General features: G+C 70.2%; 118 protein-coding genes and 1 pseudogene (2 of these 119 running past the window's edge). 54 read left to right on the top strand and 65 right to left on the bottom strand.

What is annotated here, in order from left to right; genetic code table 11:
- The 3 genes in view from AFR_RS39350 to AFR_RS39340 are tightly spaced (at most 27 nt apart) and all read right to left on the bottom strand, a layout consistent with a single transcriptional unit that may run on beyond the window.
- Positions 1–418: the 5' portion of a methylated-DNA--[protein]-cysteine S-methyltransferase gene (locus AFR_RS39350; RefSeq protein ID WP_084298517.1), read on the bottom strand. 143 nt of this gene lie to the left of the window's left edge; only the first 418 of its 561 coding nucleotides appear in the window; the start codon lies at positions 416–418; the stop codon falls past the left edge of the window.
- Complete coding sequence (locus AFR_RS39345; RefSeq protein WP_023562418.1) at positions 415–1,830, bottom strand: AlkA N-terminal domain-containing protein; 1,416 nt, start codon at positions 1,828–1,830, stop codon at positions 415–417. Before AFR_RS39345 ends, AFR_RS39350 begins: the two co-directional genes overlap by 4 nt.
- A gap of 27 nt (positions 1,831–1,857) precedes the next feature.
- Positions 1,858–2,664, bottom strand: a complete 807-nt coding sequence (locus tag AFR_RS39340; RefSeq protein WP_023562417.1) for a class I SAM-dependent methyltransferase — start codon at positions 2,662–2,664, stop codon at positions 1,858–1,860.
- Between the two features lie 42 nt (positions 2,665–2,706).
- Between AFR_RS39340 and AFR_RS39335 the strand changes: the two genes are divergently transcribed.
- Positions 2,707–3,336: a hypothetical protein gene (locus AFR_RS39335; protein ID WP_023562416.1), complete on the top strand. Its 630-nt coding sequence runs from the start codon at positions 2,707–2,709 to the stop codon at positions 3,334–3,336.
- Here the strand turns inward: AFR_RS39335 and AFR_RS46980 are convergent.
- Positions 3,333–3,830 carry a GNAT family N-acetyltransferase gene (locus AFR_RS46980; RefSeq protein ID WP_158510595.1) on the bottom strand — a complete coding sequence of 166 codons (498 nt, stop codon included), beginning with the start codon at positions 3,828–3,830 and terminating at the stop codon, positions 3,333–3,335. The two genes, AFR_RS39335 and AFR_RS46980, sit on opposite strands and share 4 nt — an antisense overlap.
- Positions 3,831–3,925: 95 nt before the next feature.
- Positions 3,926–4,165, bottom strand: coding sequence for a hypothetical protein (locus tag AFR_RS46975; protein WP_023562414.1), 240 nt, complete (start codon positions 4,163–4,165; stop codon positions 3,926–3,928).
- A gap of 301 nt (positions 4,166–4,466) precedes the next feature.
- Between AFR_RS46975 and AFR_RS39325 the strand changes: the two genes are divergently transcribed.
- Genes AFR_RS39325 through AFR_RS39300 form a run of 6 tightly spaced genes read left to right on the top strand, consistent with a single transcriptional unit; the run spans position 4,467 to position 8,937 of the window.
- The gene (locus AFR_RS39325; RefSeq protein WP_023562413.1) at positions 4,467–5,540 is read left to right on the top strand and encodes a helix-turn-helix domain-containing protein; all 1,074 of its coding nucleotides are present in this window, start codon (positions 4,467–4,469) and stop codon (positions 5,538–5,540) included.
- A complete protein-coding gene (locus AFR_RS39320; RefSeq protein ID WP_148308206.1) occupies positions 5,537–6,643 on the top strand; it encodes a hypothetical protein in 1,107 nt (368 codons plus the stop codon). Before AFR_RS39325 ends, AFR_RS39320 begins: the two co-directional genes overlap by 4 nt.
- 11 nt (positions 6,644–6,654) lie before the next feature.
- The gene (gene ychF, locus AFR_RS39315) at positions 6,655–7,740 is read left to right on the top strand and encodes a redox-regulated ATPase YchF (RefSeq protein ID WP_023562411.1); all 1,086 of its coding nucleotides are present in this window, start codon (positions 6,655–6,657) and stop codon (positions 7,738–7,740) included.
- A 45-nt stretch (positions 7,741–7,785) separates the two neighbouring features.
- The gene (locus tag AFR_RS39310) at positions 7,786–8,070 is read left to right on the top strand and encodes a hypothetical protein (protein ID WP_023562410.1); all 285 of its coding nucleotides are present in this window, start codon (positions 7,786–7,788) and stop codon (positions 8,068–8,070) included.
- A complete protein-coding gene (locus AFR_RS39305) occupies positions 8,052–8,465 on the top strand; it encodes a hypothetical protein (RefSeq protein WP_023562409.1) in 414 nt (137 codons plus the stop codon). Before AFR_RS39310 ends, AFR_RS39305 begins: the two co-directional genes overlap by 19 nt.
- Before the next feature lie 4 nt (positions 8,466–8,469).
- Complete coding sequence (locus AFR_RS39300; protein ID WP_148308205.1) at positions 8,470–8,937, top strand: nucleoside 2-deoxyribosyltransferase domain-containing protein; 468 nt, start codon at positions 8,470–8,472, stop codon at positions 8,935–8,937.
- A gap of 7 nt (positions 8,938–8,944) precedes the next feature.
- On the opposite strand, the gene AFR_RS39295 is transcribed toward AFR_RS39300, so the two are convergent.
- Complete coding sequence (locus tag AFR_RS39295) at positions 8,945–9,526, bottom strand: Uma2 family endonuclease (protein WP_023562407.1); 582 nt, start codon at positions 9,524–9,526, stop codon at positions 8,945–8,947.
- A gap of 123 nt (positions 9,527–9,649) precedes the next feature.
- On the opposite strand from AFR_RS39295, the gene AFR_RS39290 reads away from it, so the two are divergent.
- Genes AFR_RS39290 through AFR_RS39280 form a run of 3 tightly spaced genes read left to right on the top strand, consistent with a single transcriptional unit; the run spans position 9,650 to position 11,791 of the window.
- Positions 9,650–9,994 carry a gamma-glutamylcyclotransferase family protein gene (locus AFR_RS39290; RefSeq protein ID WP_023562406.1) on the top strand — a complete coding sequence of 115 codons (345 nt, stop codon included), beginning with the start codon at positions 9,650–9,652 and terminating at the stop codon, positions 9,992–9,994.
- Positions 9,995–10,009: 15 nt separating this feature from the next.
- Positions 10,010–10,405, top strand: coding sequence for a hypothetical protein (locus AFR_RS39285; RefSeq protein ID WP_023562405.1), 396 nt, complete (start codon positions 10,010–10,012; stop codon positions 10,403–10,405).
- Positions 10,406–10,438: 33 nt separating this feature from the next.
- On the top strand, positions 10,439–11,791 hold the full coding sequence (locus AFR_RS39280) for an MFS transporter (protein ID WP_202963967.1): 1,353 nt from the start codon (positions 10,439–10,441) through the stop codon (positions 11,789–11,791).
- Here the strand turns inward: AFR_RS39280 and AFR_RS39275 are convergent.
- The 5 genes and pseudogenes from AFR_RS39275 to AFR_RS39255 all read right to left on the bottom strand — a co-directional run bounded on the left by AFR_RS39275 (position 11,757) and on the right by AFR_RS39255 (position 13,952).
- On the bottom strand, positions 11,757–12,335 hold the full coding sequence (locus tag AFR_RS39275; protein WP_023562403.1) for a phosphatase PAP2 family protein: 579 nt from the start codon (positions 12,333–12,335) through the stop codon (positions 11,757–11,759). The genes AFR_RS39280 and AFR_RS39275 overlap by 35 nt on opposite strands.
- Positions 12,336–12,370: 35 nt before the next feature.
- Positions 12,371–12,637, bottom strand: a pseudogene (locus AFR_RS39270) (ArsR/SmtB family transcription factor); the annotation flags it as partial.
- A 31-nt stretch (positions 12,638–12,668) separates the two neighbouring features.
- Complete coding sequence (locus AFR_RS39265; RefSeq protein ID WP_023562401.1) at positions 12,669–13,271, bottom strand: ribonuclease FAU-1 family protein; 603 nt, start codon at positions 13,269–13,271, stop codon at positions 12,669–12,671.
- Positions 13,268–13,462 (bottom strand): helix-hairpin-helix domain-containing protein, encoded by a 195-nt coding sequence (locus tag AFR_RS39260; RefSeq protein WP_023562400.1) that lies wholly within the window; start codon positions 13,460–13,462, stop codon positions 13,268–13,270. The genes AFR_RS39265 and AFR_RS39260 overlap by 4 nt, the downstream gene beginning before the upstream one ends.
- Positions 13,452–13,952 (bottom strand): MarR family winged helix-turn-helix transcriptional regulator, encoded by a 501-nt coding sequence (locus tag AFR_RS39255; protein ID WP_023562399.1) that lies wholly within the window; start codon positions 13,950–13,952, stop codon positions 13,452–13,454. Before AFR_RS39255 ends, AFR_RS39260 begins: the two co-directional genes overlap by 11 nt.
- Positions 13,953–14,039: 87 nt before the next feature.
- Between AFR_RS39255 and AFR_RS39250 the strand changes: the two genes are divergently transcribed.
- A complete protein-coding gene (locus AFR_RS39250) occupies positions 14,040–14,612 on the top strand; it encodes an NADPH-dependent FMN reductase (protein WP_023562398.1) in 573 nt (190 codons plus the stop codon).
- A 67-nt stretch (positions 14,613–14,679) separates the two neighbouring features.
- Here the strand turns inward: AFR_RS39250 and AFR_RS39245 are convergent, their stop codons facing one another.
- Positions 14,680–15,177, bottom strand: a complete 498-nt coding sequence (locus AFR_RS39245; RefSeq protein ID WP_023562397.1) for a lamin tail domain-containing protein — start codon at positions 15,175–15,177, stop codon at positions 14,680–14,682.
- 350 nt (positions 15,178–15,527) lie between these two features.
- Here AFR_RS39245 and AFR_RS44380 point away from each other — a divergent pair, with 350 nt between their 5' ends.
- From AFR_RS44380 to AFR_RS39225, 4 genes are read left to right on the top strand one after another with little or no spacing between them, the layout of a single operon-like run.
- The gene (locus tag AFR_RS44380) at positions 15,528–16,478 is read left to right on the top strand and encodes a G5 domain-containing protein (RefSeq protein WP_148308204.1); all 951 of its coding nucleotides are present in this window, start codon (positions 15,528–15,530) and stop codon (positions 16,476–16,478) included.
- A 40-nt stretch (positions 16,479–16,518) separates the two neighbouring features.
- Complete coding sequence (locus AFR_RS39235) at positions 16,519–17,295, top strand: class I SAM-dependent methyltransferase (RefSeq protein ID WP_041841477.1); 777 nt, start codon at positions 16,519–16,521, stop codon at positions 17,293–17,295.
- Positions 17,282–18,115, top strand: a complete 834-nt coding sequence (locus AFR_RS39230; RefSeq protein ID WP_023562394.1) for a nucleotidyltransferase domain-containing protein — start codon at positions 17,282–17,284, stop codon at positions 18,113–18,115. Before AFR_RS39235 ends, AFR_RS39230 begins: the two co-directional genes overlap by 14 nt.
- On the top strand, positions 18,112–18,849 hold the full coding sequence (locus AFR_RS39225; protein ID WP_023562393.1) for a Type 1 glutamine amidotransferase-like domain-containing protein: 738 nt from the start codon (positions 18,112–18,114) through the stop codon (positions 18,847–18,849). Before AFR_RS39230 ends, AFR_RS39225 begins: the two co-directional genes overlap by 4 nt.
- Here AFR_RS39225 and AFR_RS39220 read toward each other — a convergent pair.
- The 5 genes from AFR_RS39220 to AFR_RS39200 form a co-directional block, all read right to left on the bottom strand.
- Entirely contained in the window at positions 18,846–20,531 is a 1,686-nt protein-coding gene (locus AFR_RS39220) for a ThuA domain-containing protein (protein ID WP_041841476.1), read from the bottom strand. The two genes, AFR_RS39225 and AFR_RS39220, sit on opposite strands and share 4 nt — an antisense overlap.
- On the bottom strand, positions 20,528–23,344 hold the full coding sequence (locus AFR_RS39215; RefSeq protein WP_041841475.1) for a PQQ-dependent sugar dehydrogenase: 2,817 nt from the start codon (positions 23,342–23,344) through the stop codon (positions 20,528–20,530). Before AFR_RS39215 ends, AFR_RS39220 begins: the two co-directional genes overlap by 4 nt.
- A 541-nt stretch (positions 23,345–23,885) precedes the next feature.
- Positions 23,886–24,215, bottom strand: a complete 330-nt coding sequence (locus tag AFR_RS39210) for an IS5/IS1182 family transposase (protein WP_023562390.1) — start codon at positions 24,213–24,215, stop codon at positions 23,886–23,888.
- Between the two features lie 614 nt (positions 24,216–24,829).
- Positions 24,830–25,192: a PH domain-containing protein gene (locus tag AFR_RS39205; RefSeq protein ID WP_023562389.1), complete on the bottom strand. Its 363-nt coding sequence runs from the start codon at positions 25,190–25,192 to the stop codon at positions 24,830–24,832.
- A gap of 10 nt (positions 25,193–25,202) precedes the next feature.
- Positions 25,203–25,514 (bottom strand): 4a-hydroxytetrahydrobiopterin dehydratase, encoded by a 312-nt coding sequence (locus AFR_RS39200; protein WP_023562388.1) that lies wholly within the window; start codon positions 25,512–25,514, stop codon positions 25,203–25,205.
- A gap of 181 nt (positions 25,515–25,695) precedes the next feature.
- Between AFR_RS39200 and AFR_RS39195 the strand changes: the two genes are divergently transcribed.
- Positions 25,696–26,142 carry a (deoxy)nucleoside triphosphate pyrophosphohydrolase gene (locus AFR_RS39195; protein WP_169739464.1) on the top strand — a complete coding sequence of 149 codons (447 nt, stop codon included), beginning with the start codon at positions 25,696–25,698 and terminating at the stop codon, positions 26,140–26,142.
- On the opposite strand, the gene AFR_RS39190 is transcribed toward AFR_RS39195, so the two are convergent.
- Entirely contained in the window at positions 26,119–27,654 is a 1,536-nt protein-coding gene (locus AFR_RS39190) for a long-chain-fatty-acid--CoA ligase (protein WP_023562386.1), read from the bottom strand. The genes AFR_RS39195 and AFR_RS39190 overlap by 24 nt on opposite strands.
- Positions 27,651–28,823, bottom strand: a complete 1,173-nt coding sequence (locus AFR_RS39185) for an acyl-CoA dehydrogenase family protein (RefSeq protein ID WP_023562385.1) — start codon at positions 28,821–28,823, stop codon at positions 27,651–27,653. Before AFR_RS39185 ends, AFR_RS39190 begins: the two co-directional genes overlap by 4 nt.
- Positions 28,824–28,877: 54 nt before the next feature.
- On the opposite strand from AFR_RS39185, the gene AFR_RS39180 reads away from it, so the two are divergent.
- The 10 genes from AFR_RS39180 (at position 28,878) to AFR_RS39135 (ending at position 39,254) form a co-directional block, all read left to right on the top strand.
- Complete coding sequence (locus AFR_RS39180) at positions 28,878–29,525, top strand: TetR/AcrR family transcriptional regulator (RefSeq protein ID WP_023562384.1); 648 nt, start codon at positions 28,878–28,880, stop codon at positions 29,523–29,525.
- Positions 29,522–30,922 (top strand): aldehyde dehydrogenase family protein, encoded by a 1,401-nt coding sequence (locus AFR_RS39175; RefSeq protein ID WP_023562383.1) that lies wholly within the window; start codon positions 29,522–29,524, stop codon positions 30,920–30,922. Before AFR_RS39180 ends, AFR_RS39175 begins: the two co-directional genes overlap by 4 nt.
- Entirely contained in the window at positions 30,919–32,004 is a 1,086-nt protein-coding gene (locus tag AFR_RS39170) for an alcohol dehydrogenase catalytic domain-containing protein (protein ID WP_023562382.1), read from the top strand. Before AFR_RS39175 ends, AFR_RS39170 begins: the two co-directional genes overlap by 4 nt.
- A gap of 130 nt (positions 32,005–32,134) precedes the next feature.
- Positions 32,135–32,860 (top strand): tryptophan 2,3-dioxygenase family protein, encoded by a 726-nt coding sequence (locus AFR_RS39165; protein ID WP_023562381.1) that lies wholly within the window; start codon positions 32,135–32,137, stop codon positions 32,858–32,860.
- Entirely contained in the window at positions 32,853–33,842 is a 990-nt protein-coding gene (locus AFR_RS39160; protein WP_023562380.1) for a glycosyltransferase family 2 protein, read from the top strand. The genes AFR_RS39165 and AFR_RS39160 overlap by 8 nt, the downstream gene beginning before the upstream one ends.
- Positions 33,839–35,053 carry an ATP-grasp domain-containing protein gene (locus AFR_RS39155; protein ID WP_023562379.1) on the top strand — a complete coding sequence of 405 codons (1,215 nt, stop codon included), beginning with the start codon at positions 33,839–33,841 and terminating at the stop codon, positions 35,051–35,053. The genes AFR_RS39160 and AFR_RS39155 overlap by 4 nt, the downstream gene beginning before the upstream one ends.
- The gene (locus tag AFR_RS39150; protein ID WP_023562378.1) at positions 35,050–35,748 is read left to right on the top strand and encodes a hypothetical protein; all 699 of its coding nucleotides are present in this window, start codon (positions 35,050–35,052) and stop codon (positions 35,746–35,748) included. Before AFR_RS39155 ends, AFR_RS39150 begins: the two co-directional genes overlap by 4 nt.
- 2 nt (positions 35,749–35,750) lie before the next feature.
- On the top strand, positions 35,751–37,028 hold the full coding sequence (locus AFR_RS39145; protein ID WP_023562377.1) for a phenylacetate--CoA ligase family protein: 1,278 nt from the start codon (positions 35,751–35,753) through the stop codon (positions 37,026–37,028).
- Positions 37,021–38,238: a hypothetical protein gene (locus tag AFR_RS39140; RefSeq protein WP_023562376.1), complete on the top strand. Its 1,218-nt coding sequence runs from the start codon at positions 37,021–37,023 to the stop codon at positions 38,236–38,238. Before AFR_RS39145 ends, AFR_RS39140 begins: the two co-directional genes overlap by 8 nt.
- Positions 38,235–39,254, top strand: coding sequence for an NAD-dependent epimerase/dehydratase family protein (locus AFR_RS39135; protein ID WP_023562375.1), 1,020 nt, complete (start codon positions 38,235–38,237; stop codon positions 39,252–39,254). The genes AFR_RS39140 and AFR_RS39135 overlap by 4 nt, the downstream gene beginning before the upstream one ends.
- Here the strand turns inward: AFR_RS39135 and AFR_RS44375 are convergent.
- Entirely contained in the window at positions 39,251–40,234 is a 984-nt protein-coding gene (locus AFR_RS44375; RefSeq protein ID WP_023562374.1) for a sensor histidine kinase, read from the bottom strand. The genes AFR_RS39135 and AFR_RS44375 overlap by 4 nt on opposite strands.
- Complete coding sequence (locus AFR_RS44370; protein ID WP_052359573.1) at positions 40,231–40,863, bottom strand: response regulator transcription factor; 633 nt, start codon at positions 40,861–40,863, stop codon at positions 40,231–40,233. Before AFR_RS44370 ends, AFR_RS44375 begins: the two co-directional genes overlap by 4 nt.
- 360 nt (positions 40,864–41,223) lie before the next feature.
- On the opposite strand from AFR_RS44370, the gene AFR_RS39120 reads away from it, so the two are divergent.
- Positions 41,224–42,240, top strand: a complete 1,017-nt coding sequence (locus AFR_RS39120; RefSeq protein WP_023562372.1) for a LuxR C-terminal-related transcriptional regulator — start codon at positions 41,224–41,226, stop codon at positions 42,238–42,240.
- Between the two features lie 66 nt (positions 42,241–42,306).
- Here AFR_RS39120 and AFR_RS39115 read toward each other — a convergent pair whose 3' ends face one another.
- From AFR_RS39115 to AFR_RS39050, 14 genes are all read right to left on the bottom strand, one after another.
- The gene (locus AFR_RS39115) at positions 42,307–43,032 is read right to left on the bottom strand and encodes a hypothetical protein (protein WP_023562371.1); all 726 of its coding nucleotides are present in this window, start codon (positions 43,030–43,032) and stop codon (positions 42,307–42,309) included.
- Entirely contained in the window at positions 43,029–43,706 is a 678-nt protein-coding gene (locus AFR_RS39110) for a helix-turn-helix domain-containing protein (protein WP_023562370.1), read from the bottom strand. Before AFR_RS39110 ends, AFR_RS39115 begins: the two co-directional genes overlap by 4 nt.
- 33 nt (positions 43,707–43,739) lie before the next feature.
- Positions 43,740–44,342 carry a TetR/AcrR family transcriptional regulator gene (locus AFR_RS39105; protein WP_023562369.1) on the bottom strand — a complete coding sequence of 201 codons (603 nt, stop codon included), beginning with the start codon at positions 44,340–44,342 and terminating at the stop codon, positions 43,740–43,742.
- Positions 44,342–45,547, bottom strand: a complete 1,206-nt coding sequence (locus AFR_RS39100) for an acyl-CoA dehydrogenase family protein (protein ID WP_023562368.1) — start codon at positions 45,545–45,547, stop codon at positions 44,342–44,344. The genes AFR_RS39105 and AFR_RS39100 overlap by 1 nt, the downstream gene beginning before the upstream one ends.
- Positions 45,547–46,554, bottom strand: a complete 1,008-nt coding sequence (locus tag AFR_RS39095) for a phosphotransferase family protein (protein ID WP_023562367.1) — start codon at positions 46,552–46,554, stop codon at positions 45,547–45,549. The genes AFR_RS39100 and AFR_RS39095 overlap by 1 nt, the downstream gene beginning before the upstream one ends.
- Positions 46,551–47,327, bottom strand: a complete 777-nt coding sequence (locus AFR_RS39090) for an SDR family oxidoreductase (protein WP_023562366.1) — start codon at positions 47,325–47,327, stop codon at positions 46,551–46,553. The genes AFR_RS39095 and AFR_RS39090 overlap by 4 nt, the downstream gene beginning before the upstream one ends.
- A complete protein-coding gene (locus AFR_RS39085) occupies positions 47,324–48,079 on the bottom strand; it encodes an SDR family oxidoreductase (RefSeq protein WP_023562365.1) in 756 nt (251 codons plus the stop codon). Before AFR_RS39085 ends, AFR_RS39090 begins: the two co-directional genes overlap by 4 nt.
- Positions 48,080–48,205: 126 nt before the next feature.
- Positions 48,206–49,474 carry an ABC transporter substrate-binding protein gene (locus AFR_RS39080; RefSeq protein WP_023562364.1) on the bottom strand — a complete coding sequence of 423 codons (1,269 nt, stop codon included), beginning with the start codon at positions 49,472–49,474 and terminating at the stop codon, positions 48,206–48,208.
- The gene (locus AFR_RS39075; protein ID WP_041841472.1) at positions 49,471–50,520 is read right to left on the bottom strand and encodes a branched-chain amino acid ABC transporter permease; all 1,050 of its coding nucleotides are present in this window, start codon (positions 50,518–50,520) and stop codon (positions 49,471–49,473) included. The genes AFR_RS39080 and AFR_RS39075 overlap by 4 nt, the downstream gene beginning before the upstream one ends.
- Positions 50,517–51,395 (bottom strand): branched-chain amino acid ABC transporter permease, encoded by an 879-nt coding sequence (locus AFR_RS39070; protein WP_023562362.1) that lies wholly within the window; start codon positions 51,393–51,395, stop codon positions 50,517–50,519. The genes AFR_RS39075 and AFR_RS39070 overlap by 4 nt, the downstream gene beginning before the upstream one ends.
- Before the next feature lie 12 nt (positions 51,396–51,407).
- Positions 51,408–52,124: an ABC transporter ATP-binding protein gene (locus tag AFR_RS39065; protein ID WP_023562361.1), complete on the bottom strand. Its 717-nt coding sequence runs from the start codon at positions 52,122–52,124 to the stop codon at positions 51,408–51,410.
- Complete coding sequence (locus AFR_RS39060) at positions 52,121–52,840, bottom strand: ABC transporter ATP-binding protein (RefSeq protein ID WP_041841471.1); 720 nt, start codon at positions 52,838–52,840, stop codon at positions 52,121–52,123. Before AFR_RS39060 ends, AFR_RS39065 begins: the two co-directional genes overlap by 4 nt.
- A 155-nt stretch (positions 52,841–52,995) precedes the next feature.
- Entirely contained in the window at positions 52,996–53,610 is a 615-nt protein-coding gene (locus AFR_RS39055; protein ID WP_023562359.1) for an alpha-ketoglutarate-dependent dioxygenase AlkB, read from the bottom strand.
- Between the two features lie 76 nt (positions 53,611–53,686).
- A complete protein-coding gene (locus AFR_RS39050; protein WP_023562358.1) occupies positions 53,687–54,415 on the bottom strand; it encodes a hypothetical protein in 729 nt (242 codons plus the stop codon).
- 60 nt (positions 54,416–54,475) lie between these two features.
- Here AFR_RS39050 and AFR_RS44365 point away from each other — a divergent pair, with 60 nt between their 5' ends.
- On the top strand, positions 54,476–55,099 hold the full coding sequence (locus AFR_RS44365; protein WP_148308201.1) for a hypothetical protein: 624 nt from the start codon (positions 54,476–54,478) through the stop codon (positions 55,097–55,099).
- Complete coding sequence (locus AFR_RS39040) at positions 55,096–56,238, top strand: PrsW family intramembrane metalloprotease (RefSeq protein ID WP_023562356.1); 1,143 nt, start codon at positions 55,096–55,098, stop codon at positions 56,236–56,238. Before AFR_RS44365 ends, AFR_RS39040 begins: the two co-directional genes overlap by 4 nt.
- 3 nt (positions 56,239–56,241) lie before the next feature.
- On the opposite strand, the gene AFR_RS39035 is transcribed toward AFR_RS39040, so the two are convergent.
- The 8 genes from AFR_RS39035 to AFR_RS39000 all read right to left on the bottom strand — a co-directional run bounded on the left by AFR_RS39035 (position 56,242) and on the right by AFR_RS39000 (position 66,509).
- Positions 56,242–57,297, bottom strand: a complete 1,056-nt coding sequence (locus AFR_RS39035; RefSeq protein ID WP_023562355.1) for an LPXTG cell wall anchor domain-containing protein — start codon at positions 57,295–57,297, stop codon at positions 56,242–56,244.
- A 1-nt stretch (position 57,298) separates the two neighbouring features.
- Complete coding sequence (locus tag AFR_RS39030; protein WP_023562354.1) at positions 57,299–58,381, bottom strand: DUF11 domain-containing protein; 1,083 nt, start codon at positions 58,379–58,381, stop codon at positions 57,299–57,301.
- A 118-nt stretch (positions 58,382–58,499) separates the two neighbouring features.
- Positions 58,500–59,522 (bottom strand): succinate dehydrogenase/fumarate reductase iron-sulfur subunit, encoded by a 1,023-nt coding sequence (locus AFR_RS39025; protein ID WP_023562353.1) that lies wholly within the window; start codon positions 59,520–59,522, stop codon positions 58,500–58,502.
- Positions 59,522–61,432, bottom strand: a complete 1,911-nt coding sequence (locus AFR_RS39020; RefSeq protein WP_023562352.1) for a fumarate reductase/succinate dehydrogenase flavoprotein subunit — start codon at positions 61,430–61,432, stop codon at positions 59,522–59,524. The genes AFR_RS39025 and AFR_RS39020 overlap by 1 nt, the downstream gene beginning before the upstream one ends.
- A 9-nt stretch (positions 61,433–61,441) precedes the next feature.
- Entirely contained in the window at positions 61,442–62,248 is an 807-nt protein-coding gene (sdhC, locus tag AFR_RS39015; RefSeq protein ID WP_023562351.1) for a succinate dehydrogenase subunit SdhC, read from the bottom strand.
- A 135-nt stretch (positions 62,249–62,383) separates the two neighbouring features.
- Entirely contained in the window at positions 62,384–62,827 is a 444-nt protein-coding gene (locus AFR_RS46510; RefSeq protein WP_148308200.1) for a hypothetical protein, read from the bottom strand.
- Positions 62,828–63,699: 872 nt separating this feature from the next.
- Positions 63,700–65,076 (bottom strand): TldD/PmbA family protein, encoded by a 1,377-nt coding sequence (locus tag AFR_RS39005; RefSeq protein WP_023562349.1) that lies wholly within the window; start codon positions 65,074–65,076, stop codon positions 63,700–63,702.
- A complete protein-coding gene (locus AFR_RS39000) occupies positions 65,073–66,509 on the bottom strand; it encodes a TldD/PmbA family protein (RefSeq protein WP_438829960.1) in 1,437 nt (478 codons plus the stop codon). The genes AFR_RS39005 and AFR_RS39000 overlap by 4 nt, the downstream gene beginning before the upstream one ends.
- A gap of 99 nt (positions 66,510–66,608) precedes the next feature.
- Here AFR_RS39000 and AFR_RS44360 point away from each other — a divergent pair, with 99 nt between their 5' ends.
- Positions 66,609–68,156 carry a tetratricopeptide repeat-containing diguanylate cyclase gene (locus AFR_RS44360; RefSeq protein ID WP_023562347.1) on the top strand — a complete coding sequence of 516 codons (1,548 nt, stop codon included), beginning with the start codon at positions 66,609–66,611 and terminating at the stop codon, positions 68,154–68,156.
- Here AFR_RS44360 and AFR_RS38990 read toward each other — a convergent pair.
- Together AFR_RS38990 and AFR_RS38985 are read right to left on the bottom strand one after the other, a co-directional pair.
- Positions 68,153–68,671, bottom strand: coding sequence for a Uma2 family endonuclease (locus AFR_RS38990; RefSeq protein ID WP_023562346.1), 519 nt, complete (start codon positions 68,669–68,671; stop codon positions 68,153–68,155). The two genes, AFR_RS44360 and AFR_RS38990, sit on opposite strands and share 4 nt — an antisense overlap.
- Positions 68,672–68,744: 73 nt before the next feature.
- Complete coding sequence (locus AFR_RS38985; protein WP_023562345.1) at positions 68,745–70,502, bottom strand: prolyl oligopeptidase family serine peptidase; 1,758 nt, start codon at positions 70,500–70,502, stop codon at positions 68,745–68,747.
- Between the two features lie 106 nt (positions 70,503–70,608).
- Here AFR_RS38985 and mshB point away from each other — a divergent pair, with 106 nt between their 5' ends.
- Genes mshB through AFR_RS38965 form a run of 4 tightly spaced genes read left to right on the top strand, consistent with a single transcriptional unit; the run spans position 70,609 to position 74,128 of the window.
- On the top strand, positions 70,609–71,457 hold the full coding sequence (mshB, locus tag AFR_RS38980; RefSeq protein WP_023562344.1) for an N-acetyl-1-D-myo-inositol-2-amino-2-deoxy-alpha-D-glucopyranoside deacetylase: 849 nt from the start codon (positions 70,609–70,611) through the stop codon (positions 71,455–71,457).
- Positions 71,454–71,903, top strand: a complete 450-nt coding sequence (locus AFR_RS38975) for a hypothetical protein (protein WP_023562343.1) — start codon at positions 71,454–71,456, stop codon at positions 71,901–71,903. Before mshB ends, AFR_RS38975 begins: the two co-directional genes overlap by 4 nt.
- Positions 71,887–73,644 carry a VanW family protein gene (locus AFR_RS38970; protein ID WP_438829959.1) on the top strand — a complete coding sequence of 586 codons (1,758 nt, stop codon included), beginning with the start codon at positions 71,887–71,889 and terminating at the stop codon, positions 73,642–73,644. The genes AFR_RS38975 and AFR_RS38970 overlap by 17 nt, the downstream gene beginning before the upstream one ends.
- A gap of 19 nt (positions 73,645–73,663) precedes the next feature.
- Positions 73,664–74,128: a hypothetical protein gene (locus AFR_RS38965; RefSeq protein ID WP_041841469.1), complete on the top strand. Its 465-nt coding sequence runs from the start codon at positions 73,664–73,666 to the stop codon at positions 74,126–74,128.
- On the opposite strand, the gene AFR_RS38960 is transcribed toward AFR_RS38965, so the two are convergent.
- A complete protein-coding gene (locus AFR_RS38960; protein WP_023562340.1) occupies positions 74,125–74,985 on the bottom strand; it encodes a LysR family transcriptional regulator in 861 nt (286 codons plus the stop codon). The two genes, AFR_RS38965 and AFR_RS38960, sit on opposite strands and share 4 nt — an antisense overlap.
- Positions 74,986–75,082: 97 nt before the next feature.
- Here AFR_RS38960 and AFR_RS38955 point away from each other — a divergent pair, with 97 nt between their 5' ends.
- On the top strand, positions 75,083–75,919 hold the full coding sequence (locus AFR_RS38955; protein ID WP_023562339.1) for an SDR family NAD(P)-dependent oxidoreductase: 837 nt from the start codon (positions 75,083–75,085) through the stop codon (positions 75,917–75,919).
- On the opposite strand, the gene AFR_RS38950 is transcribed toward AFR_RS38955, so the two are convergent.
- Positions 75,888–76,859, bottom strand: coding sequence for a GNAT family N-acetyltransferase (locus AFR_RS38950; RefSeq protein WP_041841468.1), 972 nt, complete (start codon positions 76,857–76,859; stop codon positions 75,888–75,890). The genes AFR_RS38955 and AFR_RS38950 overlap by 32 nt on opposite strands.
- Positions 76,860–76,942: 83 nt before the next feature.
- Here AFR_RS38950 and fdxA point away from each other — a divergent pair, with 83 nt between their 5' ends.
- From fdxA to AFR_RS38920, 6 genes are all read left to right on the top strand, one after another.
- Positions 76,943–77,266, top strand: coding sequence for a ferredoxin (gene fdxA / locus AFR_RS47550; RefSeq protein ID WP_023562337.1), 324 nt, complete (start codon positions 76,943–76,945; stop codon positions 77,264–77,266).
- A gap of 1 nt (position 77,267) precedes the next feature.
- Complete coding sequence (dapC, locus tag AFR_RS38940; RefSeq protein WP_052359568.1) at positions 77,268–78,356, top strand: succinyldiaminopimelate transaminase; 1,089 nt, start codon at positions 77,268–77,270, stop codon at positions 78,354–78,356.
- Positions 78,357–78,438: 82 nt separating this feature from the next.
- Complete coding sequence (locus AFR_RS38935; RefSeq protein WP_023562335.1) at positions 78,439–78,855, top strand: hypothetical protein; 417 nt, start codon at positions 78,439–78,441, stop codon at positions 78,853–78,855.
- Positions 78,852–80,393, top strand: a complete 1,542-nt coding sequence (locus tag AFR_RS44355) for a hypothetical protein (RefSeq protein WP_023562334.1) — start codon at positions 78,852–78,854, stop codon at positions 80,391–80,393. Before AFR_RS38935 ends, AFR_RS44355 begins: the two co-directional genes overlap by 4 nt.
- A gap of 215 nt (positions 80,394–80,608) precedes the next feature.
- Positions 80,609–81,688: a type VII secretion-associated serine protease mycosin gene (gene mycP, locus AFR_RS38925; protein ID WP_041841467.1), complete on the top strand. Its 1,080-nt coding sequence runs from the start codon at positions 80,609–80,611 to the stop codon at positions 81,686–81,688.
- 9 nt (positions 81,689–81,697) lie between these two features.
- Positions 81,698–82,345 (top strand): SIMPL domain-containing protein, encoded by a 648-nt coding sequence (locus AFR_RS38920; protein WP_023562332.1) that lies wholly within the window; start codon positions 81,698–81,700, stop codon positions 82,343–82,345.
- Position 82,346: 1 nt separating this feature from the next.
- On the opposite strand, the gene AFR_RS38915 is transcribed toward AFR_RS38920, so the two are convergent.
- Positions 82,347–83,201, bottom strand: coding sequence for an aldo/keto reductase (locus AFR_RS38915; protein ID WP_023562331.1), 855 nt, complete (start codon positions 83,199–83,201; stop codon positions 82,347–82,349).
- 108 nt (positions 83,202–83,309) lie between these two features.
- Here AFR_RS38915 and AFR_RS38910 point away from each other — a divergent pair, with 108 nt between their 5' ends.
- Complete coding sequence (locus AFR_RS38910; protein WP_041841466.1) at positions 83,310–84,593, top strand: DUF4407 domain-containing protein; 1,284 nt, start codon at positions 83,310–83,312, stop codon at positions 84,591–84,593.
- 165 nt (positions 84,594–84,758) lie between these two features.
- Positions 84,759–85,274 (top strand): 2'-5' RNA ligase family protein, encoded by a 516-nt coding sequence (locus AFR_RS38905; protein ID WP_023562329.1) that lies wholly within the window; start codon positions 84,759–84,761, stop codon positions 85,272–85,274.
- On the opposite strand, the gene AFR_RS38900 is transcribed toward AFR_RS38905, so the two are convergent.
- The 5 genes from AFR_RS38900 to AFR_RS38885 all read right to left on the bottom strand — a co-directional run bounded on the left by AFR_RS38900 (position 85,231) and on the right by AFR_RS38885 (position 89,499).
- Positions 85,231–85,917 carry a hypothetical protein gene (locus tag AFR_RS38900; RefSeq protein ID WP_238547190.1) on the bottom strand — a complete coding sequence of 229 codons (687 nt, stop codon included), beginning with the start codon at positions 85,915–85,917 and terminating at the stop codon, positions 85,231–85,233. The genes AFR_RS38905 and AFR_RS38900 overlap by 44 nt on opposite strands.
- A gap of 567 nt (positions 85,918–86,484) precedes the next feature.
- Positions 86,485–87,171, bottom strand: a complete 687-nt coding sequence (locus AFR_RS46505; protein ID WP_148308197.1) for a hypothetical protein — start codon at positions 87,169–87,171, stop codon at positions 86,485–86,487.
- Complete coding sequence (locus AFR_RS38895) at positions 87,168–87,653, bottom strand: hypothetical protein (protein WP_023562327.1); 486 nt, start codon at positions 87,651–87,653, stop codon at positions 87,168–87,170. Before AFR_RS38895 ends, AFR_RS46505 begins: the two co-directional genes overlap by 4 nt.
- 65 nt (positions 87,654–87,718) lie before the next feature.
- On the bottom strand, positions 87,719–88,228 hold the full coding sequence (locus tag AFR_RS38890; protein ID WP_023562326.1) for a hypothetical protein: 510 nt from the start codon (positions 88,226–88,228) through the stop codon (positions 87,719–87,721).
- 548 nt (positions 88,229–88,776) lie between these two features.
- Positions 88,777–89,499 carry an L-type lectin-domain containing protein gene (locus AFR_RS38885; RefSeq protein WP_023562325.1) on the bottom strand — a complete coding sequence of 241 codons (723 nt, stop codon included), beginning with the start codon at positions 89,497–89,499 and terminating at the stop codon, positions 88,777–88,779.
- A 227-nt stretch (positions 89,500–89,726) separates the two neighbouring features.
- On the opposite strand from AFR_RS38885, the gene AFR_RS44350 reads away from it, so the two are divergent.
- The 6 genes from AFR_RS44350 to AFR_RS44345 are packed head-to-tail and all read left to right on the top strand — an operon-like array spanning position 89,727 to position 96,825.
- Positions 89,727–90,398 (top strand): glycosyltransferase family protein, encoded by a 672-nt coding sequence (locus AFR_RS44350; protein ID WP_023562324.1) that lies wholly within the window; start codon positions 89,727–89,729, stop codon positions 90,396–90,398.
- Complete coding sequence (locus AFR_RS38875; RefSeq protein WP_023562323.1) at positions 90,395–91,888, top strand: glycosyltransferase family 4 protein; 1,494 nt, start codon at positions 90,395–90,397, stop codon at positions 91,886–91,888. The genes AFR_RS44350 and AFR_RS38875 overlap by 4 nt, the downstream gene beginning before the upstream one ends.
- On the top strand, positions 91,885–92,634 hold the full coding sequence (locus tag AFR_RS38870) for an SGNH/GDSL hydrolase family protein (RefSeq protein ID WP_148308196.1): 750 nt from the start codon (positions 91,885–91,887) through the stop codon (positions 92,632–92,634). The genes AFR_RS38875 and AFR_RS38870 overlap by 4 nt, the downstream gene beginning before the upstream one ends.
- Complete coding sequence (locus AFR_RS46970) at positions 92,628–94,304, top strand: ArnT family glycosyltransferase (protein ID WP_023562321.1); 1,677 nt, start codon at positions 92,628–92,630, stop codon at positions 94,302–94,304. The genes AFR_RS38870 and AFR_RS46970 overlap by 7 nt, the downstream gene beginning before the upstream one ends.
- Positions 94,301–95,698, top strand: a complete 1,398-nt coding sequence (locus AFR_RS38860) for an oligosaccharide flippase family protein (RefSeq protein ID WP_023562320.1) — start codon at positions 94,301–94,303, stop codon at positions 95,696–95,698. The genes AFR_RS46970 and AFR_RS38860 overlap by 4 nt, the downstream gene beginning before the upstream one ends.
- Positions 95,695–96,825 carry a glycosyltransferase family 4 protein gene (locus AFR_RS44345; protein ID WP_023562319.1) on the top strand — a complete coding sequence of 377 codons (1,131 nt, stop codon included), beginning with the start codon at positions 95,695–95,697 and terminating at the stop codon, positions 96,823–96,825. The genes AFR_RS38860 and AFR_RS44345 overlap by 4 nt, the downstream gene beginning before the upstream one ends.
- Here AFR_RS44345 and AFR_RS38850 read toward each other — a convergent pair.
- The 3 genes from AFR_RS38850 to AFR_RS38840 all read right to left on the bottom strand — a co-directional run bounded on the left by AFR_RS38850 (position 96,791) and on the right by AFR_RS38840 (position 98,823).
- Positions 96,791–97,867: a beta-galactosidase gene (locus AFR_RS38850; protein ID WP_148308195.1), complete on the bottom strand. Its 1,077-nt coding sequence runs from the start codon at positions 97,865–97,867 to the stop codon at positions 96,791–96,793. The two genes, AFR_RS44345 and AFR_RS38850, sit on opposite strands and share 35 nt — an antisense overlap.
- Positions 97,868–98,001: 134 nt before the next feature.
- Positions 98,002–98,628 carry a DNA-3-methyladenine glycosylase family protein gene (locus AFR_RS38845; RefSeq protein WP_023562317.1) on the bottom strand — a complete coding sequence of 209 codons (627 nt, stop codon included), beginning with the start codon at positions 98,626–98,628 and terminating at the stop codon, positions 98,002–98,004.
- 9 nt (positions 98,629–98,637) lie between these two features.
- The gene (locus AFR_RS38840) at positions 98,638–98,823 is read right to left on the bottom strand and encodes a hypothetical protein (RefSeq protein ID WP_023562316.1); all 186 of its coding nucleotides are present in this window, start codon (positions 98,821–98,823) and stop codon (positions 98,638–98,640) included.
- A 130-nt stretch (positions 98,824–98,953) separates the two neighbouring features.
- Between AFR_RS38840 and AFR_RS38835 the strand changes: the two genes are divergently transcribed.
- Positions 98,954–99,895, top strand: coding sequence for a sigma-70 family RNA polymerase sigma factor (locus tag AFR_RS38835; protein ID WP_023562315.1), 942 nt, complete (start codon positions 98,954–98,956; stop codon positions 99,893–99,895).
- A 56-nt stretch (positions 99,896–99,951) separates the two neighbouring features.
- Entirely contained in the window at positions 99,952–100,686 is a 735-nt protein-coding gene (locus AFR_RS38830; protein ID WP_023562314.1) for an SDR family NAD(P)-dependent oxidoreductase, read from the top strand.
- 1 nt (position 100,687) lies between these two features.
- On the opposite strand, the gene egtD is transcribed toward AFR_RS38830, so the two are convergent.
- From egtD to AFR_RS38805, 5 genes are all read right to left on the bottom strand, one after another.
- Complete coding sequence (gene egtD, locus AFR_RS38825) at positions 100,688–101,653, bottom strand: L-histidine N(alpha)-methyltransferase (RefSeq protein ID WP_023562313.1); 966 nt, start codon at positions 101,651–101,653, stop codon at positions 100,688–100,690.
- Positions 101,650–102,396 carry an ergothioneine biosynthesis protein EgtC gene (egtC, locus tag AFR_RS38820; protein ID WP_023562312.1) on the bottom strand — a complete coding sequence of 249 codons (747 nt, stop codon included), beginning with the start codon at positions 102,394–102,396 and terminating at the stop codon, positions 101,650–101,652. The genes egtD and egtC overlap by 4 nt, the downstream gene beginning before the upstream one ends.
- Positions 102,396–103,700: an ergothioneine biosynthesis protein EgtB gene (gene egtB, locus AFR_RS38815; RefSeq protein ID WP_023562311.1), complete on the bottom strand. Its 1,305-nt coding sequence runs from the start codon at positions 103,698–103,700 to the stop codon at positions 102,396–102,398. The genes egtC and egtB overlap by 1 nt, the downstream gene beginning before the upstream one ends.
- On the bottom strand, positions 103,697–104,929 hold the full coding sequence (egtA, locus tag AFR_RS38810) for an ergothioneine biosynthesis glutamate--cysteine ligase EgtA (RefSeq protein WP_041841463.1): 1,233 nt from the start codon (positions 104,927–104,929) through the stop codon (positions 103,697–103,699). Before egtA ends, egtB begins: the two co-directional genes overlap by 4 nt.
- A 105-nt stretch (positions 104,930–105,034) precedes the next feature.
- On the bottom strand, positions 105,035–105,775 hold the full coding sequence (locus AFR_RS38805) for a class I SAM-dependent methyltransferase (RefSeq protein WP_041841462.1): 741 nt from the start codon (positions 105,773–105,775) through the stop codon (positions 105,035–105,037).
- On the opposite strand from AFR_RS38805, the gene AFR_RS38800 reads away from it, so the two are divergent.
- A complete protein-coding gene (locus tag AFR_RS38800; RefSeq protein ID WP_148308194.1) occupies positions 105,774–106,532 on the top strand; it encodes a hypothetical protein in 759 nt (252 codons plus the stop codon). The genes AFR_RS38805 and AFR_RS38800 overlap by 2 nt on opposite strands.
- Here AFR_RS38800 and AFR_RS38795 read toward each other — a convergent pair.
- A complete protein-coding gene (locus tag AFR_RS38795) occupies positions 106,504–106,884 on the bottom strand; it encodes an SRPBCC family protein (RefSeq protein WP_023562307.1) in 381 nt (126 codons plus the stop codon). The genes AFR_RS38800 and AFR_RS38795 overlap by 29 nt on opposite strands.
- On the bottom strand, positions 106,881–107,195 hold the full coding sequence (locus tag AFR_RS38790; RefSeq protein ID WP_041841461.1) for an ArsR/SmtB family transcription factor: 315 nt from the start codon (positions 107,193–107,195) through the stop codon (positions 106,881–106,883). The genes AFR_RS38795 and AFR_RS38790 overlap by 4 nt, the downstream gene beginning before the upstream one ends.
- A gap of 72 nt (positions 107,196–107,267) precedes the next feature.
- Between AFR_RS38790 and AFR_RS38785 the strand changes: the two genes are divergently transcribed.
- The gene (locus AFR_RS38785) at positions 107,268–107,993 is read left to right on the top strand and encodes an SDR family oxidoreductase (RefSeq protein WP_023562305.1); all 726 of its coding nucleotides are present in this window, start codon (positions 107,268–107,270) and stop codon (positions 107,991–107,993) included.
- On the top strand, positions 107,993–108,853 hold the full coding sequence (locus AFR_RS38780; protein ID WP_023562304.1) for an RNA polymerase subunit sigma-70: 861 nt from the start codon (positions 107,993–107,995) through the stop codon (positions 108,851–108,853). The genes AFR_RS38785 and AFR_RS38780 overlap by 1 nt, the downstream gene beginning before the upstream one ends.
- Position 108,854: 1 nt before the next feature.
- Here the strand turns inward: AFR_RS38780 and AFR_RS38775 are convergent, their stop codons facing one another.
- Both AFR_RS38775 and AFR_RS38770 read right to left on the bottom strand, forming a co-directional pair.
- On the bottom strand, positions 108,855–109,709 hold the full coding sequence (locus AFR_RS38775) for an oxidoreductase (RefSeq protein WP_041843294.1): 855 nt from the start codon (positions 109,707–109,709) through the stop codon (positions 108,855–108,857).
- 45 nt (positions 109,710–109,754) lie between these two features.
- Positions 109,755–110,338: the 3' portion of a threonine aldolase family protein gene (locus AFR_RS38770; RefSeq protein WP_023562302.1), read on the bottom strand. Its footprint extends 478 nt past the window's final position; the window shows 584 of its 1,062 coding nt (coding positions 479–1,062); the start codon falls outside the window, past its right edge; the stop codon is at positions 109,755–109,757.

The raw sequence follows: 110,338 nt of genomic DNA, 5'->3' as shown, positions 1-110,338 counted from the left end.
CCAGCACCCGGTGGCACGGCACGAAAAGCGCCGCGGCGTTGCGGGCGCACGCCGTCGCTGCGGCGCGCACCGCGGACGGGCGGCCGGCCAGCTCGGCGAAGCCGGTGTACGTCACCGGCTCGCCGGGCTTGATGTCGCGCATGACCTGCCAGGCGTGGGTCATGAACGGCCCGCCGGTGTGCTGCTCGACCACCACGCTGTCGATCGCGGTGAGGTCGCCGGCGAGGTAGGAGTGGACCGCGTCGCCCACCGGGCCCGGCGATGCGGCGGGTTGTGACTCCTCCCGCAGCTTGTCGTGGACGAGAGGGAGCAGCGTCCCGACCTCGGCCGTGAAACCCGAGGCGCGGACCGCCCCGGCGTCGCTCACGACGTAGGTGAACGGGCCGGCGGGGGTGTCGAGGGTCGTGTGCCACATCATGCTGATCTCCACAGTCTCATCAGGGCGTACGAGCGCCAGGGCCGCCAGCTCTCGGCGTGTGCGGCCAGGGCCTTGGGGGAGTGCGGCAGGCCCAGCGCTTCGGCACCGCGCTGCGCCGCCACGTCGGTGGGCAGGAAGACGTCCGGGTCGCCGATCGCGCGCATCGCCACGTAACCGGCGGTCCACGCGCCGACGCCGGGCAGTTCGAGGAGCCGGGCCACGGACTCCTCGCGGTCGGCGCCGGGGTCCAGGTCGAGCCGGCCGTCGGCCACGGCGTGCGCCAGCGCCCGGATGCTCTCCCGGCGTGCGGCCGGCATCCGGAACGACTCGTCCGGCAGCTCGGCCACCTCCTCGGCGCTGGGGAAGCCCCGCAGCTCACCCGGTGTGACGGGGCCGAGCAGGCGGCTCAGGGTCGTCCGAGCGCTCGACACCGAGACCTGCTGGCCGACGATGGCTCGGACCGCCAGTTCAAAACCGTCGGCGGTACGCGGGACGCGTACCCCGGGCTCGGCTTTGACCTGGGCAGCGAGCGCAGGATCGGCACTCAGCGTGCCGTCGACGGCGGCCGGATCGGCGTCGAGGTCGAAGAGGCGCCGGCAGCGGGCGACCGCGGGCGCCAGGTCCCGGACGTCCGCCAGCCGCAGCGTCGCGGAGACCCACCGGTCACCCGGCGTGAGCGAGACCGTCGCGCTCCCGTGCGGCAGACTCAACCCCCTCCGGTACGTGGTGACGTCGGCGTCCTCGATCCCCGGCAGCGCCCGCGCGGCCAGGAACCCCAGCAACGCACCGATGTGCAGCGGCGCCCGGTAGGCCAGCCGCAGCGTGATCGTGCCCGCCTCGGGCTGCCGGACGGCCCGGCGCTGCCGCAGCTCGCTGGGCGACCGCGCGTACACCTCTTGGATCGTGTCGTTGAACTGCCGCACGCTGCCGAACCCGGAAGCGAACGCGATCTCGGCGAGGCCGAGGTCGGTGGTCTCGATGAGGATCCGCGCGGTCTGTGCGCGCTGGGCCCGGGCCAGCGCGAGCGGTCCGGCGCCGAGCTCAGCGGTGAGCATGCGGTTGAGGTGCCGCTCGGTGTATCCGAGCCGGCTCGCCAGGCCGGGCACCCCCGCCCGATCGACCACACCGTCCGCGATGAGCCGCATCGCCCGCCCGACCGTGTCGGCGCGGACGTCCCACTCCGGCGACCCGGGCGCGGCGTCGGGCCGGCACCGGCGGCAGGCACGGAAACCACCCCGCTGTGCCGCCGCGGCGCTGGGATAGAAGGTGACGTTCTCCCGCTTGGGTGTCACGGCCGGGCAGGAGGGCCGGCAGTAGATGCCGGTGGTTCGCACGGCCGTGTAGAACCAGCCGTCGAACCGCTGGTCACGGCTGTCGACGGCCCGGTAGCACCGTTCCAGGTCCAACTCCATGCCCCCGAGTCTGCTCCCGGCCGAGGGTCAACGGCTGGCGGGATTCGGACATGAGCGTGCGAGGCCCAGAACGTGCGCACTGGCGCCCAGCATGCTCGGCTCGGCCTCGGTGATCCGCAGCGCCCGCAACAGGTCGCCCGGCTCCCGCATGCGCTCGGCCAGATCACCGAACAGCCCGGCGAACCCCTCGACCGCCAGCAACTCGACGTCCTCGAAGCCGGCCTGCGTGAGCTCCGCCCGCAACTCCTCGGGCCGGTGGAAATACGCGAAGAAGCTGCCGTCGACGACCTGGTCCGGATCCTTGCTCACCCCGGTACGCGCGATCCAGTCGAAGTCGTCCCAGGTGCCCGGCTCGCCGAGCAGTCCCTTGCCCGTGGCGTCCATGACCCAGGCGTACCGGGTGATGATCTCGGCGAGGATCAGGCCGCCGGGCCGCAGCACCCGCGCGGCCTCCCGCAGCGCCGCCAGCCGGTCCTCCGGCTCGACCAGGTGGTAGAGCGGTCCCATCAGCAGGACGACGTCGACACTCGCGTCGTCGAGCGGCACCTGCCGGGCCTCCGCGATCTCGGCCTGGAAGGTGCCCCGGCCGCGCGCGATCTCGACGTGTCCCGGCATCGGGTCGAAGAGCAGCACCTCCCGGTCGCCGCGGGCGAGGCGGTCCGCGTGGATGCCCGGGCCCCCGCCGATGTCTGCCACGCGGACGCCCGTGGGCACGTACCGGTCGAAGATGTCCCAGGTGCGGAGCCGGACCAGGTCGCCGAGGCCGGGACGGCGCAGCCGCTGGTCCTCGTCGTAGACCTCGTAGCGTCGCCGCACCCGCGGATCCATGTCCATCACGACATTCTGCCGAGTTGTCCGGGTCCGTAGGCTGGGCCGGTGATCAAACTGTCGATCGGCGCCCCGCCCGTGCAGAAGGTGGCCGGTGCTGCCTTCGGTGTTGTCTTCGCGCTGGCCGGTCTGGCATTTGTGCTGCTGCCGCTGATCGCCGACGGCTGGCTGCAGAGTGTGATCACCGCGGACGAGTCGTGCCCGTCGCCGAGTGAGATCGCCGGCATTCCGTACGACCTGCTGCCGCCCGCGGTGCAGGACTGTGTGTCCGGGGGCAGTGCGTTCCTGGGGTTCGACGATCAGTTCGGGCCGATGCGCTGGATCTCACTCCTCGGCATCCCCTTCACGCTGGTCGGGCTCTATCTGGCGCTGAGCTCGGTGCGAACGGCCGGCTGGCTGGACGGGACCCGGGCGACCGTCCGGCGGGCGTTCCGGGCCCGCACCGTGGACCTCGCCACCGCGACGGTCACGGCCGGCTCCTACAGCCTGCGGCGCAACCGGGAGACCAGCCGCGAGACGCTCGAGCGGTTCCCGACGCTGACCGCCCGCGACCCGGAGAGCGGCCGCACGATCACCATCCCGCTGCACCTGCCCTCGTCCGAGCTCAACGCGCTGGCGCAGGCGATCCGGGACCCGGCTCTCGCGACACAGCTGCGAACGCTCGCGAGCACTCCCTAAAGGTTCTTCAGGAAGACGCGGCACTCGTCCGGCAGGAGAATCACCTTGCCGTCCTTGACGTCCTCCCGCACCGTCTCGAGCAGGCCGTAGGCCCACTCCCGGTAGGCGAGCCGCTGGTAGAGCCGGGCCGCGGACGGGTTGTCGATGTCGACCCCGACGGCGACCCGGTGCTGGCGGAGCCGGCGGAGCTCGGCCTCGGCGCTCCTGATCAGCCTGGTGCCGATCCCGCGACGTCTCAGCTGTTCGTCGACCATGAGCTTGTGGAGCATCGGGACCTTGCCGAGGCGGCGGATGATCGCGGACTCGGGCGCGGGCTCGGTGGAGACGAACACCGCGCCGATCGCCCGCTCGCCGACGCGGGCGACCAGCAGCACGCCCTGCCGGCGTGAGCGTTCCAGGTAGTAGCTCTGGGCCTGCGGCCCGAACGTGCGGCCGAGCCGGTCGATGTCGCCGGGCGCCCGGGGTGCGATGCGCAGTGTCCCCAGGCCCCCCACGGGATCATCGTGCCTGTCGATGGCTCGGCCGTCACCTCCGTCCCGGCGTTCGCCGCCGGGACGGAAGGCCGACGAGCTGTCGGAGAGCCCGGCCACTAGGCAGTCATCACTAGTGCGGTGACGAGCATCACGACCAGGACTCCGGTGAGCAGCAGGGCGCCGAGCGCAGCGACCGCCGCCTTGATGACTTCCTTGAACGGCGCGATCATCCCGCCGAAAAGCTTCGCGATCACGACCATCACCAGGATCATGCAGATGATCAGGGCGCTGAGGGCCCCGGAGCCGTCCTCGGTGGCTGACTTTGACAGAGCTGTGCCTAGGGTTAAGGTGAGCACGGTGACTTCTTTCTGCAGGCAAGCGAAAGACGGAAACCATTGACCACACCCTCGGCGGCCACCGGGGGTGTTGTCGTTCGCGGAGTGTCGCCTCCTCCGTTTCGGTGGTCTGACGTAACGGTTCAGACAACTTCTGCCTTCACGCTAAACTTCAGCCCTGAACTGAAGCAAGATACTTGCGGGGTCGAGTCTGGCCTGGTGGACGTGAATGAGGCTTTCGCGCAGATTCATCTCTCCCCGAACCGTCCGCAACGAGTAAAGTTCAGTCCGTAACTGAAATTCTCGACTGAAGGAACCGGCGATGGCTGACGACGGCAGGCGGCTCGGCGCGCGCCTTCGTGCGCTGCGCGAGTCCGGATTCTCCAACCAGCCCGTGACACAGGGCGTGGTGGCCACCGCGCTGGGCCGCAGCGTTCCCCTGGTCTCCTCGTGGGAGAAGGGGAAGGCGCAGCCGTCCGAGGAGTGGCTCAACGCGTACGCCCGCTTTTTTGCCAGTCCCCGGTCGATCGAGGACGGGCATCCGCGGCTGCTGACCGAGGAGGACCTCCGCGAGGAGGAACTGGACCGCTTCGAGGGACTGTTCCGCGAGCTGTTGCAGCTCCGCGTGGCCGGCTCCGGGACGCCGCCCGTCCCGTCGAACGCCGACGAGCTGACCACCCGGTCGCCCTGGGAAGGCATGTGGCACTTCCCGGACCAGGCGTCGATCACCCTGGTCTGCGCCCGCCTCCCCGCCGAGCTGCGGGCGAGCGAGATCTACTCGTCGCCGGCCAGCCCCGACTACGTCGAGCTCTACTCCTACTCGGACCTCGACGCGCTGATGGAGCTCTACGGCCACGTCTACGCCGCGAACCCCGGCGTCACCGTGCGGCGCAAGCTCGCCGACGAGCTGACCCAGGACGACGTCACCAGCCACCTCGTCCTCATGGGTGGCGTCGACTGGAACCCCATGACGCGCCGGGTCACACAGTCGTTGAACCTTCCGGTCGCGCAGGACCGGCGCGAGGGAAATGATCCGGACGTCGGTTCCTTCCGTGTACTCGACCACAACGGCCAGGCGACGGTGTTCCGCTCGAAACTGGAGGGTGATCGTCTGACCGAGGACGTCGCCCAGTTCTGCCGCGCGCCGAACCCGTTCAACCGGAAGAGGTCGGTCACCATCTGCAACGGCAACTACGGTCGCGGGACCTACGCCGCGGTGCGCACCCTGACCGACCCGCGCTTCCGTGACCGCAACCGCGCCTACATCGAGCAGCGGTACACCCCGGACGACACCTACAGCATCCTCGCCCGGGTCAGCATCGTCGCGGGTGAGGTCATCACCCCCGACTGGACCATGGCCGGCACCGTTCTGCACGAGTGGTCGAACGCGGCATGACCGCCGCGCTGGTCGCGGCCCACCGGTATTCCCACGGCCGCCTGCTGGCCCACCCGGAGGCCGCCGTCGCGGGTGACGTACCGGCGATCATCGTGCCCACGGTCAGAAACCCGGCCACGATGCGCGACTCCCTGGAGCTGGCACGCGAGCTGCAGCGTCCGATGATCGCGCTGTGCAGCCAGTGGTCGTCCGCCGAAATAGTCCGCAAGCAGGCCGAGCTCCTCGGGGCGCCCGTCGTGGCGGTCGACGTCACCGCCAAGAACGGCCTCCCCGCCTTCGAGTGCGACACGCTGCTGGCCAAGCAGAAACACCTGAACCGCGCCAACGACGTCAGCATCAAACGCAACCTCGGCCTGGCCGTGGCCCGCATGCAGCGCTGGGAGAAGGTCGCCTTCCTCGACGACGACATCACCGGCCTGCGCCCCGAAGCCATCCGCAACGCCGGCGGCCTGCTGCGCGACTACAACGTCTCCGCCCTGCGCAACGACGGCTTCCCCGACAACTCCGTGGTGTGCCACGCCCGGCGCGAGGTCGGCCTGCCCCAGGACGTTTTTGTCGGCGGCGGTGCCATGGCCGTCCGGGTCAACTCCCGCACCCCGTTCTTCCCGACGATCTACAACGAGGACTGGCTCTTCCTCGTCGGCCGGCGCAACGTCGAACGTGTCGCCGTGTACGGCCGGGTCAGCCAGCAGCCGTACGACCCGTACCTGTCACCGGAGCGGGCGCGGTCCGAGGAGTTCGGCGACTGCCTCGCCGAGGGCCTGTTCTCACTGTCGGACCACGACCGGCCCATGCAGGCCGCCGACGAACGCTTCTGGCGGGCATTCCTGGACCACCGCATCGCCATGATCGACGACATCCTCCGGCGGCTCGACGGGCAGCGCCACGGCGAGCGGCGTACCCGGATCATCCAGGCTCTGAAGGTTGCCCGCGGCCGCTGCCAGATCATCGAACCGGCGTTCTGCGTCGCCTACCTGAAGGCGTGGCAGACCGACCTCGACGTCTGGAAGCGGTTCCAGGCCGCCCTGCCCCGGCACGACAACCCGGTCGCGGCATTCACCGCCCTCGGGCTCAAGGCGTACGCGTACACGCCCGCCCCGTAGACTGGCCTGTCGTGAGCCTTACCATCGGGATCGTCGGCCTGCCCAACGTCGGCAAGAGCACCCTCTTCAACGCCCTGACCAAGAACGACGTGCTCGCCGCGAACTACCCGTTCGCGACGATCGAGCCCAACGTCGGCGTGGTCGGGCTGCCCGACGAGCGGCTGACAAAACTGGCCGAGATCTTCAAATCGGAGAAGATCCTCCCCGCCCCGGTCTCGTTCGTCGACATCGCCGGCCTCGTCCGCGGCGCCTCGAAGGGCCAGGGCCGCGGCAACGCCTTCCTCGCGAACATCCGCGACGCCTCGGCGATCTGCCAGGTCGTCCGCGCCTTCTCCGACCCGAACGTCCTCCACGTCGACGGCAAGGTTTCCCCCGCCGACGACATCGAGACGATCAACACCGAGCTCATCCTGGCCGACCTGCAGACGGTCGAGAAGGCCCTCCCGCGCCTCCAGAAGGAAGCCAAACTCAAGAAGGACCGCGCCCCGATGGTCGCGGCCGCCGAGGCAGCCTTCAAACTCCTCGACGAGGGCACCACCCTCTACGTCGGCGCCAAGGCCGCGGGCATCGACCTCGACCTCCTCACCGAGCTCCACCTCCTCACCACCAAGCCCTTCCTGTACGTCTTCAACGTCGACGAGGACGAGCTCGGCAACGAGGCGTTCCTCGACGAGATGCGCGCCCTGGTCGCCCCGGCCGACGCCGTCTTCATGGACGCCAAGATCGAGTCGGAGCTGATCGACCTCCCCGACGACGAGGCCATGGAGCTGCTCGAGTCGACCGGCCAGACCGAGCCGGGCCTCAACCAGCTCATCCGCGTCGGCTTCAACACCCTGGGCCTGCAGACGTACCTGACGGCCGGCCCGAAGGAAGCCCGCGCCTGGGTCATCCCGGTCGGCGCCACGGCCCCGGAAGCGGCAGGAGTCATCCACTCCGACTTCCAGCGCGGCTTCATCAAGGCCGAAATCGTCAGCTACGACGACCTGATCGCCGCCGGCTCCATGTCCGCCGCCAAGGCCGCCGGCAAGGTCCGCATGGAAGGCAAGGACTACATCATGAAGGACGGCGACGTGGTGGAGTTCCGCTTCAACGTCTGATGGCGGTTCGTAGCGGTTTTCCTACTCGTTTGACACACTGAGGTCATGGGCGAAACGGTCTACAACATCGGGGAGGGGCCGGCGACGCGGGTGAGCCTGTCGCTGCCCGAGGGGACCGCCGAGGCGATCCGTGCGCGCGTAGGTAAGCGCGAGTTCTCCGCGTTCATCGCCGAGGCGGTCGAGCGGGAGCTTCGCGGGCAGGTGCTCGACGAATACCTGGCGGATTACGAGAGCCGCAAGGGGCCGATCTCCGAGCAGGCTCGTCACGGGGCACGGAAGGTCTTCGACGAGGTGTTCGCCGAGGAGGGCCAGTGGCCCGCCGCAAGCTGACCCACGAAGGCACGCTGATTCTCGACAGCGAAGGGCTCTCGAAGCTGCTCGCCGACGACGAGCGGGTGGTGGCCATGACCGCCGAGGCACGCTCGCGTGGCATGGAGGCCGTGATCAGCGCGCTCACCATCATTGAAGCCGTCCACGCCCGTACCGACAAGGCTCGCTTCAACTGTGTGCTTTCGGGCCTGCGCGTGGTTCCGGTGGGCGAAGACGAAGCGAAAGCGGCGTCGAAGCTGCTCATGAACGCCGGTCTGCACGGGCACAAGTACGCGATCGATGCGGCGGTAGCCGAGGCGGCCTTGCGCCAGCATCGCCCCGTGGTCATGTTGACCTCAGACCTCGACGACATGGTCAAACTCTGTGGCGACCGCGTCCGGCTGGTGGCGGTGTGAGTCCTTGCTCCAGCCGATGAGCGTTGTGGTTGCGCCGGATCGGCCGGCGTCACCGCTGCGGCCTGGGATCTTTTTGGCTGGTGGCATCAGTGGTGTGGCTGACTGGCAGGCGGAGGCGATCGGGTGGCTGCGTCCGGTCTGGCCGGCCGTCTACAACCCGCGTCGTGCGGACTTTCCCATGGGTGACGCCGGCGAGGGTGCCCGGCAGATTCGCTGGGAGTTCGAGCAGCTGGCGGTGGCTGACGCGATCCTGTTCTGGTTTTCGTTCGAGACGACTCAGCCGATCGTTCTTTACGAGCTGGGACGCTGGGCGGCCTCGGACAAGCCCCTCGCGGTCGGCGCGGACCCGCGTTACGAGCGCCGCTTCGACGTTGTCGAGCAGTTGGCGCTCGCCCGGCCCGGCCTGACCGTCCACACCGATCTGCCGTCGACCTGCGCCGCCGCGAATCGGTTCGTCGGCGAGGAGGCCTGACTCCGGTTCAGGCCTTGCGGCCCGGGATCAGCCTGTCCAGGTCGAGTTCGACTTCGAACGGCACCGGGCTCACCATCTTGGTGCGGTGGATTCCGGTCGGGGCGTACGACCGGGTCGGCCCGTCGAGTTCGTAGGTGTGAACGACCGGAGCCCCGTTCTCGTCCTCGACCCGCCAGTAGTTCGGGATACCGGCTTCTGCGTACTTGCGGAGCTTGACCGTCCGATCACGGTGGGCCGATTCCGGCGAGACCACTTCGGCGACCAGAAGGACCTCACCCGGCGTGTAGAACGTGCGGTCGGGTGCGTAGGGAGCGGTCGTGACCAGAAGGTCTGGTTCGGGACGGTTCCGGTCGTCGAGCCGAATCGTCATCTCCCGCTCGACCTCGATGCCGACCGGCGCCTGATCCGTCAGGGACACCACCAGAGCCGTGACCAGCCGAGCATGCCAGGACCGCTGGGGGGACATCATGAAGACGAGTGCTCCATCGATCAGCTCGGTGTGACGCGGGGCTTCGGGGAGGTGGTCGAGATCGTCGGCGTACCACCCCTCGAGACGAGGCGGGCGCATCCATTCGGGCACCGCAGTCATGGCCTCACCGTAGCATTCTGTAACTGCGTTCTCCCTGCTCGGATCTGGTGGCAACGCTCCGCCGGAGGCGTCGAGACGGTTGCAGGATCGAGCAAGGATCGAGGGAAATCTTAGGCTTGCAGGATGAGTGAGTTGCTTTTTTCGTACGGGACTTTGCGGCAGTCCGGGGTGCAGCAGGCGTTGTTCGGGCGGGCTGTGCCGACCGTGGCGGATGTGCTGCCCGGGTACAGGGTTGATGTTGTGGTCATCACCGACCCGGAGGTCATCGCCCAGAGTGGGTCGGACAGGCATCCGATTTTGCGGCGTGGGGCGGACGGCGATGCCGTGGACGGGGCCTGCCTCGAGCTGACGCCTGACGAGCTGGCTGCGGCCGACGCGTACGAGGTTGACGACTACGTGCGGGTGGCTGTCACGTTGGGTTCGGGGCGGAACGCGTGGGTTTACGTGGCTGGGGAGGATGCGGCGTAGATCTACCGTCGGCGCATGGAATATGTGCGGGCTTTCGGGACGGCGGCGTTGCAGGGGTTGCTGACCGGTGTGTGGGTTGCCGCCGGTGAGTTGCCGACCGTCAAGCGGCGCCTCGTTCGGGTCGGTGCTGTGGGCACCCTGTCGGCGCTGGCTTCGATCGGGGACAAGGCTGAGGACACAGAGGAGAGCCGGCGCCCGAAGCGGCATGGTGCTGTCACGGTGGCGATGGTTGCTGTGTCGGTCGGGGTGGTAGTGGGGCGGCGGCAGATCGAGAAGCGGTGGCTGGCTTCGTTGGAGCGGAGCGGAAACCCGCATCCGCGGCGCGCCCTGGCCGTACGCCTGGGAGCGCTGTCGTTCGCGGCGACGCTGCCCGGGCAGCTGATCGAGGTGTGCGACGCCAGGCGGTCTTGATCTCAAGCCGGGTTGAAGTTCTAGGTTGGCGTGGTGAGCGTGGACAGCGACATCCGACCGCCCGGCATCCTCCGGGGCCCGTACGCCCTGACCACCGTAGGCGCGTGGAGCCTGGTGTTTCTGGCCGCGTTCGAGTCGCTGGCCGTCACCACGATCATGCCGATCGTCACGGCGGATCTGGACGGGCGCGGGCTCTACGCTCTGGCCTTCTCGTCGACGCTGGCCGCCGGGGTCGTCGGCATGGTCGGGTTCGGGTCGTGGGCTGATCGGCGCGGGCCGGCCGTGCCGTTGCTGGTCTCCGTCGGGACCTTTGCGCTCGGCCTGATCGTCGCGGGCACGGCGACGAGCATGCCAGTGTTCGTGGCCGGGCGTTTCCTGCAGGGGCTCGGGGCCGGCGGGGAGACCGTCGCCCTGTACGTGCTGGTCGCGATGGTCTACCCGTCGGCGCTGCACATCAAGATTTTCGGGGCGTTCGCGTCGGCGTGGGTGCTGCCGTCGATGGTCGGGCCGTTCGCCGCGGGGCTGGTCGCCGACGCGCTGAGCTGGCACTGGGTTTTCCTCGGGGTGGTGGCGCTGGTCGGGGTGTCGACCGCGCTCATGCTGCCGTCGCTCAAGGGACGGGACCGGGCCGATCCCGTACGCGCAACAAGCGCCGACGCGCGCCGGGTGATCGAAGCGGCCGTTGTTGCGGTCAGTGTGGTGGCGCTCAGTTCGCTCGGTGAGATCGAGCCGGTGATCGCGTGGCTGCTGGTGCCCGTGGCCGTGGTGGTCATCGGCGTCGCGTTGCGTCACCTCGTACCGGCGGGGACGTACAGAATGAGGGCCGGTCTGCCGGCCACCGTTGCATTCTGCGGGATCGCCGGAGGGGTCTTTTTCGGGACCGAGGTCTACCTTCCGCTGCTGCTGCACGACCGTTACGGGCTGCCGACCTGGCTTTCCGGCATCACGCTGACGGCGGGTGCGATCGCGTGGGCGCTGGCCTCGGCGGTGCAGGGCCGGCTCGGTGACCGGCTCGACCCGGGTACGGCCATCCGGGCCGGCGCCGCACTCCTGGCCGGTGGTGCGCTCACGGAACTGGTGACCGTCGTGCTGCACCTGCCGCCTGCCGTGGCAGCCGTCGGATGGTTCGCGGCGGGCGCGGGCATGGGCACGCTCTACCCACGGATCAGCACGCTGGTGCTCGCCCTGTCGGCGCCGGGCGAGGAGGGCTTCAACACGGCGGCGAAGAGCATCACGGATGCGGTCGGGGCCAGCGCGTCGCTGGCTGTGGCGGGCCTGCTCTTTGCGCTGTTCCCGTTCATCGGGCCGTTCACCTTGACGAGCTTGCTCGGTGTTGCGGCCGTCCTGGTGGCTAGCGGGCGAGTGGGAACACCGTCCCGGCGATGAGCGCGCCGACCAGGGCACCCGCGACGACCTGGGCCGGGGTGTGGGCCGACAGGCGGATGCGGGCCCAGCAGGCCAGCAGGGCGAACGGCACACCGATCAGGGCCACCGGGCCGTAGAGAGCCACCAGGGTCGTCACCGTGCCCGCCGCCACACCCGCATGGATCGACATCTTCCACCAGTGCGTCACGACGGTGAAGATCAGCAGCCCGGTGCCGCCCGCCGCCAGCAGGGCGATCACGTCGCGCGGTGCGCCGAGCACGATCAGCGCCAGCAGGCCGACGGCCACCGAGGCGAGGCCGAAGAGCAGGGGCTTGCGGCGGTCCTCGCGTTCCGGGATGTGATGGTTGGTCAGGCGTCCTCGGCGGACGTTGCGCAGGACGTAGACCAGGGGGATGCCCGCGGCGAACACCGCGCCCGGCAGGCCCCACCAGCGGGACACTCCCGGCTCGTCACCGGCGTGCCAGCCGACCACCAGCATCAGCGCCGCGACCAGGACGGCGGGAGCAAAAACCTCGGACGCGAGACGGGCGAGACGGTCGGGCACGCTTCATGATCGCAGCCGGGTCAGATCAGGGCGAAATCGTACTGGCCGAGCCACTCCTGCAAGGGCTTGAGCGGCTCGGGGTTCAGCCTGTACAGCCGGCGGCGGCCCACGTCGCGGACCCGCACCAGGTCGACCTCGCGCAGCACACGCAGGTGTTTGGACACCTGGGGCTGGGTCAGGCCGAGCAGCTCCACGAGGTCGTTGACCGGTCGTTCGCCGTCCACGAGCAGGTCGAGGATCTCCCGGCGCCAGGGCTCGGCCACCGCGTTGAACGCATCCGTCGTTGTTGCTGCCCGTGCCATGCCGACAATCATATGCCCATAACGGAATACCTCAAGCCGGTACGGCATCCCACCAGGCCGGCAGGGGTGCGGGCTGCCAGCCGGCGGGTGGCTCGTAGTCCAGCAGGGAGCCGTCGAACGGGAACGCGGCCGCCTCCACCAGCTTGATCACGCGGTCGGCCTCGCTGCGGACGGCGGCCGCCTGCGCCGGGTCCAGGTCGGCCTCGTCCTTGAGTGACCAGGCCCGCTCGGCCGACACCAGCACGTCGAGCGTCTGGTCCTGGGCATCGACACCACCGGCCCAGCGCCGCGCCGGCGTTTCCAGATTGACGTACCAGCCCGCGAACGTGCCGTCCTCGAGCCAGCTCCAGGAGATCGAGTGGGCGGCGCCGGGCGGCATGAGCAGCAAGGAGCGGAAACTCCCGCGGGTGCCGGGCGACAGCATCGTGGGCATCGCCAACTCCTCGGCGATGCTCAGATGGCGGGTCGGCTCGCCGGCCAGATCCGTACGCCGCATGGTCCCGGCGCCGATGTCACTGAAGAGCAGCAGGCCGTCGGTGTCGTCGGCGACCACCAGAGCGGCTCGCACCGCCGCGATCCGGCGGTCGGCATGCAGGAACCGCCGGACAACCTGCTGCCCGTGGTGGAACCTCACGCGGCGAGGGTCAGACCGCGGGCAGCGAGCGCCTCGTCCAGGAGTCGCAGCGCCTTCGGGCCCACACCGTGCAACGCGGCCAGGGCAGCCCGGCTGGCACCGTTCAGGTCCTCGAGCCGGTGATATCCGGCGCCGTGCAGAGCGCGGGTGGCGGGAGCGCCGATGCCGGCCGGCAGGTCGTCAGTCGTCATGCTGGTCATGCGAAGCACTCTGACACGCCGCCCCCGCCGGGTCCGTCATCCCCTCGAGTGCTTTGGCCAGCGTGCAGAGGTCCAGCCCGTTAAGGTGATCTATCAGGTGCCGGCGGACGCTGGCCAGATGTGAGGGCCAGGCCTGCTGGAGCCGTGCGAGACCGGCGTCGGTGAGAACGGCGTTGAACCCACGGGCGTCCCGCTCGCAGGGGACCCGCCGGAGGTGGCCCTGCGACTCGAGCTTGGCGGCGAGCCGGGTCATTCCGCTCAGCGACATGTCACAGGCGGCAGCCAGCTCGCTCATCCGCATCAGGCCGCTGCGCGACTCGGAGAGGTGGCGCAACACCTGGTATTCGCTGAGCGACATGCGCTGGTCACGCTGCAGATCGGCGTCCAGGCTCCGCGGCAGGATCATCATCAGCCGGCCCATCGCACGCATCACCGCCTCCTCCTCGCCGCTGAGCGGCACCGGGGGCGGTGTGGCAGACATGACAAAGATCGTACGACCTTGACACCAGGGCTGCTACGCTATTTGCTTGACGAAGCAACCTTTTTTCGAGTCTACGGAGTCCAGTCAATGACCAAGATCGGAATCATCCTCGGCAGCACCCGCCCCGGCCGTAACGGCGAGGCCGTCGCCAAGTGGGTCCTGGAGCTGGCCTCGCAGCGCACCGACGCGGAGTTCGAGCTGGTCGACCTCCTCGACTACAAGCTCCCGCACCTCGACGAGGCCATCCCGCCGTCGATGGCGCAGTACACCCAGCCGCACACCATCGAGTGGGCCGCCAAGATCGCCTCGTTCGACGGCTTTGTCATGGTCACCCCGGAGTACAACCACTCCACCTCGGGCGCGCTCAAGAACGCGATCGACTTCCTCTTCGCCGAGTGGAACAACAAGGCCGTCGGCTTTGTCGGCTACGGCTCCGTCGGCGGCGCCCGGGCCATCGAGTCCCTGCGCCTCGTCGTCGGCGAGCTGATGATGGCGGACGTCCGCGCCGCGGTCACGCTCTCCCTGGCCACGGACTTCGTCAACTACAGCCAGTTCACCCCGGGCGCCCACCAGGCCGCCGCCCTGAGCACCGTCCTGGACCAGGTCGTCGCCTGGAGCACCGCTCTCGCCCCGGTGCGCGCGGCCTCCGTCTCCGCCTGATCCACCGCATGACCGCGGGCCGTCGAGGAGGGCAGAGCTCCCCGGCGGCCCGCTCCGCATTCCCGGCTCAGCAGGCCACCCATACGCGGTTCTTCCGCCACTGCCACGAGCAGCTGTCGACGTTCCGGCCGGCGGCGGTGCGCAGCGTCGCCGTGTCGCCGGTGTTGTTCCAGATGTAGATCCCGCTGCCCCAGAAAAGATTCCGCCCGCTCCGCGTGCCCTCTCCGGTACGCAGCCAGATCCGCCCGCCGGACCCCGCGATCGTGACGTCGCCGAACGTGTACACGTGGTTCGACTCGTCCCGGATGGTGTAACCGCTGAGGTCCACCGGCGCGCTGCCGGTGTTGATGAGCGAGATCCATTCGTTGACGAGGCTCGCGGGGCTCCGGGTGTCCTTGCCCGGCGAGTCGTACTGCGCGCCGTGGAAGCTCAGGCTCGGCGTTGCGGCAGCCGCCGCCGGAGCGCCGGCCTCAAGCGCGGCTGCTGCCACCGCCGGAGCGCCAGCCGCGACCGTGCCGGCGAGTGCGGCGGCTGCCACCGCGAGGATGCTGATCGTTCTGCGCACCGTGTCTCCAGGTCTGTTGTGGGTGTTCGTGCTTCCCGTTCGGTCACGACCCTGCCTGAGCAGCGCGGATGTGGTGCGGCGGTCCGGAGATGATCTCCGTAACGGGGGTGTCGGATAGTCGTCGGGGCCTGCGGCGTCATCCTTTTGGGTGCGGCTGTGATGCTGGTGTCGGGGTTCGGGACAAGCACAATGCTTTGGTGCTAAACCAGACATCTAGTGATTCCTGGCAGCATCTACTCGAAATGCCGCGAAAGTCTTTCTGGGCGCGGCTGCCATTCGGGGTACGGATGGCCACTGCCGGCTTCGGGGCGCTCGCTCTCGTGGCCGGTTCGGCGGCGGGTATCGCTGCCATGACGAGCACAGATACGCGAGTGGTGAACGCTGTCGGCAGTGAGTCGGCGGTTGTTGCGCTGCCTCCGCAGGCGCCGGGCGGTAACGCCGGGCTCGGTGTGCAGGGGCCGGGTGGGCCGGTGGCCGGGGAGTTGAAGCCCGGTGGCCGTCAGGCCGGCGCGCCGCTCGCCGGGCAGGCCCAGGCCGGTCAGGTCCAGCCCGGTCAGGTCCAGCCCGGTCAGGCTCACGCCGGGCAGGCTCAGGCCGGCCAGGAGCCCGACGACGGCCGGTCGGCCCCGGGCGAAGCGGACCGCACCGCGACCCGGTCGCCGCGCCGGACGCAGCCGGTGGACGCGCCGAAGCCCGCGGGTGGCGCGGACAGTCCCGCCGCGCCCGCGGTGCACGTCGAGCGGATCTCGGAGACCGAGTCGATCCCGTTCCGGACGCGGCTGGTCCGCGATCCGTCGCTGCCGCGGGGGAGCCGGGAGATCCAGACCCAGGGTGTACCCGGGGAGCGTGTGCTGCATTACGAGGTGACCTTCACGGGCACCACGGAGACGAGCCGGCGGCTGATCGATTCGGTCGTGACGCGCGAGCCGCAGCACCGCGTGGTCGCCTTCGGTAACCGGGGTGGTGGCCGGGACTGGCAGCAGGGCGGTGGCCGGCACGACCGTGACGGCCGTGACGGCCGGGGCCCGCGCGGCCATCGGCGGGAATGCCACCTGCGGATCGGGTCGTGTGTAGGTCTGAGCCGCAACGCCGTCTGCACCGACGACGAGGGTGATGCTCGCGAGGAGAGCATCATCGACGGCGACCTGAGCCTGCTCAACCCCGCGGACATCGACGAGCTCGAGCTCACGCTGCCCTGCGAGGACGACGGCAAGCAGGACGAGCAGGACAGGGCCGAGCAGGACAAGGCCAAGCAGGACAAGCCCCAGGACAAGGTGAAGGCCGAGGGCCGGAAAGAGTAAACCGCTGGCGGTGATCGGGTACGCGACGGAGACTGCCCCGATGGGCGCTTCGTTCGAGGACCTGATCGCCGAGGGTGCGGCCGTACCGGTGGAGGGCTGGGACTTCTCCTGGTTCGACGGCCGGGCGACCGAGCAGCGGCCCTCCTGGGGTTATGCCCGCCTGGTCGCCGACCGGATGGCCGGGGCGACCGCGGCCCTGGACGTGCAGACGGGTGGCGGGGAGGTCCTAGCGACCGTCCCGAAGCCGCCCGCGCTGCTGGTCGCGACCGACTCCTGGCGGCCGAACGTGCTGGTGGCCGCGCGCACCCTGCGGCCGCTCGGCGCGTCGGTGGTCGAGGTCACCGACGAGCCGGCCCTCCCGTTCCGGGACGACTCGTTCGACCTGGTGGTGAGCCGTCATCCGGTACGCACACTGTGGACCGAGCTGGCGCGGGTGCTGCGACCCGGGGGTACGTTCCTGTCGCAGCAGATCGGCGCAGGGACCAATCGGGAGCTGTCCGAGGCCATGCTCGGGCCGCTGTCGCCACCGGATCCGGACTTCCCGCAGAAGCTGGCCGCGCAGGCGGAGGCGGCCGGTTTCACGGTCCTGGACGTGCGGGCGGAAACTCTGCGCGCCGAATACTTCGACGTCGCCGCGGTGACGTACTTCCTGCGCAAGGTGGTGTGGACCGTGCCGGGCTTCACGGCCGAGCGTTTCCTGCCGCAGCTGCGCGAGGTGCACGAGCGGATCCAGCGGGAAGGCGCCTTCGTCTCGCACGCCCGGCGCGTCCTGATCGAGGCACGGGTACGGAAGGACGACCGTCGTGGCGTTGAGTGACGAGCGGCTGCACGAGCTCGCCGAGGGTCTGGTCCGGGTGCCCGGCGTGACAGGTGTGGTGCTGGGCGGGAGCCGGGCGCGGGGCACACACACGCCGGAGTCCGACACCGACCTGGGCGTCTACTACCGCAAGCCGCTGGATGTCGCGGCGCTCGGTGCGCTGGCCGTCGAATTCGGTGGTCCGGCCGCGCAGGTGACCGAGCCCGGCGGCTGGGGGCCGTGGGTCGACGGCGGCGGCTGGCTGACCATCGACGGCGGGGCGGTCGACTGGATCTACCGCGAGGTCGGGCGGGTCGAGCAGTCCTGCACCGACGCCGAGGCCGGGCGATACACGTTCCACAGCCAGACCGGGCACCCCCTCGGCGTACCCGATTTTGCGTACGCGGGGGAGCTGGCTCTGGGGGTGATCCTGGCTGATCCGTCCGGTGAGCTGGCGGCGCTGCGGGCGCGGGCCGGGGTCTATCCGCCGGCGTTGCGCGACAGTCTGATCGCCGGTCTGTGGGAGGCGGATTTTCTGCTCGGGCTGGGGCGCAAGGCGGTGACGCGGGCCGACTCGGCCTACCTGGCCGGTTGCCTGTTCCGGGTGGCCGGGGTCTGTGCGCACGCGTTGCACGGCGCCGCCGGCCGCTGGCTGATCAACGAGAAGGGTGCGGTGGCCGCGGCCGCGGCGCTACCCGGCGCGCCACCGCGTTTCAAGGAGCGGCTGGATGCCGTTTTTGCCGGGTTGGACGGTGATCCGGTGCATCTGGTGGCGGCGCTCGACGCGGCTCAGGACCTCGTTCTGGAGACCGCCGACGCGTGCGCCATGATGGCGCGATGACAGCCGACGAACCCACGATCCTCGCCACGAGCGCCGGATTCCGGCGCGGCCGCTACGGCCTCTTCGACATGAGCCCCGGGCCGATCCACCAGTTCGCCGCGGAGCTCTCCGGCGCGGGTGACACCGCCAAGATCTGCTTCCTGCACCAGGCGATCGGCGACCCGATGGACTACATCGGCGCCACCTACGCCGCGTTTGCCAAGACCGGCTATCGCGCCTCGCACCTGCAGCTCTTCCCGATGCCCAACCACGACGACATCCGGGCGCACCTGCTCGACCAGGACGTCATCTGGGTCAACGGCGGCAGCGTGGCCAACCTGGTGGCGGTCTGGCGGGTGCACGGGCTCGAGGAGATCCTGCACGAGGCCTGGCAGGCCGGTGTGGTGCTCGGCGGTGTCTCGGCCGGCTCGATCTGCTGGCATCAGGGTGGCAGCACCGACAGTTTCGGGCTGGAGCTGCGGGCCTTCACCGAAGGGCTGGCCTGGCTGCCGTACAGCAACGGCGTGCACTACGACGCCGAGGAGCAGCGGCGGCCGATGATGCACAAGCTGATCGGTGACGGCACGCTCGGCGACGGGTACGCGACCGACGACGGTGCCGGGCTCGTCTACCGCGGCACCCGGCTGGCCGAGGTGGTCGCCGACAAGCAGGGTCCGCAGGGCTACGAACTGAAGCGGGCAGCGGACGGCTCGGTGACCGAGACGCCGCTGCCCACCCGCGTGCTGGACTACTAGGACTGCGGCAGGACCCACTTCTGGTTGGCCGCACCGGCGATGCAGTCCCAGATGTGGATCTGCTGACCGTTGGCCGAGCTGTTCTGGCTCACGTCCAGGCACTTGCCCGACGCGGGGTTGCGCAGGGTCTGGCCGGTTCCGGCCGACCAGTTCTGCGCCCCGCTGCCGTTGCACGTGTAGAGCTGCACCTTCGTGCCGTTGGCGGTGCCGGCACCCGCGACGTCGAGGCACTTGTTCAGCGCCTTGACCGTGCTGTTCGGCGTGACGGTCCACTTCTGGGCGTTCGTACCGTTGCAGGTGTAGAGCTGGATCTTCGTGCCGTCCGCCGTGCTGGAGTTGGCGATGTCGAGGCACTTGTTCGCCAGGCCGACGATCGGTCCGGTGCCGGGGACCGGCGGCGGGGTGCCACCCAGCTCCTTGATCCGGACGTTGCGGAACGAGGCGTCATCGCCGTCACCGTGGTTCTGCAGCCCGATGTGGCCGGCCAGCGAGCGGACCGGGTCGGTGTTGGTGAAGTCGTTGATCTTCGTGCCGTTCAGGAACACCTGGAGGCGCTCACCCTCGACGAGCAGCTCGTAAGTGTTCCACTCACCGGCCGGGTTGAGCGCCGCGTCGCGGGCGGCGACGTCCGCCGACTTGAACGTGTAGACGGCGCCCGTGGTGCGGTCGACGGCGTCCGTCGCGTCGATCTGGATCTCGTAGCCGTTGTTGACCGCCGACCACGGGTCGGTCGACGGCGGGAATCCGATGAAGACACCCGAGTTGTCGTCACCGGCGAGCTTCCAGTCCAGCTTCAGCGAGTAGTTGGTGAACTGCTTCGCGCTGTACCAGAGCATGCCCAAGCCACCGACCGTGGTCAGCGTGGCGTCGGAGTTGGTGAAGCTGCCCGGACCGGCCTGCGACCAGCCGGCCGTCGAGCCGTTGTAGAGCGGCGTGTAACCCGTCTCCGGACGGCAGTCGGCGTTGGACGCCTTGGCCGCGTACCGGATGCCGCCGAGCAGGTGGGCCCGGAAGGCCGGATCCGCGTACGACTCCTGGGTGTGGCCGCCGCCGGTGTAGAAGGAGCGCCCGCCCTCGTACGTCTTGCACCAGGTGTGCGGGTGGTCGGCGCCCATGCCACCACCGGAGTACGAGCTCTCGTCCAGTGTGGCCAGGACGTGGGCCGTGGACCGGGCGTTCGTGCGGTAGTTGTACCACTCGTCCGTACGGTTCCAGCGCTGCGGCAGGTGTGCGGTCGCAGCGTGGGCGCGGTCCTCGGTCACCACCGTGGCCGGCTGGATCGCCGGGTGCGACGCGAAGTAGGCGCCGACCAGATTGCCGTAGAAGGGCCAGTCGTACTCGGTGTCGGCGGCCGCGTGGACACCCACGTAACCGCCGCCGTTGCGGATGTAGCCCTCGAACGCCGTCTGCTGCGTGTTGTCGAGCACGTCGCCGGTCGTGTTGAGGAACACGACGGCTTCGTACTTCGCCAGCCCGGCCGTGGTGAAGGCGGCCGGGTCCTCGGTCGCGGTGACCGTGAAGCTGTTGGCCGCGCCCAGGTCACGGATGGCCTGGGTGCCGACCGCGATCGCGTCGTGCCGGAAACCGGCCGTGCGGGAGAAGACCAGCACGTCGTACGGGTCGTCGGCCACCACGGCCGGAGCCGGCAGCAGCATCAGGGCGGCTAGTACTTGGCCGATCATGGCAGCACCCACTTCTGGTTGGCCGCGCCGGCGATGCAGTCCCAGATGTGGATCTGCTGACCGTTGGCGGAACTGTTCTGACTGACGTCGAGACACTTGCTCGACTGCGGGTTGCGCAGGGTCCCGTCGGCGTTGGCGGCCCAGTTCTGGGCGGCACTGCCGTTGCAGGTGTAGAGCTGCGCCTTGGTGCCGTTGACGGTGGCGCCACCGGCCACGTCCAGGCACTTGCCGAGCGCCTTGACCGTGCTGTTCGCGGTGACCGTCCAGGTCTGCGAGGTGGTGCTGTTGCAGGTGTAGAGCTGGATCTTCGTGCCGTCCGCGGTCGCGCCGGCGGCCACGTCGAGGCACTTGCTCGCCAGACCGACGATCGGGCCGGTGCCGGCCGTGGCGGTGCCGGTGTTCAGCGTGAACGCGTCCAGATCGAACAGCGCGCCGCTGCCGGTGGCACCCGAGAACGTCAGGTACAGCTGGCCGGTGCTCGCCGGAGCGCCGGTGACCGTACCGGTGACGTTGGCGAAGGTCTCCCAGCCGCCGGTGACCGGGACCGTGGCCGAGCCGAGGACCGTGCCGGTCGGGGAACCCATCCGGACCTGCAACGTGCCGCCGGCGCCGCCGGAGGAGACCCGTGCGGTGAACGACGTGACGTTGCTCAGCCGGTACGGCTCGAACGCGATCCAGTCGCCGTTGTCGATGTTGCCGACCGTCCGGCCACCCTCGGCCGTCGTCTTGCTGATCGGGTCGACACCGGACGAGGTCTTGTAGTGCTCGGCCTGCCGGCGCCGCGGCTGCAGCGTGTGCTGCGTGTGAGTGGTCAGGCCACCCGCGTCGGTGTACTCGGCGTCGAAGACCGCGAAGATGTTCGCCGCCGAGTCGTGCTCACCGTCGACCGGGATGGTGATCGAGCCGGTGCAGCCGTTCTTCGAGGTGATCTGGTGCCCGTGGCTGTCGTGACCCAGGACGTAGGTCATCTTGACGTCGGCACAGTTGATCGAGCTGTCCTCGGGGTCGGTCACGGTGATCGAGAAGGGCACCGTGTCGCCGTACGAGAAGAGCGAGCCGTTGAACGGGCTGTTGATCGTCACCGTGGGCGCGGTGTTGCCGACCGTGATGGTGACGTTCGCGGTGCCCTTGAGACCCGCGGGGTCCGTGACCGTCAGCGTCGCGTTGTAGGTCCCGTTCGCGGTGTACGTCTTGGTCGGGTTGGCCGCCGTCGACGTGGTGCCGTCACCGAAAGCCCACGAGTAGCTCAGCGCGCCACCCTCGGGATCGGACGAGCCGGCCGACGAGAACGCGACCGCCAGCGGGGCCTGACCGTTCGTCTTGTTCGAGCTCGCCACCGCGGTCGGCGCCCGGTTCGAGCCGGCCAGGTAGTCGAAGCGGTACAGCGCCGAATTGACGTCGCCGTTGAAGTAACCGGTGCCGTAGTCGAGGACGTAGAGCGAGCCCTCCGGCCCGAACGCCATGTCCATGACCTGCTTGCCGACCCACGGGAAGGTCGAGATCTCGCCGACCGCGCCGTTCGTGCCGACCTTGATCGGCTTGATCCAGCCCCGTCCCAGCTCACCGGCGAAGAAGTTGCCGTCCAGGGCCGCGGGGAACTTGGTGGGGGAGTTCAGGTTCGCGTCGAAGTTGTAGACCGGGCCGCCCATGGGTGACTCGGAGCCGCCGCCGAACTCGGGCGGGGTGCCGGCGTCTCCGGCGTACCGGATCCAGGCCGGACGGGCCGGCGGGAGCTTGGTCTGACCGGTGTTGCGGAACGAGTTGTTCGTCGGCCCGCCGGCGCAGTCGTACTTGGGTCCGGTCGAGTTCGAGGCGAAGTTCCACTCGTTGTACGTCTCGGTGCTGGTGTTGTTGCCGGTGCAGTACGGCCAGCCGTAGTTGCCCGGGCTGGTGATGCGGTTGAACTCGACCTGCCCGCTGGGACCGCGGTTCTGGTCGGTGGAGCCCGCATCCGGGCCGTAGTCGCCGAGGTAGACGACACCGGTCTTCTTGTCGACGCTCATCCGGAACGGGTTCCGGAAGCCCATGGCATAGATCTCGGGACGGGTGTTCGCCGTACCGGCCGGGAAGAGGTTGCCGGACGGGACCGAGTAGGTCCCGTTGGCGTTCACCTTGATCCGCAGCACCTTGCCGCGCAGGTCGTTGGTGTTACCGGCGCTGCGCTGGGCGTCGTACCCGGGGTTGCGGTCGGTGCGCTCGTCGATCGGCGAGTACCCCGCGGAGTCGAACGGGTTGCTGTCGTCGCCGGTGGAGAGGTAGAGGTTGCCGGCCGCGTCGAAGTCGATGTCGCCGCCGACGTGGCAGCACAGGCCACGGGTCGCGGGCACGTCCAGGACATCGACCTTGCTGCCGGTGTTGAGCGTGAAGTCGGCGTTCAGGGTGTACCGCGAGAGGCGGTTGACGCCGTTCCAGGCAGAGAAGTCCGAGCCGCTCGCGGGCGCGTCACCGGCCGGCGTGCTCAACGGCGGCGCGTAGTAGAGGTAGATCTGCCGGTTGGTGGCGAAGCCGGGGTCGACACCGACACCCTGCAGCCCCTCTTCGTCATGGTTGTAGACCGCCAGCGTGCCGATCAGCGTGGTCGTACCGCTCTTGTCGGTACGCCGCAGCGTGCCGTTGCGGGCGGTGTGCAGCACCGACGAGTCCGGCAGCACCGCGAGCGCCATCGGCTCACCGACCTCGGCCACACCCTTGGCCAGCGTGACCTGCTGGTAGTCGGCGGGGTTGATGACAATGGCCTGCGCGGGTGCGGCGGTCGCGACCAGGCTCGCCGCCACCAGCAGCGATGCTCCCGCAAAATATCGAAGTCTGGGCATGCTTCGATGTCTCAAGGACATAAGGGTCCAGTCCCTTTCCTGACGTAGGGGAGTTGCCAGGTGTGGGGCTACCTTGCGCCGATACGCCGAGCCCTGGCCAAGCGCCGAGCCCCTGGGGACGAGCACGCCGCTTGTTACTAACGTGTAACAGTGAGCAAACGTTAGTAACAACCAACGCAACTGTCCATACTTTCGTCCGTCCTACTCGGACTTTTGTCCATCGCGCAAAAAGCCCACCACCAACCCCACACAATCCGACCACCTCCCCCCACGCCAAGCCCACAGAAGCCCGCCGCCCAGACCTGCCCACCCGCGCAAGCGCACCCCAACTCGCCGCCCGAGCCCGCCGCCCCGCCGCCGCCCGCCGCCGAAGCCGCCGCCCGCCGCCGAAGCCGCCGCCCGCCGCCGAAGCCGCCGCCCGCCGCTGCTGTCGCTGCCTGACCGCTCGGCGCAGCCGACGCCTACGGTGCTCACGCCGCTGTCGCTGCCTCGCCGCTCAGCGCAGCCGACGCCCACGGTGCTCACCGCCGCGGCCACAGCCCTAGGTTCTGTCCCGCGGATCATGTCCGTCGGAAACCGCGCGTAGCCAGTCCAGTAGTTCGATCAGGTCGAGGGTGGCTTGGTGGTTGATGCCGAGTTTGTCGAACCTGGTGGCCGGCCCGCGCCAGTGTTTGCGCCGGTTGAAGCCGCGTTCGACCTGGTTGCGGCGGCGGTAGTCGACGGAGTCGAAGGCGGGCGGGCGCCCGCCTCGGCGGCCGCGGCGTTTCCGGTCGGCGATCTGGTCGTCGGGTCCGGGGATCGTCGCGCGAATCCGCTTGCCGCGCAGGGCTTCGCGATTCGCTCGTGACGAGTACGCCTTGTCACCGGTCACGGACGTCCGCCGGACACGAGGCCGCCCGAGCCCGCCAGGCCGGGCGACGCGGACCTGTTCGAGCCGCCGCCCGCTGCCCGCTGCTAGCTGTCCGCTGCCGCTGCTACCTGCCCGCTGCTCGCCGCCCGCTGCCCGCTGCCCGCCGCCCGCTGCCCGCCGCTAAGACTGCCGCCGCCATCACCAAGGCTTCGGCCCACAACCGCAACCGGCGCGGTGCGTCGCCTGACCCCCACCCACCCCGGCCTGCCAGACCAAATCCCCAAGCCCGCCCACCGCGCGGAAGCCAAACCACCACCCGCAAGGAGACAACCCACCCCAACCACGCACCCAGCAGCGAGCAACCAAAGATCCAGCCGCAAGGGACAACCATGCAAGGTTGGGGGCCGGGGGTGACCAAGAACGGCATAAAAACGCCCCACAGCCGTCTTGGTCACCCCCGGCCCCCAACCGTCAACCAGGACCAAACCGGCCGATCAACCGCACCCTCACCGAAAACCTCGCCGTAGTCGAAACGCAGGCTTTCGGCAAACCGCTCAAGGCCGGCGACACGGAACGCCGGTAACCGCGGTCAGCGCATGGAAGTGACCCCGCCGCCGCGGTCCCGGAAGTGCGGTCTAGGAGGCGTAGTGGAGGATCACGTTGTGCACGTGGTGGGTCTTCTCCGAGCCCCGGAACTCCACCTCGTAGGTATGCGTACCCACAGTGATCGCAATCGTGCCGGTCGAGAAGAACTGACCGGCCCAGCTCTTGTTGCTGACCACGCTGACACTGCTGACCTTGGCATACGGAATGCTCGTGATCGCGACACGCTTACCCGCGAAGGACTTGTCCTGGATGATCACTCGGCGGGTGGTCAGGCCGATGAATCCGGTGCCGGCGCCGACGGCGTCGTACACCGCGATGATGGTCTCGCCCTCGAGCAGGCCGCTCTCGATCTGCTGGAGCTGGCCTTTGCTGTCGTAAACCGGAGCCGTCATGGTCGACAGGCTACTGGGGGCCCACCACTGTGCGGTACGCATCTTCGATCCGGGCCGCCAGGGTGACCTCACCGTCGGTGATGGCCTGACCGTCGGAGGCGCCCAGCAGGATCTGGGTGTGACCGTCCATGCGCCGGATGCTGGGACGGAGGCGCAGCGTGTCGGCCGCCACCTTGATCCGCTCCGTCAATGCGGCATGCTGACTGTCGTCGCATGCGAGCACACGCTTGAGCTGGATCCCGTCCTGGGTCCAGCCGCCGAGAACCGCCAGGGCGTCGCTGAGATAGTCAGGGCGGGTACCGCGGATTTTCCTGCCTCGCATGCTGCACCTCCCTGGCGTCGTTGCCGGCTTGTGGCCAAACTGTCGCCGTGTCGTCATGGTCGGTGCCCACAGTCTTGTCTTCCGCGTCAACTATGTCCACGCCCACATATCCGTGTTCTCGTGACGATCGGGACGTCTCGTTCAACCTGATCGGTTAAGTTTTGTGGCACGCTCTTGGCTCATGCCCCATGAACACCACGTCAACGGCCGTCCGTCACCGAGAGTGATTGTCGCGGCAGTGATCGTGACCGATGGCCGGGTGCTCGCGTGTGAGCGCTCGTCGCCGCCGGAGGTGGCGGGGCGCTGGGAGTTCCCGGGCGGCAAGGTGGAGCCGGGGGAGACCGACGCTCAGGCGCTGGCCCGGGAGTGCGCCGAGGAGCTCGGCGTCCGCGTGGAGGTGGGCGACCGGGTGGGCCCGGACGTGCCTTTGGCGCACGGCCGCGCCGTCCTGCGCGTCTTTGTGGTGACGCTGCTGAACGGCGACGAGCCGCGCGCCCTCGAGCACGCGTCGATGCGGTGGCTCACCGCCGGCGAGCTGGACACCGTCCCGTGGCTGCCGGCGGACAAGCCGATTGTGGCGGAGCTTCCCGCCTTGCTCGCTCCCTCAGGATCCGAAGGTGCGCCGTAGCTCCCGCTTGAGGACCTTGAAGCTCGGTCCCATCGGCAGCGCGTCGACAAAACGGACCTGCCGGGGGTACTTGTGCCGTCCGAGCTGCTCTTTCGACCACTCGATGAGCTCGTCCTCGGTGATGCCGGCGGGGTCGGCCACCACCACCGCACAGATCTCCTCGCCAAAGACTTCGTCGGGCACGCCGATCACGGCGACCTGCACCACGGACGGGTGCCGGGCCAGGACTTCCTCGACCTCCCGCGGGTAGACGTTGAAGCCGCCCCGGATGACCAGGTCCTTCTTGCGGTCGACGATCGTGATGAAACCCTCGGCGTCCTTGGTGCCCAGGTCACCGCTGCGGAACCAGCCGTCGACCACCGCCTGCGCGGTCTCCTCGGGCCTGTTCAGGTAGCCCGCGAAGACGTTGTGGCCCCGGATGACGATCTCACCGAGCTCCCCGGCCGGCAGCAGCTCGATGCGGTCGTCGATCTCGGCCCGGGCGATCTCCACCTCGACACCCCAGATCGGGTGGCCGATCGTGCCTGCGCGCGTACCGAAGGCGGGTTGGTTGGTGGTCGCGGTGGGGGAGGTCTCGGAGAGGCCGTAACCCTCGAAGACCGTGGAGTGGAAGGTCTCGCTGAAGCGCTCGAGAACGGCGACGGGCAGTGAAGCTCCGCCCGAGACGCAGATGCGCAGCTCGGGCAGTTTGTCGGCCTTGGCGGCGGCTTCGAGCAGGCCGATGTACATAGTCGGCACGCCGTGGAAGACGGTGACGTGCTCGCGGACCATCAGCTCGATCGCGGCCTCGCCGGTGAAACGCGCGAGCAGGACCAGTGTGCCGCCGAGCCGGAAGGTGCCGTTCATGCCGACGGTCTGCCCGAAGGTGTGGAACAGCGGCAGACAACCCATGACCACGTCGCTCGAGTTGACCTCGTTGGCGTCGAAGACGTTCACCGTCGCGTTCATGACCAGGTTGAGGTGGGTGAGCAGGGCGCCCTTGGGCTCACCGGTGGTGCCACTGGTGTAGAAGATCACCGCGACGTCCTCGGCCTCGCGGCTCACGTACGTCGGCAGCGGTGGCACCCCGGCCGCAGCCTCCTCGAGCCGGGGCGGAGCGTCGGGAATGCCGGGCGGCATCGGGCCGACACTCGCCACCTTCACACCCGCGAGCTTTGCCGCCGCGGCCGCCGTCTTCAGCTGGCTCGAGTGCGCGACCAGCAGATCGGTGCGGCTGTCCCGCAGCACGTACGCCATCTCCTCGGCCGTGAGCAGCAGATGGACGGGGACGAGCTGCGCGCCCACGGCGAGCGCGCCGTAGTAGGCCCGGGGGAAATCGGCGAGGTTCGGGATGAGGATCGCCACGGTGTCGCCGGGGCCGACGCCGAGTTCACGCAGGCCGGCGGCGTAGGACCGGGACTGCTCCCAGAGCTCGTGGTAGGTGATCCGGGCGGCGCCGTCGACCACCGCGACCTTGTCCGGGTACCGACGGGCACCCTCGGCGAGCACCGCCGCCAGCGACAACATGGTCATGCCAGGTGCCCTCCGATCTTGGTGAAGCCCCGAAGCAGATCCCGGGAGATGATGAGGCGCTGCATCTCGTCGGTGCCCTCGTAGATGCGCATCAGGCGGACCTGGCGGTACCAGCGCTCGATCGGCAGCTCACGGGTGTAACCCATGCCGCCGTGGATCTGCATGACCCGGTCGACCACGTTGTTGACCATGTTGGCGCCGTAGAGCTTTGCCATGGAGGACGCGTGGCGCGGGTCGGCGCCCTGGTCCACGGTCCACGCCGCCTTCAGGATGAGCCAGCGGGCCGCCTCCAGCTCCACCTCGGAGTCGGCGATCATCCACTGGATGGCCTGGTTGGTGCCGATCCTGGCGCCGAAGGTCTCGCGGGTGTTCGCGTACTCGATGGCCATGCCGAGCGCGCGCTCCGCGATGCCGAGAGCGTTGGACGGGATGAGGTAGCGGCCCTTGCCGATCCACTTCATGCCCAGCTCGAAGCCCTGGCCGATCTCGCCGAGGATGTTGCGGGCCGGGACCCGGACGTTGTCGAAGATCAGTGCGGCCGGTCCGCCCTCGCCCATGGTCTGGATGAACTCGGAGCGCCAGCCCATCTCCCGGTCGACCAGGAACGCGGTCGTCCCGCCGCCACGGACACCTTTCTCCTTGTCGGTGACGGCGACGACGATCACGAAGTCGGCCTCGTTGCCGTTCGTGATGAACGTCTTCTCACCGTTGAGGATCCAGTCGTCGCCGTCCTGACGGGCGCTGAGCTTGATGTTCGCCGCGTCGGACCCGGCGCCGGGCTCGGTGATGGCGAAGCAGGAGATCCGGTCGCCCTCGATCGTGGGCACCAGATATTCGGCTTTTTGCGCGTCGTTGGCGTAATACAGGATGTTGTCGGCCTCGCCACCGAACTTGAACTGCACGAAGGTGCGGCCGACCTCGGTCCAGATCAGCGACTGGAGGACCGCCGGGAGGTCCATGCCGCCGTACTGCTCGGGTGTCGACAGGCCCCAGAAGCCGAACTTCTTCGCCTTGAGCTGCAACTCGCGCAGCTCGCTGCGCTCGAGACCGGGCTGATGGGCCCGCTCGCGCCGCAGCGCCTCCTGCTCCAGAGGCATGACCTCGCGGGTGATGAATGTCCGGGCGGTCTCACGAACCGCCCTCTCCTCGTCGCTGAGTGAAAAGTCCACGTGCTAAAACTAGCGGTGTAAGTTTTGCGCCGTCCAGAGTTTCAGGAGCGTTAAATGGCCCGGCCCCGGCACACGCTGCTCAGCCGCGAGCGGATCGTCGACGCGGCCGCCGCCCTGGTCGACGCCGAAGGCCTCGACGCCGTCTCGGTCCGCCGGCTCGCCACCGAGCTGGGTGTTGCCGGCCCGTCGCTCTACAACCACTTCGCGACCAAAGCCGAGATCCTGGACGCGGTCGCCGACGCCGTGGTCGCCCAGGTCGACGTCTCCTACTTCGGCACCCACGACTGGTCCGAAGCGCTGCGGCTGTGGGCGCACTCGTACCACGCGGTGCTGTCCGCGCACCCCAACATCGTTCCCGTCCTCGCCCACGGCCCCGGCCGCCGGCCCGCCGCGCTGGCCATGGCCGACACCGTCTACGGCGGGCTGATCGCGGCCGGCTGGCCACCCGCCCGGGCCACCCACATCGGCGCCCTGATGCGCTATCTCGTGACGGGCGCTGCCCTCGGCTCTTTCGCCCTAGGCTTCGACGAGGACCCCGGGCTCTACGCCGAGCGCTACCCGCACCTGCGCGACGCCCACCTCCTGGCCGAGCACCGGCGCAGCGTCGACGAAGGGGCGTTTGCACTCGGCCTGGAAACCGTTCTTGCCGGCCTCGAGGTGAAAAAGGCCGGTCTGGATCAGCTGAAAGGGAGCCTGACATGAGCCTCTCCCGCGACAAGATCTACATCGACGGGGCCTGGGTGCCGCCGTCGTCCGCGGAGACGATCCCGGTCGAGAACCCGGCCACCGAGGAGATCCTCGGCCACGTGCCCGCCGGGAACGCCGCGGACGTCGACCGGGCCGTCGCCGCCGCCCGCGCCGCGTTCCCCGGCTGGGCGCAGACCTCGATGGCCGAGCGTGGTGCGGTGCTGGGCAAGCTCCACGAGTCCCTCACGGCCCGCGCGGGCGACATCGCCCGGACCGTCGGGCTCGAGCTGGGCACACCCCTCAAGGTCGCCAAGATGGTCCAGGCAGGTCTCCCGCTCACGGTTCTCCGTGCGTACGCCGACCTGGCCGCCGAACCCGTACGCGAGGAGACGATCGGCAATTCGCTGGTCGTCCACGAGCCGGTCGGTGTGGTCGGGGCGATCACCCCGTGGAACTACCCGCTGCACCAGGTTGTCGCGAAGGTGGCCGCCGCGCTGGCCGCGGGCTGCACGGTGGTGCTCAAGCCGAGCGAGTTGACGCCGCTGGTCGCGTACCTGCTGCTCGACGCCGCCGACGAGGCCGGGCTGCCTCCCGGCGTCCTCAACCTGGTGCCCGGCACCGGCCAGGTCGTCGGTGCGGCGATCGCCGGCCATCCCGGCGTCGACATGGTGTCCTTCACCGGCTCCACCGCGACCGGCCGGGCGATCACCCATGCCGCCGCCGACCGGATCGCGCGGGTGGCACTCGAGCTCGGCGGCAAGTCCGCCAACGTCATTCTCGAGGACGCCGACGTGACCAGGGCCGTCAAGGTCGGCGTCGGCAACGCCTTCCTCAACTCCGGCCAGACCTGTACGGCGTGGACACGCATGCTGGTCCATCGCAGCCACTACGCCGAAGCCGTGGAGCTCGCCGCCGCTGCGGCCGCGGCGTACACGACCGGTGACCCGTTCGACGAGGGCACGCGGCTCGGCCCGCTGGTCTCCGCCGCGCAGCGCGATCGCGTCCGCGGCTTCATCACCCGCGCCGACGCCCGCCAGGTCGCCGGCGACGCGGGTGTGCCCGACCGCGGCTACTTCGTCGCCCCGACCGTCTTCGCGGACGTCGACCCGGCCAGTGAGCTCGCCCAGGAAGAGATCTTCGGCCCGGTGCTGTCGATCATCCCGTTCGACAGCGACGACCACGCCGTCGAGATCGCCAACAATTCCCGGTACGGCCTCGCCGGCGGCGTCTGGGGCTCCGACGATCGGGCGCTGGCCGTGGCCCGTCGCCTGCGGACGGGTGCGGTCGACGTCAACGGCGGCGCGTTCAACCCGGCCGCGCCGTTCGGCGGTTACAAGCAGTCCGGCATCGGCCGCGAGCTGGGCCCGTACGGCCTGGCCGAATTCCAGCAGACGAAGGCGATCCAGCGGTGAGCGCATACATTCAGGGCCTGGTCGTCCGCGACAACGGCGCCGCACCCGCGGTCGAGGAGTTGCGCCTCCCCGAGGTCGGCCCCGGCCAGGTCCGCATCCGCATCAGGGCCGCCGGCGTCTGCCACTCGGACCTCTCCATGGTCAACGGCACCCTCAAACCGCCTCACCCCCTGGTGCTCGGCCATGAAGCCGCCGGCGAGGTCGTCGAGGCCGGCGCCGGCGTCACCCGGGTCCAGGCCGGTACGCACGTGGCCCTGAACTGGTCCCCGCCCTGCCGCCAGTGCTGGTTCTGCACCCACGGCGAACCTTGGCTGTGCTCCACGGCGAACGTCGCGGCCCTGGAGAACGGCATCACCCTCGACGGGGCACCGGTGCACGTGACCCTCGGCCTGGGGGCGTTCGCCGAGCAGGTGGTGGTGCCGGAGAAGGCTGTCATACCCGTACCGGATGAACTGGCCTGGGAAAGTGCCGCCCTGCTCGGGTGCGCCGTCCTCACCGGGACCGGCGCGGTCCGCAACACCGCCGAGGTGCAGCCGGGATCGTCGGTTGTGGTCATCGGCCTCGGCGGCGTCGGCCTGTCCGTGGTCGCCGCAGCCCGCGCGGCCGGCGCGGCGTCGGTCATCGCCGTGGACGTCTCCGAGGCCAAGAAGGCCCTGGCCGAAGCGGCGGGGGCCACCGACTTCGTGGTCTCGTCGGACAACCTGTCGAAGGACATCCGCGCGCTGACATCGCGGCTCGGCGCCGACCACGCCTTCGAATGTGTCGGCCGGGCCGCCACCATCCGCGCCGCCTGGCGCGCCACCCGCCGCGGCGGCCAGGTGACGGTCGTCGGCATGGGCCGGGCCGACGACATGGTCGAGCTGAGCGCCCTGGACATCTTCACCAGCGCGCGCACCCTGCGGGCCTCGGTCTACGGTTCCTCGGACCCGGACGTCGAGGTGCCGGCACTGGCCCAGGACGTCCTGTCGGGCGCTCTCAAACTCGACCACCTCATCACCGACCGCATCACCCTCGCCGAGGTTCCGGCGGCCTTCGAGCGCATGACCCGCGGCGAGGGAGCCCGTTCCGTCGTGACTTTCTGACCGTCGCCCCGCGTATTCCGCAAAGCCTGTCCCTGTAACAAGGGACAGGCTTTGTTGCGTTGTCCCCGATAGCGTTTCCGCACGACGACATCCGTCGCATCCGCGAAAATGGCAGGGGGTTGGTTCCGGCGTGCGCAAATTGCAGCGGGACGAGACGTACCGTGACCTTCTCCGGCTCGATGAACTGCTGGACAGCACCTTGGTGCGCGACGGCGGACCGGACCGGATGCTGTTTCTCGTCACCCACCAGATCTGTGAGATGTGGTTCGCGCTGATCCTCGGCCACCTCGACGAGGCGCGGTCCGCGATCCTGGCCGGCGACCCCGGAACGGCCACCGCGCGGATCGGCCGGCTGCCGGCGATCATGCAGGTGCTGAGCGCGCAGTTCGACGTGCTGGCCACACTGACACCCGCCGCCTTCGAGCGGATCCGGGCCGACCTGGGCAGCGCCAGCGGCATCCAGTCGTCGCAATGGCGCGAGATCGAGTTCGCTTGTGGACTGCGCGAGACGCGCTACCTGACCGTGCCCGGCTTCACCGAGCAGGAGACCGCCCGGCTGGTACGCCGGATGGACGAGATCTCCGTGGCCGACGCGTACGCCCAGCTGGCGAAGCAGCGGCGTGATGCGCCGGATCCCGGTGCCATGGTCGCCGTCGAGCAGTTGCGGGCCGCGATGCTCGACTTCGACGAAGCCGTGGTGGCGTGGCGGGCCCGGCACGCGAGCCTCGCCGAGCGGTTCCTGGGCGGGCGGCCCGGCACGGCCGGCTCGGAGGGCTCCTCCTACCTGTGGCGGATGACGGCACGCCGGTTGTTCCCGGACGCCTGGCCGGGCGCGAACGGCGGCACCGATGCGTGACGATCTCTGGGCCACCCCGATCACCGCGATGGTGCCGTGTTACGACGAGGAACTCTGCATCGAGCGGGCGTACCGCGAGATCAGCGCCGTGATGGCGGGCTTCGCCGAGTACGAGATCCTGTTCGTCGACGACGGCAGCAAGGACGGGACGCTCGACCTCATCAAGTCGTTCGCGGCGACCGACAGCCGGGTCCGCTACCTGGCGTTCGCCCGCAACTTCGGCCTGGAGGCCGCGTTCTCGGCCGGTTTCAAGTACGCCAGTTACCGCTGGACCGTGCAGCTGGACGCGGACCTGCAGTCGCCGCCGACCGAGATCCCGAAGCTGGTCGAGAAGGCACTCGAGGGTTACGACATCGTCTTCGGCGTCCGGGTCGACCGGCAGGACCCGGTGCTGCGCCGCTGGGGCTCGTCCGGGCTGGCGTTCGTCGCGCGCCGGCTGCTGGCGATCAGCCTGCCGATGCACGCCTCGGTGTTCCGGGTGTCCCGGACCTCGGTCGCGCGACGGATCGTCCTGGCCGGACTGCGGACCCCGTACTTCATCGCGACCGCGCCGCTGATCGGCGCGCGCTGTGCCGTGGTGCCGACCGAGCACTCCGCCCGGGTCGGCGGGACCGCCAAATGGAGCCTCACCAAGCTGGTCAGCCACGCGATGGACCTCTTTGTCGGCTTCTCCGTACGCCCGCTGGCGGCCGTGCAGCTGACGTCGGCGTTCTGCGTGCTGTTCACCGGTGTGGTCCTCGCGCTGCTGGCGCTCGGCCGGATCGGCTCGGCCGGCACGACCGCGGCGGTGCTGGTGGTCAACGCTGCGGCGTTCCTGGGCCTGGGAGTGCTGACGCGATACCTGATCCCGTCGATCCGGGTCCGCGGCGAGCTGCCGTCCTATCTGATCCGCGAAGGCAATCTGCCGATCGACGCCGTGGACGACCTCTACGCGCACGACGAGGCACCCGTGACCCAGCACAGCGAAAGGACCGCCCTGTGACCCAGCAGTCCATCATCATCCTCGGCGCGGGGGAGGATCAGCTTCCCGCATACCTCACCGCCCGCCGGCTCGGGTACCGGGTGATCGGTGTCGACCGGAACCCCGGTGCGCTCGCGGCGTACGCCGCTGACGAGTTCCTCTGCCTGACCTCGCGGGACCCGGCGGCGATCGCCGAGCGGCTGGGCGCGATCGACGTCGCGGCGGTGCTCTCGCCGGCCAGTGACGCGGCACAGGCCTCGGTGGCGGCGCTGAGCGCGCACTACGGCACGGCGTTCCGGCCGGCGCCGCTCGCCGTGCGGGCTTCCGAGGACAAGGCGTTCTTCCACGAGGTCGTTACGAAGCTCGGCTTCCCCACCTACCGGCACGGGCGTGGCCCGTCCGGTCTGCGCCTGCCGGTGGTGGTCAAGCCGACGGACTCCTCCGGCAGCAAGGGCCTGACCTGCGTGCGGTCGGCCGGCGACCTGGACGCCGCCCTGGCTCTGGCCCGGCGCCACTCGTTCACCGGCGAGGTGATCGTCGAGGAGCGTGTCGAGGGCCGGCACTACTCCGCGGAGTGCTTCGCGCAGAACGGCAGTCCCGTGTTCGTCGCCGTCACCGAGCGGGTCATGACGCCGGAGCCCGAGATGATCACGGTCTCGCACGTGCTGCCGGCCGAGCTCGGCGAGGACGTCCGCGACCGGCTCGACGAGATGCTCGCCGCCCTCTTCGCCGAGCTGGGTCACCGTAGCGGTCCGATCAACGTGGACTTCGTGCTCGATGCCGAGCAGCGCATCCACTTCATCGAGATGGGCGCCCGGCTGGGTGGCAACGGCATGCCGATGCTGGTGCGGCACGCGTTCGGGCTGGACACCGTGGAGGCGGCGATCCGGCTGGCCCTCGGTGAATCGCTGGATCTGAGCACCGGCCGCCAGCAGCGCTACGCGATGCTGCACATCCTCACCGCCGCGACCGACGGGACCCTGACCGCGATCGACGGGGTGGAAGAGACCCGTGAGCTGCCCGTCCTGGCGGAGCTGCGGCTCTTCAAGAACGTCGGCGATCCGGTCCGGCGCTACACCCAGGCGGCGCACAAGCTCGGCTATCTCGTCCTGACGGCGGATCACCGCGAGGACATCCGGCGAGGTCTGGACACTGCCCTCGCCACCCTGCACTTCCGGATCGCCGCGAAGGCGCCCCGTCAGCACTCGGAAAACTTGGAGATGGCCGTATGAGCACCCTGCTGCGCCGCAATATCGGCTTTCTGATCTGTCTGGCGGCGGCCGCCGTGTGCGCCGGAATCATCTGGTTCGCACTGCCGCACGATCGTGAAGTGAAATCGCTCGGCATCTTCCTCTTCAAATTGGTGCCGTTCATTTTTGCCGCCGAGGCGCTGGCCCGGCTGGACGTCGCATTCTTTCAGCGCATCAAAGCTGTCCGGGTGCTGGTCCCGGTGGCTTTCATGGTCTATTTCCTGTACTTCGTGCCGAAGATTTTCTTCTACGCGGAGGACCACCCGAATCTCTATTACCACATCCTGACGCTCACCCCGATGATCATCCTGTCGTTCGTGCTGGCGTTCCGGCTCGGCGGCGGTGACGCGGGCACCAGCCGGCGGCTCTCCTACGCGCTGCTCCTGATCATGCTCTCCGGCGCCGAGGACCTGGCCTACCTGACGGTCAACACCTTCGCCCCGCCGTACGACAAGATCCCCGCGGTCTGGGACTGGGCCTCGCACATGACCGTGTTCCTGGGCCACCCGGCCAGCAAGTACGAGGCCTTCGCTTTCATCGCCGTGCACCTGGTGCTCGCCGCACTGGCGCTGTTCGCCCCGGCCGCCTGGTTCGCCAAGCTGAACCCGTGGCGCCGTAACACCGGCACCGCAACGGCCGAGGCCGGCACCGTCGAGCGCGAACCGGCCCAGGTCTGACCATGTTCCTGCGCGAAGCCCTGTACGTGCCGGTGACCCTGATCCGCCAGTACGCCCCGGCCGGGACCCTCGAACGCCGCAAACTGCGCTGGATCAACGAGATGCTGGCGTTCGCCGCGGAGCGTGTCCCCTTCTACCGCGACTACGACCTCTACTCGCGGCACCCGTTGCAAGATCTCAGCGAGCTCACCACCCTGCCGGTTCTGCGCAAGGAGACGCTGCGGAACCGGCCGCAGGAGGACTTCCTCGCCGAGGGCACCGATCGCAGCGGGTGGCGGGACTTCCAGACCTCGGGCAGCACCGGGCGGCGTGTGCTCGTACGCCACGACGGCCGCAGCCACGACTACCACCTGGCGGCCTGCTTCCGGCGGTTCCTGGCCACCGGCCGCTACCTGCCCACCTATCGCCTCAGCCACCTGCGGCCGTACGAGGGCCCGCCACGGTTCTTCGAGAAGTTCAAGCTGTTCCGCCGGCACACCGTGCTGACCCGCCGGCCGATGGACGAGATCAAGGCCGAGCTGCTCGGCAACCGGCCGCAGGTGCTGATCGGCTGGCCGGTGCACCTGCGGGAGCTGCTCCGGTCGCTCAGTGCCGGCGAGCTGGCCCAGCTCCGCCGGACGCTGAAGCTCGTCTTCACCGAGTCGGAACTGCTGACGCCGCAGCTCCGGGCGCAGTTCACCGAGAGCTTCGGCGTACCGGTCTTCGACGAGTACTCGGCGTTCGAGGTGCTGAACGTCTACTTCGAGTGTTCGCGGGGCGGCCGGCACATCTCCGAGGACCGGGTGCACGTCGAGGTCGTGGACGACGACGGCCGCCCACTGCCGGAGGGCGCCGAGGGGCGGCTGCTCGTCACCGCGTACATGGAGCGGGCCATGCCACTGGTGCGCTACGCCATCGGGGACATCGGCCGGATCAACCCGGATCGGTGCCCGTGCGGGCGGACGTTCCGGACGCTGGAGCTCACCCGGGGCCGGGCCGACGACGTGGTCGTGCTCGCCGACGGGCGGAAGCTCTACGCGGACACCTTCATGTGGATCTCGGCCTGGCATCCGGGCGTCGCCGAGTGTTTTGTGCACCAGGACGCCGCCGGGCGGGTACGGATGAGCGTGGTTCTCGACCCGGAGGCCGACCCGGAACCGGTGCTCGACGCCGTCCGCGCGGAGTTGTTCGTGCTGGCGAACGGCCCGTTCGAGCTGGAGCTGGTGATCGCGGAGGCCTTGCCGGTCTCCGCGGGCGGCAAGGGCAAACTCGTGGCCTCGGAGTACCTGGCCGGTGTCTGAGAACGCGACCGTGCTGCTGCCGCCCCGTGCGGAGCTCCGGCGGATGGTGCCGTTGTTCGCCGGCCGGGGCACGTACCGGCTGGTGATCGCGGTCAGCAACGTCGTGCTCGCGACCGCCTGGGGGCCGGCCAGGTTCGCCGGTTACGCCGCGGCCATGGGCGCGTTCACGGTCCTTTCGTTCCTCACCGCGCTGGGCGTGGAGAAGAGCGCGCTCAAGCTCATTCCCCGGGCCCGCCGCACGGGCCCGGAGCTGATCACGGCGTTCGTGCTGCTCCCGGCCGTGCTCGGGGCGGGTTGCCTGGTCTGGGTCGCGGTCGTCGCGACGGATCCGCTCACCTTCGCGGCCGGCGCCCTGGCGATCGGGCTCGGTGCCAACCAGGTACTGGTCGGTCTGCACCGGGTGCAGGGCCGTCCCGGTCTCGACGTCGCCAACCACGTGGCGCTCGTGGCCGGCCTGGTCGTCACGACGCTCGCGGCGGCACTGGGCGACCTCGGCCCTACCGCCTTCGTCGGCTGGACGGTCGCACTGGTCACCGGGCTCAATGCCGCTCTGCTGGTCGAGCTCCGGCCCCGGACGTTCCGCACCCCGCGCCGCGCCGTACTGCGGGCAGCGTCCGGGACCTCGATGCTGATGTCGGCCGGCGAGGTCGCCGCCGCGGCGGTGGTCAGCCTGGTGTTCGTAGTGCTGGCCCACTCGCCGCACCACGAGCAGGCCGGTGCGCTCTTCCTCGCGGTGGGTGTCTCGTCGTTGCTGGTCAAGGCCTTCGGCTACCTGCTGCGGGTGGTGCAACCTCAGGTCTCGGTGGCACTGCACCCGGCCGGCGCGGGCGCGGCTGTCCGGGCCCGTTCCGCTCGTAACGCGCGGCTGCTCGTCGTCGCCGGGACGCCGTACCTGATCGTGGTCACCGCACTGGCGGTCCTGGCCGGGCGGGCCGGCCTCGCACCGGATGTTGTTGTGCTCCTCGTGCTCTACCTCGCCTGCGCACCGCTGATCTTCGGGATGGGCACGATCAACTTCCTGCTGGAGAACGGCGGACGGGCGATGCTGCGCCGCACCGCCGCGGGCTCCGTCGCCGGGCTCGCGGTCGCGGCTCCGGCCGCATACCTGTTCATCAGTCATTTCGGAGCAGCCGGTGGCCTGGCCGCGATCGCCCTCGGCGAACTCGTGCACGCCGCCGCGGTGCTCCACGTTCCGGAAAGGACGCCATGACCAAGCCCAACCCCACCGCGCTCGTCACCGGCGGCGCCGGTTTCATCGGCGCCAACGTCGCCCGCGAACTGCTCGGCCGCGGGTACGACGTGATCGTGCTCGACGACCTCAGCGGCGGCTCCCTGCGCAACGTGCCCGAGGGCGCCCAGTTCGTCCAGGGCGACATCGTCGACCACGAACTCGTCGACCGGCTGTTCCAGCAGCACGGCTTCGACTACGTCTTCCACCTGGCGGCGTACGCTGCCGAAGGGCTGAGCCACTTCATCAAGCGGTTCAACTATGCCAACAACCTGATGGGCAGCATCAACCTGATCAACGCGGCGGTCAACGCCGGCACGGTGCGCTGCTTCGTCTTCACGTCCTCGATCGCGGTCTACGGTGCCGCCCGGCCGCCGATGACCGAGGAGATGGAGCCGGCGCCGGAGGACCCCTACGGCATCGCGAAGTTCGCCGTCGAGCAGGAGCTGCAGGTCAGCCACGAGATGTTCGGGCTGCCGTACATCATCTTCCGGCCGCACAACGTCTACGGCGAGTTCCAGAACATCGGCGACCGCTACCGCAACGTCATCGGCATCTTCATGAACCAGTCGCTGCGCGGTGAGCCGTACACGATCTTCGGGGACGGTGAGCAGACCCGGGCGTTCAGCTACATCGGTGATGTCGCCCCGCTCATCGCCCGCTCGATCGAAGTGCCGGAGGCGTACCAGGAGACGTTCAACGTGGGCGGGGACGCCGTCTACACGGTCAACGCGCTCGCCCGGGAGACCGCAGCCGCGATGGGGGTGCCGCTGCGCGTCGAGCATCTCGCCGCCCGTCAGGAGGTTCAGGACGCGTACGCGGACCACACGAAGGTCCGCAAGTTCTTCGACGTCCCCGAGTCCGTCCCCCTCGGCGAGGGCCTGTCCCGGATGGCTGCCTGGGTGGGTCAGCACGGCCCCCAGGAACCGTCGATCTTCGGTGCCGTCGAGGTGCGCCGCAACCTGCCCGCGTCCTGGCTCGCCGTCCTGCCGGCCTAGCGGATGACGTGCTGCCGCCGTACCGGGACGGTGAGTTCGAGGACGGTGCCCCGTCCCGGCGCAGCGGTGACGCTGACCCGTCCGCCGACTGCGCTCAGGCGACCGCCGATCGACTCGGCGAGCCCGAAGCCGGCCGGCCTCGCGACCGGGTCGAAACCGGAGCCGGAGTCGGCGACCCGCACGACCACGGTGCCGCCGCGCCGTCTCACCACCACAGTGGCCCGATCGGTGGCGGCGTGCTTGACGACGTTGCGCAGCGCCTCGGCGACGGCGTCGGTGACGGCACTCACGGCCGCGGGTGCCAGGTCGTCCACACCCACGGTGGACAGCGAGATCTGCAGGCCGCGCGCCCGGTGCTCGTCGGCGAGCGCTGACAACGCGCCGGCGAGGCCGGGGTTCGTGGTGCCCGGCGGGCCGGCGATGAAAGCCCGCAGCCGGGCGGCCTCGCCGGCCAGAAGTCCGCGCACGGCCGCGTCGGTGGACGGCAGCAGGGCCAGCCCTTCGAGCGTCTGCAGCACGTTGTCGTGCAACAGCCGCGCGTACCGGGCGTGTTCGCGCATCCGGGTGAAGACGCCGAAGCGGATCAGCGGATCGGGCTCGGCCAGCCAGGCGGGCGCCGCACCGAGGCCGGTCGGCCAGTGTTCTTCACCGTCGCGGAGCGCACGCAACGCGGGCAGTGTCCGGCCCGTCGGCGCGACATATCCGCGGGCCCCGCAGCGACGGGCCATCCAGATGTCCGACCGCAGCAGCGAGGTGCCGGTCACCAGCACCGGCGGCAGCGCAGTGGCGGTCGCGAGTGCGACCAGGTCGACCGCGTTGCGGTCGAAGTCGAGATCCAGCACGACGAGGTCAGCGTCGTGACAGCGCGGATCGGAGAGCGAAGGCACCTGCGCCGTGACGGTGAAGCCGGTACGCCCCCGAGGCAGGTGGCGGCCGTCCGTGCCGCCACCTGCCACGACCACCCGGGTGTTCCGGGTCATCCGGGCCGGCCCAGGCCCAGGGCCATCGAGGCCCGGGTCAGCTCGGCCTTGTTGCCGACGTTCATCTTCGCCCGCACCCGCTTCACGTACGTGTCGACCGTGTGGCGGCTGATCCCGAGCTGCCGCGCGATCTGGTCGTGCGTCCGCCCACCGGCGATCCCGGTCAGCACGAGCCGCTCCCGCGGAGAAAGCTTCCCGGCCGGGTCCGGCGCCGCTGCCCGCGCCAGCCCGGCGGCGGCCGCGTGGACCGTCGAGACGTATCGTTCGGCCGAGTTGCCCTTGTGGACGTACGCCCTTGCCCCGGCGGCCATGGTCTGTGCCACATCTTCGGGCCGTTCCGAGGCCGACATGACCACCACTCTGGTCCGGTCGGACCAGTGCCGGATCTCGTCGAGGCACGGCAGATCCGAACCCAGGTACAGGTCCAGCAGCAGCACGTCGAACCCGTCCGGGTCGAGACCGGCTGTGTCAGCGGCGGTGGCTGTGACCGACAGCCCGGCGGCTTCGAGCGCGGACCGCAGCCCCCACAACGTCACCGGGTGGTCGTCGACCAGACCCACCCTGACCAGGCCTGTACCGGCAGTCGCCGCCCGCGACGTCCCCGGCCGGCCGATCATCGTGGCGCGCAAATCCGGCCTCTCAATCCCAGCCGAAGCCGGGTCCGACCCCGCCGTTGCTGCTGATGCGGTCCGGCGAACTTTCCGGCGCCGTCACCGCGGCCCCCGTCAGAGCCAGCACCGCGGCAAGCACGCACGCTGCGACAACAACGATTCTCTCGAACCTCTGACCTGCACGCATGAAGATCTTCTCCTCTGTCTCGGCCCCGTGCCGACGACGAAGGAGATTTTGGGTGCGACGGGTCGGTAGGGGAAGCGTTCCCAGGAGGACGGAAGCGGCAATGGACAGTTCTGGCCATCCCTGGTCTCCTCCCAACAGGTGGAAACGGACACCCCCGATGGTGGTGCGAACTCTGACTACCATGCGCTGCGATGACCACAGACAAGTGCGGCGCGCCCAGTGGACCGACTCTGGCGGCCCTGGGACTGAGCCCGGCTGCCGAGCGGGCCTACCGCACGCTGCTCGGCCAGTCCGGTCTGGCCGTCGCGGAGCTCTCCGCCCAACTGGGCCTGCACCCGGACAGCGCCGGCGAGGCGTTGGCCGAACTGGCCGGCCTGGAGCTGGTGCGGCCGTCCGCCGACGTGCCCGGGGTGTTCCGGGCGGCCAACCCGGAGGTCGGGCTGCAGGCGCTCGTCGCCCGGCGCCAGGCCGACCTCGAACGCCAGCAGCGCGAGCTCGCCGACGGCCGGTTGATGGTGGCCAGAGTGGTCGGTGAATACGTCGATCGGGTCCGCCCTGACCAGCTGGGGGCAGAGCGGCTGCTCGGGATGGACGCCGTCCGGGCCCGGATCGAATATCTGGCCGCCTCGGCGCAGCGCGAATGCCTGTCGTTCATGCCCGGCCGGGCACAGTCGGCGGCCAGCCTGGCCGAGAGCCGCCCGCTGGACGAAGCCGCGTTGCGGCGCGGCGTCGTGCTGCGCACCGTCTACCAGGACAGCATGCGCAACGACCCCGGAACCCTCGATTATGCGGCCTGGCTGGTGGCGGCTGGGGGTGAGGTGCGTACGGTGCCGGTGCTGCCCTCGCGGATGCTGATCGTCGACGACCGGGTGGCGCTGGTCCCGATCGACCCGGAGAACAGCCGGGCGGGCGCGATGCAGCTCACCGGCACGGGGGTGGTCAGTTGCCTGCAGTCGCTCTTCACCCTGGTCTGGGCCTCCGCGGACCCGCTGTCCCGGGTGCCGGAACGCGACCCCGGCGGCCTCACCGCTCAGCAGCGCGAGCTGCTGAGGCTGCTGGGCGAGGGCCTGACCGACGACGCGGCGGCGAACCGGCTCGGTGTTTCCCAGCGCACCGCACGCCGGATGATGGCCGACCTGATGACCTTGCTCGGCGCCCGCAGCCGTTTCGAGGCGGGCCGGCTGGCCACCCGGCGCGGCTGGCTCTGAACCAGCACGGCGGGGTTCAGCGGTCGGCCGGAGGGTCGCTCAGCGTGCCGAGAAAACGTCGACCGGCTAGACGAGGCCCGCGGCGCGTTCGAGGCGGTTCAGGGATTCGGGGGCGTCGGGGAGGCCGAGCATGACTTCGCGGTCGGCGCGGGTGGCCTGGAGCATGGCGCGGAGACGGCTCCGGTCCTTTTTGGTCAGTTCGGTCTCGCGGAAGTCGCGGGCGGCGATCAGCGCGGCCAGGGCGGCGAAGTCGAAGCGGTGCCGGCCCCGGGCCGCGTCGCCGACCGTGGTGTGAGCTGCGGCCTTCATCACCAGCGCGCCGACGAGGGTGGGGCGGCGGACCGAACCCGTACGGCCGTCGACCGTGACCGAGACGGAAACGCTGCGATGCAACGCCTGGGTGCCGCCCGGCGTAGGCAGGGTCGGGCTGCCGGTGACACCGGGGCGGGCGGCGGTGCGTTCGCCCACGCCCTCGGGAAGCAGGACGTCGATGACGGCATCGGCGCGCGACCAGCGGTGCTGGTACCCCTCCGGAGACGTGCCGACCGAGGTGAAACCCAGGCCGGTCAGCACGCCGGTGAAGGTCTGGAGCATGTCACCGGCGGCGCGGACGTCGATGACCGTGTCGATGTCGTCGGTCGGGCGGGGCGGGGTGTGGCCCTGCTCGGCGCAGTGCAGGTGGACCAGCTGACCGCCGACGAGAGTCCAGCCGTGATCGAGGCGGTCGTGGAGGTCCATGACGCCGTGCCAGGCGGCGGCCTGGGCGCCCGACATGACCGGGACAGTGGTCATGGGGCAGGAATCTCTCGGAGGAGCTCGGCGGCTCGGGCTTCTTCGCGGGGGCGGCGGTGGTCGGCCAGGTCGGCGGCCAGGAGCAGAGGGCCACTCAGGTCGTCGAAGGTGGAAGCGGCCACGTGCAGGATGACGTTGGAGTCGCGGTCGGTGGTGGCCGGGGAGAGCAGGTGGTCGTCCACCACAGCGTCCACCCGGGCGAGGGGGACATAGGCCTCGACCAGGTCGTTCGCCTGCATGTGGCTGTCCGGGTGGCTCAGGCCGGCCGGGGTCAGACCGGTGTCGGTGCGCAGGCCGGGCAGGTCGCGGGGAGAGGCCCGATAACGGCGGCGGTCGGCGCGGTTACGGAACCACAACCGCAGCAGCGGCGCCGGATCCGGCTCGGCCAGCAGGCGCCGGAGGCGGTCGCGGTTCCGGGACAGCTCGACCGGTGCAAAAGCGGCGAGGACGTCTTCCTCGGAGAGACTCAGCGCGAGCAGCCCCCAGATCGAACGCAGGGACAGCGGCCGGCCGGGTGAATTGGCTTCCTCGAGCGGCAGCAACGAGGCCTCGTCGATCACCCATTGAGAGCCGACCCGGACAGCACCCAGCGAACCGTCGGCGATGCGCTGATGGATGCGCGACACGCTGACGCCGAGCCGCCGGGCCGCCTGGGCCACGCTGATCTGCCCCACAAACACAATGCTAGAGGACCTTCTAGGTTTGTGTCAGCTCCGTGGGGCGGTCAGCAGGGCGGTGATGGAGCAGGTCAGGACTTCGCGGGCGGCTTCGGGGTCCATGCCCATGGCGTCGCGGAGGGTGCCCCAGGTCGGCCACATGCTGACCGCGGTGAGGGCGGCCAGGAGGGTTTCGTTGTCGCCGATCTCGCGGGCGAAGAGGGTCCTCAGCTCGGTGCGGACGCGTTCGGTGTGGCTGCGGCGGTAGCCCTGGAGCGTAGGGGAGAACGGTTCCTTCAGCGAGGAGGCCTTCGCGGCGGGCGCCACCTGCTCGAGCAGGCGCGCCCGCTGATGGCAGTAGGCGTCGATGCGGGCTTTCAGGGGGAGGTCCGTGGGGATCGGCTCGTGGGCCTCGTCGCGTTGTTGCAGTATGCGTTCGCCGCTGGCGGCGAAGAGGGCCTCCATGTCGGCGAAGTGGCTCCACAGGGCGCGGAGGGAGACGCCGGCCTGTTTGGCGATGCGGTCGGCGGTGGGGCGGAGGTCGCCGTCGAGGATCAGGGCGACGTGGGCCTCGACGATGGCGTTGCGGGTGCGTTCCGAGCGGGCGGTGCGACCGTCGATGCGCTGGGGTGGGCGGGGTGAGGCGGCCGGCATCAGGAACTCCGATAACGGTTGAGCTCGCGGCGGGCCAGCGAGCGCTTGTGGACCTCGTCCGGGCCGTCCGCGAGGCGCAGCGTGCGGGTCTGCGCCCAGAGGCGGGCCAGCGGGGTGTCCTGGCCGACGCCGGCGGCGCCGTGGGCCTGGATCGCCTTGTCGATGATCCATTCGGTGGTGGACGGGACGATGATTTTGATCGCCTGGATCTCGGTGTGGGCGCCCTTGTTGCCGACGGTGTCCATCAGCCAGGCGGCTTTGAGCACGAGCAGGCGGGCCTGCTCGATGCGTACCCGGGACTCGGCGATCCACTCCTGCACCACACCCTGCTCGGCGAGGGGTTTGCCGAACGGTGTGCGGGTCAGCGACCGGCGGCACATGAGCTCGAGGGCGCGCTCGGCCATGCCGATCAGGCGCATGCAGTGGTGGATGCGGCCGGGGCCGAGACGGGCCTGGGAGATGGCGAAGCCGGACCCCTCCTCGCCGATCAGGTTTTCCGCCGGGACGCGGACGTCTTCGAAGAGCATCTCCGCGTGGCCGCCGTGGTCACCGTCGTCGTAGCCGAAGACGGTCATGCCGCGCTTGATCGTCAGACCGGGCGTGTCACGGGGTACCAGGATCATGCTCTGCTGGACGTGCCGGGCGGCGTCGGGATCGGTCTTGCCCATCACGATGAAGATCTGGCAGTTCGGGTTCATCGCGCCGGAGATGTAGAACTTGCGGCCGTTGATGACGTAGTCGTTGCCGTCGCGGATGATGCGGGTGCCGATGTTGGTCGCGTCCGAGGACGCCACCTGCGGTTCGGTCATCGCGAAGGCCGACCGGATCGTGCCGTCGAGCAGCGGGCGCAGCCAGCGTTCCTGCTGCGCGGGGCTGCCGAACTGCGCGAGCACCTCCATGTTGCCGGTGTCGGGCGCGGCGCAGTTCAGGGCGGGTGGTGCGATCGCCGGGCTGCGGCCGGTCAGCTCGGCCAGCGGGGCGTACTGGAGGTTGGTCAGGCCGGCGCCGTGCTCGCCGGGGAGGAAGAGGTTCCACAGGCCGGCCAGTTTGGCCTGGGCCTGGAGCCTCGTGATGACCGGTGGTGGCGCCCAGTCACCGGCGTAGTCCTCGTCGAAGGTGGCCTCGGCCGGGTAGACGTACTCGTCGAGGAAGCCGAGGAGCCGCTTGCGGTAGTCCTCGGTCTTCTCGTCGAACGCGAAGTCCATCAGTTCTCCTCCAGCGTTCCGTCGAGCGAAGCGTGTCCCTGTGCCACCAGCGGGGCGACCATCGTGCCCACCGTGTCGAAGCCCTCACCCACGGTCTGGCCCTGAACGTACCTGTAGTGCACACCTTCGAGGATCACCGCCAGCTTGAACGCGGCGAAGGCGACGTACCAGTGCAGGTCCGAGACGTCGCGGCCGGACCGCTTCGCATAGTGTCCGGCCATCTCGGCGAGGCTCGGGTGCCCGGGGACCGAGATGGACGAGCGCGGCACGCCGTCCTTGCTCAGCAGCGGGCGCCCGGCGTAGACGAGCATCAGGGCGACGTCGCTGAGCGGGTCGCCCAGCGTGGACATCTCCCAGTCGAGGACCGCGTTGATCTCCAGCTGAGGTCCGATGAGGACGTTGTCGAGGCGGTAGTCGCCGTGTACCACCGCACCCGCGCCGTCCGGGATCTCGGCCGCCAGCCGCGCGTGCAGCTCTTCGATGCCCGGCACCTCGCGGCTGTTGGAGGCGTCGAGCTGCTTCTTCCAGCGGCGGACCTGGCGCTCGTTGAAGCCCTCGGGACGGCCGAAGTCGGCCAGCCCGATCTGGGCGGGGTCGAGCGCGTGCAGGTCGGCGAGCGTGTCCACGAGGGACAGCACCAGGGCGCGCATCGCCTCCGGGCCCATCGCCTCGAGGACGGCGACGTCGCGGTAGATCGTGCCGTCGACGTACTCCATCAGGTAGAACGGGGCGCCGATGACGTCCAGGTCGGTGCAGATCAGCACGGGTTTCGGTGCGGGAAAACCCGCGGCCGAGAGCGCGTCCAGGACTTTGTGCTCGCGGGACATGTCGTGGGCCGTGGGGAGGACGTGACCCAGCGGCGGGCGGCGCAGCACCCAGCGGTCGGTGCCGTCGCTCACGGCGTACGTGAGATTGGATCTGCCACCGGCGAACATCGTCGCGGCCAGCTCTCCGGAGCCCAGGTAGGTCCGCAGGCGTTCGAGGTCGAGTCCGGGGGGCCCGCTCATGCGATGCCCGCCGCGTCGAAGCCGCGCTGGATCTTGTTCATGCCGGCGAGCCAGCGGTCGGGGTCGGTCGCCCGGCGCTGGTAGTAGTCGGCGACCTCGGGGTGCGGCAGGACGAGGAAGCTGTCGCCCTCCAGCGCCCGGGACACGAAGTCCGCCACCTCGGCGGGGTCCATCGCGGTCGCGGCGAGCTGGGCACTGCTGGCGCTGTCGCCACCGCTGGTCATCATGTCCGTACGCACACCCTGGGGGCAGAGCGCCTGCACAGTGATGCCACGGTGGGCGTACGTCGCACGGAGCCACTCGGCAAAGCTGAGCGCGGCGTGTTTGGTGACGGAGTACGGCGCGCTGCCCAGCAGGGTCAGCAGCCCCGCGGCGGAGACGGTGAAGAGCAGCCGCCCGCCACCGTTCTCCAGCCAGCGGGGGAGTACGGCGCGGGCCACGTACACATGGGACATGACGTTGACCTGCCAGGCGCGTTCCCAGGCGGCGTCGTCGGCGTCGGCCGAGCCGGGCGACAGCATGCCGGCGTTGGCGCAGAAGAGGTCGCAGCCGCCGAGCTTCTCCCAGGCGGTGTCGACGAGCAGGCGCACGTCGGCCTCGTTGCCGGCGTCGCCCGGGACCGCGTGTCCGCCGATCTCGGCCGCGACGGCCGCTGCGGCGACCGGGTCCAGGTCGTTCACGATCACCTGGGCGCCCTCGGCGGCGAACCGGCGGGCCAGGGCCGCGCCGATGCCGCCGCCCGCGCCGGTGACGACCACCCGCTGGAAACTCACGCGCCGGCTCCCGTCAGGGTGATGCCACCGTCGATGACCACGGTCTGCCCGGTGATCCAGGCGGCGTCGGCGGAGCAGAGGAAGGCGACCGTGCCGGCGACGTCCTCGGGAACACCGAGCCGTTGCAGCGGGTAGGTGGCGGCGACCTCCGCCTCGCGGCCCTCGTAGAGCGCGGTGGCAAAACGCGTCTTGACCACGGCCGGGGCCACGGCGTTGACGCGGATCTTGGGCGCCAGCTCGACGGCCAGCTCCTCGGTCAGGTGGATGAGCGCGGCCTTGGTGACGCCGTAGAAGCCGATGCCGGGCGCGGGACGCACACCCGAGATCGACGAGATGTTGACGATCGCGCCGCTGGTGTCCTCGAGACCGCCGCGCAGGGCCTCCTGCACCCAGCCGAGCGTGCCCAGCACGTTGACGTCGAGCATCTTGCGGGCGGCACCCAGGTCGAGCGAGCCGAGCGGGCCGTACGCCGGGTTGATCCCGATGTTGTTGACGAGCAGGCTGACCGGCCCGAACGCGCCGAGCACGGTGTCGACGACCGCCGCCCGGTGGCCGGCGTCGTCACCCTTGCCGGCGACGCCGATGGCCACGTCGGGCCCGCCGAGGTCCTTGGCCGCGGACTCGAGGGCGCCGGCGTCGCGTCCGGTGATGCAGACCTTGGCGCCCTCGGCGACAAAGCGCTGCGCGATGGCAAAACCGATTCCTCGGCTCGCCCCGGTCACGATGGCCACGGCGCCGCTGAGCTTCGACATCCGGTCAAGACCCCCAAGAAGAAATGTGCACATACAGTGCCTGATACTGACGGGTAACCGCTCTCGCCGCCAACCTTGCAACTGTTGGCGGCGAGCCGCAACCGTTTCTCTCGTGTTACCGCTGTGCTAGGACGCCGCCGGGATCCCGTTCTGCGGAGGAGTCGCGGCGGGAGTCGAGTACGCCGCGACGGCCCCGTCCCCCTCGTCGGTTTCGTACGGCGTACCGAAGTAGGCCTGCTTGCCGCCCTCGACCTTGCTGAGCTGCATTCCGCCGTACCCGGAGTGGTCCTTGTCCGAGAAGCGCAGGGGCGCGTGACCCGGACCCTGGAATCCGCCCTTCTCGATCGCCGAGATCAGCCCCTCGCGGGTGAGATCTTTCCCGGCCGACTGCAGGCTTTGCACGAACAGGTAGCCGACGGACATGCCGTAGACGGTGTTGTTGTCGAATTCGGCGCCGCCGTTGTGCGCGGTGTTGACCTTCTTGTAGAGCTGGATCCACGGGTTGGCGTCGTCGGTGCTCAGCGGCAGGTAGTTCGCCGAGATCAGGCCCTCGGTGAGCGGCGCGGCCGCACCCAGCTGCTTGGAGAGGGTGCCGAGGTCGGCGCCGACCTGCGAGACCACGAACTGCGGCTTGAAGCCGATCTTGGCGGCCGTGCCGAGGCTCAGCGCGGTGAAGCCGGGCACGGTCGCCAGCATGACCACCTGGCAGCCGGCCTGCTTGAGCGCGCCCATCTGCGGGCCGACGTTCGGGTTGCTGGTGACGTAGGACTGCTTGGCGGCGACCGGGCCGAGGATCTTCTCGATGCCGGCCAGCGCGTCGCGGCCGAAGTCGTCGTCCTGGCCGAGGAAACAGACCTTCTTGCCGGCCTGGGTCTCCTTGACGTGCGTCGCCAGGATCTTGCCCTCGACCGTGTAGTCGACGTTGAAGCCGAACGTGCCGGGGTACTTGTCGGGCTGGTCCCAGCTGCGGCTGCCCGAGGCGACGAACAGGTCGGGGACACGGTTGGTCTTGAGGAAGTCGAGGACACCGGTGTGGGTCGGCGTGCCCAGGCCGTTCAGGATCGCGAAGACCTTGTCCTGCAGGACCAGCTCGCGGACCACCTGCTGGGTCGTCGCCGGGTTGTAGGTGTCGTCCATGATCTTGTAGTTGATCTTCCGGCCGTGCACGCCGCCGTTCGCGTTCACGTAGTCGAAGTACGCCTTGGTGGCCGGCGCGATCTTCGAGTAGCCCGCCGCGGCCGGACCGGTGAGCGGCATGTGCGTGCCGACGAGGATCTCGGTGCCGGTCACGCCCGGGACACTGCCGCCGCTGCTGCCACCACCGCCGTCGTCACTGCAACCAGCAGCGGCGGCGATCAGGGTTATGGCGGCGAGCGTGGACCAGAGACGTCTCATGCCTTTCTCCTTCTGTAAGTGGGTTTGAGGGAGGCGATGCCGCCGGGAGCGGCGAGCATGACTACGACCAACGTGATGCCGAAGAGGGCCAAGGGGAGGTTTCCTTCGAGCCGCTGAGCGACCGCCGGCGACACGTTGATCGAGTCGGTGACCGAGTGCGTCAGAGCGGGGAGTGCGACCAGCAGAACCGCGCCCCAGACCGCGCCGGCCAGGCTGCCGAGCCCGCCGATCACGATCGCCATCACGAGGAACAGCGACAACGACAGCGGGAACGCACCCGGGGACACGCTCTGGGCGAGCACGGCGAAGAGTGCGCCACCGAGCCCCGCGCAGGCCGCGCTGACCACAAAAGCCAGGACCTGGGTACGCGCAACGCTGACTCCGGCGATGCGAGCGGCGGCCTCGTCGTCGCGGACGGCCCGGAGTGACCGGCCGAAGCGACCACGCACGAGTGTGGCCAGCACGAGCATCGTCAGCAGGGCGCCGGCCCAGGACAACCAGGCCTGCCAGCGCTCGTACGGGAAGGTGGCACCCAGCGCGAGCGGCGGCGGGTCGACGTACACGGAAAGGCCCTGGTCGCTGTTGAAGGTCTTGTCGAAGGTGCTGGTGATCGCCGGCACCACGACGGCGACGGCAAGCGTGAGCCCGGCCAGGTAGGGCCCGCGCAGCCGGGCTGCCGCCAGCCCGACGATCCCGCCCGCGACCGTGGTCACCAGGATCGCGGCGATGACGGACACCAGCAGCGTCCACTGGCCCCGGCCGGAGAGCTGCTCCTGGACCATCGCCACGGTGTACGCGCCGGTCGCCATCAACGCGCCATGGCCGAGCGACAGCTGCCCGTTCAGCCCGGTGAGGACGGTCAGGCCGGCGGTCACGCAGAGGTAGGCGCCGACGGTGGCGAGCTGATAGTTGCGGAACGGCGGCAGGACGTAGGTGAGGGCAACGATCAGGACAGCAGCGATCACCGTCCACAGCAGATAGCGGCTTCTCGGCCTGGTCTCGGTTTTGCGGGGCGTGGTGACTCGTTCTGCGACGGTTGCGCTCATACGGCTCTCGCCGCCGATCGGGAGAAGAGCCCGCCGGGCCGGCCGAGGAGCACCACGACCAGCAGCACCAGCACGGCGATCGGTGCGACGGTCGCGCCCAGGTAACCGCTCGTGTAGGAGAGCAGCAGCCCCACGATCAACCCACCGGCGACCGCGCCGAACGCGCTGTCCAGCCCGCCGACCACCGCCGCGGTGAACGACGAGACGAAGACGATGTCCATCGCGTTCGGGTGCAGGCCCAGCTCGGTCGGGATGACCAGCAGACCCGCCAGCGAGCCGACCGCCGCGGCCAGCGCCCAGCCCAGCGTCAGCATCCCGCCGACGTTGACACCGAGCAGCCGAGACACGTCCGGTGCGAAGGCTGACGCTCGCATCCGCAGACCCACGGCCGTTTTGGTGAACAGCACCGCCAGCAGCGCCACGACGACGAACACCGCGGCGAAGACGAAGAGGTCGAAGCGGGACAGCAGCGCGACACCGCCGACCGTGAACGCGTCCCGGCTGAACGGTGCGCCCGCCGGCCGGAACTCGTTGCCGTAGATCATGCCGAGCACACCCTGGATGACCAGCACCAGCCCGAGCGCCACCACCACGCCGTTGAGCGGCGACGAATGGTCGACGAACCGCATCACCACTCGCTCCGTGACGGCGCCGAGGAGCAGGCCGGCAACAACCGCCACCACAAAACCCAGCCAGTACGAGCCCGTCGCCGTGGACACCGAGTAGCCGACGTACGCGGTCGACACCGCCATCGCGCCCTGGGCGAAGTTCACGATCCGGGTGGCCCGCCAGATCAGCACCAGTGCCAGGGCGAAGGCGGCGTACACCGCGCCGCGGCTCAGGCCGTCGAACGTCAGGAAAACGAACCGGTCCATGGCCCTCCCTTCTCAGAATCCGAGGTATGCGTGCCGCATGTCTTCGTCGTCGCGCAACGTCCCCGCGTCCGCGCTCGCGACGACCCGGCCCAGCGACATCACGACACCGGAATCGGCGACGGAGAGGGCACTGCGGACGTTCTGCTCCACCAGCAGGACGGTCAGCCCGGTCTCGTCCCGCAGCGTCCGCAGCAGGCCCATGATCTGACCGGTCACCCGCGGTGCGAGCCCCAGCGACGGCTCGTCCAGCAGCAGCAGGCGCGGCCGTCCGACCAGCGCGCGGCCCAGCGCGAGCATCTGCCGCTCGCCGCCGGACAGCTGATGGCCGGGAAAGCGCCGGCGGCGGGCGAGCGGCTCGAACAGCTCGTAGACCTCGTCGAGCGCCTTCTTGGCGTCCGCGCGGTCCTTGCGCCACAGGCCGCCGAGGCGCAGATTTTCGTCGACGGTCAGCTCGGTGACGACCCCGCGGCCCTCCGGCACGTGCGCGACCCCGCGCCGCACCATCTCCTCGACCTTGACCCCGCGCAGGTCCTGCCCGTCGAGCACGACCCGCCCGGTGCCCGGTCTCAACAAACCCGACAGGGTACGCAGAAGCGTCGTCTTCCCCGCGCCGTTCGCCCCGAGGACAGCCGTGATCGCACCGGCCGGCACCTCGAGGTCGACGCCGTGCAGGACGGGCGCGCCGCCGTACCCGACCGTGATCTGCTCCGCCTCCAGCAACGCCGTCATGCGGCAGCGCCGAGGTACGCGTCAGCAACAGCTTCGTTCATACGGATCTCGCTCGGGGTGCCGTGCGCGACCGGTTTGCCGAAGTCGAGGACGAGGATCTCGTCGCAGACGGACATGACCAGGTCCATGTGGTGCTCGACCAGCAGCACCGCGCAGGGCAGTCCCGTGATGAGCTCGCCGAGCTGGGCGATCTCGTCGGCGCCCAGGCCACCGGCGGGTTCGTCCAGCAGGAGCAGCCGGGGCTGGGCGACGAGGGCGCGGGCCAGAGCGACTCGCTTGCGGACTGCGTACGGCAGCCCGCCGGGAAGGGCGTGCGCGTGCGAGGCGACATCGCAGCGCTCGAGGGCCTCCCGTGCGGCCTCGGGTCTCTGGCCCGCGTGCTCGGCACCGACCATGACGTTCTCGAGCACCGTCATGCCGGCGAAGAGGCCGACGCCCTGCAGCGTCCGGGCGATGCCGAGGCGCGCCAGGCGGTGCGGACGAGGGCGGAGGGGACGGCCGTCGAGGGTGAGAGCACCGGTGGTCGGCGCGACAAAGCCGCAGATGACGTTGAAGAGGGTGGTCTTGCCCGCACCGTTCGGGCCGATGACACCCACGGTGCGGCCGGGTGGCACCCGGAGCGAAACGCCGTCCAGGGCGACGAGGCCGCCGAATCGGACACCGATCTGGTGCAGCGCAAGGCCTTCAGCGGTGTCGGCGGAATCTGCAGGGGACATCGTCACCTCGGGGGGTCCTAGGTGGAGGATGTGACGGGGGTAACTAATTACACAGTGAGTGTAAGTTCTTGAGACGTCCTGTCAATGGCCTGGAAACATCCCGGTGAACCTGGATCCGGGCATGACTCACCCACCGGCCGGCACCGGTGATGACTTCAGGCGACGTTGATCGGGCGGAACTGCACGCTGACCCGCGGGCCGACCGGCTTTGCGGTCTTGGGGATGGCGTGCTCCCAGGTGCGCTGGCAGGACCCGCCCATGACGATCAGATCGCCGTGCCCCAGCGGGAAGCGCAAGGTCTCGGACCCACCGGCCCGGGGCCGGAGCAGCAGATTGCGCGGCGAACCGAACGACACGATCGCGACCATGGTGTCCTCGCGGGCGGACCGGCCCAGCGTGTCACCGTGCCAGGCCACGCTGTCGCGCCCGTCGCGGTAGAGACACATGCCGGCCGTGACGAACCCCTCGCCCAGCTCCTCGGCATAGTGGGCCGACAACGCGTCACGGGCCTCGGTCAGCGACGCGTGCGGCAAGGTCTCACCCCGGCCGTACCACCGCAGCAGGCGCGGCACGTCGACGACGCCGTCATACATCGCCCGGCGCTCGGCCCGCCAGTCGACCTCGGTCAGCAGCGTCTCAAAAACCGGATCGGAGCCCCGCACCCAGCCGGACAGCACGTCGACCCAGGCGCCGGCCGTCAACTGATGACGGACGAGGCGACCCGGCAGCGGCTCGAGCGTGGTGCTCGCCCCACCCATGAGGTCGAGCATCGACGGCTGATAAACACTCACCGGCCCACTCTACGCCGGTTAGAACGTGTGTGCGACTACTCAGGTTTCGGCCGGGTTAGCGGTGCTGAACCCAGAGATTCTGCTCGACGTAGACTCCGCGGTCCTGATCCACGTCGATTCTGACCAGGTTCAGCGCGTCCGGGACGACATAGTCGTGCGTGGCCGGGAAGACCATGCCCGTCCAGTCCTCCCATTCCGCGACGGTGCCCTCGATGACCATCGAGCGCGGCGCCGGGCCGAGCACCCGTGCGCCCATCCGCTGATGCGTACGGATCCACGGATCGATCGAGAGCCCGTCCGCGCGTGCCCACGCGGCGTATTCCGCCATGGACACCGTCGGGTACCGGTGCTTCCAGGTCGGTCGCAGCGGAGCAATGACATGGACGAGGCCGGCCTCGTGGGCCCGTCGCGTCAACTCCTGGAGGACAGTCTTGGCAAGTCCACGCTTGTCATACGCCGAGGCCACCGCGGCGGCCATGAAGCTCAGTGTGGTGGCCGGAATGCCTGCCTCCCGGGCCTGCACGGCTCGGACCAGCGCCTCGTCGTAGCCCGACGGCAAGTCGTCGGCGTCGCCGCTCCACGGAATCGGCACACCCCAGCCACCGGCAGCCACGGCGCCGTTGTCGAGCACCGTGATGTCGAAACCGCCGAAGTGCTGCTTGACCCGGCTCATGTACTTCTTGGATGTCGCGTCGTGGAAGATGAACTCCGGCCAGCGCTCCTTGAACGCGGCGGCGGCCTTCTCGTGCAGGTCGGGCCTGTCCCCGCTGGTCACGATTTCCACCCGCGGAACCCTACCTTCGCCTGGCCTGCGGTGGATCACCGTGTGTGTGAGAGTGACTCCATGGCGAGATCTCGCAGCTGGATACCCGTGGAGCGGCGCTGGCTGGGCCTCGATCGGCGGAGTCTTCTCCCCGCGCTGGTGGTGCTGGTGATCGCGGTTGTCCTGCGGGCGGTCATCCCGTGGATCGATCACCACATCGCGGAGGACGACGTCGTCCGCGCCGGTGACCGGCTCAATCTGAGCAGCGGTCTGACGGTCACCCCGCCGGTGGGGTGGCTGCTCATCGACGGGCTCCTGGTGGGCGCGAGCACGGTGCAACCCGGGACCGGGTCGTCCACGGCGACGGTGGCCCGGAGCGGGGTCGGCGCGCAGATCCAGGTCGCGCCGTTCGCCGGTGATGCGAACGCGCTGCTGGACCAGCTCAACCGCAACGAGAGCCGCTCCGACGACCGGCCCGAGTTCACCATCGACGGCAGCCGGGGTGCCGTGAACGCGGCCGGCGGCATCGCCGGTGTCGTGGAGAACTACACCAGCACGTCCAGCGACGGCATCATCGCGGCGTACGTCCTGCCCGACGGCCGGGGACTGGCGATCGAGGTCAGCGGTGCGGAAAGTCAGCTGTCCGCCCACAACGGCCAGATCAGCGCGATGCTGCGCAGCGTCTCGGTGGAGGCCCGGTCGTGACCCGGGCTGCTGCGCTCGAGGCCTCCGGCTGGGGTGAGCCCTTCCGGCTCCTGCAGCCCCGCAACCTGTGCTTCTGGGTCTACGCCCTCGGGGTTGCCGGCGGCGTCTGGCAGATGGTGCAGTACTACGGTTCGGGCGCCGGCGCGTACGGCGTCGGGCTGGGCACCGGGGTGCTGGCGTTCGCGATCTACACCATCCCGTGGCTGGTCCTGCTGGCCTACCACAACAGGTACACGCGACAGCCCGGAAGCCTCCTGGTCGCCGCGTTCGTGTGGGGTGCGGCCGCCGCCACCTTCTGGATCGCGTTGCCCGCCAACGGGGCGTTCCTGTCGCTCTACGGCAAGGCGTTCGGGCAGGCCTGGGTCAACGACTGGGGTGCCGGGCTGACCGCGCCGATCAACGAGGAGATCGGCAAGGGCCTCGGGCTGATCCTGCTGCTCGGGCTGGCCCGCAAGCTGGTACGCAGCCCGTTCGACGGGCTCATCATCGGCGCCTACATCGGGCTCGGCTTCCAGATCTCCGAGGACGTCCTGTACGCCTTCAACAACACCGCGATGAACTTCGGCGCCGACCAGGTCGGTTCCGCGTGGCAGATCGTGCTGATCCGCAGCGCCTCCGGGCTTTTCGGGCACGTGCTGTTCAGCGCGGTCTTCTGCTCCGGCGTCATGTGGCTGCTCGGCCGGGGCGAGCGTACGCACCGGCTCCGCGGTCTGCTGCTGATGCTCGCGGCGATGGTCGCGCACGGCGCCTGGGACGACATGAGCGCGCTCGGATACCTGCTGGCCGGCACGGTCGGGGTGCTCCTGCTGTGGTTCGTGGTCATGCCGATCGCCGACCTGCTCCTGCTGTGGCTGGCGTTCCGCCTCGCGGCACCGCAGGAGCAGGGCTGGCTGCGCGACATCCTCGCCCCCGAAACCGAGACCGGGCTGCTCACCGAGGCCGAGGTGACCGCGGCGGCAGGCGGCTGGCGGACCCGCCGCGCGTACCGCAAGGCCCAGCACGGGCACCGCGAGAAGCAGCGTGCCAAGCATGTGCTCGCCGCCGCGAACGACCTCGCCGAGGAGATCGCCGAGGCCGGTGGACGGGACACCGACGACGTGCAGCACGCCCGCTCGGAAATCACCCGGCTTCGCGCCTGAGCTTTACCGGGTTCGCCGCCTGCGGGCGAGCAGGAGCGCCGCGGCTCCGGCGGTGAGCAGGCTCAGACCGGCGACAGCCAGAGGCGCGGTGGACGAGCCCGTGATCGGCAGCGACGGCTCGTCACCGGCCTGGTTGTCGTCAGGAACGGCCGGCGTGGTGGTGGGCGAGGGGGAGGGCGACGGTGAAGTGGTCGCCCTGATGAGCTTCGCGTGGTAGCTCGCCGTGTTGTTTTCTCCGTTGGGGTCCGGAGCCGTCGGGTAGATCTCCGGGGCCAGCGTGATGTCGTCGCCGTCCGCCCGGGCGGGGACCGTGATCTTGATGTCCAGGACCAGGGATCCGCCCGCGTCGATCGGATCGTCGAAGGTGCACGTGCTCGAGCCGGCGTCCGCGCCGCAGTTTGCCGGCCAGCCGGAATTTCCCAGCTCGACGGGGTTGATGGACGTCTTCATGCTCGCCATCGCCCGGTACGGGCCGTTGTTGTGAATGGTGATCCGGGCGGTGAACTTCGAGCCGATCTGCCAGGGTCCCGGCGGCGCGCTGATCGTCACCGACATGTCGCCGCCGGTGTTGACCAGCAAGGTCCAGCTCTCCACGTTGTTGGCTGGATCCGGGTCCGGCAACTCCGTGGTCAGCGTCGCCTTCGCGGTCAGCGAGGTGCCCTCCGGCACGTCGTCGGCGACCTTGGTCGTGACCCACCAGTTCGCCTGACTGCCCTTCTGCGCCGGGTCCACGATGTTGGTGCAGGTCACCACGGAACCGGTGGCGTCCGCGACACAGGGGCCCGAGGCGTACGGACTGTCGGCCTTGGTGAAGGTGACGCCGTCGGGCAGCTCCACCACGACCTTCTTCTGCTGCGGCGGGATGAAGTCGTAGCCCGAGGTGATGACAAACGTGACCGAGCTGCCGGGTGCGATCGCGTCACGCCCGGCCTGGTTGTAGAACCCGATGGTCTCGTCGTAGGAGGCCGGTGGCGCCGCCGCGGCCGGACCGCCGAGGCCCAGCACACCCAGGGTCAGCGCGGCTGTTGCCGCTGCGGTGCGGTGAAGCAGGGTCGCCATCTCAGATCTCCGTCGTTTCAGCGGTGCGGTGGGACAGCAGCAGGACACCGGCGCCGACGGCCAGCAGGGTCAGGGCGAGCAGGACGAGCCCGCCGACGGGTGCACCGGTGATCGGCAGGGACGGTTCGCCGCCGGCGGAGCCGCCGCTGTTGCCTGTCGGCGTCACAGTCGGCGTCACGGTCGGACTCGGGCTCGGGCTCGGACTCGGGCTGGTCGACGGTTTGAGCAGGTCGGCCGCGTACGTGCCCTCGTTGTTGCTCCGATCGGTGTCCGGCGCGGTCGGGAGGATCGTCGAGCTCAGCTCCACCGACGTCGCTTCGGACTCCGGGACCCGGACGCGCAGGGTGATCTTGCGGGTCGCTCCGGCCTCAAGCATCGGGAAGGTGCAATTCCACGTGCCGCGGTAGAGCTCGCACTCGTCGGGCCAGCCCTGCAGCCCCAGCGTGCTGGGGGAGTACGTCGTGTACAGCTGGGTGGGTGAGCGGTTCGGTCCGTTGTTGACCAGCGTGATCGTCGCGTCGAACTCGGAGCCCGCACGCCACGGCCCGGGCGGCGCGCTGATGGTGGCGGACATGTCGACGGGCCCGGCGATGAAGAAGTCCCAGCTGCCGACGTTGTTCGACAGATCCGGGTCGGGAATCTCCGTCGTCAGGGTGGTCTTGACGGTGATGTTCTGGCCGGGCGGCAGGTCCTCGCCCAGCTCAGCCGTCACGAACCACTGGGCGTTGAGGGCCGGGCGCTCGTCGACCGGGTCCTGGGTCGTGCACGTGACGACCCGCCCCGACGCGTCCGGCACACACGGCCCGGCCGAGTAGTCGTTGTCGGCCTTGCCGAACGTGACCCCGGCCGGGAGCTCCATCACCACCGTCCGGTGCTGAGCGACCTCGGAGGGGTAATACGAAGCCGACAGGTTCAGATCGAGCAGGCCGCCGGGCCGAAGGGTCGACGACGGCTGCGCCTCGACCACCAGCAACTCGTCGTAGCTGGCCGGCGGCGCCGCGACCGCCGCGCTCAGCGGCAACAACAGCACACCGGCCGTGGCCAGAAATGCCGCCAGGAAACCTCGCCGGATCCGCTTCGCCATGTCCCCACTCTTTTCGAAGGTGGACGGAACTTAGCGCAGACGTGAACTGAATTCGACCCCGTCCGGGCGTACCGGGGAAAAGAAAAAGGCCCGCCGGAGCGGGCCCTTTCCGATCAGCTCAGTCTTTGTCCGGTTCTGGGTGTTGATAGGCAATGTGGCCCGTCGGCAGCGGGAATTCCTGGTCGTCACCGAAGGGCGACGGACCGCCCGCCTGGTGCGACAGGAGTTCCGCGACGTCGAGCCTGCCGTCGGCGTTCACGGCGGGGGGTTCTGGCAGGCGGGCACCCGAGGTGCTCAGGCCCGAGGCGACCCCGGTGACGCCCTCCGGCGTGCTCGGAGCCATGGTGGTGCCACCACTGCCGCCGCCGGCGCGGGCCGGCTGAGGGCTTTCCATCTGGTCCCGGCGGAAGATCTTGCGGCCGAGCCAGACCAGCGGGTCGTAACGACGGTCGACGACACGTTCCTTCATCGGAATGATCGCGTTGTCAGTGATCTTGATGTGCTCGGGGCAGACCTCGGTGCAGCACTTGGTGATGTTGCAATAACCGAGACCCTGATGTGCCTGGGCGTATTCCTTGCGGTCCTCGCGGTCGTCCAGCGGGTGCATGTCGAGCTCGGCCGCGCGGATGAAATAGCGCGGGCCGGAGAACGCCTCTTTGTTCTCCTCGTGATCGCGGACCACGTGGCAGGTGTTCTGGCAGAGGAAACACTCGATGCACTTGCGGAACTCCTGCGAGCGTTCCACGTCGATCTGCTGCATCCGGTAGTCACCGGGCTTGACCCCCGGCGGCGGTGCGAACGCCGGTGTCTCGCGCGCCTTCTCGTAGTTGAACGAGACGTCCGTGACCAGGTCGCGGATGATCGGGAAGGCCCGCAGCGGCGTGATCGTGACGGTCTCGTCCTCCTCGAAGGTGGACATGCGCGTCATGCAGCCCAGGCGCGGCTTGCCGTTGATCTCCATGGAGCAGGAGCCGCACTTGCCGGCCTTGCAGTTCCAGCGGCAGGCCAGATCCGGGGTCTGCGTCGCCTGGAGCCGGTGGATGATGTCGAGGACAACCTCACCCTCGTTCACCTCGACGTCGAAGTCCTGGATCTCACCACCCGACGAGTCGCCCCGCCACACCCGAAAGTGACGCTCCATTACTTCGCCTCCCCGACTACCGCGTCGTACTCGGCCAGTTCGTCGTCCGTCAGATACTTCGAGAGCTCCGTGCGGTCGAAGAGCTTGATCAGCTCGTCGCGCATCCTCGGTACGGGTTTGCGCTCGAGGTGCACGTCGCCGGTGTCGTCTAGCGAGCACACCAGGTTGAGCAGCCGCCACTGCGGGCTCATCTTCGGGAAGTCCTCGCGGGTGTGGCCGCCGCGCGACTCCTCCCGCTCCAGCGCCGCCTTCGCGGTGCACTCCGAGACGACGAGCATGTTGCGCAGGTCCAGGGCCAGGTGCCAGCCCGGGTTGTACTTGCGGCCGCCGGCCGCACCGACGTTCGCCACCCGGAGCTTCAGCTCCTGGAGCCGCTTCAGCGCGTCGGTCAGCTCACCCTCCCGGCGGATGATGCCGACCAGGTCACCCATGACCGCCTGCAGGTCCTGCTGCAATTGGTACGGGTTCTCGCCGCCCTCTCGGCTCAGCGGCGCCAGTGCGGCGTCCACCGCCGACTCGACGTCCGAGGTCGTCACCTTGGGCCGCTTGACCAGCGCGTCCGTGTACGAGGCCGCGTGCTCACCCGCGCGCTTGCCGAACACCAGCAGGTCGGAGAGCGAGTTGCCGCCGAGCCGGTTGGAGCCGTGCATGCCGCCGGACACCTCACCGGCTGCGAACAGGCCCTCGACGTGGCCGAAGGCCGCCGCCGAATCCGGGTCGACCTCGACACCACCCATCACGTAGTGACAGGTCGGGCCGACCTCCATCGGCTCCTTGGTGATGTCGACGTCCGCCAGCTCCTTGAACTGGTGGTACATCGACGGCAGGCGCCGCTGGACCTCCTCGGCCGGAAGCCGGCTGGCGATGTCGAGCAGGACACCGCCGGCCTTCGTACCCCGGCCGGCCTTGACCTCGCTGTTGATCGCGCGGGCGACCTCGTCGCGGGGCAGGAGCTCGGGGGGACGCCGGTTGTTCTCCGGGTCCTTGTACCAGCGGTCGGCCTCCTCCTCGGTCTCCGCGTACTGCCGGCGGAAGACGTCGGGGACGTAGTTGAACATGAACCGCTTGCCGTCGGTGTTCTTCAGGACACCGCCGTCGCCCCGGACCGACTCGGTGACCAGGATGCCCTTGACGCTGGGCGGCCAGACCATGCCGGTCGGGTGGAACTGCAGGAACTCCATGTTGATCAGCGTCGCGCCGGCCCGCAGGGCGAGCGCGTGGCCGTCACCGGTGTACTCCCACGAGTTCGACGTGACCTTGTAGGACCGGCCGACACCGCCGGTGGCGAGCACCACCGCGGGCGCCTCGAGCAGGATGAACTCGCCCGTCTCGCGGTAGTAGCCGAACGCGCCGGCGACCTTGTTGCCGTCGAGCAGCAGCTCGGTGATCGTCGTCTCCGAGAAGACCCGGATCTTGGAGTCGTAGTTGCCGGTCTCCGCGAAGTCCTCCTGCTGCAGCGAGACGATCTTCTGCTGCAGGGTGCGGATCAGCTCCAGGCCGGTCCGGTCACCGACGTGCGCCAGCCGCGGGTACTCGTGGCCGCCGAAGTTCCGCTGGGAGATCTTGCCGTCCTTGGTGCGGTCGAAGAGCGCACCGTACGTCTCCAGCTCCCAGATGCGCTCCGGCGCCTCCTTGGCGTGCAGTTCCGCCATCCGGAAGTTGTTCAGGAACTTGCCGCCCCGCATGGTGTCACCGAAGTGCACCATCCAGTTGTCCTTGCTGTTCACGTTGCCCATGGCGGCAGCCGCGCCGCCCTCGGCCATGACGGTGTGCGCCTTGCCGAACAGCGACTTCGAGATGATGGCGGTCTTCTTGCCGGCGAGCCGCGCCTCGATGGCCGCCCGCAGCCCGGCGCCACCGGCGCCGATCACGACGACGTCGTAGTGGTGTCGTTCGATTCGGGTTGTCATTGGGGGCCCTTAGTTGATGAAGCGCAGGTCGGGCCACCAGCCCGCCGCGAGCGCCATGATGTAGAAGTCGGTCAGGGCGAGCGTGCCGAGCGTGATCCACGCCAGCATCATGTGCCGGGCGTTGAGCTTCGACACGAACGTCCAGAACCGGTACCGCACCGGGTGCTTCGAGAAGTGCTTCAACCGTCCACCGGCGATGTGCCGGCAGGAGTGGCAGGACAACGTGTACGCCCACAGCATCACGACGTTGCCGACCAGGATGATGTTGCCGAGCCCGAACCCGAACTTGTCCCCGGACTGGAACGCCACGATCGCATCCCAAGTGTTGATCACCGAGATGATCGCGGCGGCGTAGAACGCGTACCGGTGGAGGTTCTGGAAGACGAGCGGGAACCGCGTCTCACCCGAATACTTCTCGTGGGCGTCGGGCACGGCACAGGCCGGCGGCGACAGCCAGAAGGCGCGGTAGTACGCCTTGCGGTAGTAGTAACAGGTGAGGCGGAAGAGCAGCAGGAACGGCAGCGTGAGCGCCGCCTCCGGGATGAGCCAGAAGCTCGGTAGCGGGGTGCCGAACTCCGCGGCCCCCTCCACGCACCGGTCGGTCAGACACGGTGAGTAGAACGGGGTCAGATAGTGATATGCATCGACGTAATAGTCCCTGTGCATGAACACACGGACGGTCGCGTAGGTGACCCACGCGGCAAGACCCACGAAGGTGACCAGCGGCGGAAACCACCACCGGTCCGTACGCAACGTCTTCGCCGCGATCGCAGCGCGCGAACGCCCCGGATCCGACCTCGTTGCCGTCGTCGTCATTGACGTCTCCCTGACGGTGCTGACAGTGACCTGCGTCTGCCGGCGGGCGCGCCTGATGGGTGTGCGTCCGCAATGTGTGGCACACGTTACAACGAAGGTCGACTGGCTGCTGTGTAAGGGAAGGCTTACCAAGTGCTACAGGTCGGGAGCGGCCAGCCGCCGGATCGCTCCGCCGCAGGCCGAGGGCGACCAGTCCACCAGCTCATCGGCCACGGAGACCTGATCACGGGTCTCGGGAGCAACATAAAAAGCCGGCGTACGCGACTTCGCCTGAGCCTCGAGCCCCTCGGCAAACGTGGTCCGCGCATCGAGCATCTGCAGCCACCAGTCGCTGTGCTGCTTGTCCCGCAGCTGCGCAACGTAGATCCGCGCAGCGGCGTTCTCGTCCTGAATGGCCACCGCCCGCGCCTGAGGCGTGGCAGTGGCACCCGGTGGCACCAGCCGATTGAGCCGGCTCTCCAGCGCCAGGCAGGCGGCATCACGAAGCCGCCTGCTCTCCCGCGCGTCGGCAGCATCGTCCTGGAAGCTGGAAACGGCATTGATCACGGCGAAGCCACCGGCACAGAGGGCGATGACCACGAGGAGTGCGCCGACGGAGATTCCACCGACGAACAGCTTCCGACGCCGCTTCTTCCGCGCGTCGGCCTCGGGCCCACCGGCGTCGGCCGCATCGGCGTCAGTCAGCTGAATCCCGCGCCGGCGCGGTCTGGCCGCCCCGGCACCGCTCCGGCCGCCAGCGCTTCCCCGGCCCGCACCGCCTCCCCGGCCGGCGCCGGCACCGCGGCCGCGGCTCGGGCCGGGACCCGAACCGGCTGCCGGGCTTCCGGAAACCGGCGCACCCGAAGTCGGCGCCGCGCCTCCGTCGCCGTCACTGGTCCCATCCGCGTCGTCGGCCCAGGCCTCGTCGCTTGTCGCGCCCGCCCGGCTGCTTTCATCGGCAGCCGCCGCCGGTGAAGCCGACCCGCGGGATGCCGTCGTCCCGCCGGAAGTCGTCCCGCCGGAAGTCGTCCCACCGGAGCCGGGCGCGCTGGAGTCGGGCAGCGCACTCGCGCCCGCCGGTGGACCGGTGACCGGCTCGTCGGCCGGGTCCGCCGCGGACTGATCCCAGTCGGGCCGCTGGTCACGCGGCCCGTCACTCATTGATCCAGCGCTCACCGGCCCAGTGAAACACGTCGGTCAATGCCCGGCCCGCCGGTCAAGCGCCGGTCGCACCCCGCCACCTGCAAGCTGCATACGCGACCGGCCAGGACCGGCCCACCCGCGACCGGCCGAGACCCGCCCACCGGTCGGCCGCGTCGCGGCCGGCCAGGACACGGCCAAGACCGCCCGTCGGTCTAGCAGCGGACCTACCTCCTCTCGCGCAGTGCGCTCAGCAGCAAGGCCCGACTTGCCCGGGCCGCGGCAGGCCGCCGCCGGACGGCATCGGGTTGTGAGGTTGGCGCCGCGGGGTGTCAGCCGGAGGCGTTGCCGGTGAGGTTCCAGGATTTGAGGTGGAGGGCTGGGGCTGTGTATCGGACGCCCGACCACCGGTCCGGCAGCGGGATCGCTTCGGCGCCGATGCCCAGCACGCTGCCCGGGCCGAGCGCGTCCGGGTAGGACTGGGTGAAGCGCATGTTGCCTACCGCCGCAGTGACCTCGCCGTCCTCGACGAGCCAGACGCCGTTGCGGGTGAGGCCGGTGATGACGAGGCTTTTCTGGTCGAGGACGCGGGTGTACCAGAAGTCGGTGATGAGCAGGCCGCGGCGGATGCCGCTGACCAGGGCGCGGGCGGACGCGGCCGTCGGGCCGTCACCAGTGTCGGCGGCGGCGCCGGTGGCCGGGCCTGGGGCGAGGCGGACGTTGGCGGCGATCGGGCCCCACGAGCGGGACGACCCGGACGCGTGGCCGGTCGATGTTGCGCCGGCCTCGGCCGCGGAGGTGCGGTCGTGGCTCACCGCGGTGGTGATGCCGTCGCGCACCAGGACGAGTGTGTCGCGGGGTGTGCCTTCGAGGTCGAACGGAAGGGTGGCGCCGAGGGGCTCGTCGGTGATGGTGATGGCCGGGTCGAACTGCTGGGTGCCGAGCTCGGCGAAGGACTGGTGCTGGGCGAACGACTTGCCGTTGAAGCCGAACGTGGCCAGGTTGCTCAGCAGGTCGGCGACCGCGGTGGGCTCGAGGACAACCTCGTAGCGGCCCGGTGGCAGCTCGATCGGCCGGCCGCCCGCACGGGCTTTCGCAGCGGCCCGGGCCCCGAGCGCTGCGCCGTCGAGGTCGGCCAGGTGCTCGCTGGCCCGGCGGGAGACGCCGTCGGCGCCGTCGAGGCGGGCGATGCCGTCCATCGCTGCCTCGGCCGCGCGGCCTTCGACGGACTGGCCGGCGGTGTTGACGAAGCCGCCGGACGAGTAGGCCGTGCGGCAGAAGCCCGCGGTCTCGAGCCCGTCAGCGGCCTGGACGAAGTCACGGACGCGTTCGGCGCGTTCCCGGGGGGAGGCCGCCGCGGTGGCCTCGTCGAACGCCTCGACCGGGCGCAGCGGGGCCGGTGCGGTGAGGCCGGGCCAGGCGGCGTCCGGCGGGGAGAGGCGGGACGCGGCGATCGTGCGTTCCACCAGGGACTGCAGGCCGTCGGCGTCGGTGACCGTGGTCGAGCCGGCGGCCGTGCGCCCGTCGAGGTGCAGGCGCAGCCACACGGTGGTGGTCGCGTCCGCGACGTTTTGGTGGATCGCGGAATTGGCGAAGCGGGTCAGTGCCTGCGCGGAGTGGTCGGCGACCGCCTCCGCCTCGGCGCCCGTCCCGGCCAGCCGCCGGGTCAGCTCGATCACGCGACCCGCGATGTCCAGCTCGGCGCTCATCCCCGGACCCCCACTCGTACGTTGGTGAAGCGGGCCGGTGCCGCCGGGTGGCCGGTGTGGCCGATCTGGCCCGGCTGGCCCTTGCCGCAGTTGGGCGTGCCCCAGGCGACCGTCTCCGAGGACAGCATGTCCATGGACTGCCAGAACTTCGGGCCGATCCCCGTGTAGGTGGGGTTGCGCAGCATCCGGCCGCGCTTGCCGTTCTTGACCTCGTAGCCGATCTCGCAGCCGAACTGGAAGTTGAGGCGGCGGTCGTCGATCGACCAGGAGCGGTTGATGTCCATCAGGACGCCGTCGTCGGTCGCGGCGATGATCTCGTCGAGGGTGTGCGGGCCCGGCTCCAGGCCGACGTTGGTCATGCGGACCATCGGCAGACGGGCCCAGCCGTCGGAGCGGACGCTGCCGGCGTAGTCGAGGCCGGCCATCGCGGCCGAGTCGCGGCCGGCCAGCACGCCGACCCAGCGGCCGTTGCGGACCGCGTCGCGCTTGACCGCCGGTGAGCCCTCGTCGTCGTAGCCGAAGCTGCCGAGCGCACCCGGGATCGTCGGGTCGATGGTGATGTTCATCAGGTCCGAGCCGTACCGCAGGGTGCCCAGCTGGTCGAGGTCGAGCCAGGAGGTGCCCGCGAAGGCGGCCTCCCAGCCGAGGATGCGGTCGAGCTCGATCGCGTGCCCGACGGACTCGTGGATCTGCAGGGCGAGCTGCTCGCCGCCGAGAATGAGCGTGGTCTCCCCGGACGGGCACAGCGGGGCGGTGAGCAGGGCCCGGGCCTCGTCGGCCATGCGGGCGGCGTTGTCGGTCAGCGCCAGCTCGTCGACCAGCTCCCAGCCGCGGGTGCCGTACTGACCGCGGTGTGAGGGCCAGGAGCGGCGCTGGATCTCGCCGTCACCGTAGGCGCTGGCGGTGATGCCCGCGCCGCACTCCCGGATGTGCTGGTCGATGCGGTGGCCGTCGCTGGACACGAACCACTTGCGGGTGTCCCAGATCTGGTAGATGCCCTCGGCCAGGTCGGCGCCGGCGTCCTTGGCGGCGGCGGTGGCCGCGACCAGCAGGTCGCCCTTGGTCGACAGCGGCACCGACAGCGGGTCGATCACGCACTCGCTGGCCCAGCTCGCCGTCCCGGCGCCGGCCGGCACCAGGTCGATCGCGGGTCCGGGGACGATCGCGCTCGCGGCGGCGATCTCGGCGGCCCGGCGCCCGGCGGCGCGCGCGGCGGAGTCGGACAGGTCCGGCACGGCGTAGAAGCCCCAGCTGGAGCCGACCAGCGCCCGGACGCCGATGCCCGCGCTCTCGTCCGAGCTGAGGTCCTCAACCTCGCCGTCACGGGCACTCATCGTCTCGGTGCGGCGCAGCATCACCCGCGCGTCCGCATAGCGAGCCCCGGCGTCCAGGGCGGCCTGGACCGCCGTGCCGGCCTCGTCGAAATGATCCACGCTCATGTCCGAGACCCTACGAGAAGCCACCGACATTCTCTGCCCGCACGGCGCCGACAGTCCTCACATCGGGCCCGCCACAGCCGATTCTGAACCCCCGTGGAGTCCAATCGCCTGCCGGTGCCCGTGTCCCCGTACGGGCCCTACGCCGCGCTGGCGCTGCACGTCCATGACCTGACGATCCGGGGTCACCACACCGAGACGCTGAACGCCGCCGACGAGGCCGAAGCCGTCACGCTGCTCCTGGGCGACCACCGCACCCGCCGTGTCAGCCGCCTGGGCCGCATGTACGCCCTGAGCGCCCTCGGCCGCCTCGACGAGGCCCTCACGATCGCCGAGGAGCTGGTCAGCCGCCCGGCCGGCCCGCGGGCGACCGACGCCAAGATCATGGCCGACACCGCCGAGGTGCTGATGCACCTGGGCCGCATCGACGACGGCCTGCACTACGTCGCCCGGGCCATGAACCTGCTCGACGTCGCGCCGAACAAGGGAATCCGCTACTTCTCCGCGATGGCCTCGCTGTGCAACGCCGCCCGCTCGGCCGACCTGTTCGAGCTGGCCGACGAGGTCATGCACAAGGCGCTGAACTCGTTCGACTCACCCGACGACCTCTACCGCACCGGCGCCGAGCTCGAGCACGCCGAGATGTGGCTGGAGTGGGCCCTGCGGCTGGAGCAGGTCGGCCGGATCGAGGAGGCGTCCGCGCTCGTCGACAAGGCGGTCGCCCTGCTGGAGTTCTGGGTCGACAAGGGCCTCGACTCCCCGATCGGCGTGTCCGCGCTGGCGGTCGGTTACGCCAAGACGGGCCGGCACGACGACGTCTTCCGCCTGGTCGGTGAGCTGCTGCTCAAGATGCGCGACTCCGGCCAGCAGCACGAGGCACGCCTGCTGCATCTCGCCCACGGCCTGTCCCTGCGGGCCACCGGCGACCTCGCGGCCGCCCGCCGCGAGTTCCGCGCCGCCGAGGAGCTCTCGGTCCTGGCCTCCCAGCGGCTCCTTTTCCGGTACGAGCTGGCAGTCACCGCCGTACTCGAGTTCCCCGGTGAGGCGATGCAGACGGTGCTGGAGTCCCTGCGCAGCCACGTCGGTGCCCTCTGGCAGCTGCGGCTCGACCGGCGGACGATGCTGCGTCAGGCGTACCGGAGGGTCGAACTGGAGGCCGCGCGGACGACGGCCGATCTGGCCGCGACCTCGGACGCACTGACCGGCCTGGGCAACCGCCGGATGTTCGACAGCCGCATGGACAGCGTCGAGGGCGGCGGCTCGTTGCTGCTCATCGACGTGGACCGCTTCAAGGACATCAACGACCGCTTCTCCCACGGCGTCGGCGACCGCGTCCTCGGCGAGATCGCCTCGATCCTGCGCTCCCACTGCCGCCACGACGAGGTCGCGATCCGCTTCGGCGGCGACGAGTTCGCGATGTTCCTGAGCACCGGCGAGCCGGAGGCCGCGCAGATCGCCGAACGCATCCGCCGCGTCATCCTGGCCCGCGACTGGAACACGATCGCCCTGGGCCTCCGCGTCACCCTGAGCATGGGCCTGGCCGCCTGCCAGGACGGCGAGAAGGGCCGCGACCTCTACGACCGCGCCGACGCCCGCCTCTACACCGCCAAACGCTCAGGCCGAAACCAACTGGCCGCCGCTTAGAGGTTCAGGCCGGTGACTCGGACGAGTTGCATGACGGATTGTTCGACGTAGCCCTGGGCGGAGAGCATGTTGCTGTGCAGGAGGCCGCGTTCGGGTTCGGCGACCAGGTAGCAGGGGATGCGGGCCTGGGCGTACGCGTGCATCTTGAGCGTCCAGTCCACGGTCATGCTGGCCGGGGACGTGATCTCGCAGACCAGGCGGACCGAGGAGGCCTCCACCAGGGGCTGGTCGAGGTCGATCGTGCCGGCGATGATCAGGTCGGGGACGGCGATGCGGCCCGGGCCGAGGCGGACCGGTACGCCCGAGATGACGTTCAGGTCGGTGCGGTTCGCGCGCAACGCGTTGGCCAGGGCGTTCAGGATCAGCTGGTGTCTCGGTGTGTCTCGCGGACAGGTGAGTACGCCGCCGTCCCACAGCTCCGTGCGGGCCGAGGTCTCGCCGAGCTGGAGGTATTCCGCCTCGGTCGTCGCCAGGGCTTCCATGGGCAGGCTGCGGCCGATCAGAGCTGACGTCATGCACACTCCCGGGTCACGAATCGGGTCACGGATCGGGTCGAGGATCGGGTCACGGATCGGGTCACGGATCGGGTCACACGAATCGGGTCACGTAGGTGAGTTCTTCGGACAGGCCCCCGGCGGGGGAGATCAGCAGCGTCGGCGCCGAGGCGTCCACGCGGTGGTGCTCGTAGATGTCGGAGTTGTCGGCGCGGCTGCCGAGGTAGCGCTCGGCGTACGCGGGGGGCAGGTCGGACCAGTCCGTGACCGGGTCGCGGGCGATGCCGCAGCGGAAGAGGTCACCGCGGCGCTGGACGGCGGCCGCCGCGAGCCAGCCGCCGAGGCCGGTGCCGCGGACGGCGACGCGGGTCAGGTCCAGGTCGGGGTGTTTGCCGGTGAGGGCGTGCAGCGCGTCGATCTGGTCGGTGAGGGCCACGTCGGCGAGCCGGCGGTAGATGACCTTCTCGAAGCTGGGTGCGACTCCGGGCGTACCCCGGGTGTCGACGGTGACCACGAGGAAGCCGGCGTCGGCCCACCATTGTTTTTCCTGCCAGCGGGCCGGGTCGGAGACGACCTGCTGGTGGCCCGGCCCGTCGCCGAGCTCGAGGAGGACGGGGAGTTTGGTCCCGTCGAAGTGGCCGGTGGGGTAGAGGACGCCGGTCGGCAGCCGCCGGTCGGTGACGCGTTCCAGGACCGGCTCGGGGTGGTACACCAGCGGCTCGGCCAGCGACGGCAGGGTGCAGACCTTGGCTGCACCGCGCGTGACGGTGAGGTCGAGGATCAGCACGTCACCGCCGAGCGTGGCGGTGTGCCAGCCGGGCTCGGTCGTGAGCCGGCGGGCGCTCGCGGTGCCTCCGCCCAGCGCGGTGCGGACGGCGAAGACGTGCTGCTCGGACGGTTCGCCGTCGGTGCCTTCGATGATCAGCTCGGGGCCGCCGGTGGGCCGGCGCAGCACTCCGGCGACGCGGCGGACGTAGAGGCCGGGCGGGGTGATCAGGCTGCCGTCGGCGAAGAGGCAGCGGGCGTCGAAGCCGTCGTGGGCCAGCTCGCCGCCGACGAGGACCCGGCCGTCGGGCAACTGCCGGGGCGTTCCGGGTACGGGTTCGACCCAGCGTGCGTCGGCCAGCTCGGCGTGGACCTGGGTCTCGCCGGTACGCGGGTCGACGGACAGCACCAGGCCGTGCTGCTGGGTCCGCCGCAGCACCGTGATCAGGGCGTTCCCGGTGCCGCTCCAGCGCACACCGACCAGGTACGGGTACGTCTCGCGGTCCCAGTGGACGTCGACCCAGCCGCCGTGCAGGTCGAGCAGGTGCAGGCTCAGGGCCGTACCGGTGCTGCGGACGGCCAGGATCTGGCTGCCGTCGGGTGACCACCACCAGCCGCGGTCGCGCCCGAACTCGGCGGCGACGGGCTCCGGGACACCCCAGGAGACGCCGCTGCCGGCCTCACCGGCGAGCAGCTGGTCGTCGGAGCCGCTGACAACACGCAGGGAGCCGTCGGGTGTGACATATCCGATGTGCTGCCCGGCCGGGTCAGGGCGGGGATCGAGGACCTCCGCGGCGGTGGCGATGTGCCCCGCGACAGAGGAGAACAGGCGGCCGTCGTGGGCCCAGGCCAGCACGTCGAGGTTCGCCGAGCCCGCGTACGCGGGGACCGGCCCGGCCGCCACCTGGCTGAGCGCCCCGGTGGCGACGTCGAGGACCCACAGCGCCGCCGCCGGGTCGCGCGGGCCGGCGGAGCGCAGGAAGGCGACCCGCGCGCCGTCGTCACCGACCGTCAGGGCGTGCGGGGCGCCGAAGCGGAACCGGCCGGTGCGGTCGGCGAGTTCGGGATACTCCACGCCGACCAGCATCGCTGATCACAGGCCCCTCGCGCCCGGCAAACCGCACACGCGGAGGCCGCGGGTCGTCGCGCGTAGAGTGGCGCGCGTGACGAATGCGCTGCCTGCACGCCGCCTCATGCTCGTGCACGCCCACCCCGACGACGAGGTCACCGGCACCGGCTCGACCATGGCCCGCTATGCCGCCGAGGGTGCCTCGGTGACCCTCGTGACCTGCACACTCGGCGAGGAGGGCGAGATCCACGTGCCCGCGCTGGAGCAGCTGGAGGCCAAGCAGGCCGACCAGCTCGGGGGCTGGCGAATCGTCGAGCTGGAGCGTGCCTGCGCCGCGCTCGGCGTCACCGATCACCGTTTTCTCGGTGGTGCGGGTCGCTACCGCGACTCCGGCATGATGGGTCTGGAGACCAACAACCATCCCCGGGCCTTCTGGGGGGCCGACCTCGAGGAGGCGGCCCGGCAGTGCCTGGAGATCATGCGGGAGGTACGCCCGCAGGTGCTGATCACGTACGACGAGAACGGCTTCTACGGCCACCCGGACCACATCCAGGCGCACCGTGTCGCGATGCGCGCGGCCGAGCTGGCCGACGCCGAGGGTTTCGGCCCCGAGAAGATCTACTGGACCGCGATGCCGCGCAGTGTGCTCGAGGGCGGCATGGAGGCGTTCAAGGGGATGGACGACAACCCCTTCGCCGACGTGGTGAACGTCGAGGACCTGCCGTTCGGGCACCCGGACGACGAGATCGCGGCCCGGATCGACGGCACCGACTTCTACGAGCAGAAGGTCGCGGCGATGCGCGCGCACGCCACCCAGATCCCGGACAACTCCTGGCTGTACGGCATCGCCGGGGACTTCGGCGGCGAGTTCATGGGTGTCGAGTACTTCACGCTGGTCAAGGGCGAGCGTGGCGAGGTGAGCGGCCCGCACAAGTGGGAGGACGACCTGTTCAGCAACGTGGTCGGGCGATGACGATCGAGGCGCCCGTCACGTCGTCCGCCGAGCCGGCACCGCCGCAGCGCGAGCCGAGCCGCGCGCTGGAAATCGTGGTCCGGACGGGCGGGATCGTCGTCTCCGTGGTCGCCGCGGTTCTCACGGCGTTCCTGGAGCTGTTCCTGTCGCCGCTGCGGATCGGCGGCATCCCGATCGGCGTGGCCGTGCTCGCGACCGTCGTGGCCAACGTCGCGCTGTCGTGGTTCGCGGTGACGACCGTCGGCCGGCGCTGGGGGCTGGGCGTGCCGTGGGCCGTCTGGACGTTGATCATGTTCTTTGCCGCGGGCGTCCGCACCACCGAGGGCGACTATCTGATCAGTGGTGACAACTGGGTCGCCCTCGTGATGATCCTCGTCGGCAGCCTCACCTTCGCCGTGTACATGTACCGGCTGATCTTGAAGCGGCCGCCTGTCACAAAGCAGTGACGACCGGTCGTGGCGTTTGTCGCCCCACGCGCCCGGCCTGCACACTTGCGCCGTGGTCGCCTCCGATTCAGCCCCGCCGCCCTTGATCAACCGCACGCGGGTCGTCGTGGTGGCGACGGTCGCCGCCGTGCTCGTCGCGGGCGCCGGAGTGGCCGCCTGGGCGTACACCGGTGACGTTCCCCGGGGCACCCGCGTCCTCGGCGTCGATCTTGGCGGCCAGTCCCGCTCCGAGGCCGAACGCACGCTGACCGACGCGCTGGGCCCGCGTACGGGTGACGCCGTGGCCGTGGATCTCGCGGGCGAGATGATCTCCGTCGAGCCGGCCGACATCAACCTGAAGCTCGACGTGGAGCTCACCGTCGGCAAGGCGATGAAGGGCAACCCGGCGTTCTTCGGCGAGCGGCCGGTCCGGCCGGTCATCGAGCTCGACGAGGCCGAGCTGGAGGCGGTGCTCCGCGAGCAGCTCGACCCCAGCAAGATCACGATCAGGAAACCGGGCCTCGTGTACGCGGGCCTGAAGCCGAAACCCACCTATCCGGAGGTGGGCCGGAACCTCGACGTGCCCGGTGCCGCCGCGGCGATCCGCGAGGCGTGGCTGGTCGGCGGCACGGCCGCTGTCGAGCTGGTGGACAAGCCGCCGGCAACCACGAAGGAGCAGGTCGACGCCCTGGTGGCGGATCTGGCCACCCCGGCTGTCGCGGCGCCGGTCAAGGTCACCGTCGGAAAGAAGTCGTTCACGCTGAGCCCGAAGGCCATCGCCAAGGGCCTCGTCTTCCGCTCCGACGACAACGGCAAGCTCACTCCGGCCGTCGACGGCCCGAAGCTGCACGCGGCCGCCGCGCGGCAGTTCGCCAAGGTCGAGAAGGCCCCCGAGGAAGCAAAGATCGTCCTGTCCGGCGGGAAGCCGAAGATCGAGGCGGGAAAGCCGGGTGACCTGGTCGACCTGGCCAAGCTCGGGCCGGCCCTGCTCGCCGTCCTGCCGAACCCCGAGCCGCGGTCCGTCGAGGCGACCCTGAGCTCCCAGCACTCGAACGTGACCGACGCCGAGCTGGCCAAGCTGGGCGTCAAGGAGAAGGTCTCGGCCTTCACGACCTACTTCACCGGCGGCAGCAGCTCGCCCCGCAGCCAGAACATCATGACCGTGGCCCGGGCCGTCGACGGTGCGATCGTCCGGCCCGGCGAGACGTTCTCCCTGAACGACCACACCGGCGAACGCGACTACGCGGCCGGTTACAAGGACGCGCCGGTCATCGTCGGCGGCAAACTCGAGCCGGGTGTCGGCGGCGGTGCCTCACAGTTCACGACGACACTCTTCAACGCCGCCTACTACGCCGGTCTCGAGGACGTCGAGCACAAGCCGCACTCGTTCTACTTCTCGCGCTATCCGGCCGTCATCGAGTCGACGATCTTCTACCCGACGCTCGATCTGAAGTTCAAGAACACCACGCCGTACGGCATCTACATCGACACGTCGTACACCAGCAAGTCGGTGTCCGTGACGATGTGGAGCACCAAGGTCTACGACAGCGTCAAGACCGTACGCAGCCCACGCCGCAACATCACGTCGCCGCCGACCGTCTACCGCGAGCCCGGCCCGAAGTGCATAACAAGCAGCGGACTCCCAGGTTTCACCCAGGACGCATGGCGCGTCATCCGCAAGGATGGCAAAGAGGTCGAGCGCGAGAAGTTCACCTGGCGCTACGATCCCGAGCCACGGTTCATTTGCGGCGCGAAGCCGTAGCCCGTCCGGGGAGGACGTCATGAGGCAGCGTTGGGTGCCGATCGCGGTGCTGGCAGCCGCTCTGTTCGCGATCAACGTGGTCGCCCGGGTGGTGATCCGCATCGGTTTTGCCGACAACGACTCGGCGCAGAACACCGTCTCGATCATCATGTTCGCGGTCATCGGCGTGGTGCTCGCGGTTGTCGCGTTCATCCGCGCACAGCGGGTGCCGCCCAGCTCGTGGCTGCCCGAGCTGGCCGCGTCGGCGATCGGCGGCATGCTGCTGACCATCCTGATCGGCCCGTTCATCAGCGGTGACACGCCGTTCGCCGCGGGCGCCGGCAACTTCTTCTCCCAGATCTGGCTCTACGGCGGCTTCGCCATCGTGGGCACGCTCCTGGGCTACTGGGTCGCCACGATGCTCGGGCGCGACTACCGCTCCCGGTCGCTGCAGGCCTTCGCCCGGGCCAAGACCACCAAGCCGCGCCGCGTGGTGCGCCGCTAGCTCCTCACCGCGTACCGGACGAAGCGGGCGATGGCCGGGGAGGTCTCCTCCTGGACCCAGACGATCCGGATCTCGGTGTCGGTCAGGCCGTCGACCGGCACCGTCCGCACGTCATCGGGCAGGGTCAGCAGTCGCAGCATGGCCAGCGGTGCGAAGGCGATGGCCTCGCCCAGCCGCACCCGGGCCAGCATCTGCAGGACGTCGTCGACCTCCGGCCCCACGATCACGTCACGGTGGCCGGAGTCGATGCCCAGCCAGTAGTCACGCTCCTGCCGGCCGCTGCCCGACCAGACGACAACCGGGTCCGGTGACAGGTCCGCACGGGCGATGACGGCGCTGTCCGCGAGGCGGTGAGAGGCGTGCAGCAGGACGATCCGTGGCTCGGTGGAGAGCACGTCGCTGTCCAGGCCGCGGTCGTCGAACGGTCCGCGGATGAGCGCCAGCTCGGCGCCGCCCTCGCGCAGCACGTCGCTCTGCGACCGCCGGTCCGTGACGAGCACCTCGACCGGCTCGGCCCAGCCCCGCTTGAGCTCTTCCGCCGCGGCCACCTCGCAGCCGCGCGCGCTGATCCGCAACCGCGTGCTCTCCTCGGCGGCCTGACGCGACCGGCGCAGAGCGGTCTCCATCGCCGTGGTGATGCCGCGTGCCGCCTCGACCAGCACCTTGCCGGCGGTGGTCAGCTCCACCCCGCGGTGCAGGCGGATCAGCAGCGGGACACCGACCTCGTCCTCCAGGCCCCGCACGGCCCGCGACAGCGCCGGCTGGGTCATCCCGAGCCGCTCGGCCGCACGGGTGAACCCACCCTCGTCGGCCACCGCGATCAGGTACCGCAGATGGCGCAGGTCGATGTCGCTCACCCGCCCACTGTTGCACGATCTGCCATGCCGTCGCGGCATCGCAACCATGCCTCGCCCGGCCTACCCCGGCCTCCGCCGGAACCCCACGATTCCGGGCATGACTTCACAGGCCATCATCACCGCCGGCAGCGCCGGCATCGGCTTCGAGACCGCCCGCGGCCTGCTCCGATCCGGGTACGCGGTGACGATCATCGCCCGCGACGAGGCACGTGGGGCGTCCGCAGTCCGCACCCTGCGGGACGAGATCGCGGGCGCCGAGGTGCGCTTCCTCGCTGCCGACCTGTCCTCGCTCGGAACCGTGCGTGACCTGGGCGCCCGGCTGGCGCAGGAGGGCCCGCTGCACCTGCTGGTCAACAACGCCGGTGGCATGTTCGCGCACCGCTGGGAGACCGCCGACGGGCTCGAGGCCAGTTTTGTGCTCAACCATCTGACGCCGTACCTGCTGACCAGCGCGCTGACCGGCGTGCTGGCGGCGGGCGCACCCAGCCGGGTCGTGCAGGTGACCTCGAGCGCGATGATGGCCGCCGTGCCGGACTTCGCGGACGTCGAGGTGCCCGGTGAGCACTACGGACTCGCCGTCACGGGCCGCGCGAAGCTCGCGAACCTGTCCTGGGCGCTCGACGTCGCCGACGATCTCCACGAGCGCGGCATCACGCTGGTCGTGGCCGATCCCGGCCCGGCCGCCACCCCGAACGCCGCCGCGATGGAGATCCGGATGCTGCCGCCCGCGATGCGCTCGATGTGGGACGTGATCCAGCAGGGCGTTCAGCGTCCGGCGGCGGAAGCGGCCCGGCCGATCCTCCACGCGGCCACGGCCCCGGATCTGAGCCCGGGAACGCTGGTCGACGCCGAACAGCTCCGGCAGCACGTGACACCGGAGGTCACGAAGGCCGTCCGGGACCTCACCGAACGGCTTCTGGGGCCTCACGCGTGAGATAGGTGTGGTGAGTGCTGAAGCCGAGGCTCTGGTAGAGCCCCACAGCCCCGGCGTTGTTCTCCTCCACCTGCAGATAGGCCCGGGCGGCGCCCCTCTGCGTGGCCCACTGGGCCACCGCGCGCATCACGTGCCGACCCAGGCCGCGGCGGCGTGCTGAGGGCGCGGTCTGCACCAGGGAGAGCCCGAGCCAGCGGTCGGGGCCGGTGACCGCGCCGCGGGCGACCGCGAGCAGGTTGCCGGTCTCGTCCTGAACCGAGGCGAACACCACGTCCGGCACGCCCGTGATGATCTGCCTGGCCGTCGCCGGCAGGGCGCCCTTGTGCGCGGCGACCATGGCGTACCAGGCGTCGGTGGGGGAGTCGGCCAGCTCGACCGGTGGGAGATCCCGGCGGGCGGCGACCTCGGTGAGCAGCGGCTGCACGGGGCCGGTCTGCACCAGGACCAGCGGGCGGGCCGTCCAGCCGCGGGCGTCCAGCGCGGCGTTGACCGGGGCGGCGAGCGGCATCGGGGTGTTGATCATGGGGCGCTGACCCTTGGCGGCATACCACTGCTCGACCGCGTCGATCGCGGCGCCGAGCGTGCGGTCCGGGTCACCGACGGCGAGCGCGGCGTTCGCGCGGCCGGTCCAGTTGTCCGCGGCGCGCAGGATCCAGCCGCCCAGCCGGGCCTGGATCGGAGCAGGCCAAGCATCGTTCGCCGCCAGCTCCAGGGCGATCACGTCGGCGGCGGGCGGGCGGCGCGCCGCGGGCACCCGTTTGGCCCGGTGGACCTCGGCGAGCGGCACGCGCAGGGTGCCCTTGGCGGTGGCGAGAGTGAGTTCCGTCTCCGTCAATTCGACAAGCTCACCGAGCGCGTCCGTGAAAAGTGGGCGATCCTGGGAAACGCCTACAATTCGGCGAACGACCACGCGGTGTCCCACATCCTGCCGTCGGAGCACGTGCCACCTCCTCCCGGCGAGATACTAGGCTCTGCTCGTACCGCCGCGGTGTCCCGCGGTGTGGCTCTGGAAGGGAAAGACCCGTGACCTACATCATCGCTGAGCCCTGCGTCGATGTGCTCGACAAGGCGTGCATCGAAGAATGCCCCGTCGACTGCATCTACGAGGGCAACCGGATGCTCTACATCCACCCCGATGAGTGCGTCGACTGCGGTGCGTGCGAGCCGGTCTGCCCGGTCGAGGCCATCTTCTACGAGGATGACGTCCCGGAGCAGTGGAAGGACTACACCAACGCGAACTACGAGTTCTTCGAGGGCCTCGGCTCGCCCGGTGGCGCGTCCAAGGTCGGCAAGATCGAGAAGGACACCCCGTTCGTGGCGGCACAGGCGCCTCGAGGCGATCACTGACGTGTTGTCGGCCGCACTGCCCGACTTCCCCTGGGACCTGCTGGAGCCGGCCAAGGCTGTCGCCGCGGCGCACCCGGACGGCCTCGTGGACCTCTCGATCGGCACCCCGGTCGACCCGGTCCCGGCGCTGATCCGGGCCGCGCTCGCGGAGGCGTCCGACGCACCGGGATATCCGCTCACCGCGGGCACCCCGGCGCTGCGGACGGCCATCGCGGAGTGGCTGGCCCGCACCTGCGGCGCGTCCGGCAAGCTCGGTGTGCTGCCGACCATCGGCTCCAAGGAGCTGGTGGCGTGGCTGCCGACCCTGCTGGGCGTCGGTCCCGGTGACGTCGTTGTCATCCCGCAGGTCTGCTACCCGACGTACGAGGTCGGGGTCCGGCTGGCCGGTGCCGAGGTGGTGCGCGCCGACTCACTGACCGCGCTGGGTCCCGACCCGCGCGTCAAGCTCGTCTGGATCAACTCGCCGTCCAACCCGACCGGCCGTGTGCTGCCCGCCGCCCACCTGCGCAAGGTGGTCGACTGGGCCCGCGAGCGCGGAGCGGTCGTGGTCAGCGACGAGTGCTACCTGACGCTGGGCTGGGACGAGACCCCGGTCTCCGTGCTCGCCGACGAGGTCTGCGGCGGCGACTACACCGGCGTCGTGTCGGTGCACTCGCTCTCCAAGCGCTCCAACCTGGCCGGTTACCGCGCGGGCTTCCTCGGTGGCGACCCGGCGCTCATCGCCGAGCTGCTCGCGGTCCGCAAACACGCCGGCATGATCGTGCCGGCGCCCGTGCAGGCCGCGATGGTGGCCGCGCTCGGCGACGAGACACACGTCGCCGACCAGCGCGCTCTCTACGCGGCCCGCCGGGAGTCGCTCAGGGAAGCGCTGCTCAAGGCCGGGTTCGAGATCGAGCACTCCGCCGCCGGCCTCTACCTGTGGTCGACCCGCGGCGAGGACTGCTGGGCCACCGTCGACTGGCTCGCCCAGCGCGGCATCCTGGCCGCACCGGGCGCGTTCTACGGCCCGTCCGCGGCGCGGCACGTCCGCATCGCGTTGACCGCCACCGATGAACGTGTCGCCGCGGCTGTCGCCCGTCTGACCGCCTGACCGGGCCCTCCGGGGTACCCGGATGTCGTCTGTGGTCGCTACCCTCAGAGCGTTGTGACGGCGCGTCTACGGGGAGGCTGTCATGGGTGATCAGATCAATGTCGAGACAGGCGGGCTCAACAAGTTCGCCACGGACGTGCGGGCCGACACCGACAACGTGACCGAGCCTGCGGTCGGCCGGGCCAAGATGCCGCTCGACAGCGTTCCGTTCGGTGAGTCGAATGTCAGCGGTGGAGTGCACGCCGCCAAGCAGCGCTACGCCCAGAGCTTGAGCGCGTCGACCAGCAATCTCACCAACTACCTGTCCGCGGCCCGGCTCCTCGCCGCCGCCGCGGAAAAGGTCGCGGCCGACTTCGACGCCGTCGACGCCAAGTCGGCCGAGGGCACCAAGCTCGTCGAGCACGCACTGTGGACCGCGGCCCAGGAGGCCCGCGCCGCCCGCATCGCGGCCGACCGGGCCGACAACCCGCGGCACGGTGGACCGGCGGTGGCGATGTGAGCGATCCCGTGCTGAACAGCAGCTGGTGCACGGCCTGGGGCTCCTACAACACCCCGCGCCTGTGGTCGATGGTGATGAACGAGGACGACCCCGAGGCCTGGCGCCAGGTCGCCGCCTGGGGCGAGATCTCCGGCGCGGTCAAGGACCAGCGCAGTCTCCTGCTCAAGGCCCGCGAGGCCCTCGTGACGGCCTGGCCGCCGGAGCAGAACATGAGCTCGGCCGCCTTCGTCGAGGAGCTCGACACGCTCCTCGCCCGCATGGACCAGGCCAAGACCGACGCCGACGACACCGCAACCGGCCTCGCCAACATCCTCGAGGCGCTGCGCCAGGCGAAGAACAACATCAAGCCGCTCTGGGAGCAGTACAAGGAGAAGAGCGACGACCTGACCCCGGCGTGGTGGGACAACGCCGAGGACGAGCTGGACAAGAAGGCTCAGCAGCACATGATCACCGCTGAGCAGATCGTCCAGGACAACGTCGCCCGCCTCCGCGTCCCGGAGTCCTATGTGCTCGACCCCATCGACCCCGAGTGGGAGCCCGAGGACAAGCCCGGCGGCTCCACGTCCAACACCGGGTCGGGCTCGGGAAGCGCGTCCTCGACCCGCGGCGGTTCGAGCACCGACATCCCCGTGCCGCACAACCCTGTGCCCCCACTGCCCGGCCACGACCCGATCGTGCCCGACGGCGGTGCTCCGACACCGGACTCGCCCGGCGGCCCGACCGACGGCGGCGGTGGCGGTGGCGGCGGGACCGTCACCGGTCCCGGTCTTTCCGGGGTCATCAACCCGCCTCCGGCAGCCCCGCCGACCGGCCCGCCCGGCACCGGCGTGGTTCCCCCGACCGGCGGCGGTGGCGGCATCGTGCCCCCACCGCCCAGCCCGATCGTCGGCCCGGGCGTCGGCGGCGCGGGAGGTCCACGCGGCATCGGCACGGGCGGCGCAACCGGCCCCCGCACGGGTGGCGGCGTGACTGGACTCGGTGCCAACGGTGTCGGCGGTGCCGCCCGCGGCGTCCGCCCCGCCGGAACCGGCCCGCGCGCCCTGCCTTCCGGCGCAGTCATCGGCGAGTCCGTGGCCGGCGCCGGCCGCGGCACGAACGGCCTCCCCCACGGCGGCGTCGGCGGCGCCGCAGGCCGACCCGCCACCGGCCCCCGCGGCGGCGGTGCATCAGGCGCCGGTGGCGTCGGCGGCGCGGCCGGTCGTGGTGGCGCTGGAAGCGTCGGCGGTCCGGCCGGTCGTGGTGGTGTTGCCGGTGCGCGCCCGGGAGCAGCTCGCGGCGCCGGTCGGAGCGAACCCGTCCGCCCACCCCGCCCGTCCTGGCTGCCGGACGAGCCGGTCGGCTCCGCCCGCGCCGGAGCCGGCACCCCCGGCCTGACCGGCACCGCCCGCGGCACCCGCCGCACCGGCGACGGCGAGCAGCCCCCGTTCGACCCCGACAACCCATGGCAGGTGGCCGAAGGCGTCAACCCCGTCATCGCCCCGGCCCCGGACACCGCCCGCCACGACCCCGGCCCCAACGTCATCGGCTGGCGCGGGTGACCCCAACACCCTCAGGCCAACCCTCACGGCCTGTCCCGACCGTGAGGTCTGGCCCAGGTTCGCAGTCCGACACGTCCGCGGCCCGGCTTTTGCAGCCTGTGATTACCCCCGCAAGGGCTCCGCGGCCCAGCGGTGCTGTGGGGAGCGGGCGGGGCTCGGTCGCCTGGCCAGGGCGGATTCTGCTGTCTGGTCATGGCCGGCGGGATGGTGGCTGGGTGCGGCAGGGTGTTGCGGTCGTGGCGGCGCTGGCTTTTGTGGTGGGTACGGCGGCGCCGGCTCGGGCTGATGCTGTGCGCGAGCAGCAGTGGTTCTGGGGGCCGTTGAAGGTCGCTCAGGCGCAGAAGATCAGTAAGGGCGAGGGCATCACCGTCGGTCTGCTGGATACCGGGGTGGACGGCACGCATCCTGATCTGAAGGGTGCTGTGCTGCCGGGGCGGCAGGTGGCGCAGGACAAGCCTTCCGGCAACCTCGACGTCAACGGGCACGGCACCGGCATGGCCGGGGTCATCGCCGGGCGGGGGCACGGCAGCAACGACGGGGTGCTGGGGATCGCGCCCGCGGCGAAGATCATGCCGATTCGGCCGGTGAACGATCCGGTGCTGGTGGCGCAGGGGATCCGGTGGGCGGTCGAGAACGGCGCGAAGGTGATCAACATGTCTTTCGCGACGCGGGATTCCGAGAGTTTGCATGCGGCGGTGCAGGAGGCGATCGCCGCTGATGTGGTGCTGGTGGCGACTGCCGGCAACGACGGGGACACGGACAACGTTGCCGAGTTCCCGGGTGGTTATCCCGAGGTTCTGGCTGTCGGTGCCGTCGACCGCAACAACAAGGTCGCGAAGTTCTCCAACCACGGCAAGCACGTCGACCTGGTCGCTCCCGGGGTGGAGATTCCCGGGCCGGCGCCCGGTGGCAAATATCAGCGGGGCAACGGCACCAGCGGGGCGGCGGCCATCGTGGCCGGGTCCGCGGCGCTGATCCGGGCCGAACATCCGGAGCTGAGCGCCACCGAGGTCATGGACCGGCTCACCTCGACCGCGATCGACCGTGGTGACAAGGGGCGCGACGACTACTACGGCGTGGGGCAGCTCGATCTGCTGGCCGCGCTGACCGCCGAGCAACCCGCGGCGAAGCCGAGCCAAAGCAGTAAGCCGGTCGAAACAGCGACTGCTCCGGAAAAGGCCGAGGAAACCGGCATCCCGCCGCTGGTCATCGTCGGTGCCGGGCTTGTTCTGCTGCTGGCCGTGGGTCTCGTGGTGGGTCTCCTGGCCGCGCGTTCACGCCGGGCCGGCGGGTAGCGTCAGGGCATGGCCGACCAACCGATGATCGTCGTTCGCGGTGAGGCGACCCGCGAAGTCCCGCCCGAGCTGGCGGTCTTCTCCGTGACCGTGTCCGCGCGGGACAAGGACAGGCAGACCGCGCTGACCCGGCTGACCGAGCGGGCGGCCGAGCTGCGCAGCCACCTCGACGACTTCCCCGACGCCATCGAACGCCGCGAGACCAGCGGTGTGCAGGTGCATGCCGAGCTCAAGCGGGGCGGCGGCGAGCGCATCGCGGCGTACGCGGGAAGCGTCAGCACGACGGTGACCGTGACCGACTTCAGTGCTCTCGGCGAGTTGCTGCTGCGCCTGGCCAACCAGGATCAGACGTCGATCTCCGGTCCGTGGTGGCAGCTGCGGCCGGGCAGCCGCGCCGGTGCCGACGTGCGCCGGGCCGCCATCAGCGACGCCCTCGGGCGGGCCCGCGAATATGCGGAAGCAGTCGGTGCCGAGGTCGACCGGCTCGTCGAGATCTCCGACCAGGTCAGCGACGGCCGCGGCGATCCGATGTTCCGGATGGCTGTCGGGGGCTCGTCGGGAGCCGACCTCGAGCTCGAGGTCGACCCCCAACTGCAAACGGTGGAGGCCACGGTGATCGTGCGCGTGACCATCACGGAGCCCACAGCCCTGAAGTAGGTCAGTTCTCCGGGATCCAGTTCATCGTGTCCGGGTTGGCGCCGGTGCGGCCCTTCTCGCCCCGGTCCAGCGACGTGATGCTGGCCATGGCGCTGCCGTCGAGCTCGAAGTCGAAGATCTCGAAGTTCTCGCGTACGCGGTCAGCGGTCTTGGATTTGGGGAAGATGATGTCGCCGCGCTGGATGTGCCAGCGCAGGACCACCTGGGCCGGGGACTTGCCGGCCTGACGCGCGATGTCCACGATCACGGGGTCGCCGAGCACCTCACCCTGGGCGATCGGGGAGTACGCCTCGTTCGCGATCTCGTTCTCGGTGTTGTACGTGCGCAGGTCGTCGTTCGTCAGGTACGGGTGGACCTCGATCTGGTTGACCGCGGGCCGGACCTGCGTCTCGGCGCGCAGCCGCCCGAGGTGGTGCTGGGTGAAGTTGGAGACGCCGATCGACCGGGCGCGGCCGTCGCGGTAGAACTCCTCGAGGGTGTTCCACGTCTGCACGAAGTCGCCGTTGTAGCGGCCCGGCAGCGGCCAGTGGATCAGGAACAGGTCGATGTGGTCGGTGCCGAGCGCCTTCAGCGTCTCGTCGAAGGACCGGCGGGCGTCGTCCGGCAGGTGGAAGCCGTTGTTGAGCTTGCTGGTCAGGAAGAACTCGTCGCGGTTCAGACCCGACGCGGCGACGGCGGCACCGACGCCGGCCTCGTTGCCGTACATCTGGGCGGTGTCGATGTGGCGGTAACCGATCTCGATGGCCGTCTCGACGGCCTTCTGGGTTTCCGCCGGCGGCACCTGGAAGACGCCGAAGCCGAGCTGCGGGATGGTACGTCCGTCGTTGAGCGTGATGTCCGGTACTGCGGAACTCATAGTGCTCCTCGTGCTCGTCAGGTATGCCGTACACAAGCCTTACCCACGGCCCCGCTCGATCCACCCGTTTCGCCGCGAACACCGCTGTGATGGGAAAGACTCGGCTGCATGCGTCGTCGTCGCGTGCTGCTCCGGATCGCCAACGTGAACCCGGACAGCGTGACGACCCATTCCGATCGGGTGCTCTACAGCTCCATCGGCGTGTTCATCGTGCTCTATTTTGCGTACGCGACCGTGGGCGGCGCGGCCTTCGTCGACGCCAGCGCGAACTACACGCACCCGTGGTACCAGTGGCTGGTCGGGCCGCTGGTCGCGACGGGTGTGGTCGCGTACGACCGGGCTGTGGTGGGGCGGGTGGCGATCAACTACGAGCGCCTGGACTCGCCGGACCCCGAGGACCTGCTGCGCAAGCCGACGTTCGGGCTCTACGCCGGTCGTCTGGCCCTCGCGCTGCTCTTCGCCGTGATCATCACCGAGCCGCTGATGCTGTCCCGGTACCAGGGTGAGATCGACGCGCGGCTCAACGAGGTGCACAACGAGCAGATCAGCAAGGTTGAGGTCAGCGGGGCGATCGCCGCGTACGACGCCCGGCTGCGAGATCTGAAGAAGCAGACGGTCGCCGAGAACCGCGCGGTGCAGGCGCTCAACACCCGGGCCGCCGAGAAGCGCCGGGACGCCCGCAAGCTCTACGACCAGGCCATCGCCGACTCCGAGGGCAACGGTGTCACCCGCAGGTCCGGCTGCCCCGACGGCGGCTACTGCGACACGCTGGTCCAGCGTTCCCGCGGCCTCGACGACCAGGCCGCCCGGCTCGACGCCCAGGCCGCCCGCCTCCAGGACACCCAGAAGGCCGCCCGGACCGCCCGCGCCGCCGAGGAGGCCGACCTCACCACCAAGATCGCCGACCAGCGTACGGTCAACGCCGAGTCGATCCGGGCCGACGCCGGGTTCGGCGCCCGCACCAAGGCGATGTGGTACCTGGTGAACAGCGACTTCTGGGGTATCGGCGTCTTCTACCTGGGTGTTGCCCTGCTGCTGGTCGCGCTGGACTGCGCCGCGGTCGGGCTGAAGTTCGTGTCGCACGGCAACGCGTACGAGCGGACCGAGGCCCGGGAGGCCCGCGTCCACGAACACGAGGCGGCCATCGGCTACGAGCAGGGCCTGAAGGACGTGCGCCGGTACGCCGAGGCGACCTCGCGGGTCATGGCCGAGGGCATAGGCAAGGCGTCCCGGGACGAGCAGATCGCGGACGTGGCGATCGAACGCGCCCGCGCGCACCTCTACGACTCGGTGGCCGGCAGTGCGCTCCCGCCGCTGCCCCCGATCCCGCTGATCGAACGCCACCCGGCCGCCCCGCGTACGCAGCGCAATGTGGATAGCCTCCGGGCGTAGTGCAACTTGCATATCGGCGCTACGATTTCACTCCGGCGCACCCGCCCGCCCACGCTCTGTTACCGGCGGGAGCGCCGTTCGGGCGTCCCCCGGGAAGCCCGGTGGACATCAGGCGCGGCGTGCCCTCGCGGCCGCCGCCCCTGATGCCCACGTACCGTCGGCTGCGTGCGTACCGTCGAACTGGTCCTTGATCCTGATCTTGACGACGTGGTGCGGGGCGTCTGGGAGAGGCTGCGGCAGGCCGGATTGCGCAGCCTGGCGACGCACACCCACGTCACCAACCGGCCGCACCTCACCCTCGTGGCCGCCGACGCGCTGACGCCCGCGGCCGAGATCGTTCCGGCTCTGCCGCTGGAGGCGGAACTCGACGGGCTGATCTTCCTGGGGAAGGCCGTGGCCTGGCGGGTGGTCCTCACCGACGAACTCCGCGACCTCCACGCCACGGTGTGGCACGCGCTCGACGGCACGCGGCGTAACCCCCTGCACGCGCCCGAGGCCTGGGTGCCGCACATCAGCCTGGCCCTGAACGCACCGGACCATGCCGCGTACGACGCCGAACTGGCGGGTCTCGGCGTCGCACGCGGACGATTTGCCGCCGCCCGCAGCTACGACAGCGTCACGCGGACGGTCACCACGCTCAGGGCCGGCCCGCCAGACCCGAGACCAGCACCGGCACCGTGAACGTCGCACCCTTGCACGCCTTGTCGGACCCCTTGCCCATCGCCAGACCGTCCGGCACGGTGAACGCGCCGATGGTGTTCCGCGGAACATCCCACTCGACCTTGACCGAACGCTGCGCGACGACCACCCCGGTCGTGGTGCAGCCGGCCTCACGATGCTCGTCATCCGCGATGATGTTGCCCTCGCCCGGCGCCACCGACGTGATCCGGATCGGGAAGTCGTTGTCGTTCGTGACGGTCACGGTGAGATTGCCGGCGCCGCCCGGCACGAGCGGCTTGTTCAGATCCGACCGCGCGCGCAGATTGAGCTCCACGACCGTCCCGGCGGTGTCCCGCCCCGTCTCCGACCCGGTGATCTGCCAATAAGCCCAGACCGCCCCGGCGTTGACGATGATGGCCGCGACCGCGGCCCCCGTCAAAATCGATCGGGTACGCCCATCGATCCGCCGCAGCCAGCCCCGCTTGGAACGGCTGCGCAGATCGGTGGTCGGCTCGTCCTCGAGGTCCACCTCGATCGTCCGCCCCGGGAAAGCATGCGTGCCCTCGGACGCCTCACCCTCGCCGAAGCCGCCCTCCCCGTCACGGCGGAACATGCCGTCACGCCGGGTCAGTACGTCACGAACGGGCGGAAGGTCCCGGATCACGACGCCACCCGGCCGGCGCCGAACGGGCAAATGGCGGCGGCGAACCGTCTGCTGAGCTTGCGCATACGGAGCATCCTCCTGCGGTGGTACGGCGGCGAAAACGGTGTCCTATTACATTCCCCGAAAACGCATGCCGTTGTGATCGGGAATCCGTCCGCCGTTCACCGCGCATAAATCGCGCAGGAGGGTCTGTCCGGCTTAACCCGCAAGAGGGACACCGGAACGTGAAACTCCACAAGCTCCTGACCTGCACCGACGTGCAGAAGGCGGGCTCATCGGCAAAGACAGCCTGCTTACCACTACGGGCCCGGCAATTCAAACCAGCGCCGGGCTATGTCCGGCGTCAGCCGGTCGACGCCGAACCCCATTCACATTGGCCGGCCTTTCTCAACAATCCGCTGAATGCCCGATCACCATGCCCCGCCAGAAGAATGCATCACATCGGACAATCGTCCGCGACTTTCAGATTTCAAGGAATCCTGAACGTCGAAGGGCCTAATCCCTCCGTGTACCGACGCACAAAGGCCCCCGACGCCGGTACAGGCGTCGGGGGCCAAGCTTTCAGGATCAGCCCGCATCAGGCGGATCCGGCGGAACATCACCAACCGGCCCGGAGGTCGCCGGGGCGGGCGGCGTGGTGACAGGAGCGTCCTCAGGCGTCGGCTCAGACGCCGCAGGAGGACTGGTGACGGGTGCCTGCGGCGGTGGCGGGACTGCCGTCTCATCCCCGCCACCGCCAGTCTTGGTCGCAGCGGCAGTCGGTGTCGCCGCGGGCGAAGCAGGGAGAGGCGCAGCAGGATCCGCCGGAGACGTCGCACTGACAAGGTCGGCCGCGGCGGGCGGCGGCCCGCTGAAGGTCAGCGCGACACTTGCCGGGCTGAAGTCACCGATCCAGCTCGCAAAGACCGGCTGGACCTTCCACGTCCAGGTCCCGCCCGGAACGAGTTTGTCCTTGCATGAGGTGGTCGTGACCCGATCACAGACCACCACCGGATTCCCCACCCCGAACCGCGTCACGATGTAGCTCTGCACCTTCACCCCGGGAGCAATCTTGCTTCCCACCCAGTCGACAGCCGCGTTCTTCCCATTCTTCGCCACACTGGGGGCATTACCGGCCGGCATGGCGACGGATCGCATCTTCAGAACCGTCTTGGGGGCGTCGGTGGTCCATCCGGCGAACGCATACATGCTTCCGGCGAAGAGAGTGGCGGTGGCCGTGACGACAACCAACGACAGCTTGGTCAGATGCTTCATCGGCGGGCCTTCGTTGCGGTGCCGGTCAGTTCGATGGTGAAGACGGCTCCTTGGCAGGCGGCGCTGGCATTCGGAGGCATGAACAGCGGAATCGTCTTGGCGTCGACCTTGCCGCGGGGCGGGACGACGAGCGGAAGCTTTCCGGAGTAGTCCCCGGCTACCAGGTTGCTCGCCGTGGGTTTGCACTTCCGCTTCGACGTCGAGACGACCTTTCCCTCGAGGCTCTTCACGCTCAGGGCGAAGTCATAAGGATTGCGCAGCGTCAGCTTCATCTCCCGCACCACGCCGGGATAGAGACCCTTGGGGGCCTTGCCCCCCATGGCGATGCCGAAGGTCTGCTGGTTGTAGCCGTGCGCTTTGTCGCGCGTTCCCGTAATGGTCATCGTCTCGCCGGCGGAGGCGCTCGGTGTGCCGGACGCCGCCGCCAGCAGGAGAGCCGTCAGCATCGCCGCCGTTCCGACGGCAAATTTCGAACGGTCCATGATGTCTCCCAGGGGTCGGCACGGCCGGCGGGCGAAGCCGTTGCTTCGCCCGCCACGGGTGGGGACTAGACGTTCGCGGCCTTGACGGTGCTGGTGCCTTCGAAGTCGAAGGTCAGGTTGATGATCGAGTCCTGGCAGGCCAGGGGGAATTCCTTCGCGATCGTGAGTGGCAGGCTGACCGTCTTGTCTGTGCTCTGCTTGGCGATGATCGGCGCGGTTCCCGGAAGGGTGGGCGTCACGGCTGCGAGTCCGAGGTTATTCAGAGCGGTGACGCATCCGGGGTTGGCGGCGCCGCCCCTGCTCGCGGTGACAGCCGGGTTCTTGATGCCGGTCAGCTCGACGTTGAACTCGTTCGGGTTGTCCACCAGCGCCGTGGCGGTCAGCGAGACCTCCGGGTAGATGTTCTTGTCGAGGGTGACGTCCGCACGCATGTCGGAGACCTTGGCGCCGGAGGCGGTGGCGTAACCCTTACCGCCGACGAGCCAGCCGTTCGCCATAGCGACTCCGCCGAGTGCCCCGACACCGACAACAGCAGCGGCGATGATGGCAGCGGAACGCTTGGTGATCTTGCGCATGGGGGGTTCCTCCTGGAACGGCTTGGCGTGCGACTTCCGCAACGTCGCGGAAAGGTCGACGCTCGGTGCACTTGATGATTTTGTGGGCGCCGAACCAGTGGGGCGTTCCGGCGCTGCGACAAAGATGACCGATTCCATTCCGGGGCGCGATAGTGCTTCCGTTTGTCCTATCCGATACCGGAAGTCCGCCGGGTCGCGCCGTCCGGGCTAATCCGTTCGGCTGACGGGGATGTGAAGGATCAACGGCCTTCTGCGCTGCGGCTACCTGGGTATATGCATGCTCGTCCAGGCCTGCCTGGGAAAATGCTGTGCCTACCAGCGCCCCTGCTTGATCTCAAGCCGGGTGAACGGGACGAGGGCCCTGGTGGGCTGTTTCACCAATGATTGCGGGCAATTCCGGGGCGGCCGGAACAATGTTTTTCCCGGAAAATGTCCGCCGAGGTCACCTGAAAGAGGCATCTGCGCGACGGTTCTGTCGGCTGGACCGAGCTGCGCGGCCGGGAGTGGTCACCGGGGGCGGCTGTCAGGGCCCAACGATACCCGTGGGCTCAGCGGGCCACCTTGACCGTCCAGTTGTGGATCTCCTGGGTGGCCATCTCCTGACCTGTTGCCGCGGTGAAGCCCATCCACGCCCGCCGGGAGCCGAGAGCCTCGCGGAGATCGACTTCCTGGGTCAGGAGCTTCACCTCGGCGGTACCGGCTTCCACGGACCGCAGACGGACCTTCATCAGCTGCGTCTGCGCGTCGTAGTTGATGCGGATGCGCAGCGTCTGGCCGAAGAGCGGCACGGACACGGCCGTGGCGGGGTCGTCCGACTTGCCGCCGGTCACGATCGCGACGTGGCTGTTGTCGGGGTCGTTCGGGTTGCGGTACGTGTCGAGTTCTACCGCCACGCTGTGGGTCAGGCCGCCGTAGCCGATGCTGCCGCCCCGGCCGCCCACCACCGAGGGGCCGTCGGTCTGCAGGACGAAGGCCAGGCCGTCCGCGTGGGTCACGCCGCCGGTCATGGACACGTCGAAAGTGGTCTGGAACGTCTTCTCGGTGTTGAGCCGGGTCGTGGACCACGCCGTTCCGGCCTGGCTGCGCAGGCCGCTCGTCAGGCGCAGGGCACCACCGGTGACGGCGGCCGTGCCGTTGAGGCGGAGGGCCGAGGTGTCGCTGAAGTCCGCGTACCGGATGACTTTGCGGTAGCCGAGGGCCGGCAGGCCCGGGATCGTCAGGGCGGTGACGAGAGCGGTGACCGTCCATTTGACGAGCTGAGTCCTGCGCATTTCCCGATCGTCGGGGATCGGTCGCGGCCGGGCCGGCGAATTGGTCGCGGGCGGCACCGATCTGATGAATATTCGCTGTTCAGCCGCGGGTTCGGCCACTTTCCTATAAGGCCCGGAAGTCTCCGAATTCAATGGTTACGACTCGGTTTCTTGGGCACGCGTCGGGTGTACCGGGACCACTATGGGAACCGGCAGCTACAGACGGCAGCGGGGGCGGAAACGACGAGATGCGAAATGCTCTCATCACCGAAGAAACGGAAGCGAACGGAGCGACCGGGGCGACCGGAGCGACCGGAGAGACCGGAGAGACCGGCAAGGCGGCACCGGCGAGGCAACCGCAGACCGACCTGGAGTTCGTCTTTCCCGTTCTGAATCGCGAGCACACCATTCGCACCGACCTGGGCAACGCGGCGGACTGCGTGCGGGACCTCGACGTCACGGCCGGCATCGCCGTCGTCGACTGCGGGTCGAGTGACCGGACGCTGGAGGCGGTCGACGACGTCGCGGCGGGTCTCGGGGTGCTGGTCCGGGTGGTCGGGTGTTCGTCACCGGGCTGGGGATCGGCGGCGCTGCGGGGTGTCACGACGAGCCCGGCCCGCTGGGTCGGTTTCGGGGAGCCGTCGACCTTCGGCCGGGGGACGGGTGAGTCGCTGAGCCACGCCGTGAAGCTTCTCGCGGACGGTCAGCACATCGTCTGCACCGGCGGCCTGACCGTGCTGGAGACCTCGGTCGCCGTGCTGATCGTCGGGGACGACCGGCCGGACGGGCCCGGGTTCGTGCCGCGGTTGCCGGACACGCCGAAGCACGCCGGGCTGCGGATGACGGCCCACGGCAGCGCTGTTCCGGGGCCCGGGCAGGACATCGAGACGACGGTCGTCCTGGTCCGGGTGGCGCCGTGAGGGAGCGACGCTACCGGGGTGAGCCCGGCGAACATCTGGTCTGGCTCAACTTCAAGGACGCCCGTCATCCGCATGCGGGCGGGGCCGAGGAGTTCATGCATCAGGTCGCCACGCGCCTGGTCGCCGACGGCCAGCGGGTCACCGTGCTCACCTCGCGGTCCCGCGGGACGGCCAGGACCGAGACGATCAAGGGCGCGACGGTACGCCGGAGAGGCAACGCCTACACGGTCTACCTGTACGCGCTGCTCTGGCTCCTCCGGCACCGCCGCGACATCAACGGCATCGTCGACACCTGCAACGGCATCCCGTTCTTCGCGCCGCTGGCCGTGGGGCGGCGGGTGCCGGTGGTGGTGCTCATCCACCACGTGCACCAGTCGATGTTCGCCCAGCATTTTCGCTGGCCGGTGGCGCAGGTGGGCCGGTGGATGGAACGTGTCGGCAACCGGCTGGTCTACGGCGAGCGCACGATCGCGGTGGTGTCGCCGTCGTCGCGTACCGAGGTGCGGCGGGTCCTGGGTCTGATCGGCCCGGTTTTTGTCGCGGCGAACGGGCAGGAGCCGCTCGCGGTGTCCGGTGCGCAGCGGTCCGAGGCGCCGCGCATCGTCTGTGTCGGCCGCCTCGCGCCGCACAAACGCTGGGACCTGCTGATCCGGGTCATGCCCCGGGTTGTCGAGCTGGTGCCGGACGTGGAGCTGCACCTGATCGGCGACGGCCCGTGCCGGCGGGAGCTGACCCGCCTGGTCGACGAGCTCGACCTGGCCGGTTCGGTACGCCTGCACGGCCGCCTCGCCACCCCGGACCGCAATCGTCTGCTCGCCTCGGGCTGGCTGACCGTCTGCACGTCCGAGGTCGAGGGCTGGGGGCTCGCGGTGACCGAGGCGATGTGCCTGGGTCTGCCGGCCGTCGTGCTGGCGTCGCCGGGTCTGCGCGACTCGGTCCGCAACCGCACGACGGGCTGGGTCGTCGAGCGCCCGCAGCACCTTGCGGGGCAGCTCACCTCCGCCCTGATCGAGCTCGAGGACACGGCTGTCGCGGAGGCGTGGGCGCAGCGCTGCCGGGATTGGTCGTCCCGGTTCACCTGGGACGCGACCGCCGATCGGATCACGGGCCTGCTGATCAGCGAGGACACGCGCCGGGTGGCGGCCGACGGACGGGCGATCTGCGACCTGTCCACGGTGGTCGAGCTGCCCGTGCGCGAGGCCGCCAAAATCGACTTCACCGTGCTGCGCAGCGTCGACCAGGTGGACTGGGACGCCCCCGAGACCGGTGCTGCGCCGCGCGTACGCGTGCTGCTGGCCGGTTTCGACGAGGGTGACGCGACCGCGTTCCTGAGCCGCTTCGGCATCCCGGCGGACACCCTGCGCGTCCGGGTGGCGCGTCCCACTGACCTGCTCGGGTGGAAACGCACGGGCGGGCCGCGCGGTCAGGGGCTGCGGGACTTCTTCCAGGGCCTCAGCGCCGTGACGTCGACCAGGCAGTGGACGCCGTGACGGCCAAGGTGGCGATCCTGGGCGCCAGCAGCCCCCTGGGACTCGGCGTACGCGGCCGGTCGTACGGCGTACGCGTGGGGGAGTCGCTCGGACCCGGCGCCGAGATCCTTCAGCTGTCGCGGTCGGCGCTGACCGTGGCCGACGTGGAGCCGTCGACGCTGGAGCAGATCCGGGAGTTCGCGCCCGACCTGATCATCCTGTCGTTCGGTGCCGCCGAGGCCTACGTGCACCCGAGCCGGTTCCTCCAGGCGCTGCTCGATCGTTTTGCGCCGCAGAGCTGGCGGGGTCCGGGCGGGATGGAGCCGCGGCCGTACTACTCGAACGCCCGGCTCAAGCGGCTGCGCCAATGTCTCGTCTCGCGGGCCAAGGTCCAGGTCAAACGCTTGATCATCGCCTGTACGGGTGGGTTCCACCGGCTCCCGTCGGCGGAGTTTGCCGCGCGGCTGCGGGAGGTGCTCGACCAGCTCGGCCCGGCGCAGAAGGTGCTGGTCGGGCTGTGGCGGGTCGACGACTACATGTTCCCGCGGTCCAACCCGCTGCTGGCGCGCAACAACGCCCTGGCCCGGGACATCGCGGCCGAGCGTGACGACGTGCTGTTCATCAGCACCGCCGACGAGGTGCGCTACTGGGACGACTTCCTCGCCGACCACGCTCACCTCAACGACCACGGGCACGACCGCATCGCCGAGATGATCCTCGAGGCGACCCGGAGTGACCGCCTGACCGGGACCAAACCGCCGTGCTGACCGCGGAACGTACTGAGCACCGGACGTCGGTCGCCGAGCGGCTGGACCGCCGGCCCATCGTGATCTACGCCGGTGGGGTCGCCCTCGCGGTCGCCGTCTACTTCGTCAACCTCTCCGCCGGCCTCGACTTCGACCTCGACGAGGTCATGTACGCGCTCGCCGGTCAGAACGTCGCCACCGACGGTTCGGTGTCGTGGGGCTCGCAGCCGACCACCGTTCACCCGCCGCTGCACTTCTTGCTGATCGGCGCGTGGACCCTGCTGTCGGGAAGCGCACACGGCGACCTCGTCGGCGCGATCCTGCACGCGCGGCAGCTCGGCGCGTTCTTCAGCGTTCTGACCGTGCTGATGGTCGGGCTGCTGGCCCGCCGGTACGCCGTCGGTCGCGGCGCTGCGGCACGCACGTGGATCGTCGCCGGTGCGATGGTGCTCGCGACCTTCGACGGGTTTCTGGTGCGCTTCGGGCGTACCGGTCTGATCGAACCGACCGCGATCTTCGTGGGTCTGCTCGTCGTGTATCTGTCGCTGCGGCTGCGGAACGCCACCAGCCCGGTCTACCTCGGTGTGGTCGGGGTGGTCTCCGGGCTCGCGCTGCTGGTCAAGGAGCCGCTGATCTTCACGATCGTGGTCCCGGCGCTGGCGGGCCTGCTCGAACGCGACTGGGCGTACCTGCGGCGCTCGCTCGCCGCACTGCTGATCGGGCTGCTGGTCTGGGGCACGTTCCCGCTGTGGGCGGTGGTCAACGGTGCCGGCGGCTGGTGGTGGTCCGAGCACGACACCAGCCTCAACCGGCTGGCCGGGTTTCTGCAGGTCAGCGGGCTCAACCGGTCCGGCGTCTCGTCGGCGGGCGTGTTCGGCGACACGTTCACGATGTACCTCAGCGGTTATCTGATCTTCTCGATCGGCGCCGCCGGGCTGCTCATCGCCGCGTACCGGGGTGGGTTGTTCCATCGGCGGCGGCTCGGGCGGCAGGCCGCCGGGCTGGTGGCGTTCGGGGTCGTCAGTTACGGCTTCCTGGCCTACTGCGTGCTGCTCGGGCAGGCCAACGAGCAGCTGACCGTCTATTCGGCGGCTCCCGCGGTGCTGCTCAGTGTCCTGGCCTGGGGGCGGCCGACACCGCGGGCCGCGATCGTGGCCTGCGCCCTCGCCGCGCTGGTCGGCGTGACCACCTGGACCACCGACGTCGTGCTGACCCGCGACGACGCGACGATCCGGATGGGCCGATATCTCGCGACCCACAACGCCTGCTCGCCGGTCAACGCCACCGGCAACGCGATGCGCTGGGCGCCGGCCCTGACCGCCAACCACGTGTACGCGTTCACCGACGGACCGACCGCACTCAACGCCGGCCTGCACCTCTTCCTGCTGTCGCCCAAGGACAGCCGCCTGCGGTACGGCAACAGCTCACCGGAGCTGGACACCTGGGTCCGCACCCGGGGACGTCCGGTGCTCCAATTGCCCAGCCGCCGGTACGAGAGGATCGAGCTCTGGTCCGTGCCCGGCCCGTCCGTCGTCACGGGTGAGCAGTGCGGCAACGACCGGCCGCCGGTCTCGGCCCAGGCGTCGAGCACCCGCTTCCTGGTGCTGCTGGCCGCTCTGATCATCTGCCTCGCGGCGGCTCTCTACGCCTGGAGCATCGTGCGGGACCGCCCGGACGGGGACGACGCGTGACCGCCGTGCTGGACTCGCGGACGACCCGTCGCGGCAGCGGCGCCGGCTGGCTGCTCATTGCGACCACCTCGGCCGGCGTCGTCAACTACGGGTATGCGCTCGTGCTCACCCACGGGCTCGCCCCGGCCCAGTACGCCGCGTTCGCCGCCGGTCAGGCGCTGCTCATGGTCCGGGCGACGATCTCCGGTGCGGGCATCCCGTGGATCCTGGCCCGCGAGATCGGCAAGGCGCCGCACGACCACGAGCGGCACGCGATCGTCACCACCTTCGCCTTCTGGGCCAACCTCGCCATCGGTGTGGTGCTGACCGCGCTGCTCACGGGCGGAGTGCTGCTCTTCGGCTCGGTGCAGGACGCGGCCGTTGTCGCCTGCGCGTCCCTGGTGATGTCGGTCGGCTCGACCGGCATGGGATTCCTCCAGGGCATCGGCCGGATGGAGATGATCGCCGTCCTGCTCACGCTCGAGGTGCTGGTCAAGGCCGGTGTCGGCATCGGACTGGTCTTCTTCGCCCACCTCGGGGCCACCGGCGCGCTGGCCGGCTTTGTCGCGGGCAGCATCGTGCTGCTCGCACCCCTGCCGAGATTCCGGAGGCTGATCCGGCCGCCGTCCTGGCGACCCGCCGAGGCGACCCTGCTGCGGGCCGCGATCCGGCAGACCCGCCTCCAGGCGAACGTCGCGGTCGCCGCGGCCGGCGACACCGTGCTCGTCGCGGCGCTCGGGCTCGGCAGCACGGGCGGCGGCCCCTACCAGGCGGCGTCGGCGCTCGGCCGGGTGCCGCTGTTCGCCTCGAACGCCGTCTCCACGGCCGTCTTCCCACAGCTCAGCCGGGACGGTTCGGTCGTGCGGAAGGCGGCGGCCCTGCGGTCGTACCTGCTGGTCGGCGCCCTGATGACCAGTGCGCTGGTGACCCTGCCCGACGAGATCCGCTCCGGGCTGTTCCCGGACACCTTCGCCACGGTCGGCCGGTGGCTGCCCTTCGCCGCCGTGCTGGGGCTCGCGATCGGCCTGCTCAACCTGTGCGTCACGTTCCTGCAGGCGGACGACTGGCACAGCGGCACGGCCGCCTACCTGACCGGCATCGTGATCGGCTACCTCGGTCTGATCGCCGTGGCCGGTGCGACCTTCGGCGTGGCCGGCCTGGCCGTCGGTGCGGCCGGGGCGAGCCTGCTCGCGGTCGTGGCGCTCACCCTGCTCTCCTCGGTACGCGGGGCAGTCAAGCTCCTGCTCACGTCCCGCCGCACGCTCCGCGACACCACCGGGCTCGCGGCGCTGCTCGGTGTGCTGTTCCTGGTGGAGAACCCGGTGCTCTGGGTGGCCGTCGCCGTCGCCGCCGGGCTGATCGTGCTGGCGACGGGCTTCCCGGAGTTCTCAGTCGTGCGAAGGCGGACCAGATGACCCTGCGGATCGGCGTCGACGGGCGCGTCCTGACCGACCGCTACCACGGCATCGGCCGGGTGGCGTACGAGCTGACCACCGAGATGGCCCGCATACCGGGCGTGGAACTGGTCGTCTTCGCCGGTGACCAGCCGTCGCGGCGTTTTGACCTCGACGTGCTGGCCGGACTGCCGGCGGTGTCGGTGCGGCGGGTCGGGATGAAACCGGTCGACGTGCGCCAGCTCTGGCGGTGGCGCCCGGAGCTGCGGCGGGCCGGTGTCGACGTGATGTTCTTCCCGTACCACCTGGGGGCGTCGCCGCTGGCCGGCAAGCCGCGGGTGGCGCTGCTGCACGACTGCATCTTCGAGACCGATCCTCGTTTTGTGCCGTCGCGGAAGGTCGGGCTCGCGTACCGGATGCTGACCTCGGTCATCGCCCGGACCTCGACCGTGCTGACCGTGTCGCACGCCTCCGCCCGCGAGGTCGAACGCTTCTACCGGCAGCGGGTGCACCCCGGTCAGGTCATCCCGAACGGCGTCGACCAGGACCTCGGCGGCACGGCGGCGACCGCGGACCGGCTGCGCCGCGAGTACGGGCTGGACGGTGGTTACGTGCTGCACGTCGGCGCCCAGCGGCCGCACAAGAACGTGGCGGTGCTGGTGGAGGCGATCGCGAAGGTGCCGGACGCGCAGCTCGTGCTGGTCGGCTCGGCGGACGAACGCTTCCCCGACGAGGTCGGTCCCGCGATCGACCGCTGCGGTGTCGCCGACCGGGTGCTGCGGCTGCCGTTCGTGCCCGAGGACCTCCTCGGCACCCTGTACGCGCGGGCCGGGCTGCTCGCGTACCCGTCGCTGGTCGAAGGTTTCGGTCTGCCCATGCTGGAGGCGATGGTGGCCCGCACGCCGGTGCTCGCCAGTGACGTCCCGGTCCTGCGGGAGGTCGGCGGTGACGCCGCGCTCTACGTGCCGCCGACGGACGCGGAGGCGTGGGCGGCTGCGATCACCCGGCTCGCCGCCGATGATGATCTCCGGTCGGGCCTGGTGGCCGCCGGTGCCGCCCACGCCTCGCGGTTCACGTGGGGTCGTGCTGCGGAGCGCCTGGTGGCGGCCGCGGTCAGCGCTGCGTCGTCAGGAAGGTCGCGTTCTTGACGATATCGCCGGCCTGCAGACGCACGATGTAGAGCGCCGCCAGGTCGTTGGTGCGGGCGAGCTGCATGACCGCCGGCAGCTGCGCCGGCAGGCAGACGTGGCTCGTCTCCGCCATCGCGCGCAGACCCTTGGCCTTGGCCAGCCCGGCCAGGTAGGCGACCGTGTTGGCCTGCTCGGCCCAGGTGCCGTAGACGACCACGCCGGTGTCTTTGATCGCGGCGACCTGGCGCGTGGCGTCGTAACCGCGCTGCACCTCGCCGTTGATCTCGGGGCTCGACGTGCCGGCCAGGTTGGTGGCGACGGCCTTGTCGAAGTCGCCGCCGCGCATGCCGTACGACGGGTAGAGCACGGCCGCGGTCCCGGTGTAACCGGCCTGGCGCAGCGCCGTGATCTGCCAGTTCTGGTACGCCGCCAGCGAGTTGAGGTACCAGGTCAGGAACTTGGCGGCCTGGCCCTTGGTGCTCGGCTGCCCCGGCTTCCAACTCGGCACCGGGTTCGACTTCTTCGCGGCGGCGTCGAAGGCGTAGTAGAGGTTCCTCAGCTTGCCGGTCGCCGGGTCGAGCTTGAACGGGTAGGTCAGCTCACCCCAGTGGCCACCGCCGACGCGGACGATCGAGAAGCCGCCGCCGAGCCGGGCGAAGACCTTCTTGAGGTACCGCGTGGCGAGCGTCCGGTACTGCTTCCCGAAGATCAGGTTCGGCTCGTTCGAGTCGGTGTAGGTCTCGCCGAACTGGTCGACGTAGCGGGCGCCGGGCAGGTCGAGCAGCCACGCGGGGGCGTTCTGGATGCCGGTGTTGAACGAGATGACGTAACCGAGGGACTTGAGCTGCGAGATCCGCGTGGCGATGCGGTCGAAGTACTTCTCGTCGAACTTGCCGCGAACCGGCTCGGCCTGCGCCCACTCCATCTCGACGAGCGCGTCGGCGGCACCTGCGCCCTGCATGCTCGCCATGTCGGCGTCGGAGTAGTTCCCGATGATCCCGAGGGCCGGGTTGACCGCGGTGGTCGCGGTGCCCACGTGGGCGTCGGCGGGTGACTGCATGACAAGGACGAGCGTAGCGGTGACAACGGCAGCGAGTTTTGTCGAGAAGAGCTTCACGCCGGTGTTTTCGGCGCGGTCTCTCAGCGGCGTCGAACCCGCAACCGACCGCTAACGCGCGGCACCCGTGCTGCTCCTCATCGAGATCGAGGCGCTCGCGGCGTACTGAGGTAGTGGTGCCAGAGCAGGCGGGCTGCCATCGCGCGGTGGGGGCGCCAGGCCTCGGCGATCGTGAGCAGTTCGGGCTGGGACGGGCGGGCCGGCAGGTTCCACAGTTCGGCGACGGCCTGGGCGAGCGCGATGTCACCGACCGGCCAGGCGTCCGGGCGGCCCAGTGCCATGAGCCGGTAGATCGTCGCGGTCCACGGCCCGATCCCCGGGATGGTGAACAGTGCGGCGTCGACCTCGTCGTCCGTGCGGGTGACCAGCGCGTCGAGGTCGAGCGAACCGTCCAGCAGTGCGGCGGCCAGCGCGCGACCGTAGCGGGCCTTCTGCCGGCTGAAACCGATGGCGAGCAGTTGCGCGTCGTCGAGGCGCAGGAAACCCTCCGGGGTCAGCGGGTCGACGGCCAGCCGCAGCCGGTTGAAGGCCGCCAGCGCCGAGACCAGGGAGACCTGCTGTTCCAGCATGATGTGGATCAGCGTCGGGAATCCCGGCACCCGGTCCCACGCCGGCGGCTGCCCGAAGCGCTCGACCACGGCTGCGAAGGCGGGCTCGCGCCGGCTCAGCTCGGCAACGGCCGCGAGCCGTTCAGCAGCGTCCACGGGCACACCCTAGGGCGGGGACAGGCTGGGTGTGGATCGGGGAGGGCGGGGGGCGTCGCGGTCCACGCCGACGATCAGCAGGCCGAGCAGGCCGGCCAGCAGGAGTGCGGCGATGGCAAATTCGAGCTTGTCGCGGCGGCGGAGGTGGCGGTGCGGCTGCGGGTCGTACCATGGTTCTGGTTGGTCGTGAGGCACCTGTCCAGTTTCGCGAACATCGCCGGGGATCGTGATCGGCGAAAGAAGCAAAAACTTTTAGCCTCTTTTCGGACATCTTTGGCCCGGCCCGCTCGTCGGTCACCTTCACCCGGTCTGCTTCCATGTCCGGATGGAGGAAGCGACCCTGCTCACAGCGGCGCAGAGCGGCGACGCCGACGCCTTCGGGCGGCTCGTCGGCTCCTACCGCGACGAGTTGCTGGCGCACTGCTACCGGATGCTCGGCTCGGTGGACGACGCCGAGGACGCCCTGCAGGAGTCGCTGGTGCGGGCCTGGCGCGGGCTCGGCACGTTCCGGGCCGGGTCGATCCGGCCGTGGCTCTACCGCATCGCCACCAACCGCTGCCTCACCCTCATCGAGCAGCGGGCGCGGCGTGAACTCCCCGCCGACCTCAGCCCCGGTGCGCCGCTGAACGAGGTGGCGTGGCTGGAGCCGTACCCGGATCGGCGTCTCGGACCGGCGGCGACCGTCGAACAGCGAGAGGGCATCGGCCTGGCCTTCGTCGCGGCTCTGCAACACCTCTCCGGGCTGCAGCGGGCCGTCCTGCTCCTGCGTGAGGTGCTCGGCTTCTCCGCCGCCGAGGTGGCCGGCCAGCTCGACACGACCGTCGCCGCCGTCAACAGCGGCCTCCAGCGGGCCCGGGCCGTCCTGGCCCAGCGACGACCGCCGGTCACACCCACCGACGACAAGATCAAAGAGCTGGCCGACCGGTACGCGTCAGCGTGGCAGGCCGCTGATGTGGACACGATCGTGGCGATGCTGACGGACGACGCCACGTACTCGATGCCACCGCTGCCCGAGTGGTACAGCGGCCGTGCCGCGATCCGTGACTTCCTGCTGAGTGGCCCGCTGACCCACCGCTGGCGGTTCGTGCCCGCCGCGGCCAACGGTCAGCTCGCCTTCGGCACCTACCTGTGGGACGAGCGCCGTGCGGCGTACGCGTGGGCCGGCCTCGACGTCCTCCGCCTCGACGGTGACCGGATCGCCGAGGTGGTGTCGTTCCTGACCCCGGGTCTGCAGGGGGATTTCGGTCTTCCCGACGAAGTGCGATGAGTTCGGGCCGCGGGCCGGGTTGTAGGGGGTGACAGCCGCAACCCGAAGGAGAAGTCATGCTGCTCGACGGCAGGAACGCGATCATCTACGGCGGCGCCGGATCGATCGGGAGTGCGATCGCCCGGGCGTACGCAGCCCAGGGCGCCCGGGTCTTCCTGGCCGGACGCACCCGCGAGACCCTCGAGAAGGTCGGCCTGGAGTTCGCCGTGGTCGACGCGCTGGACGAGCGTGCGGTCGACGACCATGCCGATGCCGTGGCTGCTGAGGCGGGGAGCATCGACATCTCGGTGAACGTGATCGCGGACGACGACGTGCAGGGCACCCCGATGGCCGACATGCCGCTCGACGACTACCTCGCCCCGGTCGTCACGTCCGTACGCTCGAAGTTTCTGACCGCCCGCGCCGCCGCCCGGCACATGAGGGTGCAGCGGTCCGGTGTGATCCTGACCTTCGGCGGGTCGGGCGACCGGACCGCTCAGCACAACTATCTGCTCGGCGGCCTGCAGACCGGCTTCGACGCGATCGAGGCGATGCGCCGGCAGCTCGCCGTGGAGCTGGGTGAGCACGGCATCCGCGTGATCACGTTGCAGACCGGTGGGGTGCCCGAGGCGATCCCCGAGGCCTTCGAGGGCCGCGCGGCGATCGAGGCGGACCTGACGAAGCAGACCCTCCTCGGCCGCACGGCGACCCTCGAAGACGTCGGTCACGTGGCGGTTTTTGCCGCCTCGGACTGGGCTCGGACGATCACCGGCGCCGCGTTGAACATGACCTGCGGCGCAGTGCTCGACTGATTCAGTCCGCCTGGATGAGGGAGACCGCGAAGAGGCCGGCGGGGTCGGTCCAGAAGTGCCGCAGGGCAAACCGGGCCGCGCCGAGTTCGGCTTCCAGACCCTCGCGGCGGAACTTCGCGGAGATCTCGGTGCGCAGTTCCTCCCCGGCCGCGAAGTCCACGGTCAGGTCCAGATCGCGGATGTGGACCCGCTGGGCCGTCGTCGCCCGCAGCCGCATCTCGATCCACTCGTTCTCGGCGTCCCAGAGCGCCACGTGGGCGAACGCGTCCACGTCGAAGTCGGCACCCAGGCGGTGGTTCACCACCCGCAGCACGTTGCGGTTGAAGTCGGCGGTGACCCCGGCCGCGTCGTCGTACGCCGGCACCACGATCGCCGGGTCCTTGACCAGGTCGGTGCCGAGCAGCAGCCACTCCCCGGGGCGGAGGGCGGCACGCAGGTTGCTCAGGAACTCGGCCCGCTCGTCCGGGACCAGGTTGCCGATCGTGCCGCCGAGGAACGCGACCATCCGGTTGTCGCCGTCCGGGATGTGCGCGAGGTGGCGGGTGAGGTCGCCGACAACACCGCGGACGGCGAGGCCGGGATAGCGCTCGGTCAGCCTGTCGACGGCCTCGCCGAGCGCGGCGGACGAGACGTCGAGCGGCGTGAAAGCACCGAGCGTGCCGTGCGCCAGCAGCGCGTCGAGCAGCAGGCACGTCTTCTCCGACGAGCCGGAGCCGAGCTCGACCAGGGCCTTGGCGTCGGTCACCCGGGCGATCTCGGCGGCCCGCTCGGTGAGGATGGCCCGTTCGGTACGCGTCGGGTAGTACTCGGGCAGGCGGGTGATGTCCTCGAACAGGTCGCTGCCCCGGGCGTCGTAGAACCACTTGGGCGGGAGCCACTTGGGTGTGGCGGTCAGGCCCGTGACCACGTCGGTACGCAGCGAGCGGGCGAGGTCCTGGTCGTCGAGATGGATCTCCAGCGCGGTCATGATCTCCCTAGTGCGGTGATGTCCAGCGTGGACGGCGTGGTGACGAGCAGAGAGCCGTCCGGCACGGCTTCCCAGCCCGGGCCGGGGTCGAGCGGTTCGGAGCTGACCAGCACGGACGTGGTGCCCGTGCGGACGGACAGGGCGTGGCCGGCGGTGCTGGCGACGATCTGCCGGCCGTCGGTCAGCAGCAGGTTGAGCCGGGAGCCGGGTGCGGCGGCCGCAACTTCCACGACCGTCGCGCCGATGGCTTCGGCGGCGGTGGCGCCCGCGCGGAGCCGGTCGCGGACCAGCGCCCACAGCAGTGCGGCGTCGGTGGGGGCGTCGAGGGTGATCAGATCCCGGATGGGCAGGCGCCCGGCGAGCGCGGTGACCGAGTCGGGCCAGCCCGCGACGACCCCGTTGTGGCTGAACAGCCACGGTCCCTCCGCGAACGGCGCTGCCGCCGTCTCCACGACCGGCATGCCGGCCGTCGCGGACCGGACCGCGGCGAGCACGCACCCCGTGCTGGTGTGCGCGGCCAGCGCCGGCAGTGCGGCGTCCGACCACATCGGAGCCGCACTGCGGTAGCGCACCGGCTCGCCGTCCGCCGGGAACCAGCCCACGCCGAAACCGTCGGCGTTGATGGTGCCGCCGCCGCGCATGTCACGCGGCGCCCACGACTGCCGGACGAGGGCGTGCGGCGCCTCGAACAACAGGTGGGACAGCGGTGCGGGAACTCCGAGATAGGCCAGGTGGCGGCACATCAGGTCAGCTCGGGACCGGCGTCCCGGGCACAGCGGAACCCGCTGAAGATCTGCCGCCGGATCGGGTGGTCCCAGTTGCGGAACGTGCCACGGCAGGCTGCCGCGTCGGTCCCGAACGAGCCGCCGCGCAGCACCCGGTAGTCACCACCGAAAAAGACCTGCGAATACTCCTCGTACGGGAAGACGCGGAAGCCCGGATAGGGGTGGAAGCCCGAGCTGGTCCACTCCCACACGTCACCGATGAGCTGGTGCACACCCAGCGGTGAGGCGCCGTCCGGATAGGCGCCGGCGGGTGCCGGTGACAGATGCCGCTGCCCGAGGTTGGCGTGCCGGGCCTCCGGCGCGTCGTCACCCCACGGGAAGCGCCGGGACCGGCCGGTCGCCGGGTCGAAACGGGCAGCCTTCTCCCACTCGGCCTCGGTGGGCAGCCGCCGGCCCGCCCACGCGGCGAACGCCTCGGCCTCGAAGAAGCAGACGTGCACCACCGGCTCGTCCGGCACGATCTTTTCGGTACGCCCGAACTTCGTGCACGCCCAGCCGTCCCCGTCACGCTGCCAGTGCTGGGGTGCCGTGAGCCCGGCGGCCTGACGATGCGCCCAGCCGCGCTCGCTCCACCAGCGCTGATCGTCGTAGCCGCCGGCAGCGATGAACTCCGCGTAGCGGGCGTTGGTCACCGGCGCCGCGTCGATGAAAAACGCCGGCACCTCCACGGTGTGCGCGGGCCGTTCGTTGTCCAGCGCCCACGCCTCGGTGTCCGTCCCCATCGTGAACGCACCACCCGGGACCAGTACCTCCTCCGGCAGCTCGACGCGGGCCTGCGGTGGCGGGACGGCGTCGAGCACGGGCGCACCGGTGCGCAACTGGTGGGTCGCGAGCATGGTCTCGTCGTGCTGCTGCTCGTGCTGCACGATCATTCCGAAGGCGAACCCGTCGGCGACCAGGGGGCCGTCGTCGAGGCGTACCCGGTCGAGGACGTCGAGGGCCTTGTCCCGGACCTGACCGACATAGGCGCGGGCCTCGGCCGGACCCAGCAGCGGCAACGCCGGGCGATCACCTCGCGGGTGCTTGAAAGCGTCGTAGAGCTCGTCGATGTCGCGGCGTACCGGCTCGCGGCCGCCGACGTCGCGGACCAGCCAGAGCTCCTCCTGGTTGCCGACGTGCGCGAGATCCCAGACCAGCGGCGACATCAGGGGCGAGTGCTGCCGGACAAGATCGTTGTCGTCGACGGCGTCGGTCAGCAGGGCCGTACGCGCCCGGGCCCGCTCGAGTTCGGCGGCCACGGCGAGACGGAGATCCTGGGTCATCGGGACAGGTCCTTCCTGAGGCCGGCGCGCACCAGGCGCCGGTCCACGATGTCGGTCACGACGTCACGCACGCCGCTCGGCAGACCGGTGCTGTCGAGGTGACGGCAGGCCAGGTCGAGGAGGTCGGTGGCGCCGGCGCGGATGACCGGGTCGGCCAGTCCGTGCCGTGCGGCGCTCACCCACTGCCCGGCCGTGGGGGCCGCCAGGGCCCGGGCCGCGTCGGTGATCGTGTCGTCGGAGAGCAGGGCCGCCAGAACGGCGACCGGAGCGATCCACTCCTCGCCGGGTTGCGCGTCGAGATAGCGGACCTCGAGATAACCGCGCGGGCGCACCGGTGGGAAGAGCGTGCTGAGGTGGTAGTCGAGGTCGTCGATCACCGGCGGCCGGGGCAGCGCGCCGCCGATCCAGTCGGCGAAGGTGACGCCCGGTGGTGCGTCCCACCGGTCGGCGCCGTTGCGGACGCAGAGCAGTGGTGCGGCCAGCGCATAGCGGGCCCAGCCGGTGGCCAGGTCGCCGGAGGTGGTCACCGGGCGGGTGCGGCGCGGCTCTATGCCGTACCAGGTGGCCATGCGGGCGGAGGCCCACCCGGTCTCGCGGCCGGCGTGCCGCCCGGAGGTGGCGAAGGCCGCCAGCAGCGCGGGACCGACCTCGTGCAGGGCGTTCCAGCGTGCGGGTAATCGGTCGGCGGGACCGGCATCGAGACAGACCTGCAGGCCGGCGGTGCTGCACATCATGGTGTGGCCGTGCCGGCCCTGGGCGTCGAAACGGCGCTGCATCGCGGCGTACCGCGGGGTGTTCAGGATGCGTCTCGGTGGCCGGTGCGGATCGAGGCCGCTGTCGCCGAGGACCAGACCGGACCGGGCCAGCAGGGCGCTGAGCCGGGACTGGTCGGTGCTGAGGGAGGTGTACAACTCGGTGAGCGAGTGGGCCGGTGCCGAGGAGATCTCGACCTGGCCGCCGGGCTCGACGGTCACCGCGCCACCACCGGGAAGGGGATCACCGGGGTGGGTGCTGCCTAGTGCTGGTGGTGCGTGTCTGCCGAGGGCCTCGCGCAACTCGGCGGCTTCGACATAGGCCGCCGGTGCCCCGTCTCGATGGACGGTCCATTCCAGCTCGACGCCGATCCGGCTCGGTGGGCCGGTCTTGAAGCAGATGCCCGAGATGTGATCGGCGGCCTGAGCGACGTGGTGCACGATGTCATCGGGTATTTCGCGACTATGGGTAGCCATGTCCCTCCCCGGGGTAGTCGTTCCATCCCGGACACTACTTCAGAAACGATCGCCTCCGCACCGAGTCAAGGTAATCAATTTGTGACCATTCGTTGACGTTCCCGGTCAGCCGCGGGTTGCCTGCACGAGAAACCGGTGTGCCGTCACCGTGTAGTGCCCCTGGGTGCGGATGAGCGCGTCGATCCGGCGCAGGGCACGGTCGTAACGCTCCGCGGTGAAGTCCCGGATCTGCCACGGCACGGCCCGCAGCTGGTAGACGAGCGCGCCGACGTCGTGGAAGGTCAGCGACGGCCGCTCCTCGCGTACCTCGGTCACCGTCAGCCCGGCCGTCTCCAGGGCCGCCGTCGCCTCGGTCGCGGTCCAGTTCCTCGCGTACGGCCGGGGTGCGCCGAGCTCCGCGTTGAGGTCGGCCAGATCGTCGCTCCCGACCTGCTGGCTGAGCAGGGTGCCACCGTGCTTGAGCAGACGCGCGATGTCCTCGGCGGGCAGTCTCCCGTGCCGGCTGAGCACGACGTCGAACTCCTCCTCGCCACCCGGCAGCTCGGTGACGACCTCCACGCCGTACGGCGTCAGACGGTCGCGGGCGACGGGCACGTTCGGCGCCCAGCCCTCCACCGCCACCGTGTGTTTCGGCAACGGCGCGAGCTCGACCAGCAACTCACCACCGCCGGTGTCGAGGTCGAGCAGACTCCCGGCGCGGCGCAGCAGCGGGCGCGCCAGCTCCGGATAGGACCAGGACGGGTCGGAACCGACCGCGCGGCCGTCCAGCCAGGCGAATTCCCAGCCCGTGATGGGCACACCCACGGCCTCGCCGACGAGCTGCTCGTACAACCGTGGAGAACGCATGCCTGACCGTAACCGGGCCGCTCCGCAGAGCGCGAGCGGGATAGGTGCGGTCTACGATCCGGACATGGTGCGACTCGGCGGCCGGGCTGACGTGACAGCGATCGACCCGGGACCGTTCGGGGCCGCCCTCCCGGCGCTGCTCGACCAGTGGCGCGCGCTGACCTTCGCCGACGGTGCGGTGCTCCACCCGGTCAGCGGGAAGCCGCACGACGGTCTGCGCGTCGTCGACGGACTGCACCCCCGCCCCGGCGTCGCCTACCAGCTGATGCTGCGCGAGGACCACGTGCCCGAGCCGACGGCCGAGGAGGCCCGGGTCGCCTCCCGCGTCGAGGCCGCGGACGCCGAGGCCGCCCGCGAGTGGGAACGCGGGCGCATCGCCGCGGCCCGCGCCACCGGGCGGATCGCGACGACCTGGCACACGTACGCCATCAGGCTCGAGACCGACGACCACACGCGTACGGCTTTTTCGGTGCACCACGACGTGACCGGCGTCCGGGCCCGGGTCGACGTCAGCGACACACGGCTGACCGTGACCACTCGCGGTGCCGGCTGGCTGCGGCCCTTCGCGAAGCGGCCGGTGCAGCGCGACCTGGACGACTTCCTGGCCGCGCTGCCCGAACGCCTCGACGCGCTGAACCGCAGGATCGTGGCCCGCTGCCCGGCGCCGCCCGATCCGCCTCAGCTGGCGGTGCAGATGATGGCCGACCTGATCTCGTCGGTCCCGGTGGTCACGCCAGGGCCGGCTCGATCCGCCTGATGAGCGCGGGCCAGCCGTTGCCCATACCCTTCAGCGCGGGGCTGTCCGCGGCGAAACCCGCATGCCGCAGGAAGAGCCGCGTGCCGGCGCCCTCGGGCTCGAGCCGCCAGGTGATCGTGGTGTCGAGCGATCCCTCGGCGAAGGTGAAGCTCAGCAACCGTCCTTCCTCGACCTCGAGCACCTCGCACGGCTGCTGCCCCCACGAGCCCATGTCGAGGGTGAACCGGTGGCCGACCACCGGCTTGATGTCGCCGGTCGCCCACCAGCGGGCGAGCAACTCGGGCTCGGTCAGCGCGCGCCAGACGGCGGCGGGCTCCCGGGCGATGAACTGGTCGATCTCGATGTCGGTCACAGGTCGTCTCCTTCGACGAGGTCCTTCAGCGCGGTGAGACGCTCGCGCCAGTAGCGCTGGAACGGGTTCAGCCACTCCTGCACGTCGGCCAGGGGCTCGGCGGCCAGGTGGTAGTAGCGGTGCCGGCCGCGGGGCTCCTCGCGGACGAGCCGGGCGTGCCGCAGCACGGCGAGATGCTCGGAGACGGCGGGCCGGCTGAGCGCGAAGCTCCCGGCCAGGTCGCCTGCCGCCCGGGGGCCGTCCCGCAGCGCCACCAGCAACTGCCGGCGGACGGGGTTGGCGAGCACCGCAAAAACATCGGCTTCAGGCATGGCTCCATGATGCGTCGGAAATCTCCGACACGTCAAGCGATGAAATCGGCGCGGCCGGCCGGTCTTATCCCCATGACAGACCTCGAGGGCACCACCGCCGTTGTGACCGGCGCCAGCCGCGGCTTCGGCCGGGAGATCAGCACCGCACTCGTCACGGCCGGGGCGCGGGTGGTCGGCATCGCCCGCAAACCGGATCCCCTGCACGAACTCCAGGACCGCCTCGGCCCGGCCTTCGTCCCGATCGCTGCGGATGCGGCCGACGAGTCCCTGGCCGTCGAGGTGCTGACCGGGCACCGGCCGACGGTGCTCGTCCTCAACGCCGGGGTCGTGCCGCCGATGGGGCCGGTCGACGAGCTGACCTGGGCGGAGTTCAGCGAGAACTGGTCGGTCGACACCCGGCACGCGTTCGAGTGGACGCGGGCCGCACTGCGGCTGCCGCTCGCGAAGGGCAGCATCGTGGTAGCAATGTCGAGTGGCGCGGCACTGCGAGGCTCCCCGGTCAGCGGCGGGTACGCGGCCGCCAAGACCGGCGTCAAGTTCATCAGCACCTACGCGGCGGCCGAGTCGGAGCGCCGCGATCTCGGCCTGCGCTTCGCCACCGTGTTCCCCCAGCTCACCCCGGCGACCGAGTTCGGGGCGGCGGCCGTCGCGGCGTACGCGGCCCGTCAAGGCCCCACCGCGGACCTGCCCGTGCTGACCCCGCAGCAGGTCGCCCGGCACGTGCTCGACCTGATCGGCGGAACGGCCGCGTACGTCGAGCACGCGCTGACGGCCGACGGCCCGCGGGAGCTCGGTTGATGGACCTCGCCGCGCTGCGGCCGGAGCTGCTCGCACACTGCTACCGGATGCTCGGCTCGATCCACGACGCCGAGGACGCGGTGCAGGAGACTCTGGTCCGCGCGTGGCGGGGCTACGACGGTTTCGAGGGGCGGGCGTCACCCCGGCGCTGGGCGTACGCGATCGCCACCCGGGTCTGCCTGACCGCCCTCGACCAGCGGACCCGCCGCGCCCTGCCGTCCGGGCTGGGCACGGACGAGGTCGCCTGGCTCGAGCCGCTCCCGGACGCCCTCCTGCACACCGGCACACCGGATCCGGCCGGACTGGCGCTCGCCCGGTCCGGCATCCGGCTGGCCTTCGTGGCGGCCCTGCAGCACCTGTCGCCGCGGCAGCGGTCGGCGCTGGTCCTAGGTGACGTCCTCGGCTGGCCGGTCGCGGAGGTGGCCGAAGCGCTGGGCACCACCCCCGCGAGTGTCAACAGCGCCCTGCAGCGGGCCCGCGCTCAGCTGCGCCGGCTCGACCTCGACGAGGACCAGATCGCCGAACCCGCGCCGGGCGTCCTGGACCGGTACGCGGCGGCGTTCGAGGCCGCCGACCTGCCCACCCTGGCCGGCCTCCTCAGCGCGGACGTCACGCTGGAGATGCCACCCCGGCCCGACTGGTACGCCGGCCGCGACGCCACGCTCGCCTTCTTGCGTACGAACGTCCTGCGACCGGGCGCGTGGCAGCTGATCCCGGCGCGGGCCAACAACCAACCGGCGTTCATCGTCAACGAGGCCGACGGCACCCCGCACGGCCTCCAGGTCCTCGACATCCACGACGGCCGGCTGACACGCCTGTTCGCGTTCCTCGACCCGGCCCTGGCCCGCCGCGCCGGCTGAATCACAGGGTGATCGTGTCGAGGACCTTGCGGGCGTCGTCGTCCAGGTGCACGGTGCGGGCGGCCAGGTTGTCGGCCAGGTGGCTCGCCGAGGACGTGCCCGGGATCAGCAGGACGTTCGGGGCCAGGTCCAGCAGCCAGGCCAGCGCCACCTGCGACGGCAGTGCCTCCAGCCGGGCGGCGACGTCGATGAGGTCCGGGTGCGTGAGCAGGCGGTTCACCCCGCCGAAGGCCGAGCCGAGCGGGAAGAACGGCACGAACCCGATGCCGAGCTCCTGGCACTCCCGCAGCAGCGCCATCGACTCGCGCTCGACGAGGTTGAGGGCGTTCTGGACGCAGACGATCTCGGTGCGCTGGACCGCGTGGACCAGTTGCTCCCGGGAGACGTTGCTCAGCCCGATGCCGGCGATCAGGCCCTCGTCCCGCAACGCGATCATCGCGTCGAGCTGGGCGTCGAAATCATCCCCGCCGTCGGTCAGCCGCAGGTTGACGGCGTCGAGCCGGTCGACCCCCAGCGACCGCAGGTTGTCCTGCACGCCCGAGCGCAGCTGCTCGGGCTCCAGCGCGGGCAGCCAGCGCCCGGCCTCGTCCCGCGCGGCGCCCACCTTGCTCACCAGGACAAGATCTTCCGGGTACGGGGACAGCGCCGTCCTGATCAGGTCGTTGACGACGTCCGGCCCGTAGTACTGAGCCGTGTCGATGTGGTTGACGCCCAGCTCCACAGCCTTACGGAGCACGTCGAGGGCGGTGTCGCGGTCGCGGGGTGGCCCGAAAGCGCCCGGTCCGGCGAGCTGCATCGCGCCGAAGCCGATGCGTCGTACCGAGCGGTCACCGAGCGGGAAGGTGTCGTCAGTCACCACCTCACTCTACGAGCATCCGCGGCATTTGCCCGGAGACAGCTCTCAGAGGCAGAGACCCGCCAGGATCTCGGCGATCGCCTCGGGCTTGTGGCGCAGCGTCGCGCGGCCGACCGACAACTCGGCACGGACCACGGCCGGGTCGCCGGTCTCGGCCACGCTCGGCCACACCCAGAGGGCCGTCTCCTCGGCGAGGCGCTTCGCGTTGGCGCGGTACCGCTCACCCGGCACGGAGAGCAGCAGGTGCATCATCGGCGTCTGCGGCGGATCCGGCACGACCCGGACCTCGGGGACACCGGACAGCGCCGCGGCGATCGCCCGGGCGTGCCGCAACCGGGCGGGCATCTCGGCCAGCGCGGTGTCGAGCAGGCCGAGCGCCGACGACGCGTTCGGCCACATCGCGAACAGCGTCCCCCCGAGGCGCGACCGCCACTCGCGTACCTGGGCGATGTCCTGCTCCGAGCCCGCGACGCAGCAGCCGGGCAGCGCACCGATGCCCTTGTAGAACGAGACGTAGACGGTGTCGAAGAGCGCGGCGATCTCGGCGGGGGACCGCTCGTAGCCGGCGGTGGCCTCCCACAGCCGGGCGCCGTCGAGGTGGGCCGCCGCACCGCGGTCCCGGGCCCAGG

Origin of the sequence: Amorphoplanes friuliensis DSM 7358 (assembly GCF_000494755.1) — a bacterium.
Lineage (GTDB): Bacteria > Actinomycetota > Actinomycetes > Mycobacteriales > Micromonosporaceae > Actinoplanes > Actinoplanes friuliensis.
Note: the sequence above shows the minus strand (reverse complement) of the source record. Positions and strands in the feature narration are given on the sequence as shown.

What these genes read in the sequence shown, in the direction of transcription:
- AFR_RS39345 (WP_023562418.1), bottom strand. Translation starts at nt 1,830, where the DNA reads ATGGAGTTGGACCTGGAACGGTGCTACCGGGCCGTCGACAGCCGTGAC.
- AFR_RS39340 (WP_023562417.1), bottom strand. Translation starts at nt 2,664, where the DNA reads ATGGACATGGATCCGCGGGTGCGGCGACGCTACGAGGTCTACGACGAG.
- AFR_RS39325 (WP_023562413.1), top strand. Translation starts at nt 4,467, where the DNA reads ATGGCTGACGACGGCAGGCGGCTCGGCGCGCGCCTTCGTGCGCTGCGC.
- AFR_RS39320 (WP_148308206.1), top strand. Translation starts at nt 5,537, where the DNA reads ATGACCGCCGCGCTGGTCGCGGCCCACCGGTATTCCCACGGCCGCCTG.
- AFR_RS39310 (WP_023562410.1), top strand. Translation starts at nt 7,786, where the DNA reads ATGGGCGAAACGGTCTACAACATCGGGGAGGGGCCGGCGACGCGGGTG.
- AFR_RS39295 (WP_023562407.1), bottom strand. Translation starts at nt 9,526, where the DNA reads ATGACTGCGGTGCCCGAATGGATGCGCCCGCCTCGTCTCGAGGGGTGG.
- AFR_RS39290 (WP_023562406.1), top strand. Translation starts at nt 9,650, where the DNA reads ATGAGTGAGTTGCTTTTTTCGTACGGGACTTTGCGGCAGTCCGGGGTG.
- AFR_RS39285 (WP_023562405.1), top strand. Translation starts at nt 10,010, where the DNA reads ATGGAATATGTGCGGGCTTTCGGGACGGCGGCGTTGCAGGGGTTGCTG.
- AFR_RS39260 (WP_023562400.1), bottom strand. Translation starts at nt 13,462, where the DNA reads ATGACGACTGACGACCTGCCGGCCGGCATCGGCGCTCCCGCCACCCGC.
- AFR_RS39255 (WP_023562399.1), bottom strand. Translation starts at nt 13,952, where the DNA reads ATGTCTGCCACACCGCCCCCGGTGCCGCTCAGCGGCGAGGAGGAGGCG.
- AFR_RS39250 (WP_023562398.1), top strand. Translation starts at nt 14,040, where the DNA reads ATGACCAAGATCGGAATCATCCTCGGCAGCACCCGCCCCGGCCGTAAC.
- AFR_RS44380 (WP_148308204.1), top strand. Translation starts at nt 15,528, where the DNA reads ATGACGAGCACAGATACGCGAGTGGTGAACGCTGTCGGCAGTGAGTCG.
- AFR_RS39235 (WP_041841477.1), top strand. Translation starts at nt 16,519, where the DNA reads ATGGGCGCTTCGTTCGAGGACCTGATCGCCGAGGGTGCGGCCGTACCG.
- AFR_RS39225 (WP_023562393.1), top strand. Translation starts at nt 18,112, where the DNA reads ATGACAGCCGACGAACCCACGATCCTCGCCACGAGCGCCGGATTCCGG.
- AFR_RS39220 (WP_041841476.1), bottom strand. Translation starts at nt 20,531, where the DNA reads ATGATCGGCCAAGTACTAGCCGCCCTGATGCTGCTGCCGGCTCCGGCC.
- AFR_RS39215 (WP_041841475.1), bottom strand. Translation starts at nt 23,344, where the DNA reads ATGCCCAGACTTCGATATTTTGCGGGAGCATCGCTGCTGGTGGCGGCG.
- AFR_RS39205 (WP_023562389.1), bottom strand. Translation starts at nt 25,192, where the DNA reads ATGACGGCTCCGGTTTACGACAGCAAAGGCCAGCTCCAGCAGATCGAG.
- AFR_RS39200 (WP_023562388.1), bottom strand. Translation starts at nt 25,514, where the DNA reads ATGCGAGGCAGGAAAATCCGCGGTACCCGCCCTGACTATCTCAGCGAC.
- AFR_RS39195 (WP_169739464.1), top strand. Translation starts at nt 25,696, where the DNA reads ATGCCCCATGAACACCACGTCAACGGCCGTCCGTCACCGAGAGTGATT.
- AFR_RS39190 (WP_023562386.1), bottom strand. Translation starts at nt 27,654, where the DNA reads ATGACCATGTTGTCGCTGGCGGCGGTGCTCGCCGAGGGTGCCCGTCGG.
- AFR_RS39180 (WP_023562384.1), top strand. Translation starts at nt 28,878, where the DNA reads ATGGCCCGGCCCCGGCACACGCTGCTCAGCCGCGAGCGGATCGTCGAC.
- AFR_RS39175 (WP_023562383.1), top strand. Translation starts at nt 29,522, where the DNA reads ATGAGCCTCTCCCGCGACAAGATCTACATCGACGGGGCCTGGGTGCCG.
- AFR_RS39160 (WP_023562380.1), top strand. Translation starts at nt 32,853, where the DNA reads ATGCGTGACGATCTCTGGGCCACCCCGATCACCGCGATGGTGCCGTGT.
- AFR_RS39150 (WP_023562378.1), top strand. Translation starts at nt 35,050, where the DNA reads ATGAGCACCCTGCTGCGCCGCAATATCGGCTTTCTGATCTGTCTGGCG.
- AFR_RS39145 (WP_023562377.1), top strand. Translation starts at nt 35,751, where the DNA reads ATGTTCCTGCGCGAAGCCCTGTACGTGCCGGTGACCCTGATCCGCCAG.
- AFR_RS39135 (WP_023562375.1), top strand. Translation starts at nt 38,235, where the DNA reads ATGACCAAGCCCAACCCCACCGCGCTCGTCACCGGCGGCGCCGGTTTC.
- AFR_RS44375 (WP_023562374.1), bottom strand. Translation starts at nt 40,234, where the DNA reads ATGACCCGGAACACCCGGGTGGTCGTGGCAGGTGGCGGCACGGACGGC.
- AFR_RS39120 (WP_023562372.1), top strand. Translation starts at nt 41,224, where the DNA reads ATGACCACAGACAAGTGCGGCGCGCCCAGTGGACCGACTCTGGCGGCC.
- AFR_RS39115 (WP_023562371.1), bottom strand. Translation starts at nt 43,032, where the DNA reads ATGACCACTGTCCCGGTCATGTCGGGCGCCCAGGCCGCCGCCTGGCAC.
- AFR_RS39105 (WP_023562369.1), bottom strand. Translation starts at nt 44,342, where the DNA reads ATGCCGGCCGCCTCACCCCGCCCACCCCAGCGCATCGACGGTCGCACC.
- AFR_RS39100 (WP_023562368.1), bottom strand. Translation starts at nt 45,547, where the DNA reads ATGGACTTCGCGTTCGACGAGAAGACCGAGGACTACCGCAAGCGGCTC.
- AFR_RS39095 (WP_023562367.1), bottom strand. Translation starts at nt 46,554, where the DNA reads ATGAGCGGGCCCCCCGGACTCGACCTCGAACGCCTGCGGACCTACCTG.
- AFR_RS39085 (WP_023562365.1), bottom strand. Translation starts at nt 48,079, where the DNA reads ATGTCGAAGCTCAGCGGCGCCGTGGCCATCGTGACCGGGGCGAGCCGA.
- AFR_RS39080 (WP_023562364.1), bottom strand. Translation starts at nt 49,474, where the DNA reads ATGAGACGTCTCTGGTCCACGCTCGCCGCCATAACCCTGATCGCCGCC.
- AFR_RS39075 (WP_041841472.1), bottom strand. Translation starts at nt 50,520, where the DNA reads ATGAGCGCAACCGTCGCAGAACGAGTCACCACGCCCCGCAAAACCGAG.
- AFR_RS39070 (WP_023562362.1), bottom strand. Translation starts at nt 51,395, where the DNA reads ATGGACCGGTTCGTTTTCCTGACGTTCGACGGCCTGAGCCGCGGCGCG.
- AFR_RS39065 (WP_023562361.1), bottom strand. Translation starts at nt 52,124, where the DNA reads ATGACGGCGTTGCTGGAGGCGGAGCAGATCACGGTCGGGTACGGCGGC.
- AFR_RS39060 (WP_041841471.1), bottom strand. Translation starts at nt 52,840, where the DNA reads ATGTCCCCTGCAGATTCCGCCGACACCGCTGAAGGCCTTGCGCTGCAC.
- AFR_RS39055 (WP_023562359.1), bottom strand. Translation starts at nt 53,610, where the DNA reads ATGCTCGACCTCATGGGTGGGGCGAGCACCACGCTCGAGCCGCTGCCG.
- AFR_RS44365 (WP_148308201.1), top strand. Translation starts at nt 54,476, where the DNA reads ATGGCGAGATCTCGCAGCTGGATACCCGTGGAGCGGCGCTGGCTGGGC.
- AFR_RS39035 (WP_023562355.1), bottom strand. Translation starts at nt 57,297, where the DNA reads ATGGCGACCCTGCTTCACCGCACCGCAGCGGCAACAGCCGCGCTGACC.
- AFR_RS39030 (WP_023562354.1), bottom strand. Translation starts at nt 58,381, where the DNA reads ATGGCGAAGCGGATCCGGCGAGGTTTCCTGGCGGCATTTCTGGCCACG.
- AFR_RS39025 (WP_023562353.1), bottom strand. Translation starts at nt 59,522, where the DNA reads ATGGAGCGTCACTTTCGGGTGTGGCGGGGCGACTCGTCGGGTGGTGAG.
- AFR_RS39020 (WP_023562352.1), bottom strand. Translation starts at nt 61,432, where the DNA reads ATGACAACCCGAATCGAACGACACCACTACGACGTCGTCGTGATCGGC.
- sdhC (WP_023562351.1), bottom strand. Translation starts at nt 62,248, where the DNA reads ATGACGACGACGGCAACGAGGTCGGATCCGGGGCGTTCGCGCGCTGCG.
- AFR_RS39005 (WP_023562349.1), bottom strand. Translation starts at nt 65,076, where the DNA reads ATGAGCGCCGAGCTGGACATCGCGGGTCGCGTGATCGAGCTGACCCGG.
- AFR_RS38990 (WP_023562346.1), bottom strand. Translation starts at nt 68,671, where the DNA reads ATGACGTCAGCTCTGATCGGCCGCAGCCTGCCCATGGAAGCCCTGGCG.
- AFR_RS38985 (WP_023562345.1), bottom strand. Translation starts at nt 70,502, where the DNA reads ATGCTGGTCGGCGTGGAGTATCCCGAACTCGCCGACCGCACCGGCCGG.
- mshB (WP_023562344.1), top strand. Translation starts at nt 70,609, where the DNA reads ATGCTCGTGCACGCCCACCCCGACGACGAGGTCACCGGCACCGGCTCG.
- AFR_RS38975 (WP_023562343.1), top strand. Translation starts at nt 71,454, where the DNA reads ATGACGATCGAGGCGCCCGTCACGTCGTCCGCCGAGCCGGCACCGCCG.
- AFR_RS38965 (WP_041841469.1), top strand. Translation starts at nt 73,664, where the DNA reads ATGAGGCAGCGTTGGGTGCCGATCGCGGTGCTGGCAGCCGCTCTGTTC.
- AFR_RS38955 (WP_023562339.1), top strand. Translation starts at nt 75,083, where the DNA reads ATGACTTCACAGGCCATCATCACCGCCGGCAGCGCCGGCATCGGCTTC.
- AFR_RS38935 (WP_023562335.1), top strand. Translation starts at nt 78,439, where the DNA reads ATGGGTGATCAGATCAATGTCGAGACAGGCGGGCTCAACAAGTTCGCC.
- AFR_RS38920 (WP_023562332.1), top strand. Translation starts at nt 81,698, where the DNA reads ATGGCCGACCAACCGATGATCGTCGTTCGCGGTGAGGCGACCCGCGAA.
- AFR_RS38915 (WP_023562331.1), bottom strand. Translation starts at nt 83,201, where the DNA reads ATGAGTTCCGCAGTACCGGACATCACGCTCAACGACGGACGTACCATC.
- AFR_RS38910 (WP_041841466.1), top strand. Translation starts at nt 83,310, where the DNA reads ATGCGTCGTCGTCGCGTGCTGCTCCGGATCGCCAACGTGAACCCGGAC.
- AFR_RS46505 (WP_148308197.1), bottom strand. Translation starts at nt 87,171, where the DNA reads ATGAAGCATCTGACCAAGCTGTCGTTGGTTGTCGTCACGGCCACCGCC.
- AFR_RS38895 (WP_023562327.1), bottom strand. Translation starts at nt 87,653, where the DNA reads ATGGACCGTTCGAAATTTGCCGTCGGAACGGCGGCGATGCTGACGGCT.
- AFR_RS38890 (WP_023562326.1), bottom strand. Translation starts at nt 88,228, where the DNA reads ATGCGCAAGATCACCAAGCGTTCCGCTGCCATCATCGCCGCTGCTGTT.
- AFR_RS38885 (WP_023562325.1), bottom strand. Translation starts at nt 89,499, where the DNA reads ATGCGCAGGACTCAGCTCGTCAAATGGACGGTCACCGCTCTCGTCACC.
- AFR_RS44350 (WP_023562324.1), top strand. Translation starts at nt 89,727, where the DNA reads ATGCGAAATGCTCTCATCACCGAAGAAACGGAAGCGAACGGAGCGACC.
- AFR_RS44345 (WP_023562319.1), top strand. Translation starts at nt 95,695, where the DNA reads ATGACCCTGCGGATCGGCGTCGACGGGCGCGTCCTGACCGACCGCTAC.
- AFR_RS38850 (WP_148308195.1), bottom strand. Translation starts at nt 97,867, where the DNA reads ATGCAGTCACCCGCCGACGCCCACGTGGGCACCGCGACCACCGCGGTC.
- AFR_RS38835 (WP_023562315.1), top strand. Translation starts at nt 98,954, where the DNA reads ATGGAGGAAGCGACCCTGCTCACAGCGGCGCAGAGCGGCGACGCCGAC.
- AFR_RS38830 (WP_023562314.1), top strand. Translation starts at nt 99,952, where the DNA reads ATGCTGCTCGACGGCAGGAACGCGATCATCTACGGCGGCGCCGGATCG.
- egtD (WP_023562313.1), bottom strand. Translation starts at nt 101,653, where the DNA reads ATGACCGCGCTGGAGATCCATCTCGACGACCAGGACCTCGCCCGCTCG.
- egtC (WP_023562312.1), bottom strand. Translation starts at nt 102,396, where the DNA reads ATGTGCCGCCACCTGGCCTATCTCGGAGTTCCCGCACCGCTGTCCCAC.
- egtB (WP_023562311.1), bottom strand. Translation starts at nt 103,700, where the DNA reads ATGACCCAGGATCTCCGTCTCGCCGTGGCCGCCGAACTCGAGCGGGCC.
- egtA (WP_041841463.1), bottom strand. Translation starts at nt 104,929, where the DNA reads ATGGCTACCCATAGTCGCGAAATACCCGATGACATCGTGCACCACGTC.
- AFR_RS38800 (WP_148308194.1), top strand. Translation starts at nt 105,774, where the DNA reads ATGCCTGACCGTAACCGGGCCGCTCCGCAGAGCGCGAGCGGGATAGGT.
- AFR_RS38805 (WP_041841462.1), bottom strand. Translation starts at nt 105,775, where the DNA reads ATGCGTTCTCCACGGTTGTACGAGCAGCTCGTCGGCGAGGCCGTGGGT.
- AFR_RS38790 (WP_041841461.1), bottom strand. Translation starts at nt 107,195, where the DNA reads ATGCCTGAAGCCGATGTTTTTGCGGTGCTCGCCAACCCCGTCCGCCGG.
- AFR_RS38785 (WP_023562305.1), top strand. Translation starts at nt 107,268, where the DNA reads ATGACAGACCTCGAGGGCACCACCGCCGTTGTGACCGGCGCCAGCCGC.
- AFR_RS38780 (WP_023562304.1), top strand. Translation starts at nt 107,993, where the DNA reads ATGGACCTCGCCGCGCTGCGGCCGGAGCTGCTCGCACACTGCTACCGG.